This window comes from Dyella sp. SG562 (assembly GCF_011759495.1).
GTDB lineage: Bacteria > Pseudomonadota > Gammaproteobacteria > Xanthomonadales > Rhodanobacteraceae > Dyella_D > Dyella_D marensis.
This window is the reverse complement of record NZ_JAAOYS010000011.1, coordinates 57,672-152,448: the sequence shown is the minus strand read 5'-3', so window position 1 is coordinate 152,448 and position 94,777 is coordinate 57,672. Positions and strand designations below refer to the sequence as shown.

Below are 94,777 nucleotides of genomic sequence, written 5' to 3'. Positions count from 1 at the left end.
GCTATTTCTCTTTGGTTACTTTCTCTTTGAGCCAGCAAAGAGAAAGTGACTCGGGCGCCGGCAGGCGTCCGAAATGCCCGCTGCATAAGCGGCCAGTTCGCGTCACCGCGAAAACCAGGCGATAATGTGAAAGTTGGGGCGTGCCCCACTAATCCGCCACAAACCCGATAGTCGCATGCGTCCCATCGCAAAACGGCTTGTTCTTGCTCCCGCCGCACCGGCACAGAAACGCGCTGGTCACCCGCGCCACCATCCGCCCGGTGCCGCTGACGATCTCCAGGTTCCCCCGCACCTTCAACGGCCCGTTCGGCTGCGGCTCCACATGCAGCGGCCCGTTGCGCACCGCCAGCATGTCGGTGGCCTTGCCGGTCGGCGGTTCGCCGCTGGCCGTGAAGCCTGCATCGTGATGCGAGCCATCGCAGAACGGCTTGTTCTTCGACGCGCCGCAACGGCATAGCGTGGCGCGATAACCGGCCGGCGCACCGTTCAGATACAGCTCGCCGCGGAATGCATACGGGCCGGCTTCGCGCGTGCCGGCCAGATTCACCGGTGGCGCGGTTTCGTCGGGACGGCCATCGCGGCGGCGGTACTGGATCGCGCCGGAAGGGCAGGCGTGGGCGATGTCGGCGAGGCGTTCCACGTCCATGGTGTCCGGATGGATCCATGGCCCCTGCACATTGGCAAGGAACACGGTGGGCGCGCCGGTGACGCAGAAGCGGGCATGGATGCAGCGCCTGGTTTCGAACAGCAGCGTCAGCTTCTCGCCCTCGACGCGTTCGATGCCGTCTTCGACGGTCGACGGCGTGGACGGCGAGGGCGGTGCGGCGACGGCAGCCACCGGTGCGCTCGCGGTGCTTGCCGCACGATCCAGCTCGAAACCCTGCGTCGCGCTCTGCGCCAGCCGCTGCAGCAAGGTCGCCGCCGCCGCCGTACGCGCATCGCCTTGCTCGTTCAAGCGCAGCGCCGCTTCCGTCAACTGCTGCAGCCGCTCGACGAAGAACCGCCGCGCGCCAGGCCCCGGCGGAAACGCCGACGCATCACGCAGCGCGATAAACGACAACCCCGCATGGCACTGCGGATTCGACGGCCCCGCCGGCAAACGCGCCGCGCGTTCGGCCAGCGGCGCGATCGCCCGCATCAGGCCCACGGCCAGGTCCACCGACAGAGCCTTGTCCGGATCCGGCGACGGCACCGCATATGCGTAACCGAGCAATCGCAGCATCAGGCCATACGCGGTATTGGCCAGGTCGACGGTGGCAATCGCGCGCGCATCCTCGATCCACACGCGGCCCTCGGGACGCGGCGGCCGGCGCATCACCGGATTGGTGGCGGCGGGGAAGGCGGGAATGAACAGGGGATCCTCCGCCAGCAGCGCCTGGTATTCCGTGCGGATCGCGGCGAACTTCCGGTAGTGCGAGTCTTCGACGTTTTCCAGCGCGCCTTCACCCTGGGTGACGATGGCATCGAACGCGGCCAGCGCCGTCTTCAGGCAGATCACGCGCTTGCAGCCGGGCAGGTTGGCGTCCGCGTCGGTCAGCTGCAGCTCCGGCGTGCCGCACAGCGCGCCGGCTTCGCCATGGATGTCGACCATGCGGCGCAGGCCTTCGCCGAGTTTTTCGTAGAACTGGCCCACGGTGTCGTAGTCCACGCCCATCGGCGTGAGGCGCGGGCCGTCGGCGCCGCGCACGAAGCTGCGGTCCGAGGTGAAGCCCTCGCCATCCGGTTCGTCCGAACCGGCGGGGCGTTCCAGGTAAATGAAATGCTGCAGCGTGGCCAGGTTGAACGGCGCCAGCTTCACCACCACGCCGGCCGGCAAGATGCCGGGGTCCAGCGGAAAGTTGAAGCGGCCGATGCGCGGCGCGCCGCCCAGCGCGACAGTGATGTTCCACACCGCCACCAGGTGGCCCATTTCTTCCGTCGCCACCTGCAGGATGGCGCGCCGCCAGCGCATCACCGCTTCCAGCTGCGCCGGCGTCAGTCCTTCGTCCACCGAGGTCTTCAGCGAGAAGGCGGCGTACAGATAGGTGCACATCAGGCAGTGTTCGAGCTCCGCCGCCTCGTACAGCGCGTGCAGGGCCTGCTCGCGGCTGGGCGCGGAGAGATGCGGGTGGTTGCTGGCCATGGGCTGGCTTCCCGGATGAGCGTGTCGTGGGGATATCGAGGGTACCGCGCCCTGCACGATAGCGCGGCGCGGCCATGGCCTGGAAGCCGGCCGCCGCCACGTGCGCCCGGTCGGCGGAAGCGGAGGACAAATGCCGCTCCGCGTCAAGGCAGCGCCGGCGCCTCGGCCTCTCTACAATGCGCACCCTTTGCCCTTCCGGAAGACAAGCGATGGCGGACCTGGTCGTCAACGAGGAACTCAAGGCCTATATCGATCCCATGACGCCCGACGAGTACGAGGCGCTGGAGCGCAGCATCCTGGCCGAGGGTTGCCGCGACGCGCTGGTGCTGTGGGGCGACACCCTGGTCGATGGCCATCACCGCTACAGCGTCTGCCGCAAGCACGGTCTGCCGTTCCAGACCATCCAGAACACGCGCTTCCAGTCGATGGAAGACGTGCACCTGTGGATGATCGAGCAGCACCTGGGCCGGCGCAGCGTGTCGCCGTTCCAGCGCGGCGTGCTGGCGCTGCGCAAGCGCGAGATCCTGGCGGCGCGGCGTGGGCGGGTAAAGGAAGCCGAAGACGAAACGCCGCCTTTCGAGGTCGATGCCGCGCCGGAAGCACCCGCCGAAGCGGCGGCCGCGGAAACGCCGGTTGCGTCGCCCGAGCCGGTACCCAGCCGCGAAGACCTCGCCCGCGAGGCGCGCCTCAGCCACAGCCAGGTCGGCCTGATCGAGAAGATCCAGAAGCAGGCCACCGAGGAAGTGGTGGCCGCGGTGAAGTCCGGTGTGCTGTCGATCCATGCCGCCGCCGCCGTGGCCAGCCTTCCCGCCGAAGAACAGCGCGCGGCGGCCGAGGCGGGCGGGAAGGAATTGAAGGAAGCGGCCAGGCGGGCGCGCGAGTCGAAGCGCAAGCCGCGCAAAAAAGAGCAGGAAGAAGGCGAGGCCGCCGCCGGGTCCGCGGAAATGGACGAGCGCGAGGAGCTGCTGATGCTGCGGCAGCGCGTGGCCGAGCTGACCGCGGAGAACGAGGAGCTGCGCCGCCGGCTGGCCGAACTGCAGGGCTGAAGCGGGATGCCATCAGGCATGCTGTGCGGAAGGCCTCCAAGGCTTAGGCTGCAGGGGTCAACCGCCGACCAGGAGCGTTCCATGTTCGATATGCGCCGTCTTGCCCTTTGGCTGGTCCCGCTGTTCGTTGGCGGCGTTGTCCATGCCGCGACCCCCGCCGCCATTCCGCAAGGCGATGCGCTGGTGCGCACCGTCAACGAGCTCGATAAAAAAGTCTTCGATGCCTACAACAGCTGCGACCTGAAGACCTTCGGCGATTTCTTCAGCGCCGACATCGAGTTCTATCACGACAACGGCGGCCTGATGCTCGGCCGCGAACCGGTGGTCGAAGCCACCCGCCGCAATATCTGCCACAAGGTGCGGCGCGAGCTGGTCGGCACGCTGGAGGTGTATCCGATCAAGGATTACGGCGCGATCGAAACGGGCACGCACCGCTTCTGCCAGATCGGCGGCAAGACCTGCCAGGGCGAGGGCAAGTTCCTTCATATCTGGCGCTACCAGAACGGCCAGTGGCAGCTGACGCGCGTGGTCAGCTACGACCACCACAGCATCGAGAACGGCGGCAAATAAGCGCAACGCCGATTGGCTGAACGGCAACCCCCTTCGGCTGCCGTCGAGGGCCGGCCCGCCGGCGCCTTCACACTATGCTGTGCGAACATCGTCGATCGACCAGGGGGACCGGACTGGTGGCCGAAGGGTGATCCCATGAGACTGTCTGGCGTAGGTGGTGGGCTGCTCGCGCTGCTTGCCTTGCTGTTCGTAGGGCTGCTGGTGGCCGTGGCGTTCTACACGGAGGCCGTCGCGCCCAAGGACCTGGCGACCTGGACGTTCCCCTTCGTGGGCACGCTGCTCGGCGCGATCCTCGCCTTCAAATACCAGGGCATCAACGAAGCCATGCGGCGCGAGGAGCTGCGCGCCGGCGCGATCAACCGCGCCATCCTGGTGCTGGTATCGCAGGCGCATTACCTCTCCACCGTGCAGGCCGAGCTGACCAAGGGCAAGGACACCTGGCACCAGATCTCCAACCTGCGCGCGTTTCCCAACCCGCCCAGCAGCCATGCGCGCCAGCGCGCGGAAGACCTGACTTTTCTGGTGGAGCGCGGCGATGCCCACCTGATCGTGCAGGTGGAAGCCGTGCAGCGCCGCTACGACGATTGCATTCTGCATCTCAATATCCGCAACGACCTGCTGTTCGAGATCGTGCATCCCATGGCGGCCCGCGCCGGCATCATGGGCAAGCCGATCACCATGGAGCAGTTCAAGCAGGCGCTTGGCGACATGCATTTCGCGCGCTGGGAAACCGCGGCGACCAACGTCTACCAGTCCATTCCCGCCACGCTGGAGGCCATGCCCAAGCTGGCCGCGAAGCTGCGCGATGCGGGCGTGAAATGGTTTCCGCGGCGGAAATTCATCGAGCGGATTGATATTCCGGTTGGCTGATCGCGCCGCCCGGTGTTTTTCCGCCCTGCGCCAGGCACAGATCCTTGGGTTTCCACGGCGGATTGCGCATGACCGCGGGCTGCGCGGCGTCGTGCAGCACCAGCACCAGTGCGCGGCGCGTCGTATCTCCCGCGCCATAGAGTTTCATCGGCACGCCGGCGGCGACGGCGCTGCCTTCGCCCGCCTGCAGGGTCTGCGTGCCATCCGGCGTTTCCAGGCATTGCGCGCCTTCGACGACATAGAAGACTTCCGGGCCGGGATGGCTATGCGGCAGTGAATCCATGGTGGCGTCGGTGGTGGCGACCATATAAGTCGCCGTCTGCACGCCGTCGGTCGGCGGCGTGAACGGGCCGATCGTGGCGACGTGCCGGCCGCCTTCCGGGCGCCAGCTTTCTTCGGCGATGGTCAGCAGCCACACCTGCCCGAAGGCTTCGATCACGCTGCCGTTCCTGCCGCGCGCCGTGCGCGCCGCCCTGGCATCGGCGAAGGTATCGAGATGCCAGTACAGCGGCCCGGCCGGAGGATCGGCCATCGACTCCTGCGCGACGATATAGCAACCGGTATCGCCCACCTTGTGCGTGCCCAGCGGCTGGCAGCCGTTCGGCACCATGGAGCGGTGGTCGTGCTGCGCCATGCATGGCGTGGCGGCGAGCGCCGCGAGGGCGAGGGCGGCGAGGCAGAGGTTTCGTGGCATCGGTGCACTCCTTGGCGTGGCGCGAAACGCACCGATGCTAGCCCGCTGCAGGCAGCATCCGGTATCGACCGAATGGCCAGCGCGCCGTGGTGGCTTTTGTCATCTTTCCAGCGCGACGGCGCGTGCGTGGCGGAGACTTGCCGCGATCAGCAAGCCGATGCCTGCCGCCACGCCGCCGATCAGGAACACGCTGCCGTATCCCGCCCGGTCGGCCAGTAATCCGGCCAACGGGCCGGTGAGGCCGTAAGCGGCATCCTGGAATGCCGCAAAACCGCCCAGGGCCGTGCCGCGCAGATGCGGTTCCACCAGCTGCACCACTTCGCGCCCCATCGCCGGAAAGATCATCGAGCAGCCCAGTCCGGTAAGGAAGGCGCCGGCAAAGGCGAGCGCGGGATCGTGCGCGCCCCAGATCAGCACCTGCCCCACGGCTTCGATGGCCAGCGAGCCGATCGCCACGCGCAGGCCGCCCATGCGGTCCGGCAGATGGCCGAAGCACACGCGCATCAGCACGAAGCCGGTGCCGAAGGCGGTCAGTCCGAGTCCCGCATAGCTCCATTGCCGGTCGAGGAAGTACAGCGTGAAAAATGCGCCGATCGCGGCAAAGCCGATGCCTTGCAGGCAGACGATGGAGCCGTGCAGCCAGATCCGGCTCATCACGCTGAGGAACGAAGGGCGGCTGGTATCCGGATGCGCCGGTACGCCGTCGATAAAGGCGATGGCCAGCAATCCCAGGCATGGCAGCACGGCGCTGATCGCCATCGCGCCGGCAAAGCCGATACGGCCGAGCAGCGCCACGCCGATGGGCCCGCCCACCGCCAGCGCGCCGTAGATGGCCGCGCCGATCAGGGCGAGCACGCGGCCGGAGCGGGCAGGGCCGGCGATGCCGATGCCCCAGGCCACGATGCCGACGCCGACCAGGCTTTCGCCGAGCCCGACCAGCAAGCGCCCCGCGAGCAGGCCTGCATAGGCGATCCATGCCGACGGCAAGGAAACGTCGGCGATCAGCGAAACCAGCGCGCCAGCCATATAGAAGGCCAGGCCGCGTCCCACCGCGAGCTTGGCGCCACGGCGATCCGAGATGCCGCCGGCATAGCCGCGCGTGGCGATGGTGGCGAGAAACGCAATGCCGATGCCGAGGCCGGCCCAGGCATTGCCGAGTTGCAGCCGGGTGGTGACGTAGACCGGCACGATGGGCAGGGCGATGCCGATGCACAGGTAGGAAATAAACAGAATGGCGGTCAGCAGAAGGAGGCGGCCCTGTGCGGGGTCGCGTGCGGGAGTCGAAGTCATGGGTGTTCCGGGCGTTGGGTCGGCGGCCTGGTATGCTGCTTCGAGCCGGTCGGTGAGATGGGTGCGCCGCACGTCATCCTGGGGTAGGCCAGGATCCAGCGGCGGTAGTGTTTGGTTTCAGCGAAGCGCAGATCGCTCTGGCGCCAGGCGACCATCACGCGTTGACGCCACTGGATCCCGGCCTACGCCGGGATGACGCCCACCGGGATGACGCCATAGGGGCTGTGATCGACGGTCGGTACCTTGCCGGCTTCGTCCAGCACCCGCTCAAGGAACGCAATGACGATATCCCCACGATCGTCTGTTCCCAGCTCATAAGCCGTCCTGCCGTAAGGCGAAATGGGCGTCCGGAAGAACCACTCCCAGATCGCCTCGCGGTCGGGCTCGACTTGTTCCGCCAGAGCAAGGATATGCAGCAGCAGACTATTGCTCATGGTTGTCCTCCGCGGCCGTGTTCTAAGGCCGGTCAGCGCTCCATCAGCCGAGCCGCATCGACAGCTCGACGTCTTCCGCGAACGGCACCGACATGTACCCGCTGGCCGGGGCGCGCACGCGTTCCAGGTATTCCGGGCTGTAGTCGGCGTTGTCCGCCACCACCAGGGCGCCGGGGCGCAGGCGGCTTTCCAGCAGGGCGAGCACTTCCGGATAGAGCGCCTTGGCGCCATCGAGCAGCACGAGGTCGATCGCATCGGGCAGGTCGGTGCGGAGTGTCGTCAGCGCGTCGCCTTCGCGGATCTCCACCAGGTCGATCACGCCGCCGGCCTTCAGGTGCTCGCGCGCCCGCGCCACCTTGGCCGGCTCGAACTCGGTGGTGGTCAGGCGGCCGCCGCCGTTGTCGCGCAAGGCCGCGGCCATGTGCAGGGTGGAAATGCCGAACGAGGTGCCGAATTCGACGATGGTCTTCGCGCGGGTGCTGCGCGCCAGCATGTAGAGCAGTTGCGCCGTTTCGCGCGACACGGGAAGCCACAAATCCTTCATGCGTTCATAAAGATCGCGATACTCGGTCTTGCTGTGCATCAGCCGGTTCAGTTCCTCGCGTGGGAAATCGGACCAGTTCGGGCTGTTCGCCTGGGACTGCGCGAACAGGTCGTCCAGCAGCGGGGCAAGCGGGGCAGTGGTGAGGGTGCTCATGGGTTTTCTCCGGTACTTGCGTGGGTATTGCGGGGCCGGATTAGAATGCGAGTAATTCGTCAGTTTTCCTATTCGCATTGCCGGAGCGGCCATGAGCGAACCCAAGAACCCCAGGATTTCCTCGCGAAAACAGCCCAAACAGGCCCGCTCGAACGAGCTGGTGGCGGCCATTCTCGAAGCGGCTGCTCAGGTTCTGGCGAAGGAGGGCGCGCACCGCTTCACCACGGCGCGGGTGGCCGAGAAGGCAGGTGTCAGCATCGGCTCGCTTTACCAGTATTTCCCGAACAAGGCAGCGATCCTGTTCCGGCTGCAGAGCGACGAATGGCAGCAGACCACGGGCTTGCTGCACCAGATATTGCAGGACAAGAGCAGGGCGCCGCTCGATCGTCTGCGCGCCCTGATCCACGCCTTTATCCGCTCCGAATGCGAGGAGGCCGCGATGCGCGTGGCGCTGAGCGACGCCGCGCCGCTTTATCGCGATGCGCCGGAGGCGAAGGAGGTGAAGGCTTCCGGAGAGAGGGCGATGCAGGCGTTTATGCGGGAGGTGTTGCCTGAGACGCCTAAGGCCAAGAGGGAGTTGGCGGGGGAGCTGGTGAAGGCGACGATGAGTGCGGTGGGGAAGGAGTTTTCGGAGAGTCCGCGGACGGAACATGAGATCAAGGCATATGCGGATGCCATGGCGGATATGTTTTGCGCTTATCTTGAGCGACTCGGTGCCACATCCCAGTGAGCTTGGCGCCACAGGGCCGTCATAGATATGGCAAGTCCATTCATCGCAATGAGGGCAAAATGTTCGCGGTCATCCTGATCACCTTCCTGCTTGCTGCCCTATAGCTCCCTTCGGCCGTCGTACTCGTTTTCGTCGGACGGGTTTCGCTTGCAGGCATGCTTCGAAAAGCCTGGCGCGTATGGGCGGGGCAGGTGGCGCTGGCGGCAACGCTTATCTACCTCGCCGATACCTTGGGTCTTGCTAACCCTGCAGGCTATACCGCGGCCATATGCTTTGGTCTCGGCGGGGGCGTGGCAGGGTATTTTTGGCTTGCCCTGCGCCACCAGCGCGCAGGTGTGAATTGAATGGATATATCGGCGAATCGATACGGACAGCGCAGGGGGCGATTTGAACAGCAGCTTCGCCAGGTCTTCGATCCTTGGCCTTTTTTGCGCGGCCCTTGTGTGGTGCCCCCGCGTGTCGGCTATGCCGAAGGACACGTTATGCCCTCATCTGCGCGCATTCGTGGTTTCGGTGCGGGCGAAAGAAACCCGCACGTTCGAATTCCACACCTCCTGGGGTGGTCCCTTCAAAGGCATGAAGGAGAACGCGTTCTCAGCCAAGTATTGCGACCATGATGGCTACGCCCCTGCCAAGGCGGCATGCGATGACCTGATGGCGCGTGGCGATGTCGAGTTCGCCGGCAATAACGCCCTTCTGGCGATGGCTTGCCTGTCGCCTGGCACGCGCTTTGGCTGGGGCACCGACTTGAGCCGCATCGACCTGACATTCGGCTACGTAGCGACCCGTCGCGACCGCGATGTCACCATCCGGTTTGATCGGGATGATCAGGTCGGCGGCATGGTGCTGACCGTCGCGGTGAGCGCTTATTGAGCAGGGAGTTACCCGATGACCTACATTCTCCGCGCCATCCGCGCCGACATCACCACCCTCGACGTCGATGCTATCGTCAATGCTGCCAACTCCTCCCTGCTCGGCGGCGGAGGTGTGGATGGCGCCATTCACCGGGCGGCCGGGCCCGAGCTGGTGCATGAATGCCGCCTGCTGGGCGGCTGCAAGACCGGCGATGCGAAGATCACCAAGGGCTACCGCCTGTCCGCAAGGCATATCGTCCATACCGTAGGGCCGGTCTGGCGTGGCGGCGGGGAAGGGGAGGCGGCTCTGCTGGCTTCCTGCTATCGGCGTTCGATCCAACTGGCGATAGAGCATGGCGCCGGGACGCTGGCGTTTCCCAGCATCAGCACCGGCATCTATGGCTACCCGATCGAACTAGCAGCGGGTGTTGCGGTTGCGACGGTGCGTGCGACCCTGGGTGAGACGCAAGCGATACGGGAAGTGATCTTTTGCTGCTTCTCGCCCCATGATCTTGCGATATACGAAGAGGCGCTCGCGTCATAGGCCTTATGGGCGCCTGCTTTTTTTGACGCTGTCTCATGAAGTGAGCCAACAGCCACGGAAGCTCCCGGCATCCCGCGCAGGCGGGCCCTCGCCTGGACGCACCCATGATCAACACCCTGGCCGTCGCCAACTACCGCTCCCTGCGCTCGCTCACCATCCCGCTCGGCCGGCTCAATCTCATCACAGGTGCCAACGGCAGCGGCAAGTCCAACCTCTACCGCGCCCTGCGCCTGCTGGCGGAAACCGCGCATGGCGGCGTGGTGAGTGCGCTGGCGCGTGAGGGTGGTTTGTCGTCCACCTTGTGGGCGGGGCCGGAGAAGATCACGCGCCGCATGATTACCGGCGAGATACCGATCCAGGGGCTGCCGCGGCAGGAGCCGGTGGCGCTCAAGCTGGGTTTTGCCGGTGATGATTTTGGTTACGCCATTGACCTGGGCTTGTCACCACCATCCGATTTTCCGACGGCTTTCCAATTCGATCCGCAGATCAAGCGCGAAGCGATCTGGGCCGGACCTTTCCTGCGCCCGGCCAACGTACTGATCGATCGCCGCGGCGCGCTGGCCCGCACCAAGGAGGGCCGCAACTGGCGCGTGATGGCCGAACATCTGAACGTATTCGAGAGCCTGTTCACCCAGCTGGCGGACGGTGAGCGCGCCCCCGAAGCCATGGTGATGCGCGAGAGGATCCGCCAATGGCGCTTCTACGATCATTTCCGTTCCGACCGCGATGCTCCCGCACGCATGACCCCCTTGGGTACGCGCACGCCGGTGCTCAGCCACGACGGTGGCGATCTGGCGGCGGCCTGGCAGACCATCGTCGAGATCGGCGATACGCGGGCGCTGGCCGCGGCGGTGGAAGATGCCTTTCCAGGCGGCTCCGTCCATGTCGAGACCGGCGGCGGCCGCTTCAATCTGCTGTTCTCGCAGCACGGCCTGCTGCGTCCGCTCTCCGCTGCCGAACTCTCCGACGGCACGCTGCGCTACCTGCTCTGGATCGCCGCCCTGCACACCCCCAGGCCGCCTCCGCTGATGGTGCTGAACGAGCCGGAGACCAGCCTGCATCCGGACCTGCTGCCGGCCTTGGCAAGGCTGATCGTGCAGGCGTCGAAGCGCAGCCAGGTATGGGTGGTGTCGCATGCGGGGCGCTTGATCGCCGCGCTGGAGGATGCGCCGGGATGCAACGTGGTGGCGCTGGAGAAGAACCTGAGCCAGACGCGGGTGGTGGGGCTGAGGGAGTTGAACGAGCCGGCTTGGTATTGGCCGGAGAGGTGACGGCGATGCCGCCAGCCGCTCAGGCAGCCGCCGGCGGAAACGGCACGATCTTCGGACGCTTCTTGCGCCGCGCCTCCCACAGGTCGAACTGAGCCTGCATCGTCGTCCACATTTCCGCGCTGGTGCCGAGCGCGGCTTCCAGGCGCAAGGCCATGTCGGCGGAGATGCCGTTGCGGCCATTGAGGATGCGGGAGAGGGAAACCCGCGTGATGCCAAGGCGCTCAGCCGCCTCCGTGACCGAAAGTTCGCCGAGGTATTCACGCAGTACTTCACCGGGATGGGCGGGGTTGTGCATGCGGGACATGATGTTTCCTCAGTGATAGTCCTGATAGTCCACCAGGATGGCGTTCTTGCCTTCGAAGGCGAAGGTCAGCCGCCAGTTGCCGTTGACCTTGACCGACCAAAGCCCAGCGAGCTCGCCTTTCAGCGGATGAAGCTCCCAGCCTGGCGCCCCCATGTCGGAGGGCGCGACGGCTGCATCCAGCGCTGTAAGCAGGATGCGCAGGCGCGATCGGTGATGCGCCTGGATGCCTGCGATCGAGCCGGTCTCATAGAATTTCCTTACGCCCTTGTGGCGAAAACTCCTGATCATCTGCCTGCCCCAGAGACTGGTTGAGCCCGTGCATGAGGCTTTGGGGCCTCATTGCGCCATGTCGATAGCCTGGCGATCACGGATGGACGATCGATGCGTAATGTATAGCATCGATATACAGCGATCAATGTCGCTTCGTCCGCAAGTTTTGCAAATTTGGCGGGCGTCTCTGGGCAGGACTACATAAAAAAGGCGTTCCCCTACGCAAGTCGGGAGTTCGCCGACAGCAGGAGTTTCCTGGCGCTAGGACATGTCTTATGGGGCTGCCCGTGCGATCATGCCGCATGACCGCTTTCACCACGCTCCCCCTCAAGCCCGCCTTGCTCGCCAGCGTCCAGGCGCTGGGCTACGACGAGATGACCCCGATCCAGGCGCAGAGCCTGCCGCCCATGCTGGAGGGGCGCGACGTGATCGCCCAGGCGCAGACCGGCAGCGGCAAGACCGCCGCCTTCGGCCTCAGCCTGCTGCAGTCGCTGAGCGTGGAGACGATCCGCCTGCAGGCGCTGGTGCTGTGTCCGACGCGCGAGCTGGCCGATCAGGTCAGCAAGTCCATCCGCAAGCTCGCCGCCAACATCCCCAACGTCAAGCTGCTGACCCTGTGCGGCGGCATGCCGCTGGGGCCGCAGCTGGCTTCGCTCACGCACGATCCGCACATCGTGGTCGGCACGCCGGGCCGCGTGCAGGAACACCTCAAGCGCGGCAGCCTGCATGGCGGCGGCATCCAGGTGCTGGTGCTGGACGAGGCGGACCGCATGCTGGACATGGGCTTCAGCGAGGCCATCGACGATATCGTGAGGCGCATCGCCAAGCACCATCAGACGCTGCTGTTCTCCGCCACTTATCCGGAAGACATCCGCGAGGTGAGCCGCCGCCTGCAGCGCGATCCGGTCGAGATCACGGTGCAGGCGCCGGCCGATACCAAGCCTGTTATCGAGCAGCGCTTCGTCGAGGTGGATCCTGCGCGCAAGCTCGATGCACTGGCGCAACTGCTTACCGGCGAACGCGGCCAGCATGCGCTGGTGTTCTGCAATATGCGCCGCGATGTCGATGCCGTGGCCTTGGAGCTGGACCAGCGCGGCTTCTCCGCACTCGCCCTGCACGGCGACATGGAACAGCGCGACCGCGACGAAGTGCTCGTGCAATTCGCCAACCGCAGCTGCGCCGTGCTGGTGGCCACCGACGTGGCCGCGCGCGGACTCGACATCACCGCCTTGCCGCTGGTGGTGAGCTACGACATCGCGCACGATCCCGATACGCATACCCATCGCATCGGCCGCACCGGCCGCGCGGGGCAGACCGGCCTGGCGATCACGCTGTGCACGCCGCGCGAGAAGCCCAAGGCCGACAATATCGAGCAGGTGCTCGGCCAGCCGCTGGCCTGGCATGCGCTCAAGCTTTCGGCGCCGCGCGGAAAGACCTTGAACCTGGCGCCGATGAAAACGCTGGTGATCGATGCGGGGCGGCAGGACAAGCTTCGTCCTGGCGATATTCTCGGTGCGCTTACGGGAGACGCAGGCCTGAAGGCGGACGACGTCGGCAAGATCGATGTGTTTGCCACCCGGGCCTACGTCGCTGTAAGTCGATCCCTGGCGAACAAGGCGCTGGAGCGTCTGCGCGCGGGCAAGATCAAGGGGCGCAATTTCCGGGTGCGTACGCTGGGCTAATCCGCCGTAGACTCCGCCAATCATCCTCCCAGGGGTATCGGGCCATGAAGCTGCTCATTCTCGCGACTTTCGCCGGCTTGCTTGCCGCATGCGCCTCGCAGCGGGAACCGGCAACCCCGCCACGCTCCGCGCAGATGGCCAACCCCGCCTCCGTCTACTGCCAGCAGCTCGGCGGCAAGCTGGACATCGCCAAAGGCAAGGACGGTGGGGAAACGGGTTATTGCACCTTGCCCGGCGGTGAGCGGATCGAAGAGTGGGAGCTCTTCCGCCGGGACCACAAGTAGTTCGCAGGCAGCAGACAGCAAAGACCTACCGCCCTTCCAACGGACTCCTCATGCACACCAACGACTCGTTGCAACGCGGCCTCCAGGAGCGCCACATCCGCCTGATGGCGCTGGGTTCGGCCATCGGCGTGGGCCTGTTTCTCGGTTCCGCCAATGCGATCCGGCTCGCCGGCCCCGCCATCCTGCTTTCCTACGTGCTCGGCGGCCTGGCGATCTTCATCATCATGCGCGCGCTCGGCGAAATGGCCGTGCAGAATCCGGTGGCCGGCTCCTTCAGCCGTTATGCGCAGGATTATCTCGGGCCGCTGCCGGGTTATCTCACCGGCTGGAATTACTGGTTCATGTGGCTGATGACCTGCATCGCGGAGATCACCGCGGTGGGCGTCTACATGGGCGTGTGGTTCCCGGATGTGCCGCAGTGGATCTGGGCGCTGGCGGCGCTGGTGACCATGGGCGCGGTCAATCTGGCGGCGGTGAAGGCGTACGGCGAGTTCGAATTCTGGTTCGCCATGATCAAGGTGGTGACCATCGTGCTCATGATTCTCGGCGGCGGCGCCATGATCGTGTTCGGCCTTGGCAACCAGGGCGTGCCGACCGGCATCAGCAACCTGTGGACGCATGGCGGCTTCATGCCCAACGGTGCCAAGGGCATGCTGATGGCCTTGCAGATGGTGATGTTCGCGTATCTGGGCGTGGAGATGATCGGCCTTACGGCGGGCGAGGCGGACAACCCGAAGAAATCCATTCCCGATGCGATCAACTCGGTGTTCTGGCGCATCCTGATCTTCTATGTCGGCGCGCTGTTCGTGATCCTGTCGATCTACCCGTGGAACGAGCTGGGCACGCAGGGCAGCCCGTTCGTGATGACCTTCGAGCGGCTGGGCATCAAGTCGGCTGCGGGCATCATCAACTTCGTGGTGCTGACCGCGGCGCTGTCGTCCTGCAATGGCGGCATCTACAGCACCGGTCGCATGCTTTACAACCTGGCCCAGCAAGGGCAGGCGCCGCGCACGTTTGCCGTGACATCGGGCACCGGCATTCCGAACCGGGCGATCCTGGTGTCGCTCGTGGCCTTGCTGCTGGGCGTGCTGCTCAATTACCTCGTGCCGGCGAAAGTGTTCGTATGGGTTACCTCGGCGGCGACCTTCGGCGCGATCTGGACCTGGGGCATCGTGCTGATCACGCAGATGAAGTACCGCCGCAGCCTGAGCGATGCGGCACGCGAGCAGCTGGTCTTCCGCATGCCGTTCTTTCCCTACGCCTCGTATCTGGCGCTGGCGTTCCTGCTGCTGGTGGTCGGCTTGATGGCTTATTTCCCCGACACGCGCGTGGCCCTGGTGGTCGGGCCGCTGTGGCTGGTGTCGTTGACGGTGCTGTACTACGTATTCGGGCTGGGCCGTAAAGCGGTCGCGTAGAAGGCGGCCGAAGGGCCCTGGGCGACGGATGGGAATGGCTGTCCACGGGGGGAGCGGGTATGGGGCGATCCGCCAATACGGCTTTGGCGCTGGTGATGCTTGGCTGGCTGCTGGCCTGGTACGGCGTCATGTCGCAGTTCGGTGATCCGGCGCCGACGGTGCCGGAGTCCGTCATCAAAAGACAGCACGACATTTCCACGACCGTTCTGCTGCTGGGCATCGCGTGTCTTATGGGCGCGCTGTGGCTATCGGGGCGATCTTTCGCCGGAGCCCGCCGCCGTTCCTTGCTGGCGGCAGCACTGGTAGTCGTGCCGGCGGGTATCGTGCTGGCGGCGCTTTACTGAAGGCCGAGCAGCGAGGCTCTCATGAAGATACTCAAGCGAATGGCGGGCGGTGCGCTGATATCTGCCGTCCTGTTCTTCGCACTGGGCTATGGGCTGGCTTTTGCCGCGCGGGACAAATGCGTGAGCGATACCGCACGAGCCGTGATGGAACAGCACATCAAGGGCAGGGACTTCAGCGGAACCGTAGTCGAGGTCAATGCTGCCGCCGTCGAATCGAGGATTCGATGGCCTTTTGTCGTGGACGTCTATTACGGCGTACCGCGAGACCTTCATGTCACCGTGCACCGTGATCGTTATGTCGTGTGGCCATGGAAAATCAGCAAGCCACTGCACACGGTTTATTATTTGGTCTGAGCAGGGCGGCGGACAGCCGGGTGCCGATAAGGCCCTGTCAACGCCACAGGCGGCCCCGCTGGTCGCGAGGCCGCCTTCACTGCATCAGCCCTTGATGAACGCCAGGATGTCGTTATTGATCACATCCGCATGCGTCGTCGCCATCCCGTGCGGAAAGCCGGGATAGATCTTCAAGGTGGCGTTCTTCAGGATCTTCGCCGACAGTACGCCGGCATCCTGGTACGGCACCACCTGGTCGTCGTCGCCGTGCAGCACCAGGGCGGGCTGCTCGATCTTCTTCAGGTCCTCGGTGAAATCCGTTTCCGAGAAGGCCTTGATGCAGTCGTAATGGGCCTTGGTGCCGCCCATCATGCCCTGGCGCCACCAGTTGCGGACAATGCCGTCGGAGACCTTGGCGCCCGGGCGGTTGAAGCCGTAGAACGGGCCGGCGGGGATATCCAGGAAGAACTGCGCGCGATTGGCCACCAGCTGCTTGCGGAAATCGTCGAACACTTCGATCGGCGTGCCGCCCGGGTTGTTGGCGCTCTTCACCATGACCGGCGGCACCGCGCCGATCAGCACGATCTTGGCCGTGCGCTTCTGGCCGTGGCGCGCCACATAGGCCGCCACTTCGCCGCCGCCGGTGGAGTGGCCGATATGGATGGCGTCGCGCAGGTCCAGCGCCTCGGTGAGGGCGGCGAGGTCGGCCGCGTAATGCTCCATGTCGTTGCCGGTGTCGGTCTGGGTGGAACGGCCGTGGCCGCGGCGGTCGTGGGCGATCACGCGGTAGCCGTGGTCCAGGAAGAACAGCATCTGGGCGTCCCAGTCGTCCGAGGACAGCGGCCAGCCATGGCTGAAGACGATGGGCTGCCCCTTGCCCCAGTCCTTGTAGAAGATCTCGACTCCGTCTTTGGTAACGATCTTGTCGGTCATGGCGTGCACTCCGTGGATGAAGGCTGAGGTCTCTGCGCAGCTGCCGTGCATGCTACGCAAAGGCAGCCAGCGTATCGCCGGCGGCGCCAAAGTCACAGCGCTTCGTGGATGACACAGTGTTTCCTTGTCGGCGCGGTTGGCATTTCTTTTGCCACGCCCGTTCAAGGCCTGAAGCATGTATCGCCGCTGCTACGCCTTCGCGACCCTGCGCCGTACCCCGCCGAAGCGGACGCGAGCCCGCGCGCATGCATGGCGTGGGCGCGTTGCATGCCTGGATTTAACGGCGGCTGCAGCACAGTCCAGCTTTGCCCTGGCCGGAACGCATGCCCAAGCGCAGACCACGCCGCCATGTCGAAGCCGCCAGCATCCCTTCGAGGCCAACCATGAAGCCCATCCAGCAATTGCGCCAGCTCGGCCAGAGCCTCTGGCTGGACAACATCACCCGCGACATGCTCGACGACGGCAGCTTGCGCCGCTATATCGACGAACTGTCGATCACCGGGCTTACTTCCAACCCGAGCATCTTCAACGCCGCCATCGGCGAAGGCAGCGCCTATGACGGCGATATCCGCGCAAAGGCGCGCGCGGGCCTGGCCGGCGAGGATCTTTTCATCGAGCTGGCGCTGGACGATCTGCGCCGTGCCGCCGACCTGTTCCGTCCGGCATTCAAGACGAGCCAGCAGGCCGATGGCTGGGTGTCGATGGAAGTGTCGCCGCTGCTGGCGCACGACACCGAAGGCAGCATCCGTTCCGCCAGCGACATCCACGACAAGGCGCAGCGCCCGAATCTCTACGTAAAGATTCCCGGCACGCCGGAGGGTGTGCCGGCGATCGAAGCATCGATCTACGCCGGCGTGCCGATCAATGTGACCCTGCTGTTCTCGCGCGAGCAATACGTGGCGGTGGCGCAAGCCTATATGCGCGGCATCGAACGCCGCCTGGAGGCCGGGCTGGATCCGCGCGTGGGCTCGGTCGCTTCGCTGTTCGTCAGCCGCTGGGACGTGGCGGTGCAGGACAAGGTGCCGGAGGAATTGCGCAACCGGCTCGGCATCGCGATCGGCGGGCGCGTGTACCAGGCCTACCGGGAACAGCTGGCGTCGAAGCGCTGGCAGGCATTGGCCGAGGCCGGCGCACGTCCGCAGCGTTTGTTGTGGGCCAGCACCGGCAGCAAGGACCCGAAGGCCTCCGACACCTTGTACGTCGAGGCATTGGCTGCGCCGGACACCATCGACACCATGCCCGACAAGACGCTGCTCGCGTTCGCGGACCACGGCACGGTCGGCAGCGCCATGCGCACCGACGGCGGCGATGCGGAGCAGGTGCTGGCGCGCTTTGCCGATGCCGGCGTGGATATCGACGCGCTCGCGCAGCAGCTGCAGCAGGAAGGCGCGGCTTCGTTCGTGAAGTCCTGGAAGCAACTGCTGCAGCGCATCGCCGAAAAGAGCGGGCGGCTGGCTGGCGCCTGAGCGGCGCATTCCCCTTCACGACATCAGGTGACCCGCATGGCGGACAATCTCGACCAGAAATGCATCAACACCATCCGCTTCCTGTCGGTGGACATGTTGCAGAAAGCCAACAGCGGGCACCCCGGCCTGCCGCTCGACGCGGCGCCGATGGCCTACGTGCTGTGGACGCGCTGGCTGAAATACCACCCGGCCAACCCGGACTGGTTCGACCGCGACCGTTTCGTGCTTTCGGCCGGCCACGGCTCGGCATTGCTTTACAGCCTGCTGCACCTCACCGGCTTCGATCTCTCGCTGGACGACATCAAGCAATTCCGCCAATGGGGCAGCAAGACGCCGGGGCATCCGGAACGCGGCCACACGCCCGGCGTGGAAACCACCACCGGCCCGCTGGGGCAGGGCATGGCCAATGCGGTGGGCATGGCCATCGCCGAAGCGCAACTGGCGGCGCGCTACAACCGTCCCGGGCATACGGTGATCGACCACTGCACCTATGCCCTCGTGAGTGACGGCGACCTGATGGAAGGCGTGGCCTCCGAAGCCGCGTCGCTGGCGGGAGACCTCAAGCTGGGCAAGCTGATCTGCCTGTACGACCAGAATTCGGTGACGCTCTCCGCCGGCACCGACATCACCTTCGGCGAGGACGTGCGGCGCCGTTTCGATGCCTACGGCTGGCATACCATCGCGGTGGCGGACGGCAACGACCTGATCGCGCTGGACGCGGCACTGGAGACCGCGCGCGCGAAGACCACGCGGCCGACCATGATCCTGGTGCGCACGCACCTGGGCTATGGTTCGCCGGAGCAGGACCAGTTCAAGGCGCATGGCTCGCCGCTGGGCGAAGAGAGTGTGCGCAAGACCAAGCAGAAGCTGGGTTGGCCGACGGAGCCGGACTTCCTGATTCCCAACGATGCGCTGGCGCATTTCCGCCAGGCGCAGCGGCGCGGTGAGCGGTGGGAGGCGGCGTGGAATGAACGGATGGCGGCCTACGCGCAGGCCTTTCCGGGCCTCCACGAGGACTTGCAGCTGCTGATCCGGCGCGAGCTTCCCAAGGACTGGGATGCCGGCATTCCCAGCTTTCCAGCCGACGCCAAGGGCATGGCCACGCGCGATGCTTCCGGCAAGGTGATGAACGCCTTCGTGTCGAAAGTACCCGGTTTCACCGGCGGTTCGGCCGATCTCGATCCGTCGACCATGACGGCGTTGAAGGGGCAGGGCGATTTCCATCCCGGCGCGGCGCAGGGCGCCGACCTGCAAGGCACCGACTCCGCCGGCTGGAGCTATGCCGGCCGCAATGTCCACTTCGGTGTGCGCGAGCACGCGATGGGCGCCATCGCCAACGGCCTGGCGGCGCATGGCGGCATGATTCCGTTCGGCTCTACCTTCCTGATCTTCTCCGACTATATGCGGCCGCCGGTACGGCTGGCGGCGCTGATGAAACTGCACGTGATCCACGTGTTCACCCACGACAGCGTGGCGCTGGGCGAGGACGGACCGACACATCAGCCGGTGGAGCAGCTGGCGAACTTGCGCGCGATTCCCAACCTGTTGCTGATCCGCCCCGCCGATGCCAACGAGACCGCGGTGGCCTGGCGCGTGGCCATGGAAACCAAGGATCGCCCGGTGCTGCTCGCACTGACCCGGCAGAAGGTGCCCACGCTGGATCGCGAGCGCTGCGCGGCGGCCGACGGCCTGCGCCGCGGCGGCTACGTGCTGTTCGATACGCCGGGCCGCAAGCCCGAGCTGATCCTGATCGCCAGCGGCTCGGAAGTGAGCCTGATCGTGGCCGCCGCGGAACGCCTGCAAAGCGATGGCGTGGCGGTGCGTTGCGTGTCGATGCCGTGCTGGAAACTGTTCGACGCATTGAGCCAGGAGCAACGCGACGAGGTGCTGCCGCCTTCGGTCGGCGCCCGGCTGGCCGTGGAGCTTGGCGTGTCCCAGGGCTGGGAACGCTATCTCGGCCCGCGCGGCGACATGCTGGGCATCGAGCACTTCGGCGCGTCGGCGCCGGCCGAAGTGCTGCTGGAGAAATTCGGCTTTACCGCGGACGGGGTCTACGCCCGCGCCAAGGCCCTGCTCGCCAGGTAATGCTTATTCCTTGGTGATGGCGTGCCCGCCGAACTCGTTGCGCATCGAGGCCAGCAGCTTGTCGGCGAAAGATTCCTTGTCCCGCGAACGCAGGCGTTCGATCAGCGACTGCGCGATCACCGGCACGGGCACATTGAGCTCGATCGCCTCGTCCACCGTCCAGCGGCCTTCGCCGGAATCCGGCACGTACGGCGCGATGCCGGCCATCTCCGGGTTCTTTTGCAGCGCGTCGGCGGTGAGGTCGAGCAGCCAGGAACGCACCACGCTGCCGTGGCGCCAGATCTCGGCGATCCGGTGCAGGTCGAGCGCGAATTCGGCCTTGTGCTTGAGGATCGAGAAGCCTTCGGCATACGCCTGCATCAGGCCGTACTCGATGCCGTTGTGGACCATCTTGGTGTAGTGGCCGGCACCGACCGGCCCGACGCGCGCCCAGCCACGATCGGGCGCCGGCGCAAGCGTCTCGAAAACAGGACGCAAGCGCTCGATCGCCGTTTCGTCGCCGCCGATCATCAGGCTGTAGCCCTCGTCCAGGCCCCAGATGCCGCCACTGGTGCCGCTGTCGACATAGGCGATGCCGTGCTCGGCGAAGCGCTTCGCGCGGCGCTGGGTGTCCTTGTAATAGGAGTTGCCGCCGTCGATCACGGTGTCGCCCGCGGCGAGCAGCGGCAGCAGTGTATCGAGACTGGCATCCGTGGGATCGCCCGCCGGCACCATCAGCCACAGCGCGCGCGGCGCGGGCAGGGCGGCGACCAGTGCGGCCAGCGATTCCGCCGAGGCGGCGCCCTTGTCTTCGAGCGCCTTGCGCGCAGCCGGTTGCGGATCGAAGCCGACGATGGCGTGGCCGCCGCGCATCAGCCGCTGCGCCATATTGGCGCCCATCCTGCCCAGGCCGATCATGCCGAGTTTCATGGTGGGTTCCTCGCGTGGGTTGTCATGGCAGAGCGGCATGATGAACCATCGGAGCAGCCGGCGACATGTATTCGCCGCGAAAACCGAGGACGCTCCCATGGCCGAACGTTCGCAACAACCTGTGTCACCTGGTTTCGTCGTGCTGAAGCAGACCGCTGCGGGGCAGTGGCAGCTGCTGGGCGAAGCGAGGCGCAAGCCTGGCCTCACCGCACAGGCCGCGCGCACGCACGCGATCATGGAAGCGACGGGCGGCAAGGCGAAGGCGGGGGAAATCTATGCCGCGGTGCTGCGCAGCGAATGGCTGGTTGCGCAGAAGTGGAGTCCGCCGGCTTAAACGTCCGCGTATTTCTTCAGGGCCTTATCGTCTCGGTGGAGGGGCGATTGATGGAAGGCGGCCGCACGGCACGATAATCTGCCTTCTCACCGCCATCCTCCTCCTTCCACCGCGAGCCCCATGACCGCCACGCCGCGCAACGTAGCCCTGGATCGACTGCGTTCCTTCGTCACGCTCCTGGTGCTGCTGCATCACAGCCTGCTCGCCTATCACCCCTATGCGCCGCCGGCGGCTCCGTTCAACGCGCCGGCCTTGCTTTGGACGGCCTTCCCGGTGGTGGACAGCGTGCGCCTGCCCGGCGCGGAGTGGGTGGTCGGCTTCAACGACGTGTTCTTCATGGCGCTGATGTTCCTGGTCTCCGGCCTGTTCGTGTGGCCTGCGCTGGCGCGCCGCGGCGCCGTGGATTTCATCGGCGAGCGGCTGCTGCGCCTTGCGGTGCCCTTCATGTATGCCGCCGCCGTGCTCGCGCCGCTGGCGTATTACCCGGCCTGGCGGATAAGCGGTGGCGGCGGTGGCGGCCTGGGCGTGCTGGCGTTTCTGCAGGACTGGATGCGCTTGAGCGTGTGGCCGGCGGGGCCGGCCTGGTTTCTCTGGGTCTTGCTGGTGTTCGGTGTGCTTGCTGCGGGCGTGTATGCGCTTGCGCCGAAAGCCGGCGCGGCGCTCGGGCGCCGGCTGACAGGGCAGAAGCCGATCGTGCTGTTCGGTGTGTTGGCGGGCCTTTCGGCGCTGGTCTACCTGCCGGCGACGCATACGGTGGATCCGGAGGCCTGGCTCAGTTTCGGCCCGTTCTTCGTGCAGATCAGCCGCGCGCCGGTCTATGCGCTGTACTTCGTAGTGGGCATCGGCATGGGTGCCATGACGTTCGAGCAAGGGCTGCTCGCGCCGGATGGCCCGCTGGCGCGGCAATGGCGGGATTGGCTGGTTTCGGCGCCGGTGGTGTACGTGCTGCTGGTGGCCATTCAGATGGGCCTGGCCAAGGCGCAGGGCGCGGGAGCGTCAACGGATATCTGGCGCATTGCGGAGAACCTCGCCTTCGTCGCCTCCTGCGCGGTGTCGTGCATCGCCTTCCTCGCGCTGTTCCTGCGTTTTTTCAAGCGCGGCGGCCGGATCGGCAACAGCTTGTCGCGCAATGCCTATGGCATCTATCTGGTGCACTACGTGTTCGTGACCTGGCTGCAGTGGACGCTGCTCGACTGGCCGCTGCCGGCGTTCGAAAAGGCGCTGATCGTCTTCGTGGGAGCCGTGCTGCTCAGCTGGCTGACCACGGCGATCCTGCGGCTTATCCCCGGAATCGCCCGCGTGCTTTGAGCCGCTGCGCCAGCAGCAGCACGCAGGCCGCGGCCAGCAGCATGCGCAGGGCATCGAGCGCATCGCCGAATGGATCGCCGTTGCGCACATGCGTGGCGATGGCGCCGAGCATCATCAGCACGAGCACCGCTGCCGCCACCGGGCGCAGGGGGCGCAGCAGCAGTGCAAAGGCGCTCAGGCTTTCGACCGCCATCACCACGTACATCGACCACACCGGATAACCGGAAGCCTGGAAGAACTGCCGCATCTGTGCATCGTGCAGGGCCTTGCCGATCTCGAAGCCGATGAAGTTGAGCGCGACGTAAACCGATAGCGCCGCGGCCAGCCTGGCGGCAGCCTGCGCGCCGTGTGACCGCTGCCTGGCCGCATCGACCGTCGCCACCGCCGCCATGCCCACCAGCCACGGGCCGAGTGACACGGTGCCGCTCGTCAGTTGGCGCAGGAGGTTCTTCACCGCATCCGGCACCACCGGCAACAGCGCCACGCCGGCCAGCCATGCCAGGCCCAGAAGCAGGCACGCGCCCACCACGATGGCCGACAGCGTCCGCCGCCCTTGCGTACGGATGGGTAGGAGAAGAATGCCCAGGGCGAGCAGCGCCGCGATCCCCGCATGCGCCAGAAAGACCGAGGTATCCGACATGGGTTGCGGGTTGCGTTGGGAAGGTGGGCGAGTCTACCCAGGCTTCACCGCCGGCCCGCCCGTGCCGGAAGTCCCGTGGGACGCGGCCTGGGGCGGGGCGGCCCTATGCGCGGAAGAGAGAACCCGGAAACCGGGTGTCCCGGAGTGGCAGGGTTACTTCCGGGTGCCCGGACGCTTGACGTCCGGCTTGGACGGCGCTTCGCCGGTATGGTTCGGGTCGCGGTCGTAGTGGTTGGATTTGGTATAGCTCTTCACTTTCTCGCCCACCGGGGCTTTTTTCTTGTCCACCGGCTTGCTCGCGTAGGCAGAGTGGATTTCGGCTAGCGAGATGTCTTTCGGGGGCTGGTTCATCGCAGTCTCCGCGGGCGGGAAAGATTCACCGTACACCTACTGCCCCCGAGAAGCGAATGCGGGAGGTCATTTCACTCGTTTTTCACGAGAGGCCGGGGCCGCGCCTCAAGCTACCGCCGTGCTCAAAGCCACCACATCCCGCCGCGGCGGCGCGCCGAACATCCGGGCGTATTCGCGGCTGAACTGCGAAGGGCTTTCGTAGCCCACGCGGTAGGCCGCCGATTCCGCATTCGCTGCGCCCGCCATCATCAGATCGCGCGCTTCCAGCAGGCGCAGCTGCTTCTGGTACTGCAGCGGCGTCATCGCCGTAAGCGCCTTGAACTGGCGATGGAAGGCCGATGGGCTGAGGCGGGCAATCGCAGCCAGCTCGTCGATGCGCACCGGTTTGCGGAACTGGTCGCGCAGGCGGTGCAGGGCTTTCATCATGCGCTGGGTATGTCCGGAGCCGAGCACCACATCGGCAATCTCCCCTCCATGCGGCCCGGTCAGCAGCCAGTAGCAGAGTTCGCGCTTGATCATCGGCGCCAGCACCGCAATCGCGTCCGGCGTGTCGAGCAGGCGCGCCAGGCGCAGCACGCATTCGGTAGTGGGGCCGGTGAAGTCGGCAACGAAGATGCCACGCTGCGCGCTGCCCGACAGCGGTGGCGGCGCCGGCATGCTCTCCAGCATCTCGCGCATCGCGGCGGGATCGAACTCGATCACCACGCACAGATAAGGCTCCGCCGGACTGGCGCGCGTGACGCGGCTGAGGCCCGGCATGTGCACGCTGACCACCAGCGCCTGTCCGGCGCTGTAGTCGTAGCGCCGGCCACCGAAGATGCTGCACTTGGCGCCTTGCACCACCACGCACAGCACCCGCTGCGATACCAGGTGCGTGGGATGCTGCTGCCGTCGATCGGCGCGGATGAACGAAACGCCTTTGATCGGCGTTTCGTGGAAGCCTTCGCCGCCACGCCCGCCGGTATGGCGCTTGACGATATCGACCAGCGTGTCAGCCATGGCGCAATCCCCGGTATGCATGCAATGGATGCTAGCGCCATTCGCGCCCCCGGCAACGGGGCCCGAGCAGGATCGGGCAAGAACATGGCCGGTTCCGGCATTCGATGCGGCGCTGGCGGCGCCTAAGCTTGCCGCCGTTTTCCTCCTCCCCGCAGGTCTGCCATGAACACCAGCGTCACCGGAAACAAGATCGCCATCGTCACCGGCGGAAGCCGTGGCCTCGGTCGCAACACCGTGCTGCACCTCGCGCGCCGCGGCGTGGACAGCGTCTTTACCTACCGCGCCAACCAGGCGGAGGCCGCCGAGGTAACCCGGCTCGCCGCCGAAGCCGGACGCAAAGCCATCGCCTTGCAGCTCGACACCGGCGATACCGCGCAGTTCGACGGCTTCGTCGGCGAGGTGCGCGAGGCGCTGGCCGCGCTGGGTGCGGAGCGCTTCGACTATCTGGTCAACAACGCCGGCACCTCGCACCACGCGCCGATCGCCGAGACCACGGAAGAAGACATGGACAGCCTGTACCGCGTGCACTTCAAGGGCGTGTTCTTCCTCACCCAGAAACTGCTGCCGCTGATCAACGACGGCGGCCGTATCGTCAACATCTCCAGCGGCCTGACCCGCTTTTCGTTCCCCGGCAGCGCGCCGTATGCCTCGATGAAGGGCGCGGTCGAAGTGCTGACGCGCTATCTGGCCAAGGAGCTGGGCCCGCGCGGCATTGCCGTCAACACGGTGGCGCCCGGCGCGGTGGAAACCGATTTCAGCGGCGGCATGGTGCGCGACAATCCCGAGATCAACCGTCGCGTGGCGGAATCTACCGCGCTTGGACGCCCCGGCCTGCCGGACGATATCGGCCCGATGATCGCCTCGCTGCTGATGGAGGACAATCGCTGGGTCAATGCGCAGCGCATCGAGGTATCCGGCGGCATGCTGATCTGAGGCAGCCTCCCGGTTGGCATCGGCGAGGCGCCTGCCCGCCGATTGCCAGGATTTCGCCCGATGGCGGTGCAGCGAGGCTTTTACTATCCCGCACCCCCATCGGATCGGAGCCACCACCTTGCCGTCTTTCTTCGCCAGCTTCTGCACCGCCGGCCTGCTGCTGGCCGCAGGTTCCGTCCACGCCGCCACCCAACCGGACTTCGACAGCGAACTGCGCCGCATCGCCGATACTTTCATGCGCGACAACCACATCCCCGGCATGGCCATCGCCATCACCGTGGACGGCAAGGAGCGCTACTACAACTTCGGCGTGGCATCGAAGCAGAGCAAGCGGAAGGTGAGCAGCGACACGCTGTTCGAGCTGGGTTCGATCAGCAAGACCTTTATCGCGACGCTGGCCACTTATGCGCAGGCCGAAGGCAAGCTGTCGCTCGATAATCAAGTCGAGGATTACCTGCCGGAATTCAAAGGCAAGCCGTTCGGCAAGGTTGCGCTGTTCGACCTGGGTACGCACACTGCCGGAGGTTTTCCGCTGCAGGTGCCTGACGAAGTGGGCAATCATCGGCAACTTATCGATTGGCTGAAAGCGTGGCAACCGCGCTACCCGGAAGGCAGCAAGCGCAGCTATTCCAATCCGAGCATCGGCATGCTCGGCCTGATCACCGCCGACCGGATGGGCCAGCACTATGCCGACGCGGTCGAGCACACGCTGCTGCCCAAGCTGGGCCTGGCCGATACCTTTATCCGCATACCGGCTGCCAAAAAGGCCGATTACGCGCAGGGCTACAACGGCGACGACAGCCCCGTGCACGTCAACCCCGGCGTGCTTGGCGACGAAGCATACGGCGTGATCTCCAGCGCGAAAGACCTGCTGCATTACGTCCACGTGCAGCTTGGCGAAACGCCGGTCGATGCGCTCACCCGCCGCGCCATCGCAGACACCCGCATCGCCTACTACCGGAGCGGCCCCATGATCCAGGACCTGGCCTGGGAGCAGTACCCCTATCCCGTCACCCACGACGACCTGCTGCGCGGCAATAGCAGCCGGATGATCCGCGAAGACCAGCCCGTGACCGCGATCAAGCCCCCGCATCCGCCCACTGACGCCGTGCTGGTGAACAAGACCGGCGCCACCAACGGCTTCGGCGCCTATATCGCCTTCGTGCCGGCGAAGAAACTGGGGCTGGTGATCCTCACCAATCGCAGCCATCCGACTGAGGCGAGGGTGGAGTTTGCGTATGAGGTGTTGAAGATGATGGATCCGGATGGGCTGGGCGGAGCCACGCACTGAGCGAAGCACAACGGTGACCCGGGCCTTGCCTTACGCCACAGTTACAGAACTGACACAACCCACTGCTAGCCTCCCAAAACGTGTAGCCGATGTATAAAGCCTCACCCGGCGCGAGGTCGGGCCGACCGGCGATCCGGAGACGGTCTATGAAGTACGCCTGGTGGGTGCTGTTGGCAGCGTGTGGGTTTTGTGGGGGGGCGGGCCATGCCGTGGAGCAGCAGGTGGCGGACGTGGGGCCGGCCGACGATGCGCGCGGGCGCTGGTCTTTCGACATCGGTCCGCAGCCTTTGAGTAGCGCGGTGAGGGCATTCAGCGACGTGACGGGACAGGCCTTGCTGGTTGACGAGCGCCTGCTGGTGGGGCGTGTGTCCCCCGGCGTGCGCGGGGAATTCACGCCGGAGGACGCGTTGCGTCGGCTGCTGGCGGGCACGGGGCTGCGCGAGCGCTACACCTCGGACAAGGCCTTTACCCTGATGCCCGCGGTGGACACCGACATAGGCATCGCCAACATGGCGCCGTCCGCTGCACCCGCGGAAACCGCCGACACCGTCGTCGTCAGCTACGGCGCCGCCTTGCAGGCCGCGGTGGAAGCCGCGCTCTGCCGCACGCCACTCACGCGCCCGGGCGAATATCGCCTCGCCCTGCAGGTCTGGGTCGACGGCTCCGGCCAGTTGCACCGCCTGCGCCTGCTCGGCAGCACGGGGCGCGAAGAGCGCGACAAGGCAGTGGAGTCGATCCTTGGCGGTTTGCATGTCGATCCGCCGCCGCCTGGCCTGGCCCAGCCGCTCACATTGTTGCTGCTGCCCGCCGGCGCCTCGCGTCCGGCGCACTGCTGAGTTGGCGATGTCGACCTCGCTGTCGCTGATGGGCCTGTTCCTGGAATGGCAACCGGAGCTGCGCAAGCGGTTGCGCCGGCGGCTGGGCTCGGACGAGCTGGTCAACGACGTATTGCAGGAAACCTATCTGCGCGTGGAGCGCCTGGGCGACAGCTCGCCGGTCTCGCACAACCCGGCCGGCTATCTGTTCCGCATGGCGCTCAACGTGGCGGCCGACCAGCGCCAGGCCGAATCGCGCTACCTCACCGGCGAAGAGGTCGAAGACCTGCTGCACATCGCCGACGAGGCGCTGGACCCGGCGCGCATCGCCCATGCCCGCATCGAGATCGCCGCGCTGGAGCATGCCATGGGCGAGCTCACCCTGCGCCAGCGCGAGATACTGATCGCCGCCCGTGTGGACGACCTGCCGCAGCAGGAAATCGCCGACCGTTTCCGCATTTCGGTGCGCATGGTGGGCAAGGAACTGAAGAAGGCCCTGGAGCATTGCGGCGAGCGCCTGGATCGCCGCGTGGTGCAACGGTTCGGTCCCGGGGCCGGAAAGGCGTCTTGAAGGGTATGGAACCGAATTCCGCCAGCCTGAGCCACGATTCGCCGCTGCACCGCGAGGCGCGCGACTGGCTGCTGCTGCTCAAATCCGGCCGCGCCACGGCCGCCGATGCCCAGGGTTTTCGCCACTGGGTGGCGCAGAGCGTGGCGCATGCGCGTGCGTTCGCCGAGACGCGGTTGATGTGGGAGCGGCTGGGTGCCGCGGCGGCCCATGTGGCTCAGCGCGAGCGGGCGCCTGCGGTGGCGCCGCGGCGCATGACGCGGCGCGCCTTTCTGGGCGGGGCGGTGGCGGCTTCCGCTGCGGCGTTGCTGCTGGCGCAGCCGCCGTTCCGGCTGTGGCCCGGTATCTCCGATATGGCGGCGGATTTCCGCACTGCGACCGGTGAGCAGCGTTCGGTGCAGGTTGCGCCTGGGGTCACGGTGGAGATGAATACGCAGACTGCATTCAATCTGCGCAAGGTGGATGACCAGTTGGCCGGCATCGAATTGCTGGATGGAGAGATTCAGCTGCAGCTGGCTGAGGGCGCCGGGAATTTTACGGTGTGGGCGGCGAAGGGTGGCCTGCTGGCCAAGCCGGGGTCGCAGTGCAATGTGCGTTGCCTTGGGGGCGACGTGGAGGTCACCGCGCTGGATGGCTCGGTGCGCGTTGACTACCGTGGGCAGAGTGAGGCGCTCGGCGCCGCGCAGCGGGCCAGTTACGGTGAGCGTGAACTGACGCCGCCGGCGTCGGCGGATCTTGAGCAGGCGATGGCTTGGCGGCGGCGGGTGTTGGTGTTTGATAACCGGCCGTTGTCGTATGTGGTGGCGGAGATTAATCGCTATCGGCCGGGGAGGTTGGTGTTGACCAACGATGTGTTGGGGGCGCGGATGGTGCATGCGCGGTTTTCGCTTAATCAGCTGGCGGATGTTGCGACGTTGATTCGGGAGGCCTTCGGCGCTCGAGTGACGGAGTTGCCGGGGGGCATCGTTCTCCTGAGTTGATGGGCGCTTGCGCGCTCTTAGGCTCGTCATCCCGGCGTAGGCCGGGATCCAGTAACGGTATCGTTTGATTTTCGCGGTGACGCGAACTGGCCGCTTATGCAGCGGGCATTTCGGACGCCTGCCGGCGCCCGAGTTACTTTCTCTTTGCTGGCTCAATCCCCTCAAGGGGGACCTCGAGAGAAAGTAACCAAAGAGAAATAGCCTTAGAGCAACGGCTCGCGACGCGACTAGAACGAGCAGTGGACGGCTGCGGCAACGGATTAACCAGAGTCGACACGAAACGACTGTGCGTTTACGTGACGCGTGCTTCAACGTGCCGTTGCCGAGAGGATGTTCAAGAACTGCGGCCAGCTTCTGCTCTTCGCCCCTGCCTACCTCACGACATTACCCCTCTCCCCTCCGGGGAGAGGCCAGGGTGAGGGGCCGGGCGGAGCGTCGCGTGGGGTCTTGCCTCATGTGCAAAAGCTCCCGCTTGCTCTTCTTTGCCGCGTGAATTCCACGTCCAGCATGTCCATCCATATGACATTCCCATGTCATTGCTGGCCGCAAACAAGCCGAAACATCGTCCGTCATGAATTTTTCGTGACGCAGGTTCAGTTCCCTCGGAAGGGTTCCGTCTAAGGGCAAAGGAAGGCGGTACGGGCTGGGATGCCCACCGGAATTTCTTCGCCCGGTGCGCTTGTGGGTGTGCCGGAAATCTCGATCGGGCTATGGGCGCGGCTGGTGTGGCGCGCCCCGGGGGATGGTGTGCGTTTCATTGTCAAAGCGGTTCGGCCGTATGGACGGCCCGCATGCATGGGTAGCCTTGGATCGGACATGTGGCTGTCGCGAGGCGGTTATGCGTCGGCGCTTAGCTACGGGGACATCAGGAAAGGGACGACCGCATGGACCGGAGCGTCGCGATGAAGGGCCGCCGGCCGCTGGCTCTCGCCGTCATGCTGGCGCTGGCCTGGAGCACGGTTCAGGCGCAGCAGGCCGCCGCCCCGGCGCAGGAGACGCCGCAGCGCTTCGACGTCAACGAATACCTGGTGCGCGGCAATACGCTGCTGCAGGCGGTGGAGATCGAGCAGGCGGTGGAGCCGTTCCTGGGGCCGGGACGCAGCCTGGACGACGTGCACGGCGCGCGCGACGCGCTGCAGAAGATCTACCAGGCCAGGGGCTACCAGTCGGTCACGGTGGAAGTGCCGCCGCAGCAGGTACGCGGCGGCGTGCTGCTGCTGAAGGTCACCGAGAACAGCATCGGCCGCGTCCGCGTGGAAGGCTCGCGCTACCACTCGCCGCAGGCTATCCGCGAAGCGGTGCCGGCGCTGGCCGAAGGCGCGGTGCCGAACTTCAGCCAGGCACAGGAACAGCTCGCGCAGGTGAACCGCCAGCCGGGCCGGCAGGTGGTGCCGCTGCTGAAGCCGGGCAGCCTGCCGCAGACCATGGACGTCACGCTGAAGGTGGAAGACAGCTATCCGCTGCACGCCAGCCTTGAGGTCAACAACGACCACAGCGCCGACACGCCCGCGCTGCGCACCGTCGGCAACGTGCGCTACGACAATCTGTGGCAGCTGGGCCATACCGTTTCCGCCACCTACATCGTGGCGCCGCAGGATCGCCACGCCGTCGAGGTGTATGCGCTGTCCTACCTGGCGCCGCTCGACAGCCAATGGAGCCTGCTCGGCTCCGGCTACAAGTCCAACAGCAATGCCAACACGCTCGGCGGCACCACGGTGCTGGGCAAGGGCAATGCGGTGAGCCTGCAGGCGATCCGCAACCTGCCGACCCTGGGCGACTACGGCCAGTCGTTCTCGCTCAGCGTGGCGCGCAAGCATTTCGACCAGCGCCTGACCGTGGGCGAGCAGCAGCAGGCGGTGCCGATCACCTACTACCCGCTGACGGTGGCCTATACCGGCCAGCGCACGCGCGACAGCTCCTCGCTGGGCCTGTCCATCGCCGGCAACTTCGGCGTGCGCGGCGCCGGCAGCGGGCGTCTCGAATTCGACAACCAGCGCTACAACGCGCGGCAGAACTTTGCCTACCTGCGCGTGGATGCCAACTACACGCGCGCATTTGCCAACGGCTATGCGTTCGCCTTCCACGCCAGCGGGCAGCTGGCCGATTCGCCGCTGGTGTCCAGCGAGCAGTTCGCCGCCGGCGGCGCCAACAGCGTGCGCGGTTTCCTGTCGGCGGAAGACACCGGCGACAACGGCGGCTCGGCCACGGTGGAACTGCGCAGCCCGTCGGTGGCTTCGTGGTTCGGCAAGTACGTCAACGAGTGGCGCTTCCACTGGTTCGTCGACGGCTCGCGCATCCTGCTGATCGATCCGCTGCCGGAGCAGCGCGGCCGCTTCACCTTGCTCAGCACGGGCCTGGGTACGCGCTTCACCTTGTTCGACACCGTCAGCGGCGAACTGGAATACGCCTGGCCGCTCAAGGACGGCTCGCGCACGCGCACCCACGACGGGCGCTGGCTGTTCAGCCTCAAGGCCGGGCTTTGAGGAGCGCGGCGATGACACGGCTTTCTTTTTCTTCTAGGGGTGCAACGACGATGCGTTACCTGATCCTTGCGTGGCTGCTGTGCCTGGCCTGCCTGCCGCGCCTCTCGCTGGCGGCCGAGTCGGCCTGGTGGAACGACGACTGGTCCTACCGCAAATCCATCACGCTGGACACCAGTCCCACCGGCGCGCCGCTGCCGCAGTCGCCGGGCCGCATGCCGGTGCTGATCCGCCTGCATCCGGGCAACTTCCAGTTCGACGGCGTGGCGAAGGACGGCGCGGACCTGCGTTTCATCGCCGCCGACGGCAAGACGCCGCTGAACTACCAGATCGACAGCTTCGATCCGGTGATGGGCGTGGGCCAGGTCTGGGTGGACGTGAGCGAACTGCCGGCCAATGCCAAGCAGACCATCTGGATGTACTACGGCAACCCCAAGGCCACCGCGCAGAGCAGCGGCCCGGCCGCGTTCGACGCCGACCACACCCTGGTCTACCACTTCGAGGAAGCCGCCGCGGGCGCGCCCAAGGACGCCACCGCCTACGGCAACCATGCGCAGTCCGGCAGCGTGCAGCCGGTGGACGGCGGCATCGTCGGCAAGGCCGCGCGTTTCGACGGCAACCAGGTGGTGACATTGCCATCCAGCGCTTCGCTCAACGCGGCGGCCGGCGGCGCCTTCACCTTCAGCGCGTGGATCAAGCTGGACGCTCTGCCCACCACGCCCACCGCCATCTACGCGCGGCACCAGGACGGCCGCGCGGTGGTGATCGGCCTCGACGGCGGCGCGCCCTATGTGGAAGCGAACGCCGGCCAGGGCGCGCAGCGCAGCGCCGCGGGCGAGCCGCTCAAGGCCGGGCAGTGGACGCAGCTCGCCGTTACTTTCGACGCGCAGCAGGCCACGCTCTACGTCAATGGCCAGAAGTATTCGACGCTGGCTGCCGCGATGCCGGCGCTGGGTTCCGCCGCCACGCTGGGCGGCGACGCGGCCGGGCAGGGCGCGGCGCTGGCGAATTTCCTTGGCCTGATGGACGAAGTGCGCCTGTCGCGCGTAGCGCGCTCGGCGGCCGCGATCGGCGTCGACGCACTGTCGCAGGGCGCCGAATCGAAGCTGGTGCAGTACGGCGAGGACGAAAAGAAATCCGGCGCCGGCTTCGGCTACTTCGGCGTCATCATCAAGTCGGTCACGCTCGACGCCTGGGTGGTGATCGCCATCCTGCTGGTGATGGCGGCGATCTCCTGGATGGTGATGTGGCAGAAGGGCCGCTACGTCAGCAGCGTCACCAACGCCAACGACCGCTTCCTGGAGCGCTACCGCGACCTCGGCACCAACCTGCTCGGCATGGGCGACGAAGGCACGCCGCGCGACCTGGCCGACTCCTCGCTGTACCGCCTCTACGAAGTGGGCAAGAAGGAAGTGTGGCGCCGCAAGGACGCCAAGGGCCGCCTGGTGATCGCCACCGAATCGATCGAGGCGATCCGCGCGGTGATGGATTCCACCCTGGTGCGCGAGAACCAGAAGCTGTCGCGCTCGATGGTCATGCTCACCATCGCCATCTCCGGCGGCCCGTTCCTGGGCCTGCTCGGCACGGTGGTCGGCGTGATGATCACCTTCGCGGCGATCGCCGCCGCGGGCGACGTCAACGTCAACGCCATCGCGCCGGGCATTTCCGCCGCGCTGCTGGCCACGGTGGCCGGCCTGTTCGTCGCGATCCCGGCGCTGTTTGGCTACAACTACCTGCTGACGCGCAACAAGGCGGTCACCGCGAACATGCAGGTGTTCGTCGACGAGTTCGTCACCCGCCTGGCCGAACTGCACCGCGACGCCGACCTCGGCGCGGCGGCTTAAGGGAGGGCGCGGCCATGCAGGTACAGGACGACGACAAGCCCTACGACGACATCAACATCACGCCGATGCTGGATCTCGCCTACGTGCTGCTGGTGATCTTCATCATCATGACCACCGCCTCGGTGCAGGGCGTGAAAGTCAACCTGCCCAAGGCCAGCGCCTCGGTCAGCCTGGCCAAGCCGCAGACCAAGGCGATCACCGTGTCCGACAGCGGGCAGATCTTCCTCGATGCGTTCCCGGTGACCCTCGGCGAACTCGAAGCGCGGCTGCGCACGCAGAAGGCGCTGACGCCGGAATTCCCGATCATCGTCAAGGGCGACGCCAACGTGCAGTACCAGAAGGTGGTCGACATCCTCGACCTGCTGCGCCGGCTGGATCTCTCGCAGGTCGGCCTGGTCACCGGCAAGGCGCCGGGCGGTTGACGATGAACAAGTCCGGACCGAGTCCGAAACGCTGGCGCGGACGCATCATCGGCATCGCCGCCGTGCTGCTGGCCGGCGCCCTGGTATGGCACTACGCCGGGCACCAGGTCGGCGTGCGGCGCGAGGCGCCGCGCGTGCCCACCATCACGCCATTGCCGCCGCCTCCGCCGCCGCCGAAGGAAAAACCGCCGGAACCGAAGAAGCTGGAGGAGACCAGGCAGGAACTCCCGAAGCCGAACGAACCGGCCAAGCCGGTGGAAGCGCCGAAGGCGCCCGACGTGGCGCGGCAGGTGACCATCAACGGCGCGGCGCAGGCCGGCAACGACGGCTTCAACCTCGGCGCGGGCGACGGCGGCGGCATGGTCGGTGCCGGCGGCGGCAACGGCGTCGGCGGCTCCTCGTACGAGCAATACCTCGGCTATGCCTTGCAGCAGGCGATCCAGCGCGACGAGCGCACGCGGCGCCTGGTGTTCGAAGTGAAGGTCAGCCTGTGGATCGACCCCAGCGGCCGCATCACCCGCGCAGAAATGCTCGCGCCCAGCGGCGCGCCCGCCACCGACGAAGCGCTGCTCGAGGTGCTGCGCGGCCTGAGCATCGACAGCCCGCCGCCGCCGCGCCTGAGCATGCCGGTGCGCGCGTCCATCCGCGGCAGGCGACCTGTATGAGCACGCCATTCTTTTCTCTGGAGCAGATCATGGATGTTTCGAGGTTTTCCAAGCAACGCGCACTGTGCCTGGCGATCGGCCTGCTGCTGGCCGGCGCCGCGCCGGCCGCGCTGGCGCAGAACGCCGCGCCGTCGCCCAACGCCACCATCAACCTGATCCGCCTGATGGTGAAGAAGGGCCTGATCACCCAGGCCGATGCCGACGGCCTGATCGCCGAGGCGAATGCCGAAGCTGCGCAGGCGCAGAAGGCGCAGGCCCCGTCCGCGCTGGCCGCGAACGACGGCGCGCAGCCCGGCGACGTGCGCGTGCCCTATGTGCCGCAGAGCGTGCGCAACGAGATCCGCGAGCAGGTCAAGCAGGAAGTGATCGCGCAGGCGCGCAGCGAGCATTGGGCGCAGCCGGATGCACTGCCGGAGTGGCTGGACCGCATCGCCTGGTCCGGCGACATCCGCGTGCGCGACGAGGGCCGCTACTTCAGCCGCAGCAACTCGCCGTATTTCATCGACTACGCCGCGCTCAACCGCGGCGGTCCGTTCGACGTCAACCAGATCGGCCGCGGCGTCAATCCGCCGATCGCCAACACCCAGCAGAACCGCCCGAACATCCTGTCGATCCAGGCGCACCTGGGCGTGGACGTGAAGCTGGGCGACACCATCACCGCCGGCATCCGCATCGGCTCGGGCAACGACAACAGTCCGGTATCGACCACCCAGGCGCTGGGCGGCGGCCTGGCCAAGAAGAACCTGTGGCTGGACCGCGCCTGGCTGCGCTGGCAGCCGCTGGAATGGGGCGCGCTTACCGCGGGCCGCTTCGCCAACCCGTTCTTCGCCACCGACCTGATCTATTCGCCGGAGCTCAACTTCGACGGCATCGTCGGGCAGGGCCGCTGGAAGCTGGCCAGCGATATCGAGGGCTTCGCCAACGCCGGTGTGTTCCCGATCCAGTACGCCGGCAACGACACGCCCAGCCAGGCCTTCGGCTACCAGAAGAACCGCAGCGACCAGAAGTGGCTGTCCGCGGTACAGCTGGGCGCGCACTGGAAGATCGACGAGGACATGCAGTGGAGCGCCGCGCTGGCGTACTACTACTACGACAAGATGCGCGGCAGCCTGTCGCAGCCGTGCCCGATCTATACCGGCATCAATTTCTGCAGCACCGACGACGACGCGCCGCAGTACATGCAGAAGGGCAACTCGGTATTCCTGCTGCGCAACATCGTGCCGGACCCGTCCTCGCCGGGTAACTACGCGCAGCCGCAGCTGGTCGGCCTGGCCTACGACTACCACCTGCTCAACCTCACCAGCCAGTTCGATTTCGCGGTGGGCAGCACGCCGGTGCGCGTGCAGGCCGACTACGTGCGCAACCTGGCCTACCACGCCAAGGACGTGTTCCAGCGCTATCCCAACGGCCTGGGCCAGCCGGTGAACAACTACGAGGCCAGCACCGCGGCCAACGAATCCGGCCCGTACAAGAGCGGCCCGGTGGGCTGGCTGCTGCGCGGCATCCTGGGCAATCCCAGCCCGATGAAGGCGCACGACTGGAATGTGGCGTTCGGCTACAAGTACCTGCAGCCGGATGCGGTGCTCGACGGCCTCACCGATCCCAACTTCCACCTAGGCGGCACCAATGCCAAGGGCTTTATCGTCAGCGCCGACTACGGCATCGCCGAGCGCACCTGGCTGACCGCGCGCTATTTCAACGCCAGGCAGGTATTCGGTCCGCCGCTGTCGATCGACGTGGTGCAGCTCGAGATCAACAGCAAGTTCTGATGGAGGCGACGATGAAGACCGTGATACGCACGGGCGTCGCCATGGCGGCGCTGATGCTGGCCCAGGGCGCGTTCGCGCAAAGTCTGGAAGAACAGCTGCGCACCCAGCTGCGCGACGCACGCAGCCAGCTGCAGGACCTGCTGGGGCAACAAGCCGCATGGCAGGCGCAGAAGGCGGGTATCGAGGGTGAGCGCGACCAGGCGCGCAAGTCATTGGAACAGGCGCAGGCCGAGCTGGTGAAGCTGCGCGCTTCCGCCGGCGACGGCAAGGCGGTGGCCGCCGAACGCGGCGCCAGGCAGCAGGCGGAGACGGCCTTGCAGCAGGCGCGCAAGGACAACGCCGACGCGGTGGCGAAGCTGAAGGAGCAGCAGGGCCGCGACGGCGCGTTCCAGGCGCAGCTGGACGAAGCGAAGCAATCGCTGGTCACCTGCGGCGCGCGCAACCAGAAGTTGTACGAGGTGGGGCAGGAGATCCTCGATGCCTATGTGCATATGGACATGGGCTCGGTGTTCGGCGCGCGCCAGCCGTTCGCCGCGTCGGCACGGGTGAAGCTGGAGAACGCCGCGCAGGCTTATGGCGACCGCCTGTACGAGCAGCGCTACGTCGCGCCCGTGGGGCGGCAGCCGTGAAGCGCCGGGCAGCCCGCGTGCTGGTCGCGTGGGGCTGCCTGATCGCGGGCCATGCGTGGGCGCAGCAGCAGGAAAGCTGCGTCGACGTCAGCGTCAATCAGCATGCGGTGCTGGCGTACGACTGTCTCGGCCGGCAGTTGAGTGGCGACGGCAGCAAGAAGGCGGCGCCGCCACCGCCATTGCTGGATGCGGTGAGCGGCGAGCCGTCGAATCGGCAGGTGGGGCAGTACAACGCGGCGGCGCTGGAACATCGCATGGGTTCCAGTCTTGGACACAGCGTGGTTCCGCAGCGGCCTGCGCCGACGTATCCGCAACGGATGCCGCCGGGAGCGACCGGTGGCCACTGACGATACCGGCGTAGGTCGGGGTGAGCCGCAGGCGAACCCCAACATCGTCACCTTCGGATGTCTCGCATCGTTGGGGTTCGCCTCCGGCTCACCCCAACCTACGCCGTGGGGACGCGACGATGCGTAGCAATTCGGCCGTCCATATGAAGTTTCCATGACACCAGTTCAGTCCTTCAGCTCCGTGAAGGTCTAACCGGAAGAAGCCGCGGCCGCGCGCCGCGCAGCAAAGCTAACGAGGCAAACGCGTGATCAAGGCGGTCGATTCGGCGAAGGCAAGCGTCATCACTCCACGCAGCGTCCCCGGACGCCGCCCGCTGGCGCAATGGATCGCCGCGGCGCTGGCGATGGGCGCGGCGATGCAGGCGCATGCGGGTAATCCGCCGGTGCTGAGCCAGGCCTGGCTGGCGGCGCAGCGTGGTGGACAGGCCGGCGCGCCCAACGGCAATGCGCCGGCGCCGACGCCGAACAATCTGTCCGTGCAGAACGCGCCGCAGCTGCTGCAGCAGCGCGTGGTGCAGCAGTCCATCGCCAACCTCAATCAAGCCGCGCAGGCGGTGGCCGCGCAGCTCAGCGCGCAACAGGCGGCGCAGCAGGCGGCGCAGCAGCTGGTGTCGCCGGTGCCCGACGGCATCGCCGCGGGCGGCCTGCAGATGGCGGCCGACGCGGTGCGCAATCCCGCGCTTTGGCAGAACGCCAACGCGCCGGTGCAGAGCGCGGCCGGCGGCAGGACCACGGTGGAAGTGAAGCAGACCTCGTCCAAGGCCATCCTTACCTGGGACAGCTTCAACGTCGGCCGCAACACCACGCTGTACTTCAACCAGAGCGGCGGCAACCAGTCCAACGGCAGCAACGACTGGATCGCGCTCAACCGCATTCAGGACCCCAGCGGCGCGCCGAGCAGGATCTTCGGCCAGATCAAGGCCGAGGGTTCGGTCTATCTGCTCAACCGCAACGGCATCCTGTTCGGCGCCGGCAGCCAGGTGAATACGCATTCGCTGCTGGCCAGTTCGCTCAGCCTGTTCAGCAGCGACATCGCGGCCAGCAATGCGCGCTTCCTCAACGGCGGCATCGCCGACCAGGCTTCGACCACCGCCTTGCTGGTCAACGGTGTGTTCACCGATGGCCGCAGCCACGACGTGGTGATCGAGAAGGGCGCCAGCATCACCACCGGCAAGCAGGGCTTTGCCCTGATCGCCGCGCCGCACGTGTCCAACGCCGGCGCGATCGTCGCCGACGATGGCCAGGCTTTCCTGGCCGGCGGCACCGCGTTCTACAACCCGGCCGGCGCCGACGGCGTCAATGCCGCGCTCGGCATCGCCGGCATCAACGACGGCTCCGGCCCCAACGCGCCGATGGGCAGCGTGATCAACACCGGCCTGGTGCAGGCGCGCCGCGGCAGCGTGCACATGCTCGGCCACGACGTGACCCAGGCCGGTGTCGCGCTGGCTTCGACCAGCGTGGCCTTTCCGGGCAGCATCGAGCTGAATGCGCGCGACCAGGCCAGCGGTGCGGGCGGCCTGCTCGATTTCGTGCGCGGCGGCGTGCTGCTGCTGGCGCCGGGTTCGGTCACCACGGTGCTGCCGGAGAAGGACGGCAGCACCACCTCGTCCAGCGCCGCGGCGAACGCCGCCTTCAAGGGCAGCACGCTGAGCCTGGACGGCGCCACCGTGAACCTGCAATCCGGCTCGCTGCTGGAAGCGCCGGGCGCCGCCGTGGCGATCGCCGCGCACACCTATGCGCAGGACACCTCGCCGACGGCGGGCCGCGTCTACGTGGACAACGGCGCGGTGATCGACGTCTCCGGCCTGGCCAACGTGGTGCTGCCGATGTCGGCGCTGCTGGTCAACGTGGCGCGCGTGGGCCAGAACGAACTGGCCAATTCGCCGCTGCTGCGCAACGGTTTCCTGTACACGCAGAAGAACGTGCTGGTCGACAGCACGCAGAGCGGCACGCGCGCGGACGGCCTGGACTGGGTGGGCAGCCCCATCCTCAACGTGGCCGGCTATGTGGAGAACGTGCCGCGCACGGTCGACCAGCTGATGACCAGGGGCGGCGCGGTGTCGCTGCACGGCGGCGAAGTGATCGTCCGCTCCGGTTCGCAGCTCAATCTCGACGGCGGCTTTCTCTCCTACCAGGCCGGCTGGATCGAAACACCGAACCTGCTCGGCGCCAACGGCCGCGTGTACGACATCGCCGCGGCCGATCCCGACATGACGTATGTCGGCTATGCCGGCCAGTACACGCAGGACCACGTGCGCTGGGGCATCAGCCAGACCTACAACAACGGCATGCTGGCCGGCTCGCGCCGCTGGGATCCCGGCTTTATCGCCGGCGGCGACGCCGGCACGCTCGACGTGCAGGCCGGCCATGCGCTGGTGCTGGACGGCGACGTCTCGGCGCAGTCCTTCGCCGGCCGCAACCAGGTCGGGCAGGGCAAGCAGCCGGCCGGCGGCACGTTCCGTTTCAGCGTGCCGCCGATCGGCCTGGACACGCGCTACAGCTACGCGCCGGGCATCCTGCTGCAGCAGTCCACGCTGGCGCTGGACCAGCTTGCGCCGGGCTTCGATGCGGATACGGTATGGGACACGGTTACGGCCGCGCAGCCGGCCGGCACCGCGCATGACAGCGACCTGCGCTGGTGGCTGCCGATCTCCACCGGCATGCTGAGCGGCGCGGGCTTCACCAGCATCGCCTTGTCCACCGGCGACAGCGGTTCGCAGATCCTGCAGCAGGCCGGCGCCACGCTGGCGCTGCGTCCGGGCGGCAGCGTGGCGTACACCGCCAGCCGCGTGACGGTGCTCGGCAACATCAGCGCGCCGTCCGGTTCGATCAGCCTTACCTCGAACGGTCCCGGGCTGGATACGCCGGCCATGCAGGCGGCCGATGGCAGCACGCTGCGTCCGGACATCACCATCGGCAGCGGTGCGACGCTGAGCACGCGCGGCTTGTGGGTGAACGACAGCGGCCTGGCCGCCGATGCGCGCGTGGGCAACCGCTATATCGACGGCGGCAGGATCGCGTTGACCGCGAATGCCTCGATCGGCCCGAACAACTCCGACGCCACCGGCTCGGTGCTGCTCGACACGGGCAGCACGCTCGATGTTTCCGGCGGCGGCTATGTCGGCGCCGATGCGCGCGTGCAGCTGAAGAACGGCGTGCCGGCCGGCCAGGGCGGCGATATCAGCCTGGTCACCTACGGCAATGTCAAGGCGGAATTCCAGCAGGCCAGGGCGCTGGACCAGGGGGCGCTGCGCCTGGACGGCACCTTGCTGGGCTATGGCTTCAGCGGCGGCGGCACGCTGACCCTGCAGGCGAACTACGTGCAGGTCGGCGGCGATCGCGCGGCGATGCCGATGGCCAATGGCCTGTACCTGGACGCCGGCTTCTTCGCCGGCCAGGGTTTCGACCGCTACGCGCTTACCGCGCTCACCGACGGCGTCGTCGCGCCGGGCACCCAGGTGCGCGTGACGCGCGGCAACCTGCTGGCGGACTACCAGGCGCTGCTTACCGCGCCCACCGGCAGCGACCTGTATGCACGGGATGCCGCGCATCCGGCCGGCATCTATGCCACGGTCGGCGTGCTCGATGCGTATCACCGCTATGCCACGCGCGACAGCAGCGCCGGCCCGGGCTTCTCGCTGAGCGGCGGCCAGTACCTCGACTGGTCGGTCAATCCCAACGATCCATCGAAGGGCGCGCCGCAGTACGCCGGCGTGAGCGGTTCGGTGTCGGTGGGCGAGGGCGCGCAGATCGCGGTGGGTGCGGGCGGCAGCATCGCGCTGGCCGGCACGCAGGCCACCACCGTGCTGGGCGTGCTGAGCGCACCGGGCGGCAGCATCAGCGTTTCCACGAATGCGCTGTCGCGCAATGCGGGCCTGCCGAAGGTGACGCCGCGCGTGTGGCTGGGCACGTCGGCCGTGCTGGATGCTTCCGGTGTGGCCTTGATCGATCCCTGGGCCGCCGCGGTGGCCGGTGCGGACGGCACGCCGCAGCTGCCGCGCACCGGCACGGTGCTGGATGGCGGCGCGGTGACGCTGCAGGGCAACGGCGGCTACGTCGTGGCCGAGCAGGGCAGCCGCATCGACGTCGCCGGCGCGGCGGACAACTTCCAGTTGCCGGCGAGCGATCCCGGCGGCCTGGGTAATGCCACGCGCTACCTCGGCACGCCGGTATGGAGCGACGCCGGCAGCATCCGGCTGGCCGCCGCGGCGGGCTTGTACTTCGACGGACAGCTGCAGGCCACGGGCGGCGCGGCGCAGGCCGAAGGCGGCACGCTGAGCCTGGTCGGCCTGGGCCACAAGCAGGGCCAGAACGGTGCGCCGCAGGCGAGCGGCGTGTTGATCCAGCAGTCCGGCATGTTGCTGCCGCAGGGCGCGCAGAGCGGCGGCGCGGTCGAAGCGGCGGCGCCTTCGGGCCTGCTGCATTTCGCCGCCGACCGGCTTGCCGGCTCTGGCATCGGCACGCTGGTGATCGGCCCCGATGCGTCGCAGGGCAGCACCACTGACTTCGCCACCGCCGTGCCGCTCGGTTTCGCGGGCGATGTGCATCTCTCGCTGGGCCGCGCCTTCATCGTCAACGCCCCCGCGATCCAGGCGCTGCCGGCAGGCGCGACCGGCCTGGCCGGCAACGCGACGGCTTATGCCAGCGGCAACGGCCACGTCAGCATCGCCGCGCCGTACGTCAACCTCACCGGCGGCGTGGTGCCGGGCGCGGCGCCGGTAGCGATGGCCGGCGATGGCACGCTGTCGGTGCAGGCGAACTTCATCGATATCGGCGGCTGGCTGAATCTGCAGCGCTGGAGCGCGGCGGATTTTGCGTCCGCCTCGGACATCCGCTTCCAGGCGCCGGCCTTGCTCGCCTATGCCAATGGCAAGGCGCAGCCGGGCCTGCTGTACAGCACCGGCAACCTGAGCTTCAAGGCGGCGCAGCTGTATCCGGCCACCGACTACCGCTTCGCCATCGTGGCGAACGGTGCAGGTTTGAAGGACGCGAGCGGCACTGCGATCGACACCACGCTCAGCATCCTGCCCGACGGCAGCAGCGCCACGCCGCTGTCCGCCGGCGGCACGCTGCTGCTCAGCGCCAACCATATCGAGCAGCAGGGCACGCTGCGCGCGCCGTCGGGCAGCCTGATCCTCGGCGTGACCGATGCGGCGGCGCAGGCCGGCGCGCTCGGTGCGGACCCGAAGCTGTTCCCGCTGGCCGTGACCCAGTCGGTGCACCTGGCGCCGGGCAGCCTCACCTCGGTCTCGCTCGGCGGCGCCACCGTGCCTTACGGGCGCACCATCGACGGCGTGCAGTGGCGCTACGACGCCGATCCCACCAACGACACGCCGGATCTCACCGCGCCGCCGTCCAAGCAGATCGCGCTCAACGGCGCCGGCCTCGCGCTGGATGCGGGCGCCGGCATCGATCTTTCCGGCGGCGGCCATCTGCAGGCCGCCGAATGGGTGAGCGGCACCGGCGGCACGCGCGACGTGCTGGCGCAGTACGGCACCAGCTACAGCGGCACGGCGTCCGCGCAGGTGCCGCAGTACGCGGACGGCCGCGCGATCTACGCGATCCTGCCCGGCTACCAGGCGCCGGTGTCGGCTTACGACGCCGCGTTCGCCAAGCAGGGCGGCACCGGTCCCTCGGTGGGCCAGACGGTTTACCTCTCGGGTGCGCCCGGCCTGCCGGCGGGCTACTACACGCTGCTGCCGGCGCGCTACGCGACCTTGCCGGGCGCCTACCGCGTGGTGCAGGACACCGGCGCGGCGGACAGCGTGCTCGGCGCGAACGCCGTGCGGCCGGACGGCACGCTGGCGATCAGCGGCTACTTCGCCGACGCGCTGAGCGGCGCGCGCGATGCACGCAACACCAGCTTCCTGGTGCAGTCGGGCCAGGTCTGGCAGCAGTACTCGCAATACACGCTGAGCGATGCCGACACCTTCTTCGGCAATCTCGCCAGCAAGGCTGCGCAGGTGGCGCCGGCGCTGGCCGCGGATGCCGGCCGGCTGAGCCTGGCCGCCACCCGCACGCTCGATCTCGGCGCCACGCTTACCGCCGCGCCGGCCAAGGGCGGCCGCGGCTCGCAGGTGGATATCGCGGCGCAGGCGATCCAGATCGCCGGTGCCGACAGCACGGCGCGCGACGGCTATCTCACACTCTCGGCCGATGGCCTGAGCACGCTGGGCGCCGGCAGCCTGCTGCTGGGCGGCACGCGCCAGCGCGGCACCGACGGCGACCGCGTCACCGTGGTGGCGGACAGCGTGCTGCTGGCCAACGACGCGGCGCATCCGCTGCAGGGCGCGGAAATCCTGCTCACCGCCAATGGCGGTGCGAACAGCGGCGCGCAGGGCGTGCTGCTGGCTTCCGGCAGCGTGCTGCGCGCCAGCGGGCAGGGCACCGGCGTGGCCAGCCTGCCGCTGGTGTTCGGCGCCGTCGCGGGCACCGGCGCCAACGGCCAGGCGATCGCCGCGGTCAGCGGCGACGGCGCGCTGCTGCGCGTCTCGCAGAACGGCGCGGCAGGCATCGTGCGCAACAACGTCTCGGCGAACCCGGGCGGGGCGCTGAGCATCGCCGCGGATGCGCGCATCGACGGCGGCGCGGCGCTGACCCTGGATGCCACCGGCAACACCCATGTGGATGCCAGCGCGGAACTCTCGGCGCAGGCGATCGACGCCAACAGCAACCGCATCAGCTTCCTCGGCGACGGCGCCGGCGCGCCGGGCGGCACCAGCGGCTTCGTGATCGGCAGCGACACGCTCAACCTGCTGCGCGGCGCGCAGAGCGTCACCCTGCGCAGCCGCGGCGACATGGATTTCCTCGGCAAGGTGCGCATCGACCTGGCGCACGACCTGAACCTCAGCGCGGGCGCCTTCGCCAGCGACGGCGGCACGGTGGACATCCAGGCCGGCGGCAAGCTCGGCCTGTCCAACGACCTGGGCGCGGCCAACGGCACGTTCGCGGCCGGCAGCGGCCAGTTCACGGCGCATGCGGGCGAAGTGGATTTCGGCGCCGGCAACACCGGCCTGCGCGGCTTCGGCGGCTTCTCCGCCACGGCGGCGCAGGGCATGCAGGGCCTGGGCACCGGCCGCTTCGACTTCGGCAGCCTGGACGTCAACCTCGGCACGCCGTGGCTGCTTGCCGGCGACGGCGCCAATACGCAGCTGATCACCACCGGCGCGCTGCGCATCGTCGGTACGCCGGGCGCGATCGGCGGCGAACACCTCGGCGGCGCGCTCAATCTCACCGGCGGCAGCGTGTCGATCGGCACCACGGTGGCGGCGCCTGCCGGCCAGCTCGGCGTGCATGCCACCAGCGGCGACCTGACCATGAACAGCGGCGCGCTGCTCACGGTCGGCGGTATCAACAAGACCTTCTTCGACACCACCACGTATGCGGCCGGCGGCACGCTCACGCTGCTGGCCGACCACGGCGGCATCGGCCTGGCGCAGGGCGCCACGCTGGACTTCTCCGGCGCCGCGGGCGGCGGCGATGCGGGCAGCCTCGATGCCGAAGCCGGCGCGGCTCTGTCGCTGGCCGGTACCTTGCGTGGCCAGGCCAAGGACGGTTACCGCGGCGGCTATCTCACCCTGGGCAGCGGCACCGCGATCGATCTGGATGCCGCCGCGCAGATGGCGGCGGCCGCGGGCGCCACCGGCCTGTTCCAGCTGACCACCGGCGCGGGCGACCTGCATCTGTCGGCCGGCAATACGCTGCGCGCGCAGAAGGTGTTCCTCACCGCGGCCGGCGGCACCATGGCGATCGACGGACGCGTCGATGCGTCGGCGCCTTCGGGCAGCCGCATCGAGCTGTACGGCGAGCGCGGCGTGGATGTCGAAGGCAGCCTGATCGCCACCAGCAGCATTGCCGCGCAGCGCGGCGGCGACGTGGTGATCGGCACCGGCGGCAACACGGACGGCACGCTCAACAGCCAGTACGGCTACCAGAACGTGCAGTACGCCGATTCCGGCTTCATCCATCTCGGCGCGCAGGCGCTGATCGACGTGTCCGGCGGCTCGGCCGATGCGTTCTCCGGCGGTTCGCTGAGCCTACGCGCGCCGCTGCTCGCCAACGGCGACGTGCGCATCGCGCTGGACGGCGGCGGCGCCAACGTCAAGGGCGCGCGCGTGGTGACGCTGGAGCCTTATGCGCGCTGGAGCACCAAGGACGCCTCGACCGATCCGTCCAAGCATTTCGACGGCTTGATCGATCCGGCCGGCTGGTATGCCACCAACACCGGCGGCACGCCGTCGCTGGTCGCCGGCACCTGGACCGACGCCAGCGGCAAGATCCTGCCGCCGCCGGCCGACGATGCGCAGCTCAAGCAATACCTGCAGAACAATTATTTCGTCCCGAAGCAGGCCAATGGCGACCATGCCGGTTTCTACGGCTACGTCGGCGGCGACGCCAGCAAGGGCGCCGGCACGCTGATGCGCTACGTGCAGCAGCCGGGCTATGCCTTCGGCGCACGCTACGCCGGCATCGCCAACCTGCAGCTGCGCCCGGGCATCGAGCTGGTCAATCCGGCCGACGGCACGCGCGGCGGCGACATCGCGGTGCTGACGAACTGGAACCTCGGCGCCGGCACCACGCAGAGCGACGGCAGCATCGCGCTGGCCTACCGCTACAACGGCATGGCGCCGATGCTGACGGTGCGCGCCGCGGGCGATCTCGATCTGGCCGCGAGCATCACCGACGGCTTCTACCAGCAGAACAATGGCGCGGCCCTGGCCAATCCGCCGGCACCGCCGCCGCCGGTGGACGACCACGGCTACGGCACCGCGCTGGCCGCGTACACCGTCTCGCAGCAGTACCTGGACGCGAACGGGCTGTGGAACGGCACGGTCAAGCTGCGCGACGGCGCGGCCGCGCAGGGCTATACGCCGGGGGGCGGCACCGTCAGCATCGCCAGCGATCCGTACTACCAGGCGCTGCAGGCGCCCATGACCAGCCAGACCGCCGCGTACTACACCAACTACGAGGCGTATATCGGCGAAGTCGGCAACGGCAGCACCACCAATGCCTGGGCCTATACCTACAACCGCATCGGCGGGCCCACGGCCAAGGGCTTCCTGGTCTACAGCCCCAGCACGCTGACGCCGCTCAATGTCGGCGACTACGCCGCGTACCAGGACTACGCCACCGCCTACCAGGCCTGGCTGAAAGCCAACTTCGCCACCAACCCGGTGGCCAAGCGCATCGTCACGCCGCCGCCGCTGCTGCAGCCGGTAAACAGCGACTACGCCAGCTACAGCTCGAACTACGCGATCTACATCACCGGCCACAATGCGTACTTCAAGTACGTGTCCGGCAGCGTGGGCAATGTCACCGCGGGCAGCCAGCTGTTCTACGCGCCGTTCGCGCCGAAGTCCGACCCGAGCGATCCGCTGTACGGCAAGGCGCTGGCCGATTACCAGAAGTCGCAGCAGTTCCTCGATGCCAACGGGCTGTGGAACGGTTCGATCAAGCTGCGCGACGGCGCCGCCGCGCAGGGCTATACGCCCGGCGGCGGCACCGTCAGCATCGCCAGCGATCCGTACTACCAGGCGCTGCAGGCGCCGCTGGCCGGACAGTCGAGCGACTACTACAGCAACTACGAGGCATACATCGGCGAAGTCGGCGACGGCACCACCGCCAATGCCTGGGCCTACACCTTCAACCGCATCGGCGGACCGACGGCCAAGGGCTTCCTGGTCTACAAGCCGAGCACGCTGACGCCGGTGAACCCCGCGGACTATCCGGTCTACCAGGACTACGTCGGCGCCTACCAGACCTGGCTGAAGGCCAACTTCGCCACCAACCCGGTGGCCAAGCGCATCGTCACGCCGTCGCCGCTGCTGCTGCCGCTGGACAGCGACTACGGCAAGTACAGCACCGACTACGCGCTGTACGTCAACGGCCACAACGCGTACTTCAAGTACGTGTCCGGCAGCGTCGGCAACGTCACCGCCGGCAGCCAGCTGTTCTACGCGCCGTTCGCGCCGAAGTCCGATCCGTTCAAGCCCGGCGGCGGCACCACCGTGCCGGTGCCGGCCGGCGCCGCGAACAACAGCCCGTCGAACATGCCTTCGCTCGGCAGCCCCGCCTCGCTCGCTTCGGCGACGCTGCTGGGCGGTTCCAGCACCTCGTACCGGCTGGTGGCCGGCGCGCAGGTCGACGCCGTCGATCCGCTGGCCACGCTGGCCGGCGCGGGCGACGTCAACCTCGACGGCCACTTCGCCGTGGTCGACACGCTTACGCCCACCACGCCGACCGGCCAGCAGAGCAAGACCAATGGCAAGGCCGTGCTGCTGCCCACCACGGTGCGCACCGGCAGCGGCTCGATCGAGATCGCCAGCGGCGGCGACATCGGCTGGCTGGATGCGGCGGCGCCCGCGGCGATCTACACCGCCGGCACGCCGGCGCAAGGCACCGGCACGTCCACCGGCGTGAGCGTGATCCGGCCGAACTGGAACTCGCCGCTGGCCACCACGCCGTACATGCTCAGCACCGGCCAGGTGAATCCGGAACATGCCGGCGACCTGAGCCTGGATGCGCGCGGCGACATCGACGGCATCCAGCGCGTGGTCGACACCAGCGGCGCGGCCACCACGGTGGCCGGCACCGACATCTCGCAATACTGGTGGCCGTGGATGCAGACCGCCAACGCGGCGGACGGCTCGGCCTCGTCGATCAACTTCGCCAACTTCGGCCAGGGCGTGATGAGCGCCGGCGGCAACGTGGCGGTGAACGCGGGCGGCGATATCCGCCAGCTCTCCGTCTCGCTGCCCACCAGCTGGAAGGCGAATACGGGCGGCCAGGGCGTGACCACCTACGGCGGCGGCAACCTCGACGTGCATGCCGGCGGCGACATCCTCAGCGGCACGTATTTCGTGGCCAAGGGCCAGGGCAGCATCGCCGCGGGCGGCGCGATCGGCGCCGACTTCAGCTTCACCGCGCCGGCTTCCGACAGCCAGTACGGCGGCCTGAGCACGCCGGTGTCCACGCTGTTCGCGCTGCAGGATGCGCAGCTGGACGTGCGCGCGCGCGCCGGCGTGGATATCGGCGGCGTCTACAACCCCTCGTACGTGCTGGCCGATGCCAACCCGCTGGCGCTGGCCGTGCTGCCGGCGGGCCGCGGCGATGCGCAGAGCTACAGCACTGGTTCCTCCTTCAACGCCGGCTCGGTCGCCGGCAACGTGGTATTCGACAGCCTGCGGCTGCCGGGTGCGCTGTTCGACTATGGCTATGCCGACACCGTGCGCAATCCCGGCGCGATCCTGCCGGCCAGCCTCAGCCTGAGCGCGCTCGATGGCAGCCTGGACATCCGCGGCGCCGGTGCGCTGTATCCGTCGGCGCTGGGCAACCTGAGCCTGCTGGCCGACCAGAACATCGCGCTGAGCCAGCAGGTCTACACCATGCAGCTGGGCACCGGCGACAACACCTACGGCTTCGGCCTGATCGAAGCTTCGGCGGGGCTGCTGCCGTCGGCGCTGCATCCGCAGGGCGAGGGCGATCCGTCGAACTTCGGCGCGCTGTGGAGCATGGGCTACCTGGACAGCCTCAACAGCGTCTACAGCAGCGTGCTGCATCCGCAGGTGGCGCTGCACGGCGGCGACTACCAGCCGGTGCGCGTGTATGCGCTGCATGGCGATATCGCCAACGGCGTGACCGCGGCTTCCGGCTTCCCGTACCGCTCGCTGCAGCTGACGCCGTCCAAGCCCGCGCTGATCCGCGCCGGCCGCGACATCGTCAACCTGTCGCTGCTGGGCCAGCACGTGCACGATGCCGACGTCACCCTGGTCTCGGCCGGCCGCGACATCTACGACATGGCGGTGAGCAAGACCTTCCGTCCCGACGTCAAGAACGACCCCGGCGCGTACCAGCTTGCGCCGGCCCTGCTGCTGGGCGGGCCGGGCAGCTTCCTCATCGAGGCCGGCCGCAATATCGGGCCGCTCACCAATCAGGGCGAAGTGGCCAACAACATCACCATCCGCAGCAGCGGCGAGACCGGCATCGAGGCGATCGGCAACCGCTTCAATCCTTACCTGCCGCATGCCAGCGCGGACGTCAGCGTGCTGTTCGGCATCGCGCCGGGCGTGGCCACCGCCGACTTCATGGCCAGGTACGTGGATGCCGCGGCGCCGGGCCTGGACAGCCTGATGCCGGAGCTGGTGGATTTCATGCAGCGCCGCGTGGCCGGGCGCGTGGTCGATACCGGCTATGCGCAGGACCAGCTCAGCGTGACGCTGACGCCGGCCGATGCGCGCCGCCTGTTCGCGCAGGAGCCGGACTACGTGCAGCGGCAGTTCGTGTCCGAGGCGCTGTTCGGCATCCTGGCCAAGGTGGGCGCCGACTACAACGACAAGCGCAGCGCGTACTTCAACCAGTACGCGCGCGGCTATGCGGCGATCGACACGCTGTTCCCGGCCGGCTTCGGCTACACCGCCAACGGTTCCGGCCAGGGCGGCTTGAACGGCGCGCAGCACACCGTCGATACCGGCGATCTGGATCTGCGCAGCACCACCATCCAGACCCAGCAGGGCGGCGACGTCACCATGCTGGGGCCGGGCGGCCAGGCGCTGCTCGGCAGCGCCTCGGCGCCGCCGGTGATCACCGACAGCGCGGGCAAGGTGGTGGCCGGTCCCAACACCATGGGCGTGCTGACCCTGGAGCAGGGCAACATCAACCTGTTCACCGACCGCAGCGTGCTGCTGGCGCAGAGCCGCGTGTTCACCGAGCAGGGCGGCGACCTGGTGCTGTGGAGTTCCAACGGCGACATCAACGCCGGCCAGGGCGCCAAGACCACCACCGAGATTCCGCCGCCCACCTATCTGTGCACCATCGACGCCTGGTGCCGGCTGGATGCGCGCGGCCAGGTCAGCGGCGCGGGCATCGCCACGCTGCAGACCGTGCCGGGCGCGCCCAGCGGCAGCGTGTACCTGGTGGCGCCGCGCGGCACGGTGGATGCGGGCGACGCCGGCATCCGCGTGTCGGGCAACCTGATCGTGGCGGCGGCGCGCGTGGTCAACGCCGACAACATCCAGGTGCAGGGCGAGAAGGTCGGCGTGCCGGTGGCGCAGGCGGTCAACGTCGGCGCGCTGAACGCGGCCAGCGCCGCGGACAGCGCGGTGAGCAAGGCCGCCGAGGACATGGCCAGGCAGCAGCAGGACGATGCGCGCAGCAAGCAGCCTTCGGTGATCTCGGTACAGGTGCTCGGCTACGGCGACGGCAGCGCGAGCCTGGACAACGGCCGCGGCGCGCCGCGGCCGTACGACCCGAGCAGCCCGGTGCAGGTGCTGGGCGGCGGCATGCTGGGCACGCGCGCCAGGCAGCAGCTCACCGCGGACGAGCGCAAGCGGCTGGCGGAGTAAATCGACAGCGCCATCGATAATGGGGCGTTTCCATCATGGAAACGCCGCGGCGTGATTTTGTCCGGAGTTTTGTTGTGGTTTTCGGGAAAATCCATTCGACAGGGAGTTAAATAACCGTGCAGCAGCCTGGTCGGGGCAGGGCTTTCGCATTATCCGAGGCATTGCGCCAATTGCTGGAGGCGCGCCAGGAGAAAATGGCCGAGCGGTTGATCGATCAATGCAGTCCCGAGCTGGTCCGGCAGATCAGCGAATCGCCCATCGCCTCGCTCAACGCGCGCCTTTCCTACCTGCTGAGGTCGCGCCTGCGCCGCCGCGCGCCGCCGGGCGAGCGCGGCGTGCACAGCGCCGCGCCGCTGCTGGTGGGCGTCTTCAACGTGTGGTGCCGCGAGGGGCGCCGCGCCTCGGTGCGCAGCGTGCTGCGCGAACTCGGCGGCGCCGACCTGCGCGCGCTGCGCGAGGAGCGCGAGCTCGATCCGGAAGTCATCTCGATGCTGCACGAATTCGATGCGCGAGCCTGATCACGCTTTTTACGCGCGCGCCGCGCGCATCCGTATGCGCGGCGTGACGGCGGTGTCGAATAAGTCTTCGTCCGTGTCATTTGGATTATTTGGAAAAACCGAGTCATCGGAAAGAAATTTTCGATTACATCTAGCTTTAATCGATGCGTCATTCCAGGCCTGTACAAAATCCACGGCCTCCACTCCGGAGGTATTTTCAAAGTAGGGGTATGTCATGATCTTCGGGTTTAATGGAAATACCCGCATGAAGAAGCTTGCGGGCGCCCTGGTGCTGGCTTTCGCCGCCGCTTCCTCGGCTCATGCCGCCATCCAGGTCGGCGGTGGCGCCACGCTGCCGGCGGTGGGCTACGTCGGTGACGTGTCGAATCGCCTGAACTATGCGCCGGATGCCAACTCCCTGCTCGGTGCCTACAAGAGCGTGACGGGTACCGGCGCTTCGTACTGCCAGACCGGCAGCGGCGCGGGCAAGAACATCCTCGCCGGCGTCAGCGGCACCAGCGTGCAGAACGCCTGCCCGAACGGCTCGACCGCGCCGACCGGCTTCGGCGCCAGCGACTCGCACATCAACCGCACCACGCTGACCCAGCCGAACTTCGCCGGCTCGGATTCGCCGCTGTCCACCACCGACTACAACAACTACGTTGCCAACCGTTCCTCCAGCTTCCCGGTGCAGTTCCCGGCCGTCGCTGGCGGCATCGCCATCGTCTATAACAACTCCGCCGTGTCCGGCACGCTGGCCCTGACCACCGCGCAGGTCTGCGGCGTGTTCAGCGGCGCCATCACCAAGTGGAGCGACCTGGGCGTCGCCGGTTCCTCGCCGGACACCATCACGGTGGTCTACCGTTCCGACGGCAGCGGCACCAGCTTCGGTTTCTCCAACTTCCTGTCGAAGAACTGCCCGGGCAGCACGCCGGCCAAGCACTTCGTCACCGACCAGTCGTACGTCAACGTGGTGCAGAAGTACTTCACGCTGACCTCGACCACGCCGAATTGGAACGGCCAGAGCGGCAACGCCAACGTCGTCAACCAGATCCTCAGCGTGCCGGGCGCCATCGGCTACGCCGAAGCCGCCAACGCGCAGGCTGCGTTCGGCTCGGTGGCCACGGTGGACGGCAAGGATCCGGTGGCCGATCTCGGCGACGCGACGAACCACAAGGTGGCTATCGGCAGCACCGACGTGGTCTACAACAACGCCATCACCGGCGTGGACGCCAACACCGGCCGTCCGACCTTCGCCGCGATCGCCGGCGCCCCGTCCACCAGCTGCATCGCCCTGGTGAAGCCGGACGCGTATGCCACCCCGGCCGCGGGCTATCCGATCGTCGCTGTGTCCTACCTGCTGGGCAACAGCGCCAACAACGGCGCGGACGCCGCTTCGGTGCGCGCGCTGATCGGCGCCCCGTACAACAGCTCGATCGTCGCCGCCACGGGCACCATCGGCGCCGGCACCGGCCTGGCGTTCCTGGACGTCAGCGCCACCTCGATCACGCAGACCCAGATCAACGGCTGCATCAACTGATCGACGACGGTTCCACTTGCCGTGGAACGCACGGGAGAGGCTTGCCTCTCCCGTGTTTTTTTGGGCACGTCAGAGGCTTGCCTCTCCTGTGTTTTTTGCGTGTCTGACTGTCATGCGGGCGGGATAGAGTGCGTCTATGAGTCGGGAACGGGGAACGGGGAATGGGGATCGGGGCAGGGCGCGCCGTCGCCGTGCCGCGCTCCTCCGTTCTCCATTCCCCGTTCCCCGTTCCCTGTCCCACGGCTTCAGCCTGCTCGAAACCATCGCCGCCATCCTGCTGCTGGCGATCGCCGTCGCCGCGCTGATGCGCGTGGCGAGCGCCTCGCTGAACCTCACCGACAAGCTCGGTCAGGCCACGCGCGCGGACATGCTCGCGCAGGGCAAGCTCGACGCGCTGGGCATCGCCGAACCGCTGGCGCCCGGCGAACACGAAGGCAGGTTCGACAAGGACTACCGCTGGCGGCTGCGCGTGCTGCCCTGGCAGGACGGCGAGCTGCCGCCGGATGCGGCACTGATGCTGTACCGCGTGGAGTTGCATGTGCTGTGGGGCGACGCGCGGCGGCCGCGCGAGCTCACCTACGTCACGTTGCGCACCGCGCGCCGGGGCACGCAGTAATGCAGCGCATCGCGCCGCGCGGTTTCAGCCTGCTGGAAGTGCTCAGCGCGCTGGCCCTGCTCAGCCTGCTGCTGCTTGGCGTTTTCTACGGCATCCGGACCGCCACGCGTTTGGTCAACACCGGCTCCGCCGCGCTGGAGCGCAACGATGAGGCGCGTTCGCTGCAGCAGTTCCTGCGCCGCGACCTGATGCAGGCGCGCGCGCTGCCGTGGAAGCTGGATGCGAAAGGCGACGGCGTGGTGTTCGAAGGCGAGCCGCGCAGCATGCGTTTCGTCGCGCCGCTGCCGGGTTATCTCGATCGTGCCGGTCCGCAGCTGCAGGCGCTCGCGCTGGTGGACGACGGCAAGGGCGCCTTGAAGCTGGAGCTGGGCAGCGCTCCGCTGACTTCCGGCGGCGCCGGTGCCGCGTTCGAGCCGGAGTCGCTGGCGGAAGGCGTGCGCGGCGGGCGGTTCCGCTACTACGGCCGCGATCGCGAAGGCGCCGAAGCGAGCTGGCGCGATCGCTGGAACGTGGCCGGGCGCACGCCGGAACTGGTGACCATCGAGCTGGAACGCGGCAAGGCCGACGAGGGCAACAAGGCCGGGCGCGAGGACGCCACCGCCTGGCTGTGGCTGCAGGCGCCGATCCGCCAGAACCCGTATGCGCTGAACGTCGGCGCCCTGGCCAAGGCGCTGGACGGAGCGAAGCCATGAGCGCGACAAACCGCCGTCGCAATCGTGGCATCGCCTTGCTCGTCGTGCTGTGGGCCTGCACCTTGCTGGCCATCCTGCTCGGCGGCTTCGCCAGGCTGGCGCGCACCGAATCCATCCAGACCCGCTATCTCTCCAACCGCGTGCAGCTGCGCTATCTCGCCGAAGCCGGCGCCATGCGCGCGCTGGCCGAATGCGTCAGCCGCAGCGGCGGGCGCTGGGTCGGCGACGGGCGCCGCTACCGTCTGCGGCTGCAGGACCACGATATCGACATCCGCATCCAGGACGAGCTGGGCAAGGTCGACATCAACGCGGCCGATCCGCGCGTGCTGCAGCGGCTGTTCGTCGCCGCGGGCGCCGACGACGCCACCGCGACGCAGCTCGCCGCGAATATCCAGGAAACGCGCGACACGAACGCCAAGCTGTTCCGCGAAGAAGGCACCAAACGCTACGCCGAAGCGGGGCTGGCCGGCGGACCGCGCTATCGCGAATTCGACATGCCCGAGCAGCTGCAGACCGTGCTGGGCATGGCGCCCGCGCTGTACCGCAAGCTGGCGCCCGCGATCACGGTGTGGTCGCGCCGCCCCGAGCCGACCCTGGCGCTGGCGCCGCCGCTGGTGCTGGCCAGCCAGCCGGACATGGACATGCCCAAGGCCGAACGCTACGCCGCGCTGCGCGCGATGACTTCCACCAGCACACCGCCGCCGCCGCTGCCGAACGGCCAGTCCGCCGGCGCATGGCGCGGCGGGCTGGTGCGCACCATCGTGGCTTCGGCGACGGACGGGCAGGGCACGGCGGCAAGCGTGATCGTCACGTTCCGCTTGACGGCCTTGAAGGGCGGCCTGGGCTACAGCGTGCTGCGCTGGCAGGAAGACGGCGCGGGTTGAGCGCGAAACTCAGCCGCGCAGGAACTCCAGCAGCGCGCGCACCTTCGGCGAGGCATTGAGCCGCGCCGGATACAGCGCGAACAGTTCCACCGGTTCCGGTTCCCATGCCGGCAGCACGCGCACCAGCTGTTTCTTCGCCACCGCCTGCGCCGCGCCATGCTGCGCCAGGATCGCCACGCCGGCGCCGTCCAGCGCGAGCTGGTGATTGATGGTGGGGTCGGGTACGGACAGGCGCGCTTCGACGCGCACTTCCTGCACGTCCTTGCCGCGGTGCAGGCGCCAGATGGTCTGTTCGGCCGGCTGGCCGAGCGGGCCGCAGGCGGTGATCAGCGCGTCGAGCTGGCTCAGGTCCGCCGGCGTCTTGGGCAGTTTCCGGCCCTTGAGATACGACGGGCTGGCGTAGAGGCCGAGCTCGATGGTGGCGAGCGGGCGCGCGAGCAAGGACGAATCCTCCAGCGGGCCGGGGCGGATCAGCACGTCGAGGTTGGCCTGCTGCGGCGTGGACTCGCCCGCGGTGATCTGCAGCTGCACGCGCAGTTCCGGATAGCGCCGCGCGAATTCCGCCAGGCGCGGGCCGAGCATGAAGCGCGCGAAGGCTATCGGTGCGCCGATGCGCAGGCGCCCGCGCGGCGCGGCCTGCATGGTGCCGATCGACAGGTCGGCCAGTTCCGCTTCCTCGATCACGCGGCGGCAGCGCTCCAGGTAGATCTCGCCGGCCTCGGTCAGCGCCATGCTGCGCGTGGTGCGTTCGATCAGGCGCACGCCCAGGCGCTGCTCCAGCGCCGCGATGGCGCGGCTGACGCTGGACTTGGGCACGCCGAAGTGCGCGCCCGCCGCGGTGAAGCTGCGCGCCTGCGCTACCTGCACGAAGTACTGCAGCTCGTTGAGGTCGATCATGATTGTTGCACCTGTGCAACAGAACGTTGCAAAACGACGGATTGTTCCATTGTAGGGCGGAGCCTATCGTCCGCGCACCCCACCCACAACGAGGCGACGGACATGTTTCTGGTCACTGGCGCGAGCGGCAATATCGGCGGCCATATCGCGCGGCAATTGCTTGCAGCCGGACACGCGGTGCGCGTGTTCGCACGCGACCCGGACAAGCTCGGCGAACTGGCTGACCGCGTCGAAATCGCCCGCGGCGATTTCAGCGATGCCGGCAGCCTGGGCGCCGCGGCACTGGGCACGAAGGCGGTATTCCTCAACACCGGGCCGAACCCGCCGGCGCTGCCGGCATTGCTCGCGGCGCTGAAAGCGAACGGCGCGCCGCGCGTGGTGTTTCTCTCCAGCATTCTTGCCGGCGATCCCGAGTTCTTCCTGGGAAGAATGCATCGCGCCAACGAGGAAACGCTGGCCGCATCCGGCCTGCGCAGCACCGTGCTGCGGCCCTCGGGCTTCATGACCAACACCTTGCGCTGGGCCGATTCGATCCGCGCCGAGGACGTGGTCTACAACGCCATGGGCACCGGCAGGGCGCCGATGATCGCGCCGGAAGACATTGCCGCGGTGGCGGTGCGCGCGCTGCTGGATGCTTCACTGGCGGGCCAGGCGCTGGAACTCACCGGCGGCGAGCTGCTGAACGTGCCGGAGCAGGTGGACATTCTTTCCGGGTTGCTTGGCCGCACGCTGCGCAGCGTGGACGTAAGCATCGAGGACACGGTGCAGGGATTGGTTGCCAGCGGAATTCCCGAGCCGGTTGCACGTGGCGTGGCGCAGTCGCTGGAGGCGGTGCGCGACGGACGCGGGCGGGCGATGACGCCGACGGTGCAGCGTGTCACTGGCGTGGCGCCGCGTTCGTTCGATGCGTGGGCTCGCGCAAACACTGCTCGCTTTGCTTAGTGCTTAAGCCCATCTCCCATCGGCGACCCGAAGGTAGTCCCGTGGTAGGGAGGGGTTGGGGTGAGGGTACGGGCGGAGCGCAAGAGTGATGTGCACCGCTCCGCCCGTACCCTCATCCGGCTGCCGCCACCTTCTCTCCCATGGGGACTACCTTCGGGTCGCCAGAAGGACAAGGATTCCACCTCGTGCTTCGGTGCTGGCAGTTGACGTCCACTCCATTGCACCTCAATGTCTCGCCCTCGCACAGGGGAAGCCATGGCCCGCATCTACGTAACCGACACGATGGGCGAGGCCGAGGTGCGCGTGGCGCTGGTCAGCGCGCGCGGCATCGCCGACCTGTGGGTGTGCCGCGTCTCGTCCTGGGGCCTGGCGATAGGCGACGAGCGCTGGTTCGTCACGCCGGACCGCCAGTCCGCCACCAAGCGCGTGTTCTTCACCTCGCAAGGCATGGCGCAGATCACCGTGTGCTTCGTGCCGACCCTGGGCGAAGCCGGCTGGCGCGACCCGGCGCGCGCGCGGCCTGGCATCTTTTCACGATGAGGGTTTGCTCTCCGGCAGCCGGATCACCGGCGTGCTGGCGAGCTTGAGCACCGCCTGTACACGCGGCGCCGCGTCCTGCGCGGCGGCGGGCGAGGGGAAGCGGCCGGCGGCAAGCACCGTCCATGCGGCATGGTCGGGATCGACGGCGGCGATGCGCAGCAGCGGCAGGCCAAGCCCCTGCGCCGAGCGCTCCAGCGCATCCGCATCGCCCGCATCGACGAACTGGCCCAGCTGCAAGGCGTAGGCGGGTTGACCGGGCGCGGGAGCTGCTGCGGTCACGTCGCTGGTGACCAGCAAGGCGTTGGTCGACACCACGCTGGCGGCCGCTGCCGGTGCCGCGGCGGAAGCGGCTGCCGCAGGAAGATGCGGCGCGGCAAGAACCGGACGATCGCGCCAGCGCGCGGCGAACGCCTGCATCGGTGCGCGCCAGTCGTCGGGCGCCATCATGCCGCCGGCAAAGGCGAGCGCGCCGAACAACAGGATCAGCAAGATCAAGCCGAGCTTGGCGAACATGATGGACGGCCCCCTGCCGCATCGATCTGCCTGTGCGTCTTCACGTGAAAAAGACATTTCGCCAGCGTGACGCGCGGCATCCGCGAATTTTTCCTGGCCGATGCATATTGCGGTCGCGCACCGCGAGGGGCAACATCCGCGGTCCGGGGAGTCGCATGGAGCAAAGGACGCGATGCCCCGTACAGGGGGCGTCATGGTCGATATCGCGGAGTCCAACTTGCTTGGATCTTCGCCGCAGTTCGCTCACGTCATTGCGCAGATACGCCGTATCGCGAAATTCGACGTGACCGTTCTGATCGGGGGAGAGACCGGCACGGGCAAGGAACTGGGGGCAAGAGCGGTGCACTACCTGAGTGCGCGCGCGTCCCGCCCTTTCATCGCCGTCAACTGCGGCGCGCTGGCCGATTCGCTGGTGGAAAGCGAACTGTTCGGACACGAGCGCGGCGCTTTCACCGATGCACGCCAGGCCTCGCCCGGCCTGGTCAGCGAAGCCGAGGGCGGCACGCTGTTTCTCGACGAGATCGACACGCTCTCGCCGAAAGCGCAGGCCTCGCTGCTGCGTTTCCTGCAGGACGGCACCTACCGGCGCGTCGGCGGCACGCAGACTCGATCGACCGACGTGCGCCTGATCGCGGCCAGCAATGCCAATCTCGATGAAATGGTCAAGACGCGGCAATTCCGCCGCGACCTGCTGTATCGCTTGAAGGTGATGCCGCTGGTGATGCCGCCGCTGCGCGAACGCGGCGGCGACGTGATGGAGCTGGCGGAGGCGTTCCTTACGCGGCTCAATCGCCAGTATGGCGCGCAGACTTCGCGCAAGAGTTTCGATCCGGGCTTTCTTGCCTCGCTGCAGCGCTACAGCTGGCCCGGCAACGTGCGCGAGCTGGAACACTTCGTGCAGCGCGAATACCTGATGTGCGAGGGGCAGCTGATCCAGGGCGGCCCGCCGCAGGATCTGGCCGAGGCGCCGGCCAAGGCCGCCGACGATGCCGCCTTCAAGCAGGCCAAGGCGCGGGCGATCGCCGATTTCGAGCGCAGCTATGTGGCTTCGGCCATGGCGCGGGCGCGGGGCAATATCACGCAGGCGGCGCGGATGGCGGGGCAGGACCGCAGTGCGTTCAGCAAGCTGGTGAGCAAGTACAGGCTCGCTTCCGTGGTCGGACAGGAGCAAGATTCCGGCGAGTGATGCCATCCATCGGGCGGGGCGAGTGACTGGTCATTCCGTACGTGTCGTGGCTGATGCGATTGCTCGCTATCTGGAGGCGAGTCCGGGGTGTGCGGATTCTGCGGAAGGGATTCAGCAGTGGTGGTTGAGGCCTGGCGGGGTGGAGGTTTCGCTTGATGTGGTGGTTGAGGGGTTGAGGGTGTTGGAGGGGGAGGGGGTTGTCGAGTGTCGACGGCTTGGGGCTCGCGAAATTTGGCGGCTGCGCCGCGTGGCTGAGTGACGCTTCTTTGGGTGGCGGCATCGCAATGATGTCGTCGGCTTCTCTGCTCGTCATCCCGGCGTAGGCCGGGATCCAGTAGCGACTAGGTGTGGTTGTCGCGACTTGGCCGCTTATGCAGCGGGCATTTCGGACGCCTGCCGGCGCCCGAGTCACTTTCTCTTTGCTGGCCCAAAGAGAAAGTAACCAAAGAGAAATGGCCTCAAATCAAAGGCTCGCGACGCGACTAGAAGGAGCAGTGGGCGGCTGCGGTAGCCTGATTAACCTGGGTCTACACGAAACCACAGTGCGTTTACGTAGCGGGTGCTTCAACGTGCCGTGGCCGAGAGGATTTTCAGGTGCTGGGGCCAGCTCTGGCTCTTCGTTCCTGCCTACCTCACCACTACACCCCTCTCCCCTCCGGGGAGAGGGCAGGGTGAGGGGCGGGTGCTCGCGATAACCCTTCATCGAAGCATTCATTTGCACGCGATGCGCTGAAAAAGCGCACGGCGTCGTGTGCGCGATGGTGCCGCCGTGCAATTCCGATCACAGCGTGATCTTTTTATCTCGCCCGCACGCAACGCATTGCACGCGCCTTCAATTCAAGGCATTGCACTTGAATTAACGCGTTTTGCATCCTCTGTCGCCGTGCGAAAAAGCACACGCTCGATGTGCGCGATTTTGCTCGCGATCACCGGAGAATCGCGCTGCATCGCCATTCCTTTCCGTTGGCACGCCTCTTGAATAATCCCTCCCGCAACGCGTGCGGCAGCGTTCGTTAGCGAGAAGGGACTTTGCAGCCGCCCACCGAACCGAGGCCTGTACATGACTGTCGAGAGCATTCAACAGAAGCTGCTGCGCGTGCGGCCGCCGCGCGTGCGCATCACCTACGACGTCGAAACGGGCGGCTCGAGCGAGAAAGTGGAGCTGGCCTTTATCGTGGGCATGTTTGCCAATCTGTCGGGCGAGCTGGCGGCCAGTGAGCTGCCGGCGCTCAAGGATCGGCGCATGCGCGATATCGACGCCGAGTCGTTCGACAAGATCCTGGCCGACAGCTCGCCCATGATCAAACTCAACGGCATCGCGGACACCATCGCGGGCGGGGGCAAGGTGCTTGCCGGCGAGCTGCATTTCAGCGCGCTGTCGGACTTCGAGCCGCTGGCGGTGGTCAATGCGGTGCCCAGCCTGCGCCAGCGCTACGACGCGCGCGCCGACCTGCGCTCGCTGCAGTCGATGGCCGAATGCAACGATGCGCTGGGCGCCTTGCTCGACCGGTCGACCACCGACGGCGCGGCGATCACCGCCTTGAAGGCGGGCTTCGCGGCCGACGCCACCGACAACTGGGCCGGCGCGGCCGTCGACGCCAAGGACAACCCGCCGCCGAACGCGGCGGGCGCCGATATTCCCGGCGCGCTGGTCGGCTTGCTGGCCGCGCAGATGGCCGGCAATGCGCAGGCCGCGGCTGCGGCCAAGCAGGCTTCGGATGCGGCGGCCGCCGCATCGGTCACGGCCACGGCGAACATCAAGACCACCACGGACGCGCTCACCGCCGCGCAGAAGGCCGCCAGCGATGCCGCCGCCGCGCTGTCCAAGGCGCAGGACGCTGCCAGCAAGGCCAAGGGCGACGCCGTGCCCGACGCCAACAAGGCGGTGGTCGATGCGACCAAGGCCAAGAACGATGCCGACGCCGCCGCGCTTGCCGCGCAGGCGCAGGCCGATGCCGCCGCCGAGCTGGCCAAGCGCCAGGCGGCGGTCGCGGCCGAGCGGCAGCAGGCCTTTCTTGCGATCGATCCGCTGAGCAAGGCGCGCCGCCTCGCCGGCCGCTTCACCAACGAGATCCTGGTGCCGCTGGGCAACAACGACCTGCACCAGGTGGCGCTGGGTTCCAACGGCCTGATGGACGAGCGCGCCGGCGGCATCGACGTGCAGATCGGCGGGCAGCTCGACGTGATCCTGCACACCAAGTCGTTCAAGGATCTCGAAGCCACCTGGCGCGGCCTGTTCTACGTGGTGTCGCGCACCGAGAGCGGCCGCCTGCTGAAGCTGCGCGTGCTCAACGCCAGCGCCGACGAGCTGCGCAAGGAGCTGGAGAAGGCGGCCGAGTTCGACCAGAGCTGCATCTTCAAGATGATCTACGAGGCCGAATTCGGCACCTACGGCGGCTCGCCCTACAGCCTGCTGCTGGGCGGCTACGAATTCGACCACTCGCCGGCCAGCATGTCGCTGCTGACCAATATGACCAGGATCGCCGCGTCCGCGCACGCGCCGTTCCTGGCCGCGGCGGCGCCCGGCCTGTTCGGCCTGGACGGCTTCGACAAGCTGGCCAAGCCGCGCGATCTCAGCCAGCTGTTCGAGTCGCCCGAGCTGGCGCAGTGGATGGAATTCCGCGGCAGCGAGGACTCGCGCTACGTGGCGCTGGCCCTGCCGCACGTCCTGCTGCGCCTGCCGTACGGCAAGGACGCACGCCCGGCCGAAGGCCTGCGCTACGAGGAGACGGTGACCGGTCCCGACGGCCCGGACCACAACGCCTTCCTGTGGGGCAATGCCGCCTATGCGCTGGCCGAGCGCATCACCAACTCGTTCGCGCTGTATCACTGGACGGCGGCGATCCGCGGCGTGGAAGGCGGCGGCCTGGTCGACGGGCTGCCGGTATTCACCTATCGCGACGATGCGGACCTGGTGAACATGATCTGCCCGACCGAGGTATCGATCACCGACCGCCGCGAGAAGGAACTCAACGACCTGGGCTTCATCGCGCTGTGCAACTGCAAGGGCACCGGCCAGGCCGCGTTCTTCGGCGGCCAGACCGCCAACCTGCCGCGCCAGTACATCAGCGACGAGGCGAACGCCAACGCCAAGCTCTCGGCCATGCTGCCGTACATCCTGGCCGCGTCGCGCTTCGCGCACTACATCAAGGTGATCATGCGCAAGAAGATCGGCGCCTTCCTCACCCGCGGCAATATCGAGGCCTACCTCAACAGCTGGATCGCCCAGTACGTGCTGCTGGACGACAACGCCTCGCAGGAGGTCAAGGCCAGCTATCCGCTGCGCGCGGCGCAGATCACCGTGACCGACGTGCCCGGCTCGCCCGGCTCGTACAAGGCCACCGTGTTCATCAAGCCGCATTTCCAGCTGGAAGAACTCACCACGTCGATTCGCCTGGTGGCGGATCTGCCGGCGGGCTGACGCATAGCCGCGACCCGCCACGCCACCCGATCAAGAACCTGGAGCGACCATGGACCTCATACTTCTGCAACCCGGCGACTCGTCGATCTTCGGCGGCCCCAACGGCTGGAAAGGCGGCGGCAGCCTGATCGACGACCAATGGCGCGACGAGGTGCTCAAGCTCGGGCAGTGCCTGGAGCTGGTCTCGGTGCACCAGGGCATGAAACAGCAGATCACCACCGACGTGAGCAATTCGGCGCGTACCTCGGGCCGCCCGATCATCACCGAGTTCACCTGCGTGAAGTACGTGGACAAGACGTCGGTGAAGTTCTACGAGTACTGCCTGCGCGCGCAGCCGCTGGGCAAGGGCGAGAAGAACCCGACCAAGATCTACATCGCGCGCAACTCCGGCGAGAAGACCGCCAACATCCTCACCATCGAGCTGCGCGACGCGATCATCAGCGAGATCCAGTTCCAGTCCAACCCGGACGACATGCCCACCGAGCAGTTCAAGCTCAACTTCACCGAAGTGCTGTGGACGTACACGGTGCAGGAGGCGGACATGAATACCTCGGGCAACCTGGCGGCGGGCTGGAGTATCGCGCGCAACCGTCCGATCGGGCAGTTCACTACCTGAGCATGATGTGCTTGAGCCCCTCTCCCCATTTACCAATTTGTGCACGGGGAGAGGGGTTGGGGTGAGGGTGCGGGCGGAGCGCGAGAGTGATGTGCACCGCTCCGGCCCTACCCTCATCCGGCTGCCGCCACCTTCTCCCGGGGGGAGAAGGGTTCACTAGATGTGTCGAGTCATAGGGCGGGAGATCGTCGTGCAATTCCTGATGGAGCGGCTGGTCAATCGCAGCGAGCCGGACATGGGACAGGCGCCGCCGTTCGATCCGATCGGCGCGGTGGCCGCGCAGATCCAGCGCATCGTCGAATGCCGGCCCTACGTAGGCCTGGGCGGTGCGCGGGTGTGCGAGTTCGGCATGCCGCCGATCGTCGACACCGGCATCGGCCTGCCTGACCACGAACGTTTTGGCGCGCGCTTGCTGGAAGCGATCGCGCGCTTCGAACCGCGCCTGCGCGCGCCGCGGCTGGAATGGCTGGCGACGGGCAGGGCGCTCAAGCCGTATGCGCTGGTCGTGCACGGCACCGTGCAGGTGGAGGACCAGCCCAGCACGTTCCGTTTCGAACTGCCTTGCCCGGACGACCTGGCATGAATGCCGATGTGCCCCGCCTCAAAATGTGGTTCGAGCAGGAGCTGGCGTCGCTGCGCGACGAGGCGGCGGATTTCGGCGCGTCCTTCCCGGCCATCGCCAAGGCGCTGGAGCTGAGCGGCGGGCGCAGCAGCGACCCGCACGTGGAGATGCTGGTGCAGTCCTTCGCCTGGATGGCGGGGCGCCTGCGCTACCAGCTGGAGACCGACCAGGCGGTGCTGCCCAATGCGCTGATGGGCCTGCTGTATCCGCATCTGGAGGCGCCGCTGCCGTCGATGCTGGTGGGCGAGATCGAAGTGCGCCCGGACGGCGCCAACTTCGCGCACGGCGCCACCCTGGAGCGCGGCCGCTACGTCTACGCGCTGGCCACCAACGAATTCGGCCAGCAGGTGCGCTGCCGCTTCCGCACCTGCTACGACACGCCGCTGTGGCCGCTGAAGATTACCCACGTGGAGTCGATGGCGGCCAACGCCTATCCGCTGGACCCGAACGACACGCGCACCGCGTCCATCCTCAGCGCCACCATCACGCGCACCGGCAAGGAGCCGGTGCATGCAATGCAGATGAAGTCGCTGCGCTTCTGCATCCATGCCGACCACAAGCTGGCTTATTCCTTGTACGACGGCCTGGCCATGCACCTGGTGCGCATGGCGGTGCGCGTGCGCGCCACCGGCGAGCTGCGCTATCTGGACGCCGCGCAGCTGCAGTGGCGCGGCTTCGACGACAAGGAAGCGGTGCTCGGCGCCAACCCGCTGACCCATCCGGGCTACCGGCTGGTGCAGGAATACTTCGCCTTTCCGCAGAAATTCCTGTTCTTCGACGTGGCCGGCATGGACCTGACCGGCGTGGACAAGGACTTCGAGCTGCTGTTCCTGCTCGACGTGCCACCGTCCAAGGACCACCACTACGACAAGCACCTGCTGCGGCTGAACTGCCTGCCGCTGATCAATCTGTTCCCGCAGCGCATCGAGCCCTTCGTGCTGGACCAGCGCCAGTACGAATACCGCCTGGTCGCCGACGAGCAGAACCACCGCTACTGCGAGATCTACAGCCTGGACGAGCTGGTCTCGATCCGCCCGGACCGCAGCCCGCGCCCGATCGCGCCGTACTTCGCGCTGGACGAGATGCAGCGGCTGGACAAGATCGACTACTTCTATGCCACCCGCCGCGAGGTCAACCAGACCGGCGCGGTGCACGGCACGGAAACCTTCGTGTCCTTCCTGGATCCGGAATTCGACACCGTGCTGCCGGCGGAGGAAATGATCGGCGGCACCGCGCTGTGCACCAACCGCCGCCTGCCGTCGCAGCTGGTGGTGGGCACCACCTTGTTCCTGGAAGGCGCCGGCCCCGTCACTTCGCTGCGGGTGGCCTGCAAGCCCACGCCGAACCAGCCGCCGCAGATGGTGGGCGAGCGGCCGTGGGCGCTGGTATCGCAGTTGTCGCTCAATCATCTGTCCCTGGTGGACGGCCAGCGCGGCCCGCCGGTGCTGAAGAACATGCTGCGCCTGCATGTCGGGCCGGCGAGTTTGACCGGCTACCGGCAGATCGACGGCCTGCGCGCCATGTCCACCCGCCGCGTGCAGAAACGCATGCCGCGCCGCGATGCCTGGCGCGGCTTCGTCGACTGCCTGCAGGTGCGCCTGCAGGTGGACCTGGGCCATTTCGAAGGCGGCAGCGCGGTGCTGTTCGGCAGCGTGCTGCACCGTTTCCTGGCGCTCTATGCGGAGGTCAATACCGTCATCGAACTGATTCTCGAATCTTCCGACCGCCGAGGAGAGCTCAAGTCATGGCCACCCCTGACTGGCGCACAGGTGAGCCTCTAGCCGACCGGCTGCTGCGGCGGCCGGCCAGCTTCGATTTCTTCCAGTGGGTGCGGCTGCAGTCGTGGCCGCGCCGCGGTACGTCTGCGCGCCGCGACGGCGCGCGCTACGTGTCGCCGCGCCTGCGCTTCCGCGGCGAGATGTCGCCGGTGTTTCCCGGCAGCGAGATCTCCAAGGGCCGCCTGCGCGAAGAGCGCAGCATGGCGCTGGACGATCCGCGGCTGGAACTGTTCGTGGCCAATTTCGCCTTGTCCGGCGTGCTGGGGCCGATGCCGGACAGCTTCGCCGACTGGGCGCGCCAGCGCCTGGCCGAGCGCGATCCGGCGATGGCGCAGTTCCTGGACATCTTCAATCACCGGCTCAGCACGCTGCGCTACGAACTGAAGGCCGCCAGCGTGCCGGCCTTCGACGCGGTGCGGCCGGAAGACACGCGCCAGGCCGACGCGGCCGGCGCGCTGATGGGCCTGTCGGCCTTCGAAGGCGAGGGCGCGGCGATCCTCGCGCGCCGCGTACCGGTGCCGCGCCGCGCACTGCTGGCCCTGGCCGGCCTGGTGGCGAACGGACGCAAGAGCGCGGCGCAGGCGCAGATCGTGCTGGGCGTGTATCTGCAGGCGCCGGTGCAGGTGCAGGCGCTGGTCGGCGCCTGGCGCGACATCGAAGCGCGCGACCGCACCTTGCTCGGCCGGCGCGTGCTGGGCGACGGCGCGCCGCTGGGCCGGCGCGTATGGGTAAACCATGCGGCTATAGGCCTGCGCATCGGCCCGGTGCCGTATGCGCGCCTGTGCCTGCTGCTGCCGGATCGCGCGCACCTGCCGGGCGGCGCGCACGACGCGCAGTTCGGCAACGGCTATCGCGGGCTGGCGGCGATGGTGCATTACCTGTTCGACCGCCACGTCGATGCGGTGGTCACCATCGAGGTGGACGAAGCCGATATCCCCGCCTCCTGGATGGGCAAGCCGCGCCGCCTCGCCGGTTTCGGCAGCGGCCACGGCCTGCGCCTGGGCCAGACCGCGTGGGTCAGCGGCCGTCCGGAAGCGAAGCGCGAAGTGACCTTCACCATCCGCGCCGACGACGTGCAGGAGGCCGCATGAGCGCGCTGCCCACCGACACCGCCGGCCGCACCGCGATCCAGCCGATCGGCCAGCAGGGCCAGGCCAGCTCGCCGCTGCTGTACCTGCATTGCGGCATCGGGCTGCCGGGCAACCGCTGGCTGGCCGACGAGACCTTCCGCCTGCTCTCGTTCGAGGGCCAGGAATCGGTGTCCGAGCCCTTCGATTTCCAGCTGCAGCTGCGCGGCAATACCGATCCGAAGCTCAATCCGCCGCTCACCTTCGATGCGCTGATCGGCCGCCCCGTCACCGTAGGGCTTAACCGCCCGGTGGAAGGCCAGGCGCCGGACGCCGCCGCGCGTTTCGCGCAGGCGCTGCGCAGCGGTTCGGCGCCGTCGATGAGCTTCTACAACGGCATCGTCGGCTCCTTCGCCATGGACGAGCCGGGCGTGTACCGCGTCGGCATGAAGCCCGCGCTGTGGCGGCTGAACCTGACCAACCGCTACGAAGTGCATGCGCAGATGAGCGTGCGCGACGTGATCGCGGACCTGATGCGCAAGCACTACATCGACTGTTCGCTCGATGCCGTTTCCGGCGAGGACAATATCGCCATCGCCCGCGTGCAGGACTGGCTGCAGGCCGGCGAAAGCGACTACGAATTCCTGCGCCGGATCATGTCCAAGGCGCACATCTATTACTACTTCAAGCACACCGGCAACGGGCATACCGTGGTGTTCGCCAACCGTCCGGCCTACCTGCAGGCGTTCGACCGTCCGCTGCGCTACACCTATACGGCGCTGGACGAGCTGGGCATGCAGCAGGACGACGTGGTGTTCCAGTACAGCTACCAGCAGTCGTTGACCAGCACCGGCGTCAGCGGCCGCTTCGCGCACCAGGAGAACGCGCCGGACGAGGATCCGATTCCCACCTTCCAGACCTTCGGCGCGTTCACGCCGGCGGACCCTGGCGAGCTGCCGTTCAACCAGTACCGCACTTACCAATATGGGATGAGCAGCGGCACCGTGCGCGAATACGTGCGCACCACCGCGTCGACGCTGGCCGCCTCCGGCCGGCAGCTCACCGGCAGCAGCACCTGCGCAGGCTTCCGCGTCGGCACCCAGTTCACCATGCGCGGCGACATGGCCGAAGGCACCTCGCCCGCGCCGGTGCGCCCGTCGCTGGAGAACAAGGCCTTCGTGCTGAGCAAGGTCACCCATCAGGCCACCGCCGACGGCGGCTATACCAACCAGTTCGAGTCCACCGACGCGGCGGCCATGCTCACCGCGTTCTCGGTGCAGGACACCCAGCAGGGCGGCATCCTGGCCAAGGTGGTGGACATGGCCGGGCGCGGCCCCACCGATTGGCGCTATTACGAGCCTGCCAATTTCGATCCGGCCACCAGCCGCCTGCGCGACAGCCAGGCCGCGCCGCCCAACCTGATGGCCAAGGGCGTGTACGTGCAGTTCTCCAGCCCCGGCGCGGCGGCCGGGCCGGTGTGGGTGAAGCTGTCGGCCAGCATGAACACCGTGCCGGAGATCGGCGCCACCGTGCTGGTCACGCGCGCCAGCGACGAGTCGGAGCTGCCGGAAGTGCAGCAGCTGATCGCGCCCAACGGCAGCCTGGTGGTCACCCCGTCGGGCTGGACCGCCAACACCCATGTGGGCAGCAACTACTCCACCACCTACGGCGACGGGCAGAGCATCCGCTACGGCCTGCACTCGGCCTACAACCTCGACCACGCGGTAAGCATCGTCAACGGCGCCTACGAGAGCGGCCAGTACCGCGACACCAGCTATGCGCAGGGCGCCAGCTACAGCTATTCCACCTCGGAGAACGGCGCCAGCGGCCTGCTCAGCCGCAGCGAATCCTATGGCAGCACCTACAGCACCATGGAAGCGGCGGTGACCTGGAGCAAGAGCACCATCGGCGACAGCACCAGCTACAGCACCGTCACCGGCGATACCTATGCGGAAGACACGGTGGAGGGCACCTCCACGCGCATCACCACGCAGAACATCGTCAACGGCGTCACCACCACCGCGATGCAGAGCAACCTCACCACCACCGGCATCAACAACGGGGTGGAGACGATGGGCATGACCACGACGATGTCCAGCACCGGGCGCAGCGCGGCGGTGTCGCTTACCGGCCTGGCCGACCAGGTGTCGCTCACCGGCGTGCGCACCGAGACCGCGATCACCGCCAGCAGCGACAGCACCAATGTCACCGGCATCTCCGAGCAGGTCTCGGCGACCGGCAGCAGCAGCGTGATCTCGGTGACCGGCACGTCCAGCCAGACCAGCGTCACCGGTTCGAACACCAATATCAACGTCACCGGCAGCAGCACCGGCATCAATGTCACCGGCAGCAGCACCGAGATCGGCGTGACCGGCAGCACCACCCGCATGAACGTCACCGGCAGCAGTACCGGCATCAACGTCACCGGCGACAGCACCGAAGTCGGCGTCACCGGCAGCGAGACGCGCATGAGCATCCACGGTTCGTCCAGTTCGGTGGACATCACCGGCGTGGGCACCTCGGTGACCATCGCCGGCGCACGCATCTCGATGGAAATCGTCGGCCTGAGCGTGTCGATCCCGGTGGTCTATATCTACGTATGAGGCGCGCATGAAGATCGTCAAACCGATGACCCTCGGCCTGATGCACCGCCCGTACCGCTGGCAGGGGCGCGACCGCCTGCTGGTGGCGACGCTGGGTTTCTTCGCGCTGGGCGGGCGGCCGGATGCCTTGCTGCGCGACAACCTGCAGTGGCGCAAGGTGATGTCCGCGCTGCCGCCGGGCCGGCCGCTGGACGAGCTGATGCCCAAGACCCGCGGCGAAGTGCTGCTGGCCGGCAGCGCGCATGCGGCGAACGGGCTGGCGGTGACCGAGCAGATGGTGCGCCTGGTGGTGGGCAGCGCGATGTCGAACGGCGGGAAATCGGGTGGCGTGGACAAGCGCCTGCGCGTGGTCGGCGACCGCCAGTGGATGTACGGCATGCTGCCCTGGCTGCAGGTGACCGAGCCGCTGCCGTTCACCCAGATGCCGCTGACCTGGAGCCGCGCCTACGGCGGCGCGGGCCATCCGGCGAACCCGGAAGGACGCGGCTACGCGCGCCATCCGCTCGCCGCATTCTTCGGCCGCAACCACGGCGACATGCCGAACGTGGAACAGCCGCAGCGGCCCGTGCGGGGCCCGCGCCGGCGTTACGCGCCGGCCGGCTTCGGCCAGCTCGACGTGGGCTGGACGCCGCGGCGGCAGTGGATCGGCAGCTACGGCAAGCGCTGGCGCAGCGAGGCGTATCCGGGGCTGGCCGACGATACGCATCCGGAATTCTTCAACGCGGCGCCGCTGGACCAGCGCATCGAAGGCTTCTTCGCCGGCGGCGAAGCGTATCGCCTGGAAGGCATGCATCCGCGCCTGCCGGTGATCGAAGGCTGGCTGCCGGAGTTCCGGCCGCGCGCGTTCGCCCATCGCGCGGGCCGGCCGGCGGATGCGGTGGACGAGGTGGCGCTGTCGTTCGACACGGTGTGGTTCTTCCCCGACGCGGAGCTGGGCGTGACCATCCACCGCGGCGAGATCGAGGTGGAGGACAGCCTGGCGCTGGACGTGGAAGCGCTGATGGTGGCCTACGAACATGCCGACGACGCGCCGCGTGCGCTGTCGCACTACGGCGAGGTGCTGGCGCTGCGGCTCAACCGCGACACCGCCGCGCGCCACGTCTTCAACGAAGCGCAGCTGACGCCGGAACCCGACGCCGCCCTGCGCGCCGCGCGGCAGACGGAAGTGCAGGAAGAACAGCAGCGCCGCGTCGCCGTGCGCGCGGCGCGCGAAGCGGGCCTGGCCGCGGAATTCGAAGCGTCTTCCGGCATGCCCGCGCCGCCGCCGGCGCCAGCGCCGCTGGCGGTGGACTTGCCGGTGCCCGGCGAAGCCGCGATCCGCCGCGGCGATTTCGATCTCAGCCCGATGCTCGACGCCGTCGAACGCATCGGCCGCGCAGCGAAGGAGCAGGCGCAGGCGCGCCGCGACGAAGCCGCCGCGCAGCTGGCGCAGTTGCCGGAGCTGCCGCCCGCGGTACCGGCCACCACCGAGGAAGCGCTGGCGCGCGCGGCCGGGCAGGGCGGCGCGATGGGTGCGCTCGGTGAGTTCGGCGCGCTGGCCGGCGTGCCGCCGGTGGCGGTGGAACAGATCCACGAACTGCAGCGCAAGGGCCGCCTGGCCTCGCCGCAACCGAGCGTGCCGGGCCTGCCGCTGCAACCGGCGGTGGCGGCCGCGATCGGCCAATGGCTGCTGCTGCGCGTGCGCGAAGGCGGCTCGCTGCACGGTTGCGATCTGGCCGGCGCGGACCTGCGCGGCGCCATGCTGTCCGGTGCGGATCTGCGTGGCGCGCTGCTGGAGGCTTCCGATCTGCGCGGCGCCCAGCTCGACGGCGCGGACTTGAGCGAAGTGGCGCTGACCGGCGCCACCATGGATGCGGCCAATTGCGCCGCCGCCTGCTTCGACGGCGCCAACCTCGCCCGCACCCGCGCGCACGACGCCGTGTTCCGCGGCGCCAGCTTCGCCGGCACGCAGGCCGGCGATGCCGACTGGAGCCGCGCGGACCTGGCCGGTGCGCGCTTCGAGCGCTGGATCGCGCCGAACATCGTGCTGGAAGGCGCCAACCTGGAACACGCCACCCTGGCCGACTGCGTGCTGCTGCACGCCAAGGCCGACGGCAGCCGCTGGGCGCATGCGGCCTGGCAGCGCACGGTGGCGCTGGGTTCCAGCCTGGCCGGCAGCGACTGGCGCGAGGCGGCGCTGTCGCGCAGCGTGCTGATGGAATGCCGGCTTACCGACAGCCACTGGGCCGGCGCCGACCTGGCCCGCGTGCAGGGCGGCGGCGGCGCGGACTGGTCGCGCGCCGACCTGCAGCGCGTGCGCGCCGACCACAGCAGCTGGCGCGGCGCCAACCTGGCCGATGCCAACCTGGCCGAGGGGCAGTTCCGCGAATGCGATTTCAGCGGCGCGCGCCTGCCGCATGCGGTGCTGGAACGCACCTTGTTCTACCGCTCGCTGTTCATGGGCGGCGAACTCACCGGCTGCCATGCGGAAGCGGCGGACTTCTACCAGGCCATGTGCCGCCGCGCGGACTTCCGCGAGGCGGACCTGCGCGAAGCGAACTTCGTGCAGGCCGAATGCGCCGAGGCGCGCTTCGACCACGCGCGGCTGGAAGGCGTGCGGCTGGAGCCGGGACGGAGGCTGCCATGAGCGAAGCGGCCATCTCCTGGGACGATATCGCCCACCTGCAGCGCCTGGGGCGTCCGGTGAACGGCGTCGACCTGGGCGTGCTCGATGGCAGTGGCCGCGCGATCGAATCGCTGCTGTTCAACCAGGTGAACTGGCGCGGCGCCGATCTGCATGGCGCGCGGCTGCAGCATGTGAATTTCATCGACTGCGATCTGCGTGATGCCGACTTTAGCGGCGCGACCTTCGAAAGCTGCAGCTTCACGCGCTGCAAGCTGGGCGCTTCGCGCTGGGGCGGAGCGAACCTGCAGCAGTGTTCGTTCGCGCTGGCCGACTTGTCGGCGTCCGTGTGGACCAAGGCGGAAGTGGCGCTGTCGGCCTTCACCCAGACGGATCTGCGCCTGGCCAGCTTCGCGCATGCGCTCCTGCATCGCACCGTCGCCACCCAATGCGACGTTGCCGGCCTGGTGCTTGCGCATGCGACGCTGGCGCAGGCGGTGCTGCCCGGCGCGGACTTCCGCGTGATCGACGTCACCGGCCTGGTCGCGCAGGCGGCGGTGCTGCAAGGCGGGCTTTTCGGCGGCATGGACCTGCGCGGCCTGGTGCTGCAGCGCTGCCTGCTGGAAGGCGCCGACTTCACCGGCGCGCGGCTGGACGGCGCCGATCTGCGCGAGGCCAATCTGCGCAAGGCTGTCTTCGCCAGGGCCAGCCTGCGCGCAGCGAAACTCGACAACGCATTGCTGCTCGACTCCAGCTGGAGCGAGGTGGATGCGGCCGGCCTGTCCTGCGAAGGCGCGCTGTTCCAGTCCGCCGAGTTGCAGCAAGTGTCGCTGGTGGAAGCGCGCGGCACCGGCAGCGTGTGGGACCACGCGCGGCTGACCGGGGTCGACTTCGGCCACGCCACGCTGAGCTATGCGCGCTTCGACCATGCCAGCGGCGGACGCGTCGGTTTCCGCCACGCGCGGCTGGACCACGCCAGCTTCCACAACACCCGCTTTGTTCAAGCCGACCTGCACGCGGCGCAGACCCAACGCCTGCGCGGCACCTCGTCCTCCCGCCTCGCCGCCGAGGCCCGCGCCCTTGCCCTGGAGACCGCCTGATGTTCGCCGCCCGCCAAGCCAAACCCGTTCAAGCGGCCGCGCCCGCCTGGTTCGAAGCCACCATCCGCGATGCCGCCGGCCGCGACGGCTGGCGCCTGGACGACGGCCGCTGCGCGCGCCAGGCGGTGTCCTGCCTGGTCACGCCGCAGGCGGGCGACCGCGTGCTGCTGGTCGCCACCGCCGACGGCGAATGCTTTGTGCTGCACGTGCTGGCGCGCGCCGAAGGCGGCCGCGCCACGCTGGCGGTGCCGGGCGCCGACGCCGTGTCGATCCGCCAGGCCGAGGTGGATATCGCCGCCACGCGCAACATCGCGCTGCGCGCCGGCGAAGGCGTGGAAGTGACGGCGGTGCAGGGCGCGCTCGCGCTCAGCGGGCGGCAGCTGTTCGCCAGCGCCGCGGAGTCGCTGGTGCAGACCGCGCGTACCTATGTCGGCCAGGTCGAACAGTTCCTGCTCGACGCGCGGCAGTTCCTGCGGCTGCATGGCGAGCAGGCCATGATCACCGCGCGGCAGGACGCCAAGATCGATGCCGAGCGCATCAGCCTGGGATAAGCCGATGTTCGTCAACACCAATCTCGGCGTGCTCAACCTGGCCTTCCCGGACGTGTGCTTCGTGCCGGTGCTGGGCGTGCCCACGCCGATGCCGTTTCCGAATATCGCCTTGTCGTTCGCGGACATCCCCGCGCAGTTCGAGGTGATCGTCGGCGGCGGGCTGGCGGAAAACCTGGTCACCGTGGGCGCGCTGAGCAACGGCGACCAGCCGGGCGCGGAAGGCGGCGTGGTCTCGCATCTGTTCATGGGGCCGTTCCGCTCGATCCTGGGCAGCTTCAAGGTGTTCATGGGTGGCATTCCGTGCACGCACATGCTGGGGCTGGTGGGCCAGAACGGCCTGCTGCCGAACATGGTGGGAGTGTCGCTGACGCCCGCCCAGGTCACCGTGCTGGTGCTGAGCTGATGCGCGCGCGACTTCTATTGCTGTTGCTGCTGCTGGCCGCGCCGGCCGGATGCAGCTCGGTCAACAAGCTGCTCGGCCGCACGCCGACCACCACGCTGTCCAGCGTGCGCGTGGCCGCGCCGCCGGGCGCCAATCTCAATTCGGCGGTGCAGCTGGACCTGGTGTTCCTGTACGACCTGAAGAACGAAGCCATGCTGCCCAAGACCGGGCCGGAGTGGTTCGCGCAGAAAACCGCGCTGATCAACGGGCTGGGCACCTCGGTCGATGCGGTGCACCTGGAGATCCCGCCTGCGCAGGTGATCGATCCGGTGCCTTTGCCCAAGCGCGCGGGCAAGGCGGTGGCCGTGTATGCCTTTGCCAACTATCTGTCGGCCGACGGGCAAGCGCGCGCCGATCTCACCAAATTCCGCCGGGCGGTGGTGTGGCTGCAGGCCACCCAGCTCGCCGTGACCGAACAGCCATGAACGCGACAGCAGGGGAAGCGCCATGAACGCCACCGTCGACACCCTGGACAGCCTGCCGGAGCCGGTCTCCTGGTCGGAGGGCATGCTGCTGTCGCCGCATCACTTCCAGCAGAACGACATCTACTGGAACAACCTGCTGCACCGCCGCATGGTGATGCTGCAGCCGCATGCCTGGGGCGTGCTGGACATGGCGCTGGACCCCACGGAACTGAGCAAGGGCCGGGTGGTGTTCCAGCGCCTGCGCTGCGTGATGACCGACGGGCTGGTGATCGACTATCCCGGCCATTTCGCGCCGGCGGGCCTGTCGCTGGACCTGAGCGGCACCGACTGGAACCAGCAGAAGCAGGTCCGCGTGCATCTGCGCGTGCCGGTGCGCGGCAAGGGCGCGGCCAGCGACATCGGCGACATGCAGCGCTACACCATCGAGCGCGGCAACCTGGAGGCGGACGAGAACACCGGCAAGGACGAGATCGTGGTCGACCGCATGCGGCCCAAGCTCAGCCTGGCCGCGGGCGACAACGTGGCCAAGAGCTATTGCTCGGTGCCTTTGCTTGAGCTGTACGGCGATTCGCGCGGCGTGCACCTGGCGCCGTTCCATCCGCCGATGCTGAACATCGGCGCCTCGGCGTTCCAGGGCGACGGCAGCCTGCAGCGCTCGCTGGCCTCGCTGTCGGAGTTGCTGTGGAAAAAATACCGCGAACTGCTCGGCGTGCGCCTGGACGACCGCGGCCAGCCGCGCCTGGACAGCGAGAGCAGCGCGCAGGTGCAGGCCGCGCGCCATCTGGTGATGGCGATGCCGACTTTCGACGTGATGCTGCAGTCGCCGCATACGCATCCGGCCGATCTTTATCTGGGCCTGTCGCAGCTGGTGGGCTTCGTCGCCGCCACGCCGGGCGCGCCGCCGCCGCCGGTGCTGGGCGCCTACGAGCATGAGGACTGCGTGCCGGGTTTCACCCGCGCGATTGCCTACGTGCGCGACCAGCTCAACCGGCTCAATGCCAACTTCCGCGTGCTGGAATTCCAGCGCGTGGGGAGTTCCGGTTTCCGCCTGCAGCTGCCGCGCGGCATCGACACCGGCAAGCTGCTGATCGAACTGGCGCCGCGCGCAGGCCAGAACGCCGCCACCATGAGCCAGTGGCTGGGCAGCGCGCGCATGGCCAACGAAGAGCTGATCTACCTGCTGGTGCGCCGCCGCTATCCCGGCGCCACGGTGAAGGAGGCCACGCCGCAGCAGGTGGCCGCGATCAACCTGCGTCCCGGCGCCTTCGTCTACGAGGTGAACAACGCCACCATCGAAGGCGAGGACGGTGCGGCGCGGCCGCTGATCAGCGAAGGCCATACTTTCGTCATCCTCGGCGAGCCGGACGAGCACGTGCCGGCCGCGATCACCCTGTACCTGCCGCGCGAAGGAGCCACCGCGCGGCCATGAACGGAACGGTTGCCTCCTCCAACTTCCTGCTGGGACGCTTCGCGGCGTTCTACGAGGAAGTCGCGCAGGTCAAGCTCGCCATCCAGAAGGGCGAGCTGACGCGGCTGCTGCAGCCGGACAACCCGCACGGGGAGCTGGAGGCGCACCAGAGCGTGGAACGCATCGCGCACCGCCTGCTGGCCGTGCTGGACCGCCAGTCGCGCGACGTGCAGGCCGCGGCCACCAGCGCGGAGCTGGAGGCCTACCGCCGCGCGCGCTACGCGATGGTGGCGCTGGCCGACGAGATCTTCATTCTCGAACTGCACTGGGCCGGCGCCGAACACTGGCCCGAGCACCTGCTCGAATACACGGTGGAACGCTCGCGCGTGGCCGGCCGGCGCTTCTTCGACCTGGTCGACGACCTGATGGGCGCGGGCGAGCGCAGCACGCTGGATGCGGACCTGGCCGCCGTGCTGCTGCTGGCCATGCAGCTGGGCTTCCAGGGCATGTACCGCGGCGCCGAAGGCTTGAAGAAACTGCGCCAGTACCGCGCGCGGCTGTATCCGCTGGCCAGCGGCCGCAAGCTCGGCAGCGTGGAGGCGCGCGCGTTTCCGCAGGCCTATGACTACACCGTGGTGTCCGACCGCGACAACACGCGCATCGCGCTGGCGCCGTGGCTGCGCGCCGCGGCCTACGGCGCGGCGATCTACCTGGTGCTGTCGTCGCTGGTCTGGCTGTTGCTCACCTGGTCGCTGCTGGACGCGATCAACAGCGGAGCGACATGAGCCCGAACCCCGCGCCCGCTACGGCTTCCAGCACTGCCGCCGCTTCCAGCGGCGGCTTCGATCCCTTGTTCCTGGTGCTGGCGGTACTGGCGGCGCTGGCGTTTCTGCTGATCGCCTGGCTGATGTGGCGCGCGCGCTCCAAGACCATCGCCACGCGTCCGGCGCAGAACCGCGATGGGCAGAGCGGGTGGGTGCGCTTCCGCGACGGCGTGCGCCGGCGCTATGCGGTGATCGAGCGCGCGCTGCGCTATCTGTGGGCGCGCCGCGACTGGCGCTACAAGAGCTCGTGGGTATTGCTGATGGGCTTCCCCGGCGATGGCAAGAGCAGCCTCGCCGCTTCGCTGCCCAAGGACATGCAGCGCGCCACGCACCAGCGCGAGGCCAAGCAGGAGGCGTATCTCAGCCAGGCCGTGCCGAACAGCCAGTGGCTGTTCCTGGAGCGGGGCATCCTGATCGATCCGGACAGCGTGCTGGGCGAACCGCTGAAGCCCGCGGCCGGCATCGGCGGCTCCGCCACCGACACGCCCGGCGCGCGCTGGAGCGAGATGCTGGCCGATATCGACAGCCTGCGCCCGGACCGCGCGCTGGACGGCATCGTGTGGGTGATCTCGGCCGAGCGCCTGTGCCAGGCCACGGCGGAGCAGCGCGCGGCGATGGGCCGCTATGCGTATGCGCGCATCCACGAACTGCAGGATGCATTTGCATATGCGCTGCCGGTGTACGTGGTGTTCAGCCACTGCGACAGCATTCCCGGCTTCGACGGTTTCTGGCGCACGCAGGACGCGCGGCTGCAGCGCCAGATCGTGGGCTGGTCCAGCCCCACGCTCGACGACAACGGCCTGCCGGCCGACTGGGTGCCCAAGGCCTTCGACAAGGTGATCGAAGGCATGCGCAGCCTGGTGCTGGAAGCGGCCACCAGCCACGACCATATCGACGACGTCGACGGCTTCTTCCTGTTTCCGCAGCACATGCGCAGCCTGCAGGCGCCGGCGCTGGATTTCCTCTCCACGCTGTTCAAGACCAATGTGTACGAGACGCGCTCGTTCTGCCGCGGCCTGTACTTCTGCGGCGTGGTGGATGCGGGCAAGGGACCGGAGGTGGCCGGGCCGCGCAAGGATGTCGCCTTCACCGAAAGCCTGGTCCGCGACAAGGTGCTCGGCGAGCAGCGCCTGGCGCAGCGCACGCAGAAGGGCCTGCTGGCGCGCAACCGGCTGATCCGCCGCCTGCAGCTGGCGCTGGTCGGCCTGGCCGTGCTGCTGGCGGTGGCCTTGCCGTGGAGCGCGGCGCGGGTGAACCACCATGCGCAGGGGCTGCGCGACACGCTGCTCAACATCCAGCTCAACAGCCGCTCGCTGGCCCAGCACGGCTGCCTGGACCAGGAGCGCGTGTACAAGCTGATCGCGCAGATCACCACCTTGAGCGAGGACACGCGCTACGCCGCCATTCCGCTGTCGTGGGTGGACGGACGCATCCATCGCGGCATTACCGAGGTGGTGTCCAAGAACGCGCTGCAGCAAGTGGTGCTGCCCTCGATGGCGTGCAAGCTGCAGCAGCGCATCGACGATATGTCCGCCGCCACGCTCAAGGTGTCGGAGAACACGGTGGCGCCGGATGCGGTGTATGCCGATTATCTCGCCCAGCTGAAGCGCCAGCTCGACCAGCTGTCGGCGCTGGAAGGCGGCCTGATGCGCTTCGGCCGCATCGCCCAGCCGGGCATGGCCGACCGCAACGCCCAGCTGCTGGATTTCGGCGCGCTGGCCGATTACCTCTACGGCAGCCCACTGCCGGCCGACACCATCAAGCGCGACAGCCCGCTGGCCGACGCGCTGTCGGTGGCCACCTATGCGGACGCGCCGGCGATTTCGCCGGAACTGCGCGAGCGGCTGGGCAAGCAGTTCGAGCGCATGGCCGCGCAGGCCGAGCACGACCTGCTGCACCGCGCGGCGGACGGCGTGCCGCTGCTGTCGGCCCTGCAGGAAGGCAAGCCGCCGCTGCTCGATACGCTGCGCGGCTTCAACAGCTGGCTGGCCTGGGTGCACAAGAGCTGGCTGCTGAGCACGCCGCAGGACAACCCCTGCACGCGCATGGGCGAGGAGATCGCTCCGGGCATCGAGCACCTGATCAAGAACCACCACTACGACCCGGAGCTGCGCACCACCCTGGGCTTCTTCGACCTGGACAGCTGCTACCAGCCCGCGGTGGACAGCCTGCGCAGCGCCACGCTGGCGCCGTATGGCGCGCTGTTCGTGGTCAATCCCAGCAATCACCAGCTCGAAGGCATCAGCCCCGGCCTGGGCCGCGAAGTCGGCGGCTTGCGCGCGCTGGCCGGCACCGCCTTCATGCAGGTGAAGTCGCCGCAGCAGTACAGCTGCAACGGCGCCGCCGGCGGCTGGCGGCCGAGCACCTTCGACGAACTGCTGACCCAGCTGCGCGAATACCAGGAATTCGCCAGCCACGAGAAGATCGACCAGACCGGCAGCAGCACGGGGCAGCCGCTGTACGAGCGCCTGGCGCGCACCCAGCTGCAGCTCGCCTTGCAGGACAGCCTGGCGCGCAACCAGCGCGGGCAGGTGCAGGCGATCGATACGGGACTGGACGCCACCTCGCAGCTCGATCGCGAGCTGGCGGACGAAAGCTCCAGCCTGGCCGCCTCGGTGGAGCCGCTGCTGCAGGCCCAGCAGCGCATGCGCCAGCTCGGCTTCGGCAGCCTGGCCGACGAGGTGGGGCAGTGCGCGCAGAACTATGCCTCGAGCATGCTGCTGGATGTGTCGGAGCTGGCCTCGGCCAGCCATCTGTACGACCCGCCCGCGCCCAGCGGCGGCGACGACAGCGCGCCGCTGTTCGACCTGGGCAGCGTGCCGGTGCTGCAGGGCTACCTGGATCGCCAGCTGCAGCGCGCGGAAGTGCTGTCGCGCTATGCGGCGCCGTTCGTGACGCTGCTGAAGCAGACGCGCGGCGTCAACAACAGCCAGCGCAGCAATACCCAGGTCGACGCTTACTGGGGCGGCACCATCAGCGAGTTGAACCGCGCGGTGCAGTTCGCCGACCCCGCGGGGCAGGTGGCGCACCTCAACGATTTCTTCCTCAAGCAGCTGGCCAGCCTGAGCTATGCCAACTGCGAGGCGACCCTGGCCGCCTATGTGCCGGCCGCGGTGGGCAACGATCTGTTCTCTTCGCGCCGCGGCGATATGGAAAAGCTGGCCAGGGCGGCGTGTTCGGGCCGCGGGCAGGCCAGTTCGGACCTGCACTACGCGCGCATCGGCATGCTGTTCAACAGCCAGCTGGCGGGGCGCTATCCGTTCGGCCCGGTGGATTCGCGCGAAGTGTCGCCGGCGGTGGTGAAGGCGTTCTTCGTCTACTACGGCAAGGAAAAGCCGGAGCTCAAGGCCTGGCTGGAACACGCCACCGGCCCGCGCGCCGCCAGGATGAAGGCCTTTATCGGCCAGCTCGATGCGGTGGAAGCATTCTTCGCCGGCAATCTCTCGGCGCAGCCGCAGAGCCTGCCGATCCAGGTGAAGGTGGGCTTCCGCGCCTTGCCGGACCGCTCGCCGATCAGCAACCAGCTGATTGGCTGGACCCTGCGCGCGGGCGGCGCGCAGGGTGCCGCATGGCCGGGCGCGGACGACAGCTTCGCCTGGAGCGTGGGCACGCCGCTGTCGCTGGATCTGCAATGGGCCGACCGCTCGCGCTATATGCCGGTGCCCGACGCCGCGCAGCCGGAGCTGCGGGCCAGCGGCTATCACGCGGTGTTCGACACCGGCGGCTCCTGGGCGCTGCTGCGCTGGCTGGATGCGCATGCCGCGCCGCCGGAGAACGGCGCGCTCGATCCGGGCCAGCGCATGCTGCATTTCGCCGTGCCGGTGCTCGACGGCAGCGCGCCGAGGGATGCCAAGGCCACGGACAAGGCCGACCTGTACCTGACCCTGAAACTTTCCGGCACCGACGCCACGACCAAGGCGCCGGTGCCGCTGGAGGCGCCCGCGTTCCCGCGCGACGCGCCCGTGCTGTGGTGACCGACGGAGCAATGCGATGAGCCAGTACGCGCAAGCCAGGAACCTGGAGGCCACGCCGGAAGCGGTGGCCGAAGGCTGCGACGACGGCGGCTATTTCGAACGGCGCGTTGGCGTGCCGCTGGCCCGGCTGCTCGCGCCGCTGGACGGCCCGCAGCCGGCCGGCGCTTCCGCGCGCGGAAGCATGGGTTTCCGCATGATCCAGCAGCTGCGCCAGAGCGACGACGCCAGCCTGCCGATGGGCGCCTGGGCGATCGAGCCGCGCCGCGCCAACTGGCCGAAGGTGTCGCAGCTGGCGGCCGGCATGCTCGACACGGTGGGCAAGGACCTGCAGCTGGCCGCCTGGATGCTGGAGGCGGAACTGCACGAAGGCGGCTATGCCGCGCTGCAGCCGTGCTTCGCGCTGCTGCGCGGCCTGTGCGAAACCTGGTGGGACGGCCTGCATCCGCGCGAGGACGGCGACGGCTACGACGCGCGCTGCAATATCGTGCGCTGGATCAACGAGAAGCTGCTCAACACCATCGCCCTGCTGCCGCTGGTGGAAGACGACGAACACGTCGCCAGCTGGTCGCAATGGGAGCTGGCGCATTACCACGAGCGCATGCGCGCGGTGCACGGCAACCTGCCGGAGGAAGCGCAGGACGCGGCCACGCTGGAGGACCTGCAAGGCCTGCTGGCGCGCATGGATGCCGGCGACCTGCGCGGACGCCACGCCGAGATCGGCGAAGGCCGCGCCGCCATCGCCGCTTTCGAGCACGCCTTGCGCGAACGGCTGGGGCCGGAGACGCCGCCGCTGGGACGGCTCGACGAGTTCCTCGCGCGCATCGAAGCGCTGCTGCGCGGCGAACTGACCCGGCGCGGCCCGGCGGCCTTGCCGCCGGTGGCGCCGATGCCGTTCGACGAGGAAGCGGATGAGCAGGACGAGGACGGCGCGCCGCACGCAGCCGGCGATCTGTTCGGCGAGCGCGAACGCGCCTACCAGGTGCTGGCGCAGATCGGCGAATACCTGATGCAGGTGGAGCCGCACAGCCCCGTGCCGTACCTGATCCGCCGCGCGGTGGCGTGGGGCGGGTTGAACGCGGCGGAGCTGTATCGGGAAGTGTTCCAGAAAGGGGGCGGGCGGATCGAGATCTTCGAGCTGCTCGGCGGCGAAGCGGACGCGTAACGTCCATCGGGCAAGACCAGCTCACCCACCTACGCAGCGATTCAAAGGCCACGCATGCCTTCCCATCCTTCCGACGACCAGCTCGGCCTGCGCCACGTCTTCACCCGGGTGCGCAACAACGCGCGCTTCTATCTTTCCGGCAGACCGCCCAAGCAGAAGCAGCGCATGGGCAAGCTCGCGCGCGAGGGCATCTCGCCGAAGTTGCGCGGGGAACTGAGCAAACGCCGCCGCGAGTGGGTGAAATGGGTCCGCGCGGGCGGCGCTGGCGAATACAAGAAGGCCATCCGCGTGACCACCGACAAGGTGCTGACCAGCCGCCTCGGCGCGGCGGCCACCTTCGTCGGCATCGGGTTGGACGAGAACATCGCCACCCGCGTGCTGAAAGTGCGCAGCAACTTCACGGGCATCAGCAAGCGGCGGGCCCGCGATATATTCGACGCCCGTTCGCGCACAGCCGACCTGGTCTGGTACAACCCGCCGCCGACGGCCGCCGCCGTTCCCGGTAGCTGGGAACCGCTCGCCGGGCACACGCCGTCGATCAAGTCGCAGGCGATCGGCGGCACCAAGGCGGCCATCGTCACCGGCCACGGCAACGGCCAGCCGGGCAGCGGACGCGACGGCATGCGCGAGCTGGCGGTCGACCGCAGCCGGCAGGAAGTGACCTCGCCCAGCGCCTTCCTGGACACGCTGGTGATGGGTTCGCTGGCGACCATCAAGCACATGTCCGAGCCCTCGACTCGGCTGGCCCTGGCCAAGCCGCACGTGCATGCGCTGCCCGGGCCGCGCTTCGCCGCGCTCACCGGCAACAACGATCTGCGCCATGGTCCGACTTTCGACAGCATGGTCGACCACGTGCAGGAAGAGCGTGAGCGCAAGAAGTGGGAAGTCGGCGCGGTGATGCACGGCAACGACCGCCTCAAGCCCCTGGTGCCACCGGTGATCCGCAGCTATCTGGAGACGCATGGCAACCAGCCGCGCCAGGCCATGGAGGCGTTCCGCTACGACGCGCACCACGCCTGGATCAAACCTTCGATCAACACGGCGCCGGAATCGGATACGCGCGATCTGCACACCAAGTCACTGCACCAGATGGCCACCAAGACCGCCACCAGCGGACGCCGGCAGCGCGCGCTCAGCGACGCACGCATGCTGCCGGCGACGCAGCCGCCGAACAGCCGCGGACATTGAGCCGCCGCCGCAACCCAGGAGCCGCAGATGCCCAAGAGCAACTCCAACTGGACCTGGTCCTTCGTCAAGGACGGCAACACCAACGTCGGGCGTATCAGCTACGCCAGCAGCACTCAGGGGGAATACCAGGCGTTCAAGACCAAGGCCGCGCTGGCGCGCGGCGTGCCGCGGTTCGGGTCGCGCCGCAAGACCTACACGCCGGCACAGGGCGGTGGCATCCGCAAGACCTATGTGTCCGCCTCGCTGCGCCGGCGCATGCCGCGCGCCAAGCGCGACGACCTGGCGGCCATCGGCGTGCTCAATCCCGCGTTCAATCCGGTGGGCGGCGGACACAAGTCGCACCTGGTGCCGGACATCTTCGGCGGGCCCAGCAGCGCGCATAACCTGATCAACGAAACGCAGCGCATCAACACCAGCGGGCACAAGCGCATCGAGAACCGCATCGGCCGCCTGATCAAGGCGGTGACCGCGGCCAACGACACCAGTCCCCTCGCCAAGCGCGGCGGCCTGGTGATGCGCGAGGACTTCGACCAGCAGGGGCGCTCGACCGAGCGCGTCTACATGTTGAGCGTGCTGAACCGCACGAACCGCACGCGCACGTATCACAAGCTGAGCTTCAAGCGCTTGTGAGCGCAGGCGTGGAGGAGCCGCCATGGCACACCGCAAGTACGACAATCCAAGACGCGGCACGCTGGGTTTCGTCCGGACCCGGCCGCTGCGGCCACCCACGCGCCAGGACGTGCTGGCGCTCGGCGGGATCGTCGCGGGGCCTTACGGTACGCCGGGCTATGAACACGCCAAGCCCGGCCCGCCGATGCTGCTGCGCCCCGAGAGCGGGCGCAAGGCCAGGAGTGCGGAAGTCTCCGGGCAGCTCACCGCCGCCAACCCGATCAAGCGCCAGCCGATCACCATCACGCATCGCGAGGACGCGTTCGGCGCGGGCGCATTCTGGGATCACTACACCACGCGCAGTACCACCGGGCGCCAAACCGACATCAGCCATCATCGCAAGGTGACGGCGACGCTTGAAGCCTCCGGCGTACGCAACCGCGGACAATACACGGGCGCCTTGCCGGGGAGGCGTCCATCGCGCACCACCGGGCCCGGCTCCGGCCTGCTGCTGATCACTGGCGGCAATTACGGCCTGGAGTCGGAGACGCCGCGCAATCGCGATCATGTCGCCGCGGACGGTGCGCTCAAGCGCCATGGCCGGCGCGTACGCCACGAGGCGGATCTGCTGAAGCAGGCGCAGCTCACCGGGCGGCCAGTGCTGGGCATCTGCGGCGGCTCGTGGCGCGTGCTGGAGTCGTACGGCGGCAGCACCCGCGGGGTGAAGCCGAAGACGCACCAGACCAAGAAGATGCCATACCTCACCACCAAGGGCGTGGTAGCCCGGGTCGCCAGCACGCACGGCCTGGACGTGACACCCGGCAGCATGCTGTCCGGCGCCTTCCGCGACGACCAGCAGGCCACGCCTTCACAGGTGAACACGGCGCACTGGGCGGTGGCGGAGGAGGCCAGCCCCGGACACCTGAAGGGCGTTCCGACCATCGGCCGCAACAAGCAACCCCTGTTGACGATCAGCGCGCGCGGCGGCACGCGCAACGATCCGCCCTACCTGAAGAAAACCGAGAAGGTGCCCGACCGCAGCGTGGAAGCGTTCGAGACCCGCCACGGCGCACCGGTGATGGGTATCCAGTGGCATCCGGAAGCCTATGGCACGGGCTTCGAGGCTTCTCATACGCAAGCCAACCGGCGCCTGCTCGACTGGATGGCGCAGGCCGGCGACGCCTACGAGGCACGGCGCGGCATGACCCAGCAGTTCAAGGCCGCGCTGGATCCGCGCCGTTCGCTGCCGCCGCGCATGCAGGACAACCGCGCCTTGGCGGTGGCGCGCCGGAACGCGCAGCGCGGGCTGCATCACGGCGAGGAGGCGGCGATCGAGGCGCGCCACGACCTGGCCGACGAATTCAGCCGGCGGGTAGGCGCGCGGCGTTTGACGCCGCGTTACCTGGTCGGCAATCAGGCACTGCAACTGGTGCGCCGGAACGCGAAGCTGTGAGCACGCTCGCGCCATCGGCACGCGCCGATCGAACCACCACCCCATGACCAGCTAGGAGGGCGCCACCATGCCCAAGAAAGGCAGCACCGGCAGTACCTCGTGGGAAAACGCGATCGCGCCGCACGTCAAGGGCAGCGGCGCCTCGCAGGCCGGCTTCCAGTCCAAGCTGGGCATGAAGACGGTCGGCCCTCGCAGCTATTCGGGCAACCGCGAGCGGCAGTTGTTCCGCCAGGTGTCCACGCGGCTGTTCTTCCACGCCAAGGCGCGGGCCAAGAAGAAGGACTTGGCCAATCCGGTGGAAATCCAGATGATGCGCGCCGGCTCCAACGTCTTCATCGGCAGCAACGAGGACGATACCGCGCATACCATCCACAGCACGCTGTCCTACACCGGCAGCACGCGCAAGGCGCTGGTGGAGAAAAGCTACTTCGCTACCAAAAAGTCTGCGGGCGGGCGCATCACCAGCCGGCATGCCGACAAGCTGCAATCGCGCATGTTCGACGACAAGGCGCAGAAGAAATGGGTGAAAGCCGGCAAGGGCGCGGACGCCGCCTCGCGCACGCGCGCGGCCTACTCGGCCAAGCTGCTGCGCGACGTGGAGCCGGAGTTCCTGGACATGACCGACAAGGCGGCGGTGAAGCAGGCCTTCAAGTCGACCGGCAAGGTCTACATCGTGCACAGCAGCTACGCCAGCGCGCAGGAAGGCCGCCACGTCGAAGAGAAGTTCATGGACATGCTGGAGACCAGCGGCCACAAGACGCGCACAGTGATCGGCGGCAAGATGCGCCCCTGCCTGACCTGCTCGGGCCGCATGAGCCATACCAAGTCCGAAGGCCACGACGTGGATTACGGCAACGAACCGGGCAAGATCTGGAAGATGCGCTACGAGGCGCAGCCGAAGGCGGTGCGCAAGAAAACCGCGGCGCTGGCGCAGAGCCAGAAGACCTTCAAGTCGAAGGCGGGCTTCGGCTTCGAAGCGGAATCGGATTCGGAGAGCGAAGACTGAAGGCTCAGGCGGGTTGCGCGCGGCCGAGGCGGCGGTAGTCCTTCGGCGTCACCCCGAAGTGCCAATGGAACAGTTCGCCGAAGTGCGAGGGCATGGAGAAGCCCAGGGCGTCGGCGATCGCAGCCACCGGCTGGTCCGTCTCCAGCAGGCGCGGCTGGCCAGGTGCAAGCGACGCGTGCGCACCCGCAACACCGTCATTCCGGCGCAGGCCGGAATCCAGTAACGACAGGGTTCGGTTATCGCGGAGACGTACAAGAAGCAGTGCTCTGGAGCGCCGCGCTCCATGCAGCGCCTCGCCACTGGATTCCGGCCTGCGCCGGAATGACGAGCTTGTGCATGCGCACAATCCCCCTCGCGCCGCCTCGCGTATAGTCGCCGCTTCGTCCCCAGGGGAACCACGCATGCTACGCAAGCACCTGCCCACCCTTCTTGGCGGCATGGCCGCCACCTTCTGTCTCGCGCTGCCGTTCGCGGCCGCCGCGCAGGCCAAGGATCCCCAGGCCGAACAGATCGCCAAGCGCAACGCCACCGAGCAGTCGCTGCAGGAAGTGGCGGTGGTCGACCGCAAGGTGATGGTGAAGATGCGCGACGGCAAGCGCATGGCCGCGGACATCTACCGGCCCAAGGGCGCGGGCAAGGTGCCGACGATCTTTTCGCGCACGCCGTACAACTTCAATTACTGGGATGTGAAACTCGGCGCCCCGCGCGACATGACGCGCGCGCTCGATGCGGTGAAGCACGGCTACGCCTATGTCGAAATGAACGAGCGCGGCCATTTCTTCTCCGAGGGCAATTACGACATCCTCGGTGCGCCGGTCACCGACGGCGTCGACGCGGTACGCTGGATTTCCTCGCAGCCCTGGTCCAGCGGCAAGGTCGGCACCACCGGCTGTTCGTCCACCGCCGAGTGGCAGATGGCGGTGGTGGCGCAGAACGAACCGGCGCTGGCCACCTTCAACGTGCAGGGTTTCGGTGCCGGCGTCGGCCGGGTCGGTCCTTACTATGAGCAGGGCAACTGGTACCGCGGCGGCGCGGTGCAGATGCTGTTCATTGCCTGGATCTACGACTACGGCATCCAGAACCAGGTGCGGCCGAACTTCCCGGCCAATACCACCCAGGCCGAGCTGGTCAACGCCTCGCGCTATTTCGACCTGGCCACGCAGATGCCGCCGGTGGATTGGGACAAGGCGTTCTGGCACCTGCCGGTGAAGGACATGATCAAGGCGCTGGACGGCCCGCCGGGCATCTTCGACACGCGCATGCCGGTGGCCACCGGCGGCAACATGATCGCGCGCGCGCCGAACGACCCGGCCTGGTACAAGGGCGGCCTGTGGCACGACAACATGAAGATCGCCAAGCCGGGCCTGTGGTTCATGAGCTGGTTCGACGTGTCGGTGTCGCCGAACCTCGCCGCGTATAACGAAGTGCGCCGCACGGCGCCGAAGGAAGTGGCGGACGAGCAGTACGCCGTGATCGCGCCGGTGCTGCATTGCGCCTACACCCGCGCCAGCGAGCACACCATGGTCGGCGACCTGGACATGGGCGATGCGCGCTACGACTACAACGCCCTGGTGTTCGGCTGGTTCGACCGCTTCCTCAAGGGCGAGGACAGCGAGGTGGTGAAGAAGCAGCCCAAGGTCATGTACTACCTGATGGGCAAGAACGAGTGGAAGAAGTCGGCGACGTGGCCGCCGGCGGGCGCCACCACCAGGGAGTTCTACTTCGCCAGCGGCGGCAAGGCCAACACCATGTACGGCGACGGCAAGCTCGTCGCCCAGCCGGAAGCCGACGATCATCCGGACCGGTTCGTCTACGACCCGGCCAATCCGGTGATGACCTATGGCGGCGGCGGCTGCTGCCAGGGCAATGCGGTGAAGTTCGGCTCCTTCGACCAGCGCAAGGAAGAAGCCCGCAACGACGTGCTGGTCTACGACAGCGAGGCGTTCGCGCAGGGCACCGAGGTGAGCGGGCCGATCACGGTCACGCTGAATGTCTCCTCCAGCGCCAAGGACACCGACTTCACCTTCAAGGTGATCGACGTCTATCCGGACGGGCAGGCCTTCAACATCACCGAGAACATCCAGCGCATGCGCTACCGCAACGGCTACGACAAGCCGCTGGCGTGGATGAAGGCCGGCGAGGTGTATCCGGTGACGTTCCAGCCGATCGACACCAGCTACTACTTCAAGCCCGGGCACAAGCTGCGCATCGCGGTGTCCAGCAGCAACTTCCCGCGTTTCGACCGCAACCTCAACACCGGCGGCAACAACTTCGACGAGGCGGCCGGCGTGATCGCCAACAATGCCGTGCACCACAGCAGCGCCTATCCGTCGAAGATCGTGCTGACCGTGGTGCCCGAGCAGGCAGGCGCGCACTGAGCATGGCAGCGGAGCAGGGCAGCGCGGCCGCGCCGCCGCCGGTATGGCGGCGGTACGCGCTGGTGCTGTGGGTGCTGCTGCTGGTGGCGATCGGCGCGATGCGTGCGCTCAACCGCTACCTGGTCGGCGTGGCCTATGGCCACGTCGCGCCGTTTCCGCCGTTGCTGATCGAGGAGCTGACCGGCTCGCTCAGCTTCGGCGCCTTCCTGCCGCCGGTTTTCTACGCCTTGCGCTGGCTGCGCCGGCGCCGCTGGCGCCTGCCGTGGCACCTCGCCGTGTTCGCCGGCCTGTCGGTGGCGCAGACCAGCCTGATGATGGGGCTGCGCCTGCTGGTGTTCGGCCTGGTGGGGGCCCCGGCGGACGACTATGCGCCCACCGTGTGGCGCTACGTGATGGAAGTGCCGACCCAGCTGTTTTTCTACGTGCTGATCGCGGTCGGCCTGTGGCTGTTCGACCGCTACCGCGAAGGCCGGGCGCGCGAGCTGCGCGCGGCGCAGCTGGAGTCGGCGCTGTCGGAGGCGCGGCTGGAGGCGCTGCGCCTGCAGCTTAATCCGCATTTCCTGTTCAACACGCTCAATGCGGTGTCCGAGCTGATGTACGACCGGCCGGCCGTCGCCGACGAGATGCTTTCGCGCATCGGCTCGCTGCTGCGCGCGACGCTGTCGGCCGGCGCGCAAGAGCATCGCCTGGCCGACGAGTGGAAACTGCTGGCGCTGTATATGGACATCCAGCGGGCGCGTTTCGGCGCCGGCCTGGACGCGGACGTGCAGGGCGACGCCGCACTGGACGACCTACGCATTCCCTTCCTGCTGCTGCAGCCGCTGGTGGAAAACGCCATCGAGCATGGCGGGCAGGGCGACCGTCGCCTGGTGCGCGTGGAAGCCGCACGCGATGCCAACCGCCTCACCGTGAAAGTGCGCGATGGCGGCGGTGGCGTCGCACGCGCGGGCCACGGTATCGGGCTGGGCAATGTGGAGGCCCGTCTGCGGCACCTCTATGGCGACGAGGCTGGTGTTCGCCTCGAGCCTTTGCCGGAAGGCGGCAGCGTGGTCACCGTCTGGCTGCCCGCGCGGCGCTGGGAGGCGGCATGACGCTGCGCGCGGTGGTGGTGGACGACGAGGCGCCGGCGCGCGCCAAGCTGCGGCGCTATCTCGCCGAGGCCGAAGGTGTCGTGTGGGTGGGCGAAGCCGGCGACGGGCGCGAAGCGGTGCGGCTGATCCAGCGCGAGCGTCCCGACGTGGTCTTTCTCGATATCAGCATGCCGGGCATGGACGGTTTTGCCGTATTGCAGGCGCTGGGCGAACCGCTGCCGGCGGAGATCGTCTTTGTCACGGCGCATGACGACCAGGCCGTGCGCGCGTTCGAAGTGCATGCGTTCGACTATCTGCTCAAGCCGGTCGGCCCCGAGCGCTTCCAGGCGGCGGTCCGCCGCTTGTGCGACAAGGTGGCGCCATCGCTGAGCCTGAGCACCCGCGTCGACGGCCTGCTGGAAAACGCGCCGCCGCCGGCACGCTATCTCGAACGCCTGCTGCTGCCGGTGGGCGATGCGGCGGAGCTGGTGCCGGTGGAGCGCATCGACCGCATCGAGTCGGACCGCAATTATCTGCAGGTCTTCGTCGATGGCGAACCGCGCCGTTTACGCGGCACGCTGGATGCGATGCAGGCGCGGCTGCATCCGTCGCGGTTCGTGCGGGTCAACCGCTCCACCGTCGTCCAGCTCGATGCCATCCGCGAAGTGCAGCCGTGGCCGGAAGGGGAAAAGCGGCTGCTGCTGCGGGATGGGGCGCGGGTGACGTGGACGAAGCGGTATCTGGAGAACCTGCCGCCGGGGTTGTCGATATCCATCTGACGAAGGAATCCTTCTCCCCGCCGGGGAGCACGCGGGGAGCGCACATGGATGTGCGCGGCATTCCTCGCTCATCAAAGCCGGGCACATCCCTGTGCCCTCTTCGCGTAGAGGAGCGAGGAAGGTGCCGGCAGGCGGATGAGGGGCGGGTGCTCGCGGAAGAAGATCGACAGCGCAGCGCATGCTTTCCGCTCCTGCTTCTCCGCTCCGCCCGGCCCCTCACCCCAACCCTCTCCCCGGAGGGGAGAGGGGCTGGGCATCGCGTTGTTTTATGGGCTGTCTTGCCAGCCATTCCTGGATTTTCGCCAAGTGCGGCATCGAGGCTGCTGTCGTTCCGGTGACATCGTCGTCGGCGCCTGCGGCGGTCCGAACGGTGTGGGACACGCGGGCTGGCGGTCGAACATGTTCCGGTGGGCTTCGAACTGCCGTTCGGCCGTAGTGATGGAAGACGGGCGCTGTTCTTCCGGATCGGTAAAGCGCATTCGCGGAACGCCCCGACGCATTTCCTGCCGTAGTTCGGCCTGAGCCTTGCCGTTCAAGTCGCTACGCTCTTTTGCTTCGTGGTTTTCGCCCGCGGGCTGGGGCGGAAGCTGCAGATTTAGGCTGGCCGGAGCGTCCGGGGGCGGCGCGCTCTGCGCCGGCGCCCCGGGCGAAGCCATCCAGGCGAACAGTGAGATAAGCAACATCGTTTTCGTGCGATGCGTGGTTTCGATCATGCGGGGACCTGTTTCCAGATGGGAGGGAGGGGCTGAGCCATAGCCGCCTGTGACACCGGGGCGGCCGCCGATGGCATGGCCCGCCTGGAAGTCCGCGGCAAACGGGCACCGTTTTCCGGCCTCCCTGCCAGCCCATCCGGGTTTCGTCCCCGCCCCCGGGGCCTTCGTCCCAATCCGTCCCCCTCCGTCCCGCCGGTCTCCGCAGACTCTGGCCACACCCACGGAGACCGACCGCCATGCGCAAGACATCCATCGTGCTCGCCAGCCTCGCCACCACGGCTTTCGCCGCCGCGGCCGGCGCCTACGGCACTACGCAGCTCAGCCAGATCCTGCCGGTGGCCGCCGGCGTCGCCGCCCATCACGTCTGCTCGATGACCTTCGTCGGCGGGCAGGATCCGGACCAGACCTTCGACCAACTCGTCATGCCGGTGCTCGGCGACTTCGGCCGCATGCTGAAAGTGCACGTATCGCGTGACACCCGCACGGTCGAAGTGTCCGGCCCGCTGAGCGAGCTGGCGCGCGCCCGCTTCACGCCCGGCTACGGCTGCCGCCTGGTGCTGCCGGGCGACCAGCCTTTGCCCGCGGTCGCCGATGCACCCATCGCGCCCAGGGCGGATGGCTTCGCGCCGAAGGGGCGCGTCGCTTCCAGCAAGCCGGCCGTCACCGCCGCGATCGACAACGTGTTCGCCGAACATGCGGGCCAGCCGGTCAAGCGCGTCAAGGCCGTGGTGATCGTGAAGGACGGCCAGGTCGTCGCCGAGCGCTACGCCGACGGCATCGACGAACACTCGCCGCTGCTCAGCTTCTCGGTGGCCAAGTCGTTCACCAACGCGCTGTTCGGCATCCTGGTGCGCCAGGGCAAGCTGCGCGTGGACGAACCCTTGAACCCGCCGGAATGGAAGGACAAGAACGATCCGCGCCGCGTCATCACGCTGGAAGATCTGATGCGCATGCGCAGCGGCCTGGCGGTGGAGGAAGCGGAGTCCGCCGAAAGCCCGGTGGCGAAGATGGAATTCCTGCACGGCGACATGGCTGCCTTCGCTGCCGCGCAGCCGGCGAAGGAAGCCCCGGGCCGCAGCTTCGAATACACCTCGGCCGATACCGTACTGCTCGCGCGCAAGCTCGGCAGCGTGGTCGGCGGCGGTGCGCCGGGCATGCGTGAGTTCGCGCGCCGCGAGCTGTTCGCGCCGCTGGGCATGGGCGACGTGACGATGGAATTCGACGGCGCCGGCACCTTTATCGGCTCCACCTACGTGTATGCCAGCGCCCGCGACTACGCGCGCCTCGGCTGGCTGTACCTGCGCGACGGCATCGCGCCGGACGGCAAGCGCGTGCTGCCGGAAGGCTGGATGGACTGGTCGCGCCGCTCCACCTTGAATTCCCCGTACGGCGCGGGCTTCTGGACCAACGACGGACGCAGCGAAGAGGCGAAGTGGCGGATCGATTCCGGCTATCCGAAGGAAGGCTTCTACGCCAGCGGCACCATGGGCCAGCGCATCTACGTGATTCCCTCGGCGCACCTGGTGATCACGCGCTTCGGCTATTCCGCACCGCCGTACTACGGCATGCGCGACGATCTGGCGCTGATCAAGGCGGCGATCGAGGCATATCGCTGAAGGGTTCCGGCCGCGGCGCAGCGCTCAGCCTGCGCCGCACAGCTCCACCAGGAAATCCACGAACGCCCGCGTCTTCGCGGGCAGATGCTTGCGCGACGGATACAGCACGTACAGCGGAAAGCGCTCGTCCGGCCAGTCGGGAAACAATTCCACCAGCTTGCCCTTGGCCAGGAACTCGCCGATGCCCAGCGACATCATCTGCGCGATGCCATAACCGGCGAGACAGGCATGCAGCATGGTGCCGACGTCGTTGACGATCAGGCGCCCGCCGGTGGGCACGCTCAGCCGCTTGCGTCCGCGGTGGAATTCCCAGGCATAGGGCTGGCCGCTGGCCGGATCGCGGAAGTCGATGCAGGTATGGCCGTCCGCGCTCAAGGCCTGCGGCGTGGCGGGCCGGCCGTGGCGGCGCAGATAGGCCGGAGCGGCCACGGTGAGCACGCGCGTTTCCAGCAGCTTGCGCGCCACCAGGGCGGAAGCGCGCGGTTCGCCGAAGCGGATGGCCAGGTCGATGCCTTCGCTGACCAGGTCGCCGGGCTGGTCGCGCACCAGCAGTTCCAGCTGCAGTTGCGGATGGCGGGCGAGGAAGGTTTCGATGCGCGGCGCCAGCAGCAGCTGCGCGAACAGCGGATCGAGCAGCCCCACGCGCAGCTTGCCGCGCACCGCGCCCGCGCTGCCCGCGGCCTCGTCGACCACTTCCTCCAGCTCCGCCAGTACCGGCGTCACCTGCCGGTGGAAGCGGCGGCCTTCCTCGGTCAGCGCGACCGTGCGCGTGGTGCGGTCGAACAGGCGCAGCCCCAGGCGCTGTTCCAGCCGCGCGATGGCGCGGCTGACGCCGGGCTGCGACATGTCCAGGATCTCGCCCGCGCCGGCAAAGCTGCCGGCATCGACCACGGCGAAGAACACGCGCAGGCCGACCAGGGTGCGTTCGTCGAATCCGCTCATGCGCGCCAGTCATGGATGAAATGCCATTGATGTTATCGCCGCAGGGCGGGCGAAGTCGAACAATGCCCGCCGACGCGGCCGTACGCCGCCTGGCTTGAGGAGAACTTCGACATGTATGCGATCACGGGTATCACGGGGCAGGTTGGCGGCGCGGTGGCGCGCGCGCTGTTGGCGGGCGGCGCGGCGGTGCGCGCCGTCGTGCGCGATGCGGCTAAAGGGGAGCCCTGGCGGGCGCTGGGTTGCGAGGTGGCGCTGGCCGGTTACGACGATGGCGACGCGCTGGCGCGCGCCTTCAAAGGCGTCGACGGCGTGTTCCTGATGATGCCGCCGGACTACGATCCGGCGCCGGGCTTTCCGCAGATCCACGCGTTGGCGGAACGCTTCCGGCAGGCGCTCGAACAGGCGCAGCCGGGACGCGCGCTGTTTCTCTCCACCGTCGGCGCGCACCTCGCCGAACCGAACCTGCTGAACAATGCGGGGCTGATGGAGCGCGCGCTCGGCGGCGTATCGATACCGGTGGCCTTCCTGCGCCCGGCCTGGTTCATGGAGAACGCCGCATGGGACCTGCCCGCCGCACGCGCGGGCACGATCCACAGCTTCCTGCAGCCGCTGGATCACCGTATCCCGATGGTGTCCACAGAAGACATCGGCGCGGCGGCGGCGGAACTGCTGCTGCGCGGCTGGAACGGCCGCCTGGTGCAGGAGCTGGAAGGTCCGGCGCGCTACGGCGCCGAGGACATCGCCCGCGCCTATGCCGCCGTGCTCGGCCAGCCGGTAGGTGCGCAGGCGGTGCCGCGCGAACAATGGGAAGCGCTGTTTCGCCAGCAAGGCGCGCAGCACCCGCAGCCGCGCATGCGCATGCTCGACGGTTTCAACCAGGGCTGGATCGATTTCGAAGGCGCGCCGCGCAAGGCGGCCACGTCGCTGGAAACGGCGCTGCGCCGGATCGTGCAGCGCTCAGCCTGAGACGGCCCGCGCCCGGTGCGAGGCGAGCAGCACGTATTCGCCGTCGGCGCCCTGGCCCTGGCCGATCCCCGCGAAGCCCAGCTTCTCGTAGAACGCCAGCGCCGCCTCGTTGCGGCGCAGGCATTTCATCTGCAGCGGCTGCTCCGGCCAGCCCAGCGCCTGCAGCAGCGCGCGGCCGATGCCGCGTCGCTGCTGTCCGGCGGCGAGATACAGGTGATGCACGAAGCGGTCCGGCTCCCATAGCGCGACGAAGCCGGCGAGGCTGCCGTCGCCGTCCAGCGCCACCAGCACGC

At 68.0% G+C, this 94,777-nt stretch carries 79 protein-coding genes (1 of these 79 running past the window's edge); 61 read left to right on the top strand and 18 right to left on the bottom strand.

Features of this window, described 5'->3' with window-relative positions; translation table 11 throughout:
• Positions 1-148: 148 nt before the first annotated feature.
• Complete coding sequence (locus tag FHW84_RS18570; RefSeq protein WP_167257478.1) at positions 149-2,122, bottom strand: ferritin-like domain-containing protein; 1,974 nt, start codon at positions 2,120-2,122, stop codon at positions 149-151.
• Positions 2,123-2,331: 209 nt separating this feature from the next.
• Between FHW84_RS18570 and FHW84_RS18565 the strand changes: the two genes are divergently transcribed.
• The 3 genes from FHW84_RS18565 to FHW84_RS18555 all read left to right on the top strand — a co-directional run bounded on the left by FHW84_RS18565 (position 2,332) and on the right by FHW84_RS18555 (position 4,608).
• A complete protein-coding gene (locus FHW84_RS18565) occupies positions 2,332-3,168 on the top strand; it encodes a plasmid replication/partition related protein (protein ID WP_167257477.1) in 837 nt (278 codons plus the stop codon).
• A gap of 81 nt (positions 3,169-3,249) precedes the next feature.
• Entirely contained in the window at positions 3,250-3,738 is a 489-nt protein-coding gene (locus FHW84_RS18560; protein WP_208399863.1) for a nuclear transport factor 2 family protein, read from the top strand.
• A gap of 135 nt (positions 3,739-3,873) precedes the next feature.
• Positions 3,874-4,608: a hypothetical protein gene (locus FHW84_RS18555; protein ID WP_167257476.1), complete on the top strand. Its 735-nt coding sequence runs from the start codon at positions 3,874-3,876 to the stop codon at positions 4,606-4,608.
• Here the strand turns inward: FHW84_RS18555 and FHW84_RS18550 are convergent.
• From FHW84_RS18550 to FHW84_RS18535, 4 genes are all read right to left on the bottom strand, one after another.
• A complete protein-coding gene (locus FHW84_RS18550; protein WP_167257475.1) occupies positions 4,577-5,302 on the bottom strand; it encodes a hypothetical protein in 726 nt (241 codons plus the stop codon). The genes FHW84_RS18555 and FHW84_RS18550 overlap by 32 nt on opposite strands.
• A gap of 99 nt (positions 5,303-5,401) precedes the next feature.
• Positions 5,402-6,592, bottom strand: coding sequence for an arabinose transporter (locus FHW84_RS18545; protein WP_167257474.1), 1,191 nt, complete (start codon positions 6,590-6,592; stop codon positions 5,402-5,404).
• Positions 6,593-6,774: 182 nt separating this feature from the next.
• Positions 6,775-7,026 (bottom strand): hypothetical protein, encoded by a 252-nt coding sequence (locus FHW84_RS18540; RefSeq protein WP_167257473.1) that lies wholly within the window; start codon positions 7,024-7,026, stop codon positions 6,775-6,777.
• A gap of 43 nt (positions 7,027-7,069) precedes the next feature.
• The gene (locus tag FHW84_RS18535) at positions 7,070-7,723 is read right to left on the bottom strand and encodes an O-methyltransferase (protein WP_167257472.1); all 654 of its coding nucleotides are present in this window, start codon (positions 7,721-7,723) and stop codon (positions 7,070-7,072) included.
• A gap of 91 nt (positions 7,724-7,814) precedes the next feature.
• On the opposite strand from FHW84_RS18535, the gene FHW84_RS18530 reads away from it, so the two are divergent.
• The 4 genes from FHW84_RS18530 (at position 7,815) to FHW84_RS18515 (ending at position 11,122) form a co-directional block, all read left to right on the top strand.
• Entirely contained in the window at positions 7,815-8,453 is a 639-nt protein-coding gene (locus tag FHW84_RS18530; RefSeq protein WP_167257471.1) for a TetR family transcriptional regulator, read from the top strand.
• A gap of 465 nt (positions 8,454-8,918) precedes the next feature.
• Complete coding sequence (locus tag FHW84_RS18525; protein ID WP_167257470.1) at positions 8,919-9,326, top strand: hypothetical protein; 408 nt, start codon at positions 8,919-8,921, stop codon at positions 9,324-9,326.
• A 15-nt stretch (positions 9,327-9,341) separates the two neighbouring features.
• Positions 9,342-9,851, top strand: a complete 510-nt coding sequence (locus FHW84_RS18520) for an O-acetyl-ADP-ribose deacetylase (RefSeq protein ID WP_167257469.1) — start codon at positions 9,342-9,344, stop codon at positions 9,849-9,851.
• 104 nt (positions 9,852-9,955) lie between these two features.
• A complete protein-coding gene (locus tag FHW84_RS18515) occupies positions 9,956-11,122 on the top strand; it encodes an AAA family ATPase (protein WP_167257468.1) in 1,167 nt (388 codons plus the stop codon).
• A gap of 19 nt (positions 11,123-11,141) precedes the next feature.
• Here the strand turns inward: FHW84_RS18515 and FHW84_RS18510 are convergent, their stop codons facing one another.
• Both FHW84_RS18510 and FHW84_RS18505 read right to left on the bottom strand, forming a co-directional pair.
• A complete protein-coding gene (locus tag FHW84_RS18510; RefSeq protein ID WP_167257467.1) occupies positions 11,142-11,426 on the bottom strand; it encodes a HigA family addiction module antitoxin in 285 nt (94 codons plus the stop codon).
• Positions 11,427-11,435: 9 nt separating this feature from the next.
• Entirely contained in the window at positions 11,436-11,714 is a 279-nt protein-coding gene (locus FHW84_RS18505) for a type II toxin-antitoxin system RelE/ParE family toxin (RefSeq protein ID WP_167257466.1), read from the bottom strand.
• Positions 11,715-11,998: 284 nt separating this feature from the next.
• On the opposite strand from FHW84_RS18505, the gene dbpA reads away from it, so the two are divergent.
• Genes dbpA through FHW84_RS18480 form a run of 5 tightly spaced genes read left to right on the top strand, consistent with a single transcriptional unit; the run spans position 11,999 to position 15,775 of the window.
• Positions 11,999-13,378 (top strand): ATP-dependent RNA helicase DbpA, encoded by a 1,380-nt coding sequence (gene dbpA / locus FHW84_RS18500; protein WP_167257465.1) that lies wholly within the window; start codon positions 11,999-12,001, stop codon positions 13,376-13,378.
• 44 nt (positions 13,379-13,422) lie between these two features.
• Positions 13,423-13,662, top strand: a complete 240-nt coding sequence (locus FHW84_RS18495; protein WP_167257464.1) for a DUF333 domain-containing protein — start codon at positions 13,423-13,425, stop codon at positions 13,660-13,662.
• 50 nt (positions 13,663-13,712) lie between these two features.
• Positions 13,713-15,077 (top strand): amino acid permease, encoded by a 1,365-nt coding sequence (locus tag FHW84_RS18490; protein WP_167257463.1) that lies wholly within the window; start codon positions 13,713-13,715, stop codon positions 15,075-15,077.
• Between the two features lie 59 nt (positions 15,078-15,136).
• Positions 15,137-15,421: a hypothetical protein gene (locus tag FHW84_RS18485; protein WP_167257462.1), complete on the top strand. Its 285-nt coding sequence runs from the start codon at positions 15,137-15,139 to the stop codon at positions 15,419-15,421.
• Between the two features lie 21 nt (positions 15,422-15,442).
• Complete coding sequence (locus FHW84_RS18480; RefSeq protein WP_167257461.1) at positions 15,443-15,775, top strand: hypothetical protein; 333 nt, start codon at positions 15,443-15,445, stop codon at positions 15,773-15,775.
• A gap of 84 nt (positions 15,776-15,859) precedes the next feature.
• Here the strand turns inward: FHW84_RS18480 and FHW84_RS18475 are convergent, their stop codons facing one another.
• Positions 15,860-16,687 carry an alpha/beta hydrolase gene (locus tag FHW84_RS18475; protein WP_167257460.1) on the bottom strand — a complete coding sequence of 276 codons (828 nt, stop codon included), beginning with the start codon at positions 16,685-16,687 and terminating at the stop codon, positions 15,860-15,862.
• A gap of 383 nt (positions 16,688-17,070) precedes the next feature.
• Between FHW84_RS18475 and tal the strand changes: the two genes are divergently transcribed.
• Positions 17,071-18,153 (top strand): transaldolase, encoded by a 1,083-nt coding sequence (tal, locus tag FHW84_RS18470; protein ID WP_167257459.1) that lies wholly within the window; start codon positions 17,071-17,073, stop codon positions 18,151-18,153.
• A gap of 36 nt (positions 18,154-18,189) precedes the next feature.
• The gene (gene tkt / locus FHW84_RS18465) at positions 18,190-20,238 is read left to right on the top strand and encodes a transketolase (RefSeq protein ID WP_167257458.1); all 2,049 of its coding nucleotides are present in this window, start codon (positions 18,190-18,192) and stop codon (positions 20,236-20,238) included.
• A 3-nt stretch (positions 20,239-20,241) separates the two neighbouring features.
• Here tkt and gnd read toward each other — a convergent pair whose 3' ends face one another.
• A complete protein-coding gene (gnd, locus tag FHW84_RS18460) occupies positions 20,242-21,147 on the bottom strand; it encodes a phosphogluconate dehydrogenase (NAD(+)-dependent, decarboxylating) (protein ID WP_167257457.1) in 906 nt (301 codons plus the stop codon).
• A gap of 97 nt (positions 21,148-21,244) precedes the next feature.
• Here gnd and FHW84_RS18455 point away from each other — a divergent pair, with 97 nt between their 5' ends.
• A complete protein-coding gene (locus tag FHW84_RS18455) occupies positions 21,245-21,481 on the top strand; it encodes a hypothetical protein (RefSeq protein WP_167257456.1) in 237 nt (78 codons plus the stop codon).
• A 120-nt stretch (positions 21,482-21,601) separates the two neighbouring features.
• The gene (locus tag FHW84_RS18450) at positions 21,602-22,789 is read left to right on the top strand and encodes an acyltransferase (protein WP_167257455.1); all 1,188 of its coding nucleotides are present in this window, start codon (positions 21,602-21,604) and stop codon (positions 22,787-22,789) included.
• Here FHW84_RS18450 and FHW84_RS18445 read toward each other — a convergent pair.
• The 3 genes from FHW84_RS18445 to FHW84_RS18435 all read right to left on the bottom strand — a co-directional run bounded on the left by FHW84_RS18445 (position 22,761) and on the right by FHW84_RS18435 (position 24,779).
• On the bottom strand, positions 22,761-23,429 hold the full coding sequence (locus FHW84_RS18445; protein WP_167257454.1) for a DoxX family protein: 669 nt from the start codon (positions 23,427-23,429) through the stop codon (positions 22,761-22,763). The genes FHW84_RS18450 and FHW84_RS18445 overlap by 29 nt on opposite strands.
• A 153-nt stretch (positions 23,430-23,582) precedes the next feature.
• Positions 23,583-23,780: a hypothetical protein gene (locus FHW84_RS18440; protein ID WP_167257453.1), complete on the bottom strand. Its 198-nt coding sequence runs from the start codon at positions 23,778-23,780 to the stop codon at positions 23,583-23,585.
• 105 nt (positions 23,781-23,885) lie between these two features.
• Positions 23,886-24,779 carry an AraC family transcriptional regulator gene (locus FHW84_RS18435; protein ID WP_167257452.1) on the bottom strand — a complete coding sequence of 298 codons (894 nt, stop codon included), beginning with the start codon at positions 24,777-24,779 and terminating at the stop codon, positions 23,886-23,888.
• A 162-nt stretch (positions 24,780-24,941) separates the two neighbouring features.
• Here FHW84_RS18435 and FHW84_RS18430 point away from each other — a divergent pair, with 162 nt between their 5' ends.
• The 18 genes from FHW84_RS18430 to FHW84_RS18345 all read left to right on the top strand — a co-directional run bounded on the left by FHW84_RS18430 (position 24,942) and on the right by FHW84_RS18345 (position 55,091).
• Positions 24,942-25,712 (top strand): SDR family oxidoreductase, encoded by a 771-nt coding sequence (locus FHW84_RS18430; RefSeq protein ID WP_167257451.1) that lies wholly within the window; start codon positions 24,942-24,944, stop codon positions 25,710-25,712.
• A 118-nt stretch (positions 25,713-25,830) separates the two neighbouring features.
• On the top strand, positions 25,831-27,003 hold the full coding sequence (gene ampC / locus FHW84_RS18425) for a class C beta-lactamase (protein ID WP_167257450.1): 1,173 nt from the start codon (positions 25,831-25,833) through the stop codon (positions 27,001-27,003).
• A gap of 146 nt (positions 27,004-27,149) precedes the next feature.
• Positions 27,150-27,839: an STN domain-containing protein gene (locus FHW84_RS18420; protein ID WP_167257449.1), complete on the top strand. Its 690-nt coding sequence runs from the start codon at positions 27,150-27,152 to the stop codon at positions 27,837-27,839.
• A 7-nt stretch (positions 27,840-27,846) separates the two neighbouring features.
• Positions 27,847-28,389 carry a sigma-70 family RNA polymerase sigma factor gene (locus tag FHW84_RS18415; RefSeq protein WP_167257448.1) on the top strand — a complete coding sequence of 181 codons (543 nt, stop codon included), beginning with the start codon at positions 27,847-27,849 and terminating at the stop codon, positions 28,387-28,389.
• Between the two features lie 5 nt (positions 28,390-28,394).
• A complete protein-coding gene (locus FHW84_RS18410; RefSeq protein ID WP_167257447.1) occupies positions 28,395-29,366 on the top strand; it encodes a DUF4880 domain-containing protein in 972 nt (323 codons plus the stop codon).
• Between the two features lie 884 nt (positions 29,367-30,250).
• A complete protein-coding gene (locus FHW84_RS18405) occupies positions 30,251-31,849 on the top strand; it encodes a ShlB/FhaC/HecB family hemolysin secretion/activation protein (RefSeq protein ID WP_208399862.1) in 1,599 nt (532 codons plus the stop codon).
• A gap of 50 nt (positions 31,850-31,899) precedes the next feature.
• The gene (locus tag FHW84_RS18400) at positions 31,900-33,690 is read left to right on the top strand and encodes a DUF2341 domain-containing protein (protein ID WP_167257446.1); all 1,791 of its coding nucleotides are present in this window, start codon (positions 31,900-31,902) and stop codon (positions 33,688-33,690) included.
• 14 nt (positions 33,691-33,704) lie between these two features.
• Positions 33,705-34,112 (top strand): biopolymer transporter ExbD, encoded by a 408-nt coding sequence (locus tag FHW84_RS18395; protein ID WP_167257445.1) that lies wholly within the window; start codon positions 33,705-33,707, stop codon positions 34,110-34,112.
• A gap of 2 nt (positions 34,113-34,114) precedes the next feature.
• The gene (locus tag FHW84_RS18390) at positions 34,115-34,777 is read left to right on the top strand and encodes an energy transducer TonB (protein WP_167257444.1); all 663 of its coding nucleotides are present in this window, start codon (positions 34,115-34,117) and stop codon (positions 34,775-34,777) included.
• Complete coding sequence (locus FHW84_RS18385; RefSeq protein ID WP_167257443.1) at positions 34,774-36,546, top strand: putative porin; 1,773 nt, start codon at positions 34,774-34,776, stop codon at positions 36,544-36,546. The genes FHW84_RS18390 and FHW84_RS18385 overlap by 4 nt, the downstream gene beginning before the upstream one ends.
• An 11-nt stretch (positions 36,547-36,557) precedes the next feature.
• Positions 36,558-37,175 (top strand): hypothetical protein, encoded by a 618-nt coding sequence (locus FHW84_RS18380; protein ID WP_167257442.1) that lies wholly within the window; start codon positions 36,558-36,560, stop codon positions 37,173-37,175.
• On the top strand, positions 37,172-37,522 hold the full coding sequence (locus tag FHW84_RS18375; RefSeq protein WP_167257441.1) for a hypothetical protein: 351 nt from the start codon (positions 37,172-37,174) through the stop codon (positions 37,520-37,522). Before FHW84_RS18380 ends, FHW84_RS18375 begins: the two co-directional genes overlap by 4 nt.
• 245 nt (positions 37,523-37,767) lie before the next feature.
• On the top strand, positions 37,768-50,862 hold the full coding sequence (locus FHW84_RS18370; RefSeq protein ID WP_167257440.1) for a filamentous haemagglutinin family protein: 13,095 nt from the start codon (positions 37,768-37,770) through the stop codon (positions 50,860-50,862).
• Positions 50,863-51,056: 194 nt separating this feature from the next.
• Positions 51,057-51,380 (top strand): hypothetical protein, encoded by a 324-nt coding sequence (locus tag FHW84_RS18365; protein ID WP_167257439.1) that lies wholly within the window; start codon positions 51,057-51,059, stop codon positions 51,378-51,380.
• Positions 51,381-51,624: 244 nt separating this feature from the next.
• Positions 51,625-52,899 carry a substrate-binding domain-containing protein gene (locus FHW84_RS18360; protein ID WP_167257438.1) on the top strand — a complete coding sequence of 425 codons (1,275 nt, stop codon included), beginning with the start codon at positions 51,625-51,627 and terminating at the stop codon, positions 52,897-52,899.
• A 136-nt stretch (positions 52,900-53,035) separates the two neighbouring features.
• Complete coding sequence (locus FHW84_RS18355) at positions 53,036-53,515, top strand: prepilin-type N-terminal cleavage/methylation domain-containing protein (RefSeq protein ID WP_167257437.1); 480 nt, start codon at positions 53,036-53,038, stop codon at positions 53,513-53,515.
• Positions 53,515-54,207, top strand: coding sequence for a prepilin-type N-terminal cleavage/methylation domain-containing protein (locus FHW84_RS18350; RefSeq protein WP_167257436.1), 693 nt, complete (start codon positions 53,515-53,517; stop codon positions 54,205-54,207). The genes FHW84_RS18355 and FHW84_RS18350 overlap by 1 nt, the downstream gene beginning before the upstream one ends.
• Positions 54,204-55,091, top strand: coding sequence for a type II secretion system protein GspK (locus tag FHW84_RS18345; RefSeq protein WP_167257435.1), 888 nt, complete (start codon positions 54,204-54,206; stop codon positions 55,089-55,091). The genes FHW84_RS18350 and FHW84_RS18345 overlap by 4 nt, the downstream gene beginning before the upstream one ends.
• 9 nt (positions 55,092-55,100) lie before the next feature.
• Here the strand turns inward: FHW84_RS18345 and FHW84_RS18340 are convergent, their stop codons facing one another.
• Positions 55,101-55,988, bottom strand: a complete 888-nt coding sequence (locus FHW84_RS18340) for a LysR family transcriptional regulator (protein ID WP_167257434.1) — start codon at positions 55,986-55,988, stop codon at positions 55,101-55,103.
• A gap of 102 nt (positions 55,989-56,090) precedes the next feature.
• Between FHW84_RS18340 and FHW84_RS18335 the strand changes: the two genes are divergently transcribed.
• Both FHW84_RS18335 and FHW84_RS18330 read left to right on the top strand, forming a co-directional pair.
• Positions 56,091-56,930 (top strand): NAD(P)H-binding protein, encoded by an 840-nt coding sequence (locus FHW84_RS18335; protein ID WP_167257433.1) that lies wholly within the window; start codon positions 56,091-56,093, stop codon positions 56,928-56,930.
• Positions 56,931-57,185: 255 nt separating this feature from the next.
• Positions 57,186-57,470, top strand: a complete 285-nt coding sequence (locus tag FHW84_RS18330; RefSeq protein ID WP_167257432.1) for a DUF6150 family protein — start codon at positions 57,186-57,188, stop codon at positions 57,468-57,470.
• Here FHW84_RS18330 and FHW84_RS18325 read toward each other — a convergent pair.
• Positions 57,462-57,983 (bottom strand): SPOR domain-containing protein, encoded by a 522-nt coding sequence (locus FHW84_RS18325; RefSeq protein ID WP_167257431.1) that lies wholly within the window; start codon positions 57,981-57,983, stop codon positions 57,462-57,464. The genes FHW84_RS18330 and FHW84_RS18325 overlap by 9 nt on opposite strands.
• A 172-nt stretch (positions 57,984-58,155) precedes the next feature.
• On the opposite strand from FHW84_RS18325, the gene FHW84_RS18320 reads away from it, so the two are divergent.
• The 20 genes from FHW84_RS18320 (at position 58,156) to FHW84_RS18225 (ending at position 86,020) form a co-directional block, all read left to right on the top strand.
• A complete protein-coding gene (locus tag FHW84_RS18320) occupies positions 58,156-59,169 on the top strand; it encodes a sigma-54 dependent transcriptional regulator (RefSeq protein WP_343203624.1) in 1,014 nt (337 codons plus the stop codon).
• Positions 59,170-60,229: 1,060 nt separating this feature from the next.
• Positions 60,230-62,590, top strand: a complete 2,361-nt coding sequence (tssC, locus tag FHW84_RS18315; RefSeq protein ID WP_167257429.1) for a type VI secretion system contractile sheath large subunit — start codon at positions 60,230-60,232, stop codon at positions 62,588-62,590.
• 49 nt (positions 62,591-62,639) lie between these two features.
• Entirely contained in the window at positions 62,640-63,206 is a 567-nt protein-coding gene (locus FHW84_RS18310) for a type VI secretion system tube protein Hcp (RefSeq protein ID WP_167257428.1), read from the top strand.
• Between the two features lie 190 nt (positions 63,207-63,396).
• Positions 63,397-63,789: a hypothetical protein gene (locus FHW84_RS18305; protein ID WP_167257427.1), complete on the top strand. Its 393-nt coding sequence runs from the start codon at positions 63,397-63,399 to the stop codon at positions 63,787-63,789.
• An 8-nt stretch (positions 63,790-63,797) separates the two neighbouring features.
• Complete coding sequence (gene tssF / locus FHW84_RS18300; protein ID WP_167257426.1) at positions 63,798-65,609, top strand: type VI secretion system baseplate subunit TssF; 1,812 nt, start codon at positions 63,798-63,800, stop codon at positions 65,607-65,609.
• The gene (gene tssG / locus FHW84_RS18295) at positions 65,573-66,697 is read left to right on the top strand and encodes a type VI secretion system baseplate subunit TssG (RefSeq protein ID WP_167257425.1); all 1,125 of its coding nucleotides are present in this window, start codon (positions 65,573-65,575) and stop codon (positions 66,695-66,697) included. The genes tssF and tssG overlap by 37 nt, the downstream gene beginning before the upstream one ends.
• Positions 66,694-69,276, top strand: coding sequence for a contractile injection system protein, VgrG/Pvc8 family (locus FHW84_RS18290; protein WP_167257424.1), 2,583 nt, complete (start codon positions 66,694-66,696; stop codon positions 69,274-69,276). The genes tssG and FHW84_RS18290 overlap by 4 nt, the downstream gene beginning before the upstream one ends.
• Positions 69,277-69,283: 7 nt before the next feature.
• Entirely contained in the window at positions 69,284-71,902 is a 2,619-nt protein-coding gene (locus FHW84_RS18285; protein ID WP_167257423.1) for a DUF2169 domain-containing protein, read from the top strand.
• The gene (locus FHW84_RS18280) at positions 71,899-72,978 is read left to right on the top strand and encodes a pentapeptide repeat-containing protein (protein WP_167257422.1); all 1,080 of its coding nucleotides are present in this window, start codon (positions 71,899-71,901) and stop codon (positions 72,976-72,978) included. Before FHW84_RS18285 ends, FHW84_RS18280 begins: the two co-directional genes overlap by 4 nt.
• Entirely contained in the window at positions 72,978-73,529 is a 552-nt protein-coding gene (locus tag FHW84_RS18275) for a DUF3540 domain-containing protein (RefSeq protein WP_167257421.1), read from the top strand. The genes FHW84_RS18280 and FHW84_RS18275 overlap by 1 nt, the downstream gene beginning before the upstream one ends.
• 4 nt (positions 73,530-73,533) lie before the next feature.
• Positions 73,534-73,932 carry a DUF4150 domain-containing protein gene (locus FHW84_RS18270; RefSeq protein WP_167257420.1) on the top strand — a complete coding sequence of 133 codons (399 nt, stop codon included), beginning with the start codon at positions 73,534-73,536 and terminating at the stop codon, positions 73,930-73,932.
• Positions 73,932-74,396 (top strand): hypothetical protein, encoded by a 465-nt coding sequence (locus FHW84_RS18265; RefSeq protein ID WP_167257419.1) that lies wholly within the window; start codon positions 73,932-73,934, stop codon positions 74,394-74,396. Before FHW84_RS18270 ends, FHW84_RS18265 begins: the two co-directional genes overlap by 1 nt.
• A 22-nt stretch (positions 74,397-74,418) precedes the next feature.
• Positions 74,419-75,825, top strand: coding sequence for a type VI secretion system baseplate subunit TssK (gene tssK / locus FHW84_RS18260; RefSeq protein WP_167257418.1), 1,407 nt, complete (start codon positions 74,419-74,421; stop codon positions 75,823-75,825).
• The gene (locus FHW84_RS18255; RefSeq protein ID WP_167257417.1) at positions 75,822-76,589 is read left to right on the top strand and encodes a DotU family type IV/VI secretion system protein; all 768 of its coding nucleotides are present in this window, start codon (positions 75,822-75,824) and stop codon (positions 76,587-76,589) included. Before tssK ends, FHW84_RS18255 begins: the two co-directional genes overlap by 4 nt.
• Positions 76,586-80,602, top strand: a complete 4,017-nt coding sequence (locus FHW84_RS18250) for a type VI secretion system protein (protein WP_167257416.1) — start codon at positions 76,586-76,588, stop codon at positions 80,600-80,602. The genes FHW84_RS18255 and FHW84_RS18250 overlap by 4 nt, the downstream gene beginning before the upstream one ends.
• A gap of 16 nt (positions 80,603-80,618) precedes the next feature.
• A complete protein-coding gene (gene tssA / locus FHW84_RS18245; RefSeq protein ID WP_167257415.1) occupies positions 80,619-81,764 on the top strand; it encodes a type VI secretion system protein TssA in 1,146 nt (381 codons plus the stop codon).
• 54 nt (positions 81,765-81,818) lie between these two features.
• On the top strand, positions 81,819-82,952 hold the full coding sequence (locus tag FHW84_RS18240; protein WP_167257414.1) for a hypothetical protein: 1,134 nt from the start codon (positions 81,819-81,821) through the stop codon (positions 82,950-82,952).
• A 27-nt stretch (positions 82,953-82,979) separates the two neighbouring features.
• Entirely contained in the window at positions 82,980-83,582 is a 603-nt protein-coding gene (locus FHW84_RS18235; RefSeq protein WP_167257413.1) for a DNA/RNA non-specific endonuclease, read from the top strand.
• Between the two features lie 22 nt (positions 83,583-83,604).
• A complete protein-coding gene (locus FHW84_RS18230; protein WP_167257412.1) occupies positions 83,605-85,014 on the top strand; it encodes a gamma-glutamyl-gamma-aminobutyrate hydrolase family protein in 1,410 nt (469 codons plus the stop codon).
• Between the two features lie 67 nt (positions 85,015-85,081).
• Positions 85,082-86,020, top strand: coding sequence for a hypothetical protein (locus tag FHW84_RS18225; RefSeq protein WP_167257411.1), 939 nt, complete (start codon positions 85,082-85,084; stop codon positions 86,018-86,020).
• A gap of 4 nt (positions 86,021-86,024) precedes the next feature.
• Here the strand turns inward: FHW84_RS18225 and FHW84_RS18220 are convergent, their stop codons facing one another.
• Entirely contained in the window at positions 86,025-86,147 is a 123-nt protein-coding gene (locus FHW84_RS18220) for a helix-turn-helix domain-containing protein (protein WP_167257410.1), read from the bottom strand.
• Positions 86,148-86,421: 274 nt separating this feature from the next.
• Here FHW84_RS18220 and FHW84_RS18215 point away from each other — a divergent pair, with 274 nt between their 5' ends.
• Genes FHW84_RS18215 through FHW84_RS18205 form a run of 3 tightly spaced genes read left to right on the top strand, consistent with a single transcriptional unit; the run spans position 86,422 to position 90,247 of the window.
• Positions 86,422-88,398, top strand: coding sequence for a CocE/NonD family hydrolase (locus FHW84_RS18215; protein WP_167257409.1), 1,977 nt, complete (start codon positions 86,422-86,424; stop codon positions 88,396-88,398).
• Positions 88,399-88,400: 2 nt separating this feature from the next.
• The gene (locus FHW84_RS18210) at positions 88,401-89,489 is read left to right on the top strand and encodes a histidine kinase (protein ID WP_167257408.1); all 1,089 of its coding nucleotides are present in this window, start codon (positions 88,401-88,403) and stop codon (positions 89,487-89,489) included.
• Complete coding sequence (locus FHW84_RS18205) at positions 89,486-90,247, top strand: LytTR family DNA-binding domain-containing protein (RefSeq protein WP_167257407.1); 762 nt, start codon at positions 89,486-89,488, stop codon at positions 90,245-90,247. Before FHW84_RS18210 ends, FHW84_RS18205 begins: the two co-directional genes overlap by 4 nt.
• A gap of 266 nt (positions 90,248-90,513) precedes the next feature.
• Here FHW84_RS18205 and FHW84_RS18200 read toward each other — a convergent pair whose 3' ends face one another.
• Positions 90,514-90,960: a hypothetical protein gene (locus tag FHW84_RS18200; protein ID WP_167257406.1), complete on the bottom strand. Its 447-nt coding sequence runs from the start codon at positions 90,958-90,960 to the stop codon at positions 90,514-90,516.
• 236 nt (positions 90,961-91,196) lie between these two features.
• Here FHW84_RS18200 and FHW84_RS18195 point away from each other — a divergent pair, with 236 nt between their 5' ends.
• Positions 91,197-92,576 (top strand): serine hydrolase, encoded by a 1,380-nt coding sequence (locus tag FHW84_RS18195; protein ID WP_167257405.1) that lies wholly within the window; start codon positions 91,197-91,199, stop codon positions 92,574-92,576.
• A 24-nt stretch (positions 92,577-92,600) separates the two neighbouring features.
• Here the strand turns inward: FHW84_RS18195 and FHW84_RS18190 are convergent, their stop codons facing one another.
• Entirely contained in the window at positions 92,601-93,518 is a 918-nt protein-coding gene (locus tag FHW84_RS18190; RefSeq protein ID WP_167257404.1) for a LysR family transcriptional regulator, read from the bottom strand.
• A 111-nt stretch (positions 93,519-93,629) separates the two neighbouring features.
• Between FHW84_RS18190 and FHW84_RS18185 the strand changes: the two genes are divergently transcribed.
• Positions 93,630-94,484, top strand: coding sequence for an NmrA family NAD(P)-binding protein (locus tag FHW84_RS18185; RefSeq protein WP_167257403.1), 855 nt, complete (start codon positions 93,630-93,632; stop codon positions 94,482-94,484).
• Here FHW84_RS18185 and FHW84_RS18180 read toward each other — a convergent pair.
• On the bottom strand, positions 94,476-94,777 hold the 3' portion of the coding sequence (locus tag FHW84_RS18180) for a GNAT family N-acetyltransferase (RefSeq protein WP_167257402.1). It continues 145 nt past the right edge of the window; 302 of the gene's 447 nt are visible here — the last part of the coding sequence; its start codon lies off the right edge, out of view; it ends in the stop codon at positions 94,476-94,478. The genes FHW84_RS18185 and FHW84_RS18180 overlap by 9 nt on opposite strands.

Excerpts from the sequence above, each read along its gene's own strand:
- FHW84_RS18280 (WP_167257422.1), top strand. The coding sequence starts at position 71,899 with ATGAGCGAAGCGGCCATCTCCTGGGACGATATCGCCCACCTGCAGCGC.
- FHW84_RS18480 (WP_167257461.1), top strand. The coding sequence starts at position 15,443 with ATGAAGATACTCAAGCGAATGGCGGGCGGTGCGCTGATATCTGCCGTC.
- FHW84_RS18440 (WP_167257453.1), bottom strand. The coding sequence starts at position 23,780 with ATGAACCAGCCCCCGAAAGACATCTCGCTAGCCGAAATCCACTCTGCC.
- FHW84_RS18230 (WP_167257412.1), top strand. The coding sequence starts at position 83,605 with ATGGCACACCGCAAGTACGACAATCCAAGACGCGGCACGCTGGGTTTC.
- FHW84_RS18400 (WP_167257446.1), top strand. The coding sequence starts at position 31,900 with ATGCGTTACCTGATCCTTGCGTGGCTGCTGTGCCTGGCCTGCCTGCCG.
- FHW84_RS18290 (WP_167257424.1), top strand. The coding sequence starts at position 66,694 with ATGAGCGCGCTGCCCACCGACACCGCCGGCCGCACCGCGATCCAGCCG.
- FHW84_RS18185 (WP_167257403.1), top strand. The coding sequence starts at position 93,630 with ATGTATGCGATCACGGGTATCACGGGGCAGGTTGGCGGCGCGGTGGCG.
- FHW84_RS18545 (WP_167257474.1), bottom strand. The coding sequence starts at position 6,592 with ATGACTTCGACTCCCGCACGCGACCCCGCACAGGGCCGCCTCCTTCTG.
- FHW84_RS18515 (WP_167257468.1), top strand. The coding sequence starts at position 9,956 with ATGATCAACACCCTGGCCGTCGCCAACTACCGCTCCCTGCGCTCGCTC.
- FHW84_RS18535 (WP_167257472.1), bottom strand. The coding sequence starts at position 7,723 with ATGAGCACCCTCACCACTGCCCCGCTTGCCCCGCTGCTGGACGACCTG.
- FHW84_RS18285 (WP_167257423.1), top strand. The coding sequence starts at position 69,284 with ATGAAGATCGTCAAACCGATGACCCTCGGCCTGATGCACCGCCCGTAC.
- FHW84_RS18255 (WP_167257417.1), top strand. The coding sequence starts at position 75,822 with ATGAACGGAACGGTTGCCTCCTCCAACTTCCTGCTGGGACGCTTCGCG.
- FHW84_RS18510 (WP_167257467.1), bottom strand. The coding sequence starts at position 11,426 with ATGTCCCGCATGCACAACCCCGCCCATCCCGGTGAAGTACTGCGTGAA.
- FHW84_RS18330 (WP_167257432.1), top strand. The coding sequence starts at position 57,186 with ATGGCCCGCATCTACGTAACCGACACGATGGGCGAGGCCGAGGTGCGC.
- FHW84_RS18190 (WP_167257404.1), bottom strand. The coding sequence starts at position 93,518 with ATGAGCGGATTCGACGAACGCACCCTGGTCGGCCTGCGCGTGTTCTTC.
- FHW84_RS18495 (WP_167257464.1), top strand. The coding sequence starts at position 13,423 with ATGAAGCTGCTCATTCTCGCGACTTTCGCCGGCTTGCTTGCCGCATGC.
- FHW84_RS18565 (WP_167257477.1), top strand. The coding sequence starts at position 2,332 with ATGGCGGACCTGGTCGTCAACGAGGAACTCAAGGCCTATATCGATCCC.
- FHW84_RS18270 (WP_167257420.1), top strand. The coding sequence starts at position 73,534 with ATGTTCGTCAACACCAATCTCGGCGTGCTCAACCTGGCCTTCCCGGAC.
- FHW84_RS18520 (WP_167257469.1), top strand. The coding sequence starts at position 9,342 with ATGACCTACATTCTCCGCGCCATCCGCGCCGACATCACCACCCTCGAC.
- FHW84_RS18310 (WP_167257428.1), top strand. The coding sequence starts at position 62,640 with ATGGACCTCATACTTCTGCAACCCGGCGACTCGTCGATCTTCGGCGGC.
- FHW84_RS18380 (WP_167257442.1), top strand. The coding sequence starts at position 36,558 with ATGAAGACCGTGATACGCACGGGCGTCGCCATGGCGGCGCTGATGCTG.
- dbpA (WP_167257465.1), top strand. The coding sequence starts at position 11,999 with ATGACCGCTTTCACCACGCTCCCCCTCAAGCCCGCCTTGCTCGCCAGC.
- FHW84_RS18365 (WP_167257439.1), top strand. The coding sequence starts at position 51,057 with ATGGCCGAGCGGTTGATCGATCAATGCAGTCCCGAGCTGGTCCGGCAG.
- FHW84_RS18225 (WP_167257411.1), top strand. The coding sequence starts at position 85,082 with ATGCCCAAGAAAGGCAGCACCGGCAGTACCTCGTGGGAAAACGCGATC.
- FHW84_RS18240 (WP_167257414.1), top strand. The coding sequence starts at position 81,819 with ATGCCTTCCCATCCTTCCGACGACCAGCTCGGCCTGCGCCACGTCTTC.
- FHW84_RS18200 (WP_167257406.1), bottom strand. The coding sequence starts at position 90,960 with ATGATCGAAACCACGCATCGCACGAAAACGATGTTGCTTATCTCACTG.
- FHW84_RS18350 (WP_167257436.1), top strand. The coding sequence starts at position 53,515 with ATGCAGCGCATCGCGCCGCGCGGTTTCAGCCTGCTGGAAGTGCTCAGC.
- FHW84_RS18215 (WP_167257409.1), top strand. The coding sequence starts at position 86,422 with ATGCTACGCAAGCACCTGCCCACCCTTCTTGGCGGCATGGCCGCCACC.
- FHW84_RS18530 (WP_167257471.1), top strand. The coding sequence starts at position 7,815 with ATGAGCGAACCCAAGAACCCCAGGATTTCCTCGCGAAAACAGCCCAAA.
- FHW84_RS18210 (WP_167257408.1), top strand. The coding sequence starts at position 88,401 with ATGGCAGCGGAGCAGGGCAGCGCGGCCGCGCCGCCGCCGGTATGGCGG.
- FHW84_RS18485 (WP_167257462.1), top strand. The coding sequence starts at position 15,137 with ATGGGGCGATCCGCCAATACGGCTTTGGCGCTGGTGATGCTTGGCTGG.
- FHW84_RS18390 (WP_167257444.1), top strand. The coding sequence starts at position 34,115 with ATGAACAAGTCCGGACCGAGTCCGAAACGCTGGCGCGGACGCATCATC.
- gnd (WP_167257457.1), bottom strand. The coding sequence starts at position 21,147 with ATGAAACTCGGCATGATCGGCCTGGGCAGGATGGGCGCCAATATGGCG.
- FHW84_RS18195 (WP_167257405.1), top strand. The coding sequence starts at position 91,197 with ATGCGCAAGACATCCATCGTGCTCGCCAGCCTCGCCACCACGGCTTTC.
- FHW84_RS18445 (WP_167257454.1), bottom strand. The coding sequence starts at position 23,429 with ATGTCGGATACCTCGGTCTTTCTGGCGCATGCGGGGATCGCGGCGCTG.
- FHW84_RS18420 (WP_167257449.1), top strand. The coding sequence starts at position 27,150 with ATGAAGTACGCCTGGTGGGTGCTGTTGGCAGCGTGTGGGTTTTGTGGG.
- FHW84_RS18410 (WP_167257447.1), top strand. The coding sequence starts at position 28,395 with ATGGAACCGAATTCCGCCAGCCTGAGCCACGATTCGCCGCTGCACCGC.
- FHW84_RS18435 (WP_167257452.1), bottom strand. The coding sequence starts at position 24,779 with ATGGCTGACACGCTGGTCGATATCGTCAAGCGCCATACCGGCGGGCGT.
- FHW84_RS18275 (WP_167257421.1), top strand. The coding sequence starts at position 72,978 with ATGTTCGCCGCCCGCCAAGCCAAACCCGTTCAAGCGGCCGCGCCCGCC.
- FHW84_RS18355 (WP_167257437.1), top strand. The coding sequence starts at position 53,036 with ATGAGTCGGGAACGGGGAACGGGGAATGGGGATCGGGGCAGGGCGCGC.
- FHW84_RS18340 (WP_167257434.1), bottom strand. The coding sequence starts at position 55,988 with ATGATCGACCTCAACGAGCTGCAGTACTTCGTGCAGGTAGCGCAGGCG.
- FHW84_RS18475 (WP_167257460.1), bottom strand. The coding sequence starts at position 16,687 with ATGACCGACAAGATCGTTACCAAAGACGGAGTCGAGATCTTCTACAAG.
- FHW84_RS18505 (WP_167257466.1), bottom strand. The coding sequence starts at position 11,714 with ATGATCAGGAGTTTTCGCCACAAGGGCGTAAGGAAATTCTATGAGACC.
- tssG (WP_167257425.1), top strand. The coding sequence starts at position 65,573 with ATGGCCACCCCTGACTGGCGCACAGGTGAGCCTCTAGCCGACCGGCTG.
- tssK (WP_167257418.1), top strand. The coding sequence starts at position 74,419 with ATGAACGCCACCGTCGACACCCTGGACAGCCTGCCGGAGCCGGTCTCC.
- tssC (WP_167257429.1), top strand. The coding sequence starts at position 60,230 with ATGACTGTCGAGAGCATTCAACAGAAGCTGCTGCGCGTGCGGCCGCCG.
- FHW84_RS18235 (WP_167257413.1), top strand. The coding sequence starts at position 82,980 with ATGCCCAAGAGCAACTCCAACTGGACCTGGTCCTTCGTCAAGGACGGC.
- FHW84_RS18550 (WP_167257475.1), bottom strand. The coding sequence starts at position 5,302 with ATGCCACGAAACCTCTGCCTCGCCGCCCTCGCCCTCGCGGCGCTCGCC.
- FHW84_RS18555 (WP_167257476.1), top strand. The coding sequence starts at position 3,874 with ATGAGACTGTCTGGCGTAGGTGGTGGGCTGCTCGCGCTGCTTGCCTTG.
- FHW84_RS18320 (WP_343203624.1), top strand. The coding sequence starts at position 58,156 with ATGCCCCGTACAGGGGGCGTCATGGTCGATATCGCGGAGTCCAACTTG.
- FHW84_RS18385 (WP_167257443.1), top strand. The coding sequence starts at position 34,774 with ATGAGCACGCCATTCTTTTCTCTGGAGCAGATCATGGATGTTTCGAGG.
- FHW84_RS18265 (WP_167257419.1), top strand. The coding sequence starts at position 73,932 with ATGCGCGCGCGACTTCTATTGCTGTTGCTGCTGCTGGCCGCGCCGGCC.
- FHW84_RS18560 (WP_208399863.1), top strand. The coding sequence starts at position 3,250 with ATGTTCGATATGCGCCGTCTTGCCCTTTGGCTGGTCCCGCTGTTCGTT.
- FHW84_RS18250 (WP_167257416.1), top strand. The coding sequence starts at position 76,586 with ATGAGCCCGAACCCCGCGCCCGCTACGGCTTCCAGCACTGCCGCCGCT.
- FHW84_RS18325 (WP_167257431.1), bottom strand. The coding sequence starts at position 57,983 with ATGTTCGCCAAGCTCGGCTTGATCTTGCTGATCCTGTTGTTCGGCGCG.
- FHW84_RS18490 (WP_167257463.1), top strand. The coding sequence starts at position 13,713 with ATGCACACCAACGACTCGTTGCAACGCGGCCTCCAGGAGCGCCACATC.
- FHW84_RS18540 (WP_167257473.1), bottom strand. The coding sequence starts at position 7,026 with ATGAGCAATAGTCTGCTGCTGCATATCCTTGCTCTGGCGGAACAAGTC.
- FHW84_RS18360 (WP_167257438.1), top strand. The coding sequence starts at position 51,625 with ATGAAGAAGCTTGCGGGCGCCCTGGTGCTGGCTTTCGCCGCCGCTTCC.
- tal (WP_167257459.1), top strand. The coding sequence starts at position 17,071 with ATGAAGCCCATCCAGCAATTGCGCCAGCTCGGCCAGAGCCTCTGGCTG.
- tssA (WP_167257415.1), top strand. The coding sequence starts at position 80,619 with ATGAGCCAGTACGCGCAAGCCAGGAACCTGGAGGCCACGCCGGAAGCG.
- FHW84_RS18335 (WP_167257433.1), top strand. The coding sequence starts at position 56,091 with ATGTTTCTGGTCACTGGCGCGAGCGGCAATATCGGCGGCCATATCGCG.
- tkt (WP_167257458.1), top strand. The coding sequence starts at position 18,190 with ATGGCGGACAATCTCGACCAGAAATGCATCAACACCATCCGCTTCCTG.
- FHW84_RS18415 (WP_167257448.1), top strand. The coding sequence starts at position 27,847 with ATGTCGACCTCGCTGTCGCTGATGGGCCTGTTCCTGGAATGGCAACCG.
- FHW84_RS18205 (WP_167257407.1), top strand. The coding sequence starts at position 89,486 with ATGACGCTGCGCGCGGTGGTGGTGGACGACGAGGCGCCGGCGCGCGCC.
- FHW84_RS18525 (WP_167257470.1), top strand. The coding sequence starts at position 8,919 with ATGCCGAAGGACACGTTATGCCCTCATCTGCGCGCATTCGTGGTTTCG.
- FHW84_RS18455 (WP_167257456.1), top strand. The coding sequence starts at position 21,245 with ATGGCCGAACGTTCGCAACAACCTGTGTCACCTGGTTTCGTCGTGCTG.
- FHW84_RS18430 (WP_167257451.1), top strand. The coding sequence starts at position 24,942 with ATGAACACCAGCGTCACCGGAAACAAGATCGCCATCGTCACCGGCGGA.
- FHW84_RS18405 (WP_208399862.1), top strand. The coding sequence starts at position 30,251 with ATGGACCGGAGCGTCGCGATGAAGGGCCGCCGGCCGCTGGCTCTCGCC.
- FHW84_RS18395 (WP_167257445.1), top strand. The coding sequence starts at position 33,705 with ATGCAGGTACAGGACGACGACAAGCCCTACGACGACATCAACATCACG.
- FHW84_RS18345 (WP_167257435.1), top strand. The coding sequence starts at position 54,204 with ATGAGCGCGACAAACCGCCGTCGCAATCGTGGCATCGCCTTGCTCGTC.
- FHW84_RS18450 (WP_167257455.1), top strand. The coding sequence starts at position 21,602 with ATGACCGCCACGCCGCGCAACGTAGCCCTGGATCGACTGCGTTCCTTC.
- FHW84_RS18570 (WP_167257478.1), bottom strand. The coding sequence starts at position 2,122 with ATGGCCAGCAACCACCCGCATCTCTCCGCGCCCAGCCGCGAGCAGGCC.